At 37.9% G+C, this 95,857-nt stretch carries 62 protein-coding genes; 46 read left to right on the top strand and 16 right to left on the bottom strand.

The features are described from left to right. Nucleotides 1-262: 262 nt before the first annotated feature. Complete coding sequence (locus tag ACUNWD_RS17255; protein ID WP_445589096.1) at nucleotides 263-1,471, top strand: C1 family peptidase; 1,209 nt, start codon at nucleotides 263-265, stop codon at nucleotides 1,469-1,471. 64 nt (nucleotides 1,472-1,535) lie between these two features. Here the strand turns inward: ACUNWD_RS17255 and ACUNWD_RS17250 are convergent, their stop codons facing one another. The 4 genes from ACUNWD_RS17250 to ACUNWD_RS17235 all read right to left on the bottom strand — a co-directional run bounded on the left by ACUNWD_RS17250 (nucleotide 1,536) and on the right by ACUNWD_RS17235 (nucleotide 5,759). Continuing rightward, complete coding sequence (locus ACUNWD_RS17250) at nucleotides 1,536-1,910, bottom strand: DUF6713 family protein (protein ID WP_445589095.1); 375 nt, start codon at nucleotides 1,908-1,910, stop codon at nucleotides 1,536-1,538. A gap of 84 nt (nucleotides 1,911-1,994) precedes the next feature. After that, a complete protein-coding gene (locus ACUNWD_RS17245) occupies nucleotides 1,995-2,753 on the bottom strand; it encodes a phosphosulfolactate synthase (protein ID WP_445589094.1) in 759 nt (252 codons plus the stop codon). A 2-nt stretch (nucleotides 2,754-2,755) separates the two neighbouring features. After that, a complete protein-coding gene (locus tag ACUNWD_RS17240; RefSeq protein ID WP_445589093.1) occupies nucleotides 2,756-4,174 on the bottom strand; it encodes a tetratricopeptide repeat protein in 1,419 nt (472 codons plus the stop codon). 46 nt (nucleotides 4,175-4,220) lie between these two features. Further along, nucleotides 4,221-5,759 carry a DUF4301 family protein gene (locus ACUNWD_RS17235; protein WP_445589092.1) on the bottom strand — a complete coding sequence of 513 codons (1,539 nt, stop codon included), beginning with the start codon at nucleotides 5,757-5,759 and terminating at the stop codon, nucleotides 4,221-4,223. Nucleotides 5,760-5,898: 139 nt separating this feature from the next. On the opposite strand from ACUNWD_RS17235, the gene ACUNWD_RS17230 reads away from it, so the two are divergent. Further along, nucleotides 5,899-6,864 (top strand): TIGR01212 family radical SAM protein, encoded by a 966-nt coding sequence (locus ACUNWD_RS17230; protein WP_445589091.1) that lies wholly within the window; start codon nucleotides 5,899-5,901, stop codon nucleotides 6,862-6,864. A 13-nt stretch (nucleotides 6,865-6,877) separates the two neighbouring features. Here the strand turns inward: ACUNWD_RS17230 and ACUNWD_RS17225 are convergent, their stop codons facing one another. From ACUNWD_RS17225 to ACUNWD_RS17215, 3 genes are read right to left on the bottom strand one after another with little or no spacing between them, the layout of a single operon-like run. Then, entirely contained in the window at nucleotides 6,878-7,411 is a 534-nt protein-coding gene (locus ACUNWD_RS17225) for an RsmD family RNA methyltransferase (RefSeq protein WP_445589090.1), read from the bottom strand. Then, nucleotides 7,399-8,244, bottom strand: a complete 846-nt coding sequence (locus tag ACUNWD_RS17220) for a DUF3822 family protein (RefSeq protein WP_445589089.1) — start codon at nucleotides 8,242-8,244, stop codon at nucleotides 7,399-7,401. Before ACUNWD_RS17220 ends, ACUNWD_RS17225 begins: the two co-directional genes overlap by 13 nt. Nucleotides 8,245-8,252: 8 nt before the next feature. After that, the gene (locus tag ACUNWD_RS17215; protein WP_445589088.1) at nucleotides 8,253-8,885 is read right to left on the bottom strand and encodes a hypothetical protein; all 633 of its coding nucleotides are present in this window, start codon (nucleotides 8,883-8,885) and stop codon (nucleotides 8,253-8,255) included. Between the two features lie 91 nt (nucleotides 8,886-8,976). On the opposite strand from ACUNWD_RS17215, the gene ACUNWD_RS17210 reads away from it, so the two are divergent. Beyond that, a complete protein-coding gene (locus ACUNWD_RS17210; RefSeq protein ID WP_445589087.1) occupies nucleotides 8,977-10,401 on the top strand; it encodes an ATP-dependent DNA helicase in 1,425 nt (474 codons plus the stop codon). Between the two features lie 38 nt (nucleotides 10,402-10,439). On the opposite strand, the gene ACUNWD_RS17205 is transcribed toward ACUNWD_RS17210, so the two are convergent. The 4 genes from ACUNWD_RS17205 to rpsA all read right to left on the bottom strand — a co-directional run bounded on the left by ACUNWD_RS17205 (nucleotide 10,440) and on the right by rpsA (nucleotide 15,071). Continuing rightward, a complete protein-coding gene (locus ACUNWD_RS17205; protein WP_445589086.1) occupies nucleotides 10,440-11,690 on the bottom strand; it encodes a C1 family peptidase in 1,251 nt (416 codons plus the stop codon). Between the two features lie 86 nt (nucleotides 11,691-11,776). Beyond that, nucleotides 11,777-12,700, bottom strand: coding sequence for a ribonuclease Z (locus ACUNWD_RS17200; protein ID WP_445589085.1), 924 nt, complete (start codon nucleotides 12,698-12,700; stop codon nucleotides 11,777-11,779). A 1-nt stretch (nucleotide 12,701) separates the two neighbouring features. Beyond that, on the bottom strand, nucleotides 12,702-13,055 hold the full coding sequence (locus ACUNWD_RS17195; protein ID WP_445589084.1) for an STAS domain-containing protein: 354 nt from the start codon (nucleotides 13,053-13,055) through the stop codon (nucleotides 12,702-12,704). A 45-nt stretch (nucleotides 13,056-13,100) separates the two neighbouring features. Further along, the gene (gene rpsA, locus ACUNWD_RS17190; RefSeq protein WP_445589083.1) at nucleotides 13,101-15,071 is read right to left on the bottom strand and encodes a 30S ribosomal protein S1; all 1,971 of its coding nucleotides are present in this window, start codon (nucleotides 15,069-15,071) and stop codon (nucleotides 13,101-13,103) included. Between the two features lie 273 nt (nucleotides 15,072-15,344). Between rpsA and ACUNWD_RS17185 the strand changes: the two genes are divergently transcribed. From ACUNWD_RS17185 to guaA, 8 genes are all read left to right on the top strand, one after another. Beyond that, nucleotides 15,345-16,292, top strand: a complete 948-nt coding sequence (locus ACUNWD_RS17185) for a UDP-glucuronic acid decarboxylase family protein (RefSeq protein WP_445589082.1) — start codon at nucleotides 15,345-15,347, stop codon at nucleotides 16,290-16,292. Nucleotides 16,293-16,298: 6 nt separating this feature from the next. Continuing rightward, complete coding sequence (gene rfbA / locus ACUNWD_RS17180) at nucleotides 16,299-17,180, top strand: glucose-1-phosphate thymidylyltransferase RfbA (protein WP_445589081.1); 882 nt, start codon at nucleotides 16,299-16,301, stop codon at nucleotides 17,178-17,180. 10 nt (nucleotides 17,181-17,190) lie between these two features. Next, complete coding sequence (rfbC, locus tag ACUNWD_RS17175) at nucleotides 17,191-17,739, top strand: dTDP-4-dehydrorhamnose 3,5-epimerase (protein WP_445589080.1); 549 nt, start codon at nucleotides 17,191-17,193, stop codon at nucleotides 17,737-17,739. A 5-nt stretch (nucleotides 17,740-17,744) separates the two neighbouring features. Further along, entirely contained in the window at nucleotides 17,745-18,614 is an 870-nt protein-coding gene (rfbD, locus tag ACUNWD_RS17170) for a dTDP-4-dehydrorhamnose reductase (protein WP_445589079.1), read from the top strand. An 11-nt stretch (nucleotides 18,615-18,625) separates the two neighbouring features. After that, nucleotides 18,626-20,374 carry a phospho-sugar mutase gene (locus ACUNWD_RS17165; RefSeq protein WP_445589078.1) on the top strand — a complete coding sequence of 583 codons (1,749 nt, stop codon included), beginning with the start codon at nucleotides 18,626-18,628 and terminating at the stop codon, nucleotides 20,372-20,374. A 28-nt stretch (nucleotides 20,375-20,402) separates the two neighbouring features. Further along, complete coding sequence (locus ACUNWD_RS17160; RefSeq protein ID WP_445589077.1) at nucleotides 20,403-21,152, top strand: 3-keto-disaccharide hydrolase; 750 nt, start codon at nucleotides 20,403-20,405, stop codon at nucleotides 21,150-21,152. 51 nt (nucleotides 21,153-21,203) lie between these two features. After that, the gene (locus tag ACUNWD_RS17155; protein ID WP_445589076.1) at nucleotides 21,204-22,817 is read left to right on the top strand and encodes a CotH kinase family protein; all 1,614 of its coding nucleotides are present in this window, start codon (nucleotides 21,204-21,206) and stop codon (nucleotides 22,815-22,817) included. Between the two features lie 107 nt (nucleotides 22,818-22,924). Further along, nucleotides 22,925-24,454: a glutamine-hydrolyzing GMP synthase gene (guaA, locus tag ACUNWD_RS17150; protein WP_445589075.1), complete on the top strand. Its 1,530-nt coding sequence runs from the start codon at nucleotides 22,925-22,927 to the stop codon at nucleotides 24,452-24,454. Between the two features lie 46 nt (nucleotides 24,455-24,500). On the opposite strand, the gene ACUNWD_RS17145 is transcribed toward guaA, so the two are convergent. Both ACUNWD_RS17145 and ACUNWD_RS17140 read right to left on the bottom strand, forming a co-directional pair. Then, nucleotides 24,501-25,367: a transglutaminase-like domain-containing protein gene (locus ACUNWD_RS17145; RefSeq protein ID WP_445589074.1), complete on the bottom strand. Its 867-nt coding sequence runs from the start codon at nucleotides 25,365-25,367 to the stop codon at nucleotides 24,501-24,503. 16 nt (nucleotides 25,368-25,383) lie between these two features. Continuing rightward, on the bottom strand, nucleotides 25,384-26,253 hold the full coding sequence (locus tag ACUNWD_RS17140) for a nucleoside phosphorylase (protein ID WP_445589073.1): 870 nt from the start codon (nucleotides 26,251-26,253) through the stop codon (nucleotides 25,384-25,386). A gap of 170 nt (nucleotides 26,254-26,423) precedes the next feature. Between ACUNWD_RS17140 and ACUNWD_RS17135 the strand changes: the two genes are divergently transcribed. Both ACUNWD_RS17135 and ACUNWD_RS17130 read left to right on the top strand, forming a co-directional pair. Beyond that, nucleotides 26,424-27,242 (top strand): prohibitin family protein, encoded by an 819-nt coding sequence (locus ACUNWD_RS17135; protein WP_445589072.1) that lies wholly within the window; start codon nucleotides 26,424-26,426, stop codon nucleotides 27,240-27,242. Nucleotides 27,243-27,343: 101 nt separating this feature from the next. Further along, nucleotides 27,344-27,823, top strand: coding sequence for a PaaI family thioesterase (locus ACUNWD_RS17130; RefSeq protein WP_445589071.1), 480 nt, complete (start codon nucleotides 27,344-27,346; stop codon nucleotides 27,821-27,823). Nucleotides 27,824-27,829: 6 nt separating this feature from the next. Here ACUNWD_RS17130 and ACUNWD_RS17125 read toward each other — a convergent pair whose 3' ends face one another. Next, a complete protein-coding gene (locus ACUNWD_RS17125) occupies nucleotides 27,830-28,090 on the bottom strand; it encodes a hypothetical protein (RefSeq protein ID WP_445589070.1) in 261 nt (86 codons plus the stop codon). Between the two features lie 218 nt (nucleotides 28,091-28,308). After that, nucleotides 28,309-29,301 carry a Gfo/Idh/MocA family protein gene (locus tag ACUNWD_RS17120; RefSeq protein WP_445589069.1) on the bottom strand — a complete coding sequence of 331 codons (993 nt, stop codon included), beginning with the start codon at nucleotides 29,299-29,301 and terminating at the stop codon, nucleotides 28,309-28,311. 116 nt (nucleotides 29,302-29,417) lie between these two features. Here ACUNWD_RS17120 and ACUNWD_RS17115 point away from each other — a divergent pair, with 116 nt between their 5' ends. Continuing rightward, nucleotides 29,418-30,362, top strand: a complete 945-nt coding sequence (locus ACUNWD_RS17115; protein ID WP_445589068.1) for a formylglycine-generating enzyme family protein — start codon at nucleotides 29,418-29,420, stop codon at nucleotides 30,360-30,362. A 371-nt stretch (nucleotides 30,363-30,733) separates the two neighbouring features. Then, a complete protein-coding gene (locus ACUNWD_RS17110) occupies nucleotides 30,734-31,273 on the top strand; it encodes a hypothetical protein (RefSeq protein ID WP_445589067.1) in 540 nt (179 codons plus the stop codon). Between the two features lie 213 nt (nucleotides 31,274-31,486). Here ACUNWD_RS17110 and ACUNWD_RS17105 read toward each other — a convergent pair whose 3' ends face one another. Then, nucleotides 31,487-31,678: a cold-shock protein gene (locus ACUNWD_RS17105; protein WP_445589066.1), complete on the bottom strand. Its 192-nt coding sequence runs from the start codon at nucleotides 31,676-31,678 to the stop codon at nucleotides 31,487-31,489. Nucleotides 31,679-32,011: 333 nt separating this feature from the next. Here ACUNWD_RS17105 and ACUNWD_RS17100 point away from each other — a divergent pair, with 333 nt between their 5' ends. The 31 genes from ACUNWD_RS17100 to ACUNWD_RS16950 all read left to right on the top strand — a co-directional run bounded on the left by ACUNWD_RS17100 (nucleotide 32,012) and on the right by ACUNWD_RS16950 (nucleotide 95,734). Continuing rightward, nucleotides 32,012-32,599: an RNA polymerase sigma-70 factor gene (locus ACUNWD_RS17100; RefSeq protein ID WP_445589065.1), complete on the top strand. Its 588-nt coding sequence runs from the start codon at nucleotides 32,012-32,014 to the stop codon at nucleotides 32,597-32,599. Nucleotides 32,600-32,800: 201 nt separating this feature from the next. Continuing rightward, a complete protein-coding gene (locus tag ACUNWD_RS17095) occupies nucleotides 32,801-33,817 on the top strand; it encodes a FecR family protein (RefSeq protein ID WP_445589064.1) in 1,017 nt (338 codons plus the stop codon). Nucleotides 33,818-33,997: 180 nt separating this feature from the next. Beyond that, nucleotides 33,998-37,312 carry a TonB-dependent receptor gene (locus tag ACUNWD_RS17090; RefSeq protein WP_445589063.1) on the top strand — a complete coding sequence of 1,105 codons (3,315 nt, stop codon included), beginning with the start codon at nucleotides 33,998-34,000 and terminating at the stop codon, nucleotides 37,310-37,312. A 22-nt stretch (nucleotides 37,313-37,334) separates the two neighbouring features. Beyond that, the gene (locus tag ACUNWD_RS17085; RefSeq protein WP_445589062.1) at nucleotides 37,335-39,125 is read left to right on the top strand and encodes a RagB/SusD family nutrient uptake outer membrane protein; all 1,791 of its coding nucleotides are present in this window, start codon (nucleotides 37,335-37,337) and stop codon (nucleotides 39,123-39,125) included. Between the two features lies 1 nt (nucleotide 39,126). Next, nucleotides 39,127-39,870 carry a DUF3823 domain-containing protein gene (locus ACUNWD_RS17080; RefSeq protein ID WP_445589061.1) on the top strand — a complete coding sequence of 248 codons (744 nt, stop codon included), beginning with the start codon at nucleotides 39,127-39,129 and terminating at the stop codon, nucleotides 39,868-39,870. A gap of 153 nt (nucleotides 39,871-40,023) precedes the next feature. After that, nucleotides 40,024-42,228: a GH92 family glycosyl hydrolase gene (locus tag ACUNWD_RS17075; protein WP_445589060.1), complete on the top strand. Its 2,205-nt coding sequence runs from the start codon at nucleotides 40,024-40,026 to the stop codon at nucleotides 42,226-42,228. A 52-nt stretch (nucleotides 42,229-42,280) separates the two neighbouring features. Then, nucleotides 42,281-43,417 carry a glycoside hydrolase family 130 protein gene (locus ACUNWD_RS17070; protein ID WP_445589059.1) on the top strand — a complete coding sequence of 379 codons (1,137 nt, stop codon included), beginning with the start codon at nucleotides 42,281-42,283 and terminating at the stop codon, nucleotides 43,415-43,417. 11 nt (nucleotides 43,418-43,428) lie between these two features. Next, complete coding sequence (locus tag ACUNWD_RS17065) at nucleotides 43,429-44,823, top strand: SGNH/GDSL hydrolase family protein (RefSeq protein WP_445589058.1); 1,395 nt, start codon at nucleotides 43,429-43,431, stop codon at nucleotides 44,821-44,823. A gap of 18 nt (nucleotides 44,824-44,841) precedes the next feature. Further along, nucleotides 44,842-47,397 carry a glycoside hydrolase family 38 C-terminal domain-containing protein gene (locus ACUNWD_RS17060; RefSeq protein ID WP_445589057.1) on the top strand — a complete coding sequence of 852 codons (2,556 nt, stop codon included), beginning with the start codon at nucleotides 44,842-44,844 and terminating at the stop codon, nucleotides 47,395-47,397. A gap of 1 nt (nucleotide 47,398) precedes the next feature. Beyond that, nucleotides 47,399-49,780 (top strand): GH92 family glycosyl hydrolase, encoded by a 2,382-nt coding sequence (locus tag ACUNWD_RS17055; protein WP_445589056.1) that lies wholly within the window; start codon nucleotides 47,399-47,401, stop codon nucleotides 49,778-49,780. A 5-nt stretch (nucleotides 49,781-49,785) separates the two neighbouring features. Then, a complete protein-coding gene (locus ACUNWD_RS17050) occupies nucleotides 49,786-52,092 on the top strand; it encodes a GH92 family glycosyl hydrolase (protein WP_445589055.1) in 2,307 nt (768 codons plus the stop codon). Between the two features lie 139 nt (nucleotides 52,093-52,231). Then, nucleotides 52,232-55,228 (top strand): discoidin domain-containing protein, encoded by a 2,997-nt coding sequence (locus ACUNWD_RS17045; protein WP_445589054.1) that lies wholly within the window; start codon nucleotides 52,232-52,234, stop codon nucleotides 55,226-55,228. Between the two features lie 163 nt (nucleotides 55,229-55,391). Further along, nucleotides 55,392-57,143, top strand: a complete 1,752-nt coding sequence (locus tag ACUNWD_RS17040; protein WP_445589053.1) for a RagB/SusD family nutrient uptake outer membrane protein — start codon at nucleotides 55,392-55,394, stop codon at nucleotides 57,141-57,143. 47 nt (nucleotides 57,144-57,190) lie between these two features. After that, nucleotides 57,191-57,643 (top strand): DUF5004 domain-containing protein, encoded by a 453-nt coding sequence (locus ACUNWD_RS17035; RefSeq protein ID WP_445589052.1) that lies wholly within the window; start codon nucleotides 57,191-57,193, stop codon nucleotides 57,641-57,643. A gap of 19 nt (nucleotides 57,644-57,662) precedes the next feature. Continuing rightward, nucleotides 57,663-58,661, top strand: coding sequence for a DUF4961 domain-containing protein (locus tag ACUNWD_RS17030; protein WP_445589051.1), 999 nt, complete (start codon nucleotides 57,663-57,665; stop codon nucleotides 58,659-58,661). 44 nt (nucleotides 58,662-58,705) lie between these two features. Continuing rightward, nucleotides 58,706-61,822 carry a SusC/RagA family TonB-linked outer membrane protein gene (locus tag ACUNWD_RS17025; RefSeq protein WP_445589050.1) on the top strand — a complete coding sequence of 1,039 codons (3,117 nt, stop codon included), beginning with the start codon at nucleotides 58,706-58,708 and terminating at the stop codon, nucleotides 61,820-61,822. Between the two features lie 24 nt (nucleotides 61,823-61,846). Next, nucleotides 61,847-63,574: a RagB/SusD family nutrient uptake outer membrane protein gene (locus ACUNWD_RS17020; protein ID WP_445589049.1), complete on the top strand. Its 1,728-nt coding sequence runs from the start codon at nucleotides 61,847-61,849 to the stop codon at nucleotides 63,572-63,574. Nucleotides 63,575-63,608: 34 nt separating this feature from the next. Beyond that, entirely contained in the window at nucleotides 63,609-66,686 is a 3,078-nt protein-coding gene (locus ACUNWD_RS17015; protein ID WP_445589048.1) for a SusC/RagA family TonB-linked outer membrane protein, read from the top strand. Nucleotides 66,687-66,990: 304 nt separating this feature from the next. Beyond that, on the top strand, nucleotides 66,991-68,991 hold the full coding sequence (locus tag ACUNWD_RS17010) for a beta-L-arabinofuranosidase domain-containing protein (RefSeq protein ID WP_445589047.1): 2,001 nt from the start codon (nucleotides 66,991-66,993) through the stop codon (nucleotides 68,989-68,991). A 24-nt stretch (nucleotides 68,992-69,015) separates the two neighbouring features. Then, nucleotides 69,016-70,032 (top strand): glycoside hydrolase family 43 protein, encoded by a 1,017-nt coding sequence (locus ACUNWD_RS17005; protein ID WP_445589046.1) that lies wholly within the window; start codon nucleotides 69,016-69,018, stop codon nucleotides 70,030-70,032. Between the two features lie 26 nt (nucleotides 70,033-70,058). After that, complete coding sequence (locus ACUNWD_RS17000) at nucleotides 70,059-71,084, top strand: glycoside hydrolase family 43 protein (RefSeq protein ID WP_445589045.1); 1,026 nt, start codon at nucleotides 70,059-70,061, stop codon at nucleotides 71,082-71,084. Between the two features lie 28 nt (nucleotides 71,085-71,112). Then, the gene (locus ACUNWD_RS16995) at nucleotides 71,113-73,044 is read left to right on the top strand and encodes a sialate O-acetylesterase (protein WP_445589044.1); all 1,932 of its coding nucleotides are present in this window, start codon (nucleotides 71,113-71,115) and stop codon (nucleotides 73,042-73,044) included. A gap of 136 nt (nucleotides 73,045-73,180) precedes the next feature. Further along, nucleotides 73,181-74,539: a GDSL-type esterase/lipase family protein gene (locus tag ACUNWD_RS16990; protein ID WP_445589043.1), complete on the top strand. Its 1,359-nt coding sequence runs from the start codon at nucleotides 73,181-73,183 to the stop codon at nucleotides 74,537-74,539. Nucleotides 74,540-74,613: 74 nt separating this feature from the next. Then, nucleotides 74,614-77,667 (top strand): RICIN domain-containing protein, encoded by a 3,054-nt coding sequence (locus ACUNWD_RS16985; protein ID WP_445589042.1) that lies wholly within the window; start codon nucleotides 74,614-74,616, stop codon nucleotides 77,665-77,667. Between the two features lie 278 nt (nucleotides 77,668-77,945). Further along, nucleotides 77,946-82,025, top strand: coding sequence for a two-component regulator propeller domain-containing protein (locus tag ACUNWD_RS16980; protein ID WP_445589041.1), 4,080 nt, complete (start codon nucleotides 77,946-77,948; stop codon nucleotides 82,023-82,025). Nucleotides 82,026-82,124: 99 nt separating this feature from the next. Beyond that, nucleotides 82,125-84,458 (top strand): family 43 glycosylhydrolase, encoded by a 2,334-nt coding sequence (locus ACUNWD_RS16975; protein ID WP_445589040.1) that lies wholly within the window; start codon nucleotides 82,125-82,127, stop codon nucleotides 84,456-84,458. 99 nt (nucleotides 84,459-84,557) lie between these two features. Then, a complete protein-coding gene (locus ACUNWD_RS16970) occupies nucleotides 84,558-87,614 on the top strand; it encodes a SusC/RagA family TonB-linked outer membrane protein (RefSeq protein ID WP_445589039.1) in 3,057 nt (1,018 codons plus the stop codon). A gap of 12 nt (nucleotides 87,615-87,626) precedes the next feature. Beyond that, entirely contained in the window at nucleotides 87,627-89,117 is a 1,491-nt protein-coding gene (locus ACUNWD_RS16965; protein WP_445589038.1) for a RagB/SusD family nutrient uptake outer membrane protein, read from the top strand. Between the two features lie 144 nt (nucleotides 89,118-89,261). Further along, nucleotides 89,262-91,328, top strand: a complete 2,067-nt coding sequence (locus tag ACUNWD_RS16960; RefSeq protein WP_445589037.1) for a LamG-like jellyroll fold domain-containing protein — start codon at nucleotides 89,262-89,264, stop codon at nucleotides 91,326-91,328. 102 nt (nucleotides 91,329-91,430) lie between these two features. Further along, a complete protein-coding gene (locus ACUNWD_RS16955) occupies nucleotides 91,431-93,491 on the top strand; it encodes an alpha-L-arabinofuranosidase C-terminal domain-containing protein (RefSeq protein WP_445589036.1) in 2,061 nt (686 codons plus the stop codon). Between the two features lie 179 nt (nucleotides 93,492-93,670). After that, nucleotides 93,671-95,734, top strand: a complete 2,064-nt coding sequence (locus tag ACUNWD_RS16950; protein ID WP_445589035.1) for an alpha-L-arabinofuranosidase C-terminal domain-containing protein — start codon at nucleotides 93,671-93,673, stop codon at nucleotides 95,732-95,734. Nucleotides 95,735-95,857: the final 123 nt, after the last annotated feature.

The raw sequence follows: 95,857 nt of genomic DNA, 5'->3' as shown, positions 1-95,857 counted from the left end.
AATAGAACCAGGAAAAAACCAAATGAGAAAGAAAAAAAAACCGTCCCAAAAACTTGTTTTGAGACGGCCTCTTTTTTTGTTTATTAGGGTTCAATTTTTTTCATTCAATTGTAATCATTTTTCCTTTTTGTTACCAATTGGTAAAATGTGTGTAAATCTTTCTGTTAAAAACTGTCAGAAATCATAAAATCTACACGTTTAGAGCAGGTGAATTTTAGTATATTTGAACCAATCTTTAAAAAGATATTAATTTAAGATGAATATGAGATTTTTTAGAAATTACCTTTTGCTTCCCACATTATTGATTCTTTCAATGGGTGTTTCTTTTGCTGATGAGAAGGATAAGCAAGAAGAAGGATATCAGTTTACAGATTTGAAAATTTTGCCAGATACTCCGGTTAAAAACCAAAATAGATCTGGCACATGTTGGTCATTTTCAGGAATTGGGTTTCTAGAAGCAGAGATGCTTCGTTTGGGAAAGCCAGAGGTTGATTTATCTGAGATGTTTATTGTTTGGCATACTTATGATGAAAAAGCAGTCAAGAGTGTTCGTTTACACGGAAATTTGAATTTTGCTGCAGGAGGTGCTTTTCATGATGTAACCAATATGATTAAAAAGTATGGAATTGTTCCTGAACAAATTTATACGGGTCTAAATTATGGTGAAGAAATGCATGTGCATGGCGAAATGGATCGGGTTTTGAAAGATCAGGTTGATGCTGTTATTCTTAATAGAAATAAGAAATTAAGCACTGCTTGGAAAGATGCACTTCGATCAACATTGAGCTCGTATTTAGGCGAAATTCCGGAATCATTCGAATACGAAGGAAAGGAATTTACTCCCAAAAGTTTTGCTAAAGATTATGTGGGACTGAATATGGACGATTATGTGGAAATAAGTTCATACACCCATCATCCATTTTATAGTAAATTCATCATTGAAGTTCCTGACAATTGGATGTGGGACCAGGTTTATAATGTGCCATTGGAAGAATTAGAGGCGATTATCAATTATTCTATTGCAAATGGTTATACGGTAGCATGGGCAGCTGATGTGAGTGAGAAGGGATTCAATACCTCGAAAAAAGGAGTTGCTGTAGTACCTGAAGCTGATCTCGAAGAAATGAGTGATGCTGAAATTGCAAAATGGGAAGATCTTTCAGAAAAAGAAAAGGAAGAGCAACTTTATAAATTGGAAAAGCCAGGGAAAGAAAAGGTTATCACTCAGGAAATGCGCCAATTGGAATTTGACAACTATCAAACAACCGATGATCATGGTATGTTGATAGTTGGAACCGCAAAAGATCAAAATGGTGCTTTGTATTATAAGGTGAAAAATTCTTGGGGAGATTATAATGATTACGATGGATATTTTTACGCATCAAAACCATACGTTGAATATAAAACAATGAGTATAATGGTTCATAAGGATGCAATTCCTAAAGACATTCGAAAGAAACTTAACTTATAAAATCAAGCTCTCGGGAAACCGGGAGCTTTTTTTTGCTATTTATTAATAGTTCCAAATTCAGTTTCTATGTACCTAACAAATAAATAGTAAATACCAGCTGGATTATTGAAAGTAGTAAGGTTGCCATGAGTAAGAACCTTGAAATAATTAGATCAAAACCTTCTTCTCCTTTACGGGTGAAATAGTGATGAATAAAATATGCGAAGATTCCGCTGGCACCAACGAATAGAGAAATTGAATATCCTAATATACTTTCCTTGAATAATTCAATTACGCCTAGTAGAATAATAAATATAAGTGGTAAATGAATGAGAATATACCCGGTTAATTTCCCAGGGATTTTAAAGAGTTTCCATTCTTCCCAGTAAGCTGACTCAATCTCATGATTTATCAGGATTGTAGCATTGATAAGATAAATCCAAAAAAGAAATTCCTGCATGGTCGTTAAATTTGCATTTAAACAAATTTAAGACAAACAGATGCAAAAAGAAAGGCACCATGTAGAGGTGCCTTGTATAATAATTTAAGATAAAAAACTAAGAAGTGTGTCGCCTCGTAATCCAAGCCGAAGGGTTTCCAATGCTATTACTTCGTTGCTGGCGATATTTCCAAGATTTACGTTTGATCCCAGAAGTTTAATAAACCAAACTTGCTGATTTTTCAAAGGGGCTTCCCATAAAATGCGATCAGCATCAATTTCTTTTCGAATATCCAGAATTAATTGACTGTTTGCAGTACCATCATCGTTGTAGATGCCCATGTTGCCACTTTCTCGTGCTTCTGCAATGACTTTCCATGCGCCAGCCTCTAATTCGCTTTTCATCCATGAAACCCATTCCTGATTGCTAATTTCTTTACCACGAAGTTTAGTTCCAACTTCAGAAAGAACTGTAAATTCTTTGGAAAGAGATTGAATGTATTTGTATTTTTTGTCGTGTTCTATCGGTAAAACTCCGTCTGAAACTTCCGCGGTTTCAACACCACTTTCGCTGATAAAGCGACGAAAGTCATCAAACATATCCCTGGCGATAAATGCTTCAAACATGGTTCCTCCAAAATACGGACGAAGACCTGCAGACTTATACAGTTCAATTTTTTCTTTAAGACCCGGGGTTAATAAGCCGGTACCAAACCCTAGTTTTACAATATCGATGTATTCAGATGCTACATCACACATATTTTCTGCTTCCCTAATGCTTAGACCTTTGTCCATAACCATTGTCAGGCCAGATTGTCTTGGTTTTTGTGGTCGTTCGGGAATAGAAGGTAAGTTGAAGTTCATTTTTATAATTTGGTAGATTGATATTGTTTTATCAATTTTTTGATTGATTCGTTTTGAACGGCTTCCGGGTAATAATCAAACAAATCACTGTAGCTGTTAAAATCAACTTTTAGTGCTTCTTCAAAATATCCGGTAGCAGAAGTCTCATCTTTATTCTCTAATAGGTAAGCTGTTAGTCTGTAATTGATATCTGGGTCATCAGCAATGTATTGATGAGATTGCTTCAATATTTCGATTGCTTTATCCAATTTTCCTCGTTCGTATTGCATCTCGGAATAGGTAATCCAGCATTCAACATTATTTGGCTCAAGCATTGAAGACATTTCAAATGCAGATTCAGCTTGTTCGAATAATTTAAGCTCTTCACTAATTTTACCATACATCAACCAGAAATCCGGATTTTCTTCATCAAGCTTAATAGCTTTCTTTAAGAATGTTTGGCTTTCTTCAAGTTGCCCTTCCATCCACATAATTAAACCAGTACCGTACCAGGCATTCGCATTGTTCTTATTAAGTCGGATAGCCTTTTGGTAATTTACAAGAGCTTCATTGTTCCTGTCCAGATTCAGATAACACTCACCCAAGTAACAGTAAGCATCATCGTTGTCCTTATCTTTTTCAAGATATTCTTCATAACACTTAATTGCTTCCTCGTACTGGTCATCGTTTGATAGGGCATTTGCTTTATTGAAAAATGCTTGTTCAAAATCATCATTCAAAGCAAGCGAATAGTCATAAGCTTCTACTGCTTGTTTGTATTGGCCAAGTCGGTTGTAAGTTATACCTAAGTTGTACCAAACAGAACCGTTAAAGGGATCAATATCAAGATATTTATTGTAGTAGTATATACTTTTTTCAGCTTGCTGATCTTTGTCGTAATAATACCCAAGTTCGTATAAAACCAGCTCGTTTTTCGGATTGTTCTTACATGCCGCTAATAGGAATTCGATTGCTTTTTGGATTTCACCAGCCTGTCCAAGGGTTATGCCAATATTGTATAACAGTTCATCTTTATCTTCGTAGCTGTAGAAAATAGATTTTTCATACGCTTCAATAGCTTCATCAATATTCCCTTGCATAATCAGTGCAGATCCTTTAATCAGATGCACATCAGGATTACTGTCTTCAACTTGTTCTGCTAAACGAATAATCTCAAGCGTTTCTTCAACTTTTCCATCAACTAAGAGTATTTGAGATTTTTTTATTTGCAGAGCTATTGAGGAGGGATGCAATTCCAAACCATTATCAATAGCTTTTTGAGCAAGTTTAATTTTCCCCTCATCTAAAAAATAATCAGCAATCCCCTCAAATTCAAATACATCAAAGTATTTAAATTGATTGGAAGCCATCATTTTTTTAAAACGACCTACTGCTTCGTTAATTTCTTCACTTTCGTAAGATTCCCTAGCGTCCTCTTCCATAAATTATCAATTGCGGATGCAAATTTAATAATACTTTTCAAACTACTTATTCCGGTTGATGTTCTTTTCTTAAAAGGTCATTAATTGTTTTAACCGGATTGAAAGTCAAAATGGGTACTTCAACAAAAAGCGTGTTCCAGTCTGCCATTGCCCCATTCCATAAGCCAGGTAATTCCTGTGCTTTTAGCTCTTTTCCATCTTTTGATTTATAAGAAATAAATCCTGTTTTAGGATCTCTGTATTTTAGTAAATCGAATTTTTCACCCTTATAATTCTTGACTGCACAAACTAAATCAACCGGATTAAAGTGTGTTGCATTATTCGCAATTGATTTTTGTTGATCATTACCCATATCAATTTGGGAACTTTCGACAACTTGCAGAGATATTGATCCATCACTGTTTTTGGCCCAAAAAGGCCCGCCTCCAGGCTCACCTTCATTTTTAACCATTCCGCAAATCCTTATCGGACGGTTAAACTTACTTTTCAAGTAGTAATATAAATCTTCTCTTTCTGTATAATACTGATTACTGGGCGGTTTTACATTTAGTATGTTTTCAAGAAAATTCGAAGCCTCGGCAAAAAGGGCACTGTCAATCGCGTAATAATGGTGTGTATCCAGAATTTTCTGGTATTCAAAAATTTTTTTCTGGTAATTCAATAAAACTCCAGCCAGCGCTTTCTTGTATTTTATCGTTTCCTGCTTTAAATAATCAGGAACAACATTGTCGATGTTTTTGATGTAGATTACATCTGCATCCAGATCATTTAAATTATCTAGTAAAGCACCGTGTCCGCCTGGCCTGAAAAACAAGCTATCATCATTTTCCCGGAATGGTTCATCATCCATTGTTACAGCAATGGTGTCTGTTGACGGTTTTTGCTGGCTGAATGAAATAATCAACTTGACACCATATTCTTCTTCGTATAGCTGCTTAATTTGGCTCAAATGAGTTTGGAAAGCTGACTGATGTTCAGGTGACACCGTAAAATGGATTTTTACTTCACCTGTTTGGTTTTTTGCATAGCGAGCTCCTTCAACAATGTGTTCTTCGAAAGAAGTCCGTGTGCCATTCGCGTATTTATGGAAAAGTAACAACCCTTTTGGTAAACTTCCATAATTTAATCCCTTTTCTGTTAGCACAAGATCCAATACTTCCAATGGACTTAATTCCTGTACCGGCTTTCCTGCGATTTTTTCAAGTTCGTCGTAAAACGCGAAACTTTTCAGATTTTTAAAGAAATAAGATATTTCCTTGTCCTGCAGCACTTCAGATTCATCGGAACCTTGTTCTAACTTTTCTTTGGCAGAAAACAATGATTTGAACATGCGGCTGGCAGCTCCTGATGCAGGAACAAATTTTAAGAGTGAAATACCCTTTGATGACATTTTTTCAAAAAAATCAATAAACTGATTGGCTTGTTCATCATTAAGTTGGATAACTCCTTTGCCAACATTTGCCGCTTGAATTATTTCTAAATATGGAAAGCCTTTTTTAAAGTTGTCAAGTTGTTCAGATACGACAGAGGGGTCACTGCCGCGTTGCTTAATGAAAGCATTGTCTTCGTCACTAAATCTTACCATGCGTTTTCAGTTTTTATAAAATTAAAAAATAGGTGGTATAAAAAGAACCATATGAGAAGATGGCTGGTTTAAAGTTTTCAACAATTGTTAACAATCTTTAATCGGATTTTCTCTTTCAGACCTGTAAAAACCTAATTTTGTGAGATATTTTTCAATCATGAGTGAACGTCATTTTTCCTGGGGACATAGTAAGCGATACAATGATTTTCCGACTTATTTTAGAGATAAGTTTAAGCAACGGGTGCAAAAGGTTTCTGTTGATGCTGGCTTTAATTGCCCAAACAGAGACGGCTCTAAAGCACTGAATGGATGTTCCTATTGTAATAATAAAACATTTCAACCCGATTATTGTAGGCTTGAAAAAAGCATTGCAGAGCAGGTTGGGCAGGGAATAGATTTTTTCTCTAAGAATAAAAAGATTGGTCAATTTTTGGCATATTTTCAAGCATATTCAAATACCTATGCACCGCTTCAAGTATTGAAAGAAAGATATAGTGAAGCGTTGCAACATCCGAAAATTATTGGATTGGTTTTGGGAACTCGACCTGACTGTTTGAGTGATGATATCCTGGACTATCTGGAAGAACTATCCAAAGAAGTATATGTGATGGTTGAATTTGGTGTTGAGTCGGTAAATGATCATACGCTAGCTCATATTAACAGAGGCCATTATTTTGCGGATGCACAATGGGCTTTGGAAGAAACAGCAAAACGCGGAATTCATAATTGTGCACATCTGATTTTGGGCTTACCGGGGGAGAGCAGGAATGATTATTTGAATCAGGCAAAAGTAATTTCAGAAACCCCTGTTGAAAATCTTAAGCTGCATCAGTTACAAATTCACCGAGGAACAAGAATGGCTATTGATTTTGAGAACAACCCCGAAAACTTCAATATTTTTTCGTTGGATGAATACCTGGATTTAGTTGTTGATTACCTGGAATTGCTCCGACCATCAATTATTATTGAGCGATTTGTAAGTCAGGCTCCCAAAGATATGTTGATAGCTCCTCGATGGGGTATTAAAAATTTTGAGTTTGTAGCGAAGTTGGAGAAAAAGCTTGAAGAAAGAGATACCTGGCAGGGACGACTATATCAAGAGTAAGATAATAGTATGATTATTTATTGAAGATGGCGAAATGGACACTTCCATACTTTCTGGTTTCTGAATAATTTGGGAGCATCGAGAAATCATAATTTTTAGAATGCTCTAAAATAAACAAGCCACTCTCCTTAATTAAGTTTGACTTCAATATCATTTCAGGAATTTCAGAAAAACGAGGATGATCATAAGGTGGGTCGGCAAATACAATATCATATTGTTGAACGTCCTTTTGCACAAATTGAAAGGCGTTACCTTTGATTACTTTGACCCCTTTTTCACCAAGTTTTTCAACCGTATCTTTGATAAATTTGAAGTGGTTGTAATTTAGTTCAACTGCTGTAATATCAGTGCAGCCACGAGAGGCAAATTCAAAAGAGATACTTCCTGTTCCTGCAAAAAGGTCTAATACTTTTATCGTATCAAAATCAATCTTGTTTTGTAATATATTGAAAATGCTTTCTTTCGCCATATCTGTTGTTGGCCTGGCTTTAAAAGCTTTTCCCGGGTGAAACTGTCTCCCTCTGTATTTCCCACCTACAATTCGCATGGATATGAATTTAAAAGACAGTTAAATCTACTGTCTGGCAATTGATTGAAAAGATAACTGTATTGAAGGTCTTTTGATGCATCTACAAGTTTTATATGCTTAATGTATTGTCTGAATCGATGATAAATTGCCGATTTCTTACTGCATAATCCGTCCATCATGATTGGCGTTACTTCCGGGTCAATGTTTAGTTCTGTAGCCACATTTAGTGCATAGAACAATACATCGTCATCATTTTGAACAGCAAAAGAGTTTATAAATTTTAGCTTATTATCGTTAAGGTAAATAATCCAGCAATACTTTTCATGGATTAAAACGGCCAGTTGGTCAGATGGATTCCCTTGATTTAAAATACTCCATAAAAAAGGTCTGCACTCATGTTCAATTGGAATGTCAGAATACTTTTCTTCTAAGAAATTAGAAAGACTATTTGGAATACCATACAATAAAACATCATAATAGGGTGAGAGAGTTGTTTCAAGAATTTTTTCATTTTTTGTTTTACCAAAATTGATTTCCAATATTTGCTTTTTCTGGGAATCATTAATATACGGTGGGGGAACCATCGTCGAATTTTGACTTGAGTAAATAATTCTTGTTGATTTGTAATATGGCTTTAAAAAATCTTCTTCCTTAAATATTTCTTTCAACCGTTTTACTGATAATTCGGGAGTATTTGAAAGAATGGGGTGATGAACCAGGGAAACATATTTCTTTTGAATCCCATCCAATATACAAAAAGAAAGTCCATCCAGACTGAGCTGGATGGACAGATGATATTCTGATATAAAATTTAAATCAAAGGTTTCGTCTACCAAAGATAACTTTTGCATAGAATTGGTTATTCCCAGTTACCTGCATTATTGTTAGCTTCTTCGAGCGATCCAACTTTTAATCCTGGATATTTGCTATTTGTGCGTTTTGAGTCGTTTAAGTTAATAACCAATTGACGATCCAGGTTCTTAAGAATAGTATTGTTATGCGCTTTAGCCTCGAAAACAGGTACTTTAATACCAGAGCCAGTTGTAATAATTGTTGCTCCTAAATGAAACTCGGCAACAGTGTCAGTTACAGGTACCATTTTAAGTTGTTCAACGGGGAAATTAGATCCGAAAAGGGTGTCTAATACACTAATGCGAACAGTGTCGCGAATAATTTTACCTTTTTTGATTGCCATTTCTTCATCCCATCCAGCTTCGATCATACTATCAGTAAGCATACCAATTTTACGTACCAGAGGAAGTGAATCGTTTTTTACGAAGTTAATCAAGGTATCCCAGCTACCAGTAAATTGGCCATTAACATTTTTATAAGCCAACTGGGCTTTTCTGATTTCTTTCAAACGTTCAACGGTTGCTTCGTACCTTGCATCCTTTGCCTTTTCAAATTCTATTGGCCTTTCTACACTTTTAAAAATCAAAAAAGCAAGTACAATAGCAAGGACTATAAGAACGATCTGAATTACTGTCTTCATCTTTGTTTTTTTAAGATTAGTTTATGTTTGCATGCAAATTTATAAAAAAAATTAAATTACAATCTTTGGAATAGTTTTAATTTAGCGTTCAATGTTAAAAAAACACCTTCAACAACAACTACTCGGCAACTTAAATTTTACCCCAACAGAGGGGCAAGAAGTTTTAGCCGAAAAATTGGCTGAGTTTATAGTTGCTAACACAAATGATGCCATTTTTTTATTAAAGGGGTATGCCGGTACTGGTAAAACCAGCATGATGAACGCTTTAGTGAAGACTTTAGCTGCATTTAAATTTCAATCAGTGTTGCTGGCTCCTACCGGACGTGCTGCAAAAGTGCTATCATCTTATACAGGAAAGAGCGCTTATACCATTCATAAAAAAATATATCGACAAAAATCGTCAACGGATGGGATGGGGAAATTTGTGTTAGATAAAAATCTGCATAAGAATACTTTTTTTATTGTTGATGAAGCTTCTATGATATCGAATACGTCATCCGAAGGATCCGTTTTTGGAACAGGTCGGGTGTTGGATGATTTGTATGAATATGTATATAGTGGGCAAAATTGCAGAATAATTTTGGTTGGAGATACTGCTCAGTTACCGCCAGTAGGAATGGAAATCAGTCCAGCGTTGGATAAATCGGAGTTGGAACTTTACGGTTTGGAAGTGTTTGAACACGAACTCACTGATGTTGTCCGTCAGACAGAAGATTCCGGTGTATTATTTAATGCAACACAGATTCGCGAGATGGTGAATGATGAGTATTTTTTGCCGTCCTATTTTCCTATTGAACTGGAAGGGTTTTCGGATATCATCAAACTTAATGGAGAAGATTTGATAGATAAAATTAGTTTTTGTTTTGATCGCTATGGGGAAGAGCAAACGATGGTAATTACCCGCTCTAATAAACGAGCAAACAAGTTTAACCAGGGAATACGCTCAACTATTTTGTATAAAGAATCTGAGATTACGCCCGGTGATTTATTGATGATTGTGAAAAATAATTATTTCTGGTTGGGCGAAAACGAAAAGCTAGATTTTATTGCGAATGGTGATATTGTTCGTATTCAATCAATATATAATTATGAAGAATTGTATGGTTTCAGGTTTGCAAATGTGTGTGTGAAGTTTATTGATTACGACGATTTGGAAGTAGATTGCAAAATCTTTTTAGATACACTTTCAATAGAAACCGCTTCTTTGAGTTATGAAGACAACCAACGATTGTTTCAATCTGTTGCAGAGGATTATCAAGATATTCGTTCTAAGAAAAAACGATGGGAAAAAATTAAAGAGAACAAGTACTTCAATGCATTGCAAGTAAAATTCGCGTACGCTGTAACTTGCCACAAAGCGCAGGGGGGGCAATGGGATGCTGTTTTTATCGATCAGGGGTATTTGCGCGAAGATATGCTGGATCGGGAGTATTTACGATGGCTATATACCGCTTTTACCCGACCCGTCAAAGAATTGTATCTGGTGAACTTTAATAAAGAGTTTTTTGATGAATAAAAGACGGCAGCGAAAAGCTACCGTCTTTCGTATTGCATTTATTCGAATTTCTTGAGTATATCTTTTACTGCGTCTTTGTGAATGGTGAATCCCATCATTTTTAGTTTCACATAGTCTTCGCTAAAAAAGTAGTATCCGAACTCAGGAGCATTTTCATCGTTGTTTCTGGAACCAGATCCTGAATCTTTGATTAAGTACCAATCTTTGCCATCTTTTTTATAATTCTCTAAATAACCGACAAGGTGAATGCCATGGTCATCAGTTGTTGTATTATTCGCAAATCGAAATGCACGGGCATCTTCATTAATATATTCAGAAGGGATATCAAAATCAGGAACCATGGCACATTGAGTGGTTTTTAGAAATCCGGCTTCAGAAACATCGCCACCAATACTGATGGAATATCCATTGCGAATTGACTTTTTAATTGCATCCATAAATTCGTCTAATGGTACATTGTAATAATCCTCGCTGTGCCACCAATTGTCTGGAACAGTATATTCTACCTTTTGCCAATATGGCTTTTGTTTATATGAAAGAATTTCCACAAAATCAGAAGTATTTAGTTCTAAATAATTATTTAGGTAGGATTGTGGTGTGTATTTTTTACCATCAACATCGAAGCTTGCAGGGGGAGTTCCCATATAATGGTTCATGATATCGGCAATAGTTTCTAAAACTAATTTTTCATTCCATGCATTGCTTGTTTTTAATGAATTGAGGTAGTTTTTCATCTCAGCAGCCATTGTCTCATGATTGTGGAATTTACGTCCTTGAATGAGCCCTGTGTAAGCCGAGGCGGGCATCAATCCATACTGTGGGGCTAAACGTGCGATCGCGTTGCCTTCAGATCCTTCATCAAATACTGAATTGCCCCGCTCCTGAACGAATCTTCTCGCTTTCTCCAGGTATTCGCAATACACCATATACATTTCTGAAAGTTTAACCTTCTTGCCGTTCATCCTGTAGATTTCAGATTCGTAAAACGAAAGTGTTGAAAAATCCCAACATGATCCGGTGTTTCCCTGAGAAATAACCGGATTTGCCCAAACTCGCTTGTATAAGCTAACTTTATTGGGCAGATCGTAGCCACTTTGGTCCATATACAGGCGAGAATCTGGTTCTTCTGCTGACAATGAATCTTCAACAACGCGTATGTCTTTCAAGATGGTTTGGTAATAATAGCCTTCTCCTTTTGGTAGTGCCACTATTTTTGCTTTATCTGTATTTTGTCCGAATAGGTTCAGTGCAAAAACAAAGCTTGCTGCGAACACAAATAAATGTTTCATATTCTTCAAAATTATAAAGTTGTAAAATGTTGTTTTCAGGAAATTATTATTGGTTGTCCAAAAATAAAAAAATATCTGACTTTGAATTATGAGATATGATAGCTGTTACCATCCACAGCTTCTTCGGTGTTTTGAAAAATGGCTTTAGCTTCATTTAGAATAAGCTGAACAGATTTGTACCGTGACGAGAAATGTCCAATTAGAAGCTTACCAACATCTGCCTTTTTCGCAATCATTGCTGCTTGACTTCCTGTGGAATGAAAGGTGTCTTCAGCGATTGCTTTGTCAGAGTCCGCAAAGGTAGCTTCGTGATAGAGTAGGTCGGTTCCTTTGATAGTTTCTATAATTTTTTCGTTGTATTTTGTGTCAGAGCAAAAAGTATATGAACGGCATTTGGTCGGGGGGAGAACCAAGTCTTGATTTGGAATCACTGTACCATCCTTTCTGATAAAATCTGATCCCGCTTTGATGTTTTTTATTTCTTTTATTGGAATGTTATATTCCTTAATTTTTTCCTTGATAATATTTGGCTCTTTTGGATTTTCATCAAATCTGAAGCCGCAACATGAAATTCTGTGGTTTAAAGGAAAGGAAGTAATCGTCAACTTTTCATCATTAAAAATGATCTGGGGCTTTTTGAAATTTAAAGGGTGAAAAATGAGTTTGTAACTCATTTCAGTTGTTCCTAAAAATTTAAGTTGAAACTCAATGTATTCTTGCAGCTGTGAATGTGCATAGATATGCAGATCATTTTTTCGTCCCATCAATACCTGTGTTGATATTAATCCAATCAATCCAAATATATGATCACCATGCAAATGAGAAATCAAAATATGGTTGATTTTGGAGAAACTGATCTTGTTTTTTCTCAATTGCAGCTGAGTTCCTTCACCACAATCGATCAAAAAAAACCGCCCAAGTACATTGAGCACTTGAGCGGTTGGATATCTTGAAGAAGTAGGCATTGCTGAACTACTTCCTAAAATAGTTAGTTCAAAAGGCAATTGCATATTAAAGTTTGCCTTTCTCCTCTAATAATTTCTCAGCTTCATCTGCATCTTTTGTAATTAAAAGAACGGTATGAAGCATCGAAATGTGAATGAGGTGTTCAACATCTGGTTGAAGTCCGCAAAGAATGAAAGCACCGATAGCATCTTCGCATAGGCGATTCGCCACTAAAATTGAACTTAAGCCTGATGAATCAACGTAAGTGCATTCACTCAAATCAAGAATGATGTTTTTTTCACCTTCGTTCCCAAGCACTACCAACTCTGATTTTAATTCAGGAGCATTGTTGGTGTCCAGTTTTGTACTCAGTACCTTAACGACTGAATGATCTTCTTTTTTTGTAATCTCAAATTCCATGTTATGAAAATTACGAAAATTCAATGGAATTAGTCCAGTCTTTAATTACTTTTCTTTGTTTTCTTCAGCTTCCATCTGTGATTTCAGAGCTGCAAGCTCGCTGATATCACCAAGCGTAGTTTTTTCTACGTTGTCTTTAACAGCTTTAACCGCTTTTTTGGTTTGCTTAGCCTGAGTCTTTCTGGCAGCAGTTTCTTCGGTTTTCTTTTCATCTTCGAATACACGAGAGTGAGAAAGAATAATTCGTTTTGCTGCTTTTGAGAATTCAATCACTTTGAAGTCTAGTTTTTCATCCAAGCTTGCTTGTGATCCGTCTTCTTTTACCAGGTGACGTGGAGTTGCAAATCCTTCAACACCGTAAGGCAATGCAATAGTTGCTCCTTTGTCGAATAATTCAACAACAGTTCCTTCGTGGATTGAATCAACTGAGAAGATTGTTTCAAATACATCCCATGGATTTTCTTCCAATTGTTTGTGTCCAAGACTCAAACGACGGTTGTCTTTGTCGATATCAAGAACTACAACTTCGATTTCTTCACCGATTGCAGTAAATTCTGATGGATGCTTGATTTTCTTAGTCCAGCTCAAGTCTGAGATGTGGATCAATCCGTCAACACCTTCTTCGATCTCAACAAATACACCAAAGTTTGTAAAGTTGCGAACATTCGCTTTGTGTTTGCTTCCAACACCAAATTTAGTGTCGATTTCTCCCCAAGGATCTTGTTTAAGTTGTTTGATACCCAATGACATTTTGCGTTCGTCACGGTCTAAAGTAAGAATTTGTGCTTCTACTTCATCACCAACTTTTAAGAAGTCTTGTGCGCTGCGTAAGTGTTGTGACCAGCTCATTTCAGAAACGTGGATCAGACCTTCAACTCCGGTAGCGATTTCAACAAATGCACCGTAGTCAGCCATAACAACCACTTTACCTTTCACACTGTCACCAACTTTAAGCTCTGCATCCAGGTTGTCCCATGGGTGAGGAGTTAATTGTTTTAGACCAAGAGCGATACGTTTTTTGTCATCATCAAAGTCAAGGATAACAACGTTCAATTTCTGATCCAATTCAACGATTTCATTCGGATGTGAAATACGTCCCCAGCTTAAGTCTGTGATGTGGATTAATCCGTCAACACCGCCAAGGTCGATGAATACACCGTAAGAAGTAATATTCTTAACAGTACCTTCAAGTACTTGTCCTTTCTCCAATTTAGAGATAATTTCTTTCTTCTGTTGTTCCAACTCAGCTTCAATAAGTGCTTTGTGAGAAACAACCACATTACGGAATTCCTGGTTGATTTTAACCACTTTGAATTCCATTGTTTTTCCTACGTAGATATCGTAGTCACGGATAGGTTTAACATCAATTTGAGAACCTGGCAAGAATGCTTCGATACCAAATACGTCAACGATCATACCACCTTTTGTGCGGCATTTGATGTAACCTTTGATGATTTCGTCTTTTTCAAGAGCCTCATTGACACGGTCCCAAGAACGTACCGCACGAGCTTTTTTGTGAGACAAAATCATTTGGCCTTTTTTGTCTTCAAGGCTTTCTACATAAACTTCAACAGAATCGCCAACTTTTAGGTCAGGGTTGTAGCGGAATTCGTTTAAGCTTACAATACCATCAGATTTGTAACCGATGTCAACAACAACCTCACGTTTGTTCATCGAAATAACAGTACCTTCCAATACTTCTTTTTCAGATACAGTGTTTAATGTGTTGTTGTAAAGTTCTTCTAATTCGTTTTGTTTTTGCCCTGCGAAACCTTCGTCTTCGCTTTCCAGTGCATCCCAGTCAAAATCTTCATCGGCAGCTACAGCTGCAACTTTTTTCTCTTTTTTAGGAGCTGCTTTTTCTTCAGCAACAACTTCTTCTTTTTCTTCTACAGCAGGAGTTTCTTCAATTACTTCAGCTGCTGGTGCTTCTTCAGCTTGTTGCTCTTGAGGTGCAACTTCCTTTTGCTCGAGTTCTTCCTTTACTTCAAGGTTCTCTTTTTTGTTTTCTACCATTTAAAAATCAATTAATTAATGAATTAGACATTATATTTGTAAAAACGAGCGGCAAAATTAGTAATCAATTCTTATAATTCAAAGATATTCAGTGCTTTTTTAGCGCTTAAAAACTCAAATATTCGCAGTTTTGAATTTTTAGTTTCATTTATTCGAAAAACTTCTTTACAAAGCCATAAAAGCACTTAGTTTTGTAATAGAAAATATTCCAAGAGTAATAATTTCTTTACTTTTGGCTGGCTGGCTAAATATATTCAACTTAAGGCAGATTAAATGAAACGTATTTTGGTTACCGGAGGAGCCGGTTTTATTGGATCACATTTGTGCGAAAGACTGTTAAAAGAAGGCAATGAAGTAATTTGCCTCGACAATTTTTTCACTGGCTCAAAATCCAAAATAATTGATTTGATGGGTCATCCATATTTTGAATGGGTGCGTCATGATGTTACCATGCCATATTACATTGAAGTTGATGAGATTTACAACCTAGCGTGTCCTGCCTCACCGGTGCACTATCAGTTCAATGCTATAAAAACAATTAAAACTTCGGTTTTAGGTGCTATTAATATGCTTGGATTGGCAAAACGGGTAAAAGCAAAAATTCTGCAGGCATCAACAAGTGAAGTTTACGGAGATCCGGATATTCATCCACAAACTGAGGATTATTGGGGAAATGTAAACCCAATTGGAATTCGTTCTTGTTATGATGAAGGGAAGCGTTGTGCTGAGTCATTGTTTGTGAATTACCACAATCAAAATGATGTACGAATTAAGGTCATTCGCATATTTAACACCTATGGTCCCCGCATGGAACCGAATGATGGGAGAGTGGTATCAAATTTTATTGTTCAAGCTTTGAACGGTAATGATATCACCATTTTTGGAGATGGAAAACAAACCCGCTCGTTTCAGTATGTAGATGATTTAATCGAAGGAATGATTAGAATGATGGCAACCGGAGATGATTTTACCGGTCCTGTAAATATTGGTAATCCTGACGAATTCACGATGCTGGAGCTTGCTTCAAAAATTATTGAATTAACCGGTTCAAATTCAAAAATTGTGCACCTGCCTCTTCCTCAGGATGATCCTACTCAGCGGCAACCTGATATTTCTTTGGCTAAAGAAAAATTAAATGATTGGCAGCCCGTTGTTAAGTTGGAAGAAGGTTTAATAAAAACCATTCAGTACTTTGATCAACTTTTGAAAGACCCAAAATAATATTGTATGAAAGGAATAATTTTGGCCGGAGGATCTGGCACTCGCTTATATCCGATCACCAAAGCAATCTCAAAGCAAATTATCCCGGTTTACGACAAACCTATGATATATTATCCGCTATCAGTACTGATGTTAGCAGGAATTCAGGAAATACTAATTATCTCTACCCCTGAAGATTTACCAACCTACAAAAATTTACTGGGGGACGGAAGCCAGTTGGGGATTGATTTACAATACGCAGAACAACCTTCTCCAGATGGTTTAGCTCAGGCTTTTATTATTGGAGAAGATTTTATTGGAGGTGATTCAGTTTGCATGATTTTGGGAGATAATATTTTCTATGGATATAACTTCAGCGCTATCTTAAATGAGGCAAGAAGTATGAAAGATGGAGCTGTCGTGTTTGGATATTATGTGAATGACCCTGAAAGATATGGTGTGGTTGAATTTGACGAGTCTGGGAAAGTGCTTTCTATTGAAGAAAAACCGGATGAGCCAAAATCCAATTATGCTGTTACCGGCTTGTATTTTTATACCAATGATGTAGTCGAAAAGGCTAAAAAATTAAAGCCTTCTCCAAGAGGTGAACTTGAGATTACTGACTTAAACCGAATCTATCTGGAAGAGCAACGCTTAAATGTTAAGTTATTGGGCCGGGGATTCGCTTGGTTGGATACGGGAACACATGACAGTTTATTGCAAGCTTCCAATTTCATCGCAACCATTGAACAAAGGCAGGGATTAAAAGTGTCTTGTTTGGAAGAGATTGCCTTTAAGAAAGGGTACATCAGCAAGGATCAATTGTTAGAACTTGCTAAACCATTGATGAAAAACCAGTACGGTGAATACCTATTCAAACTGGCAAATAAAAAAATCACATCGTTTTAAATATTTATTAATGAAGGTTACTGAAACACAAATTGAAGATTTGTTGGTTGTAGAACCATCTGTTTTTCAGGATGAGAGGGGATATTTTTTTGAAAGTTTTAATGTGAAATCATTAATAGAATCTGGAATTGATTCTGTTTTTGTTCAAGATAATGAATCTAAGTCAAGCAGTGGAGTTGTTCGTGGATTGCATTACCAAATCGCCCCTTATGCGCAAGCAAAGCTCGTTCGGGTTATTGATGGAGTTGTTTGGGATGTAGCTGTTGATTTGCGTAAAGGATCTGCTACATTTGGAAAATGGTTTGGAATTGAGTTAAGCGGAGAAAACAAAAAACAACTTTATATACCTCGAGGATTTGCTCATGGATTTTCAGTATTGAGCAAAACGGCAATATTTGCGTATAAATGTGACGGGTACTATCAACAAAATGCTGAACGAGGCATTATATATAATGATCCGGTTTTGAATATTGATTGGAAGATTGAGAATGAGAATCCAACTATTTCGGAAAAGGATCGTCGGTTACCCTCTTTTAAAGATGCTGAATTCGATTTTTAATGATTATGAAAATTTTAGTAACAGGAGCAGATGGACAGTTAGGATCTGAATTAAGAAAATGTTCAGGCGAGTTTTCTGAATTTGAATTCATTTTTACAGATATCAACGATTTGGATATCGCGAAATGGAAGGATGTTGAAGCATATTTTAAACAGCATCAGCCAAATTATGTCATTAACTGCGCAGCGTACACAGCAGTTGATGTTGCAGAAAAAGATGGATTTTTTGCAGAACTTCTTAATACAAAAGCACCTTCATTTTTGGGGAACATTGCCGAGAAGTATCAGGCGAGGGTCATTCATATTTCTACTGATTATGTATTTGATGGAACCTCATGTACTCCTTATCTTGAGAAAGATTTGGTGAATCCAGAATCTATCTATGGAAAGACGAAGCTGAATGGCGAAATTGGATTAATACGAGAGAATGCCTCCGCAATTATTATTCGCACTTCCTGGTTATATAGTCAGTATGGCAAAAACTTCTTAAAAACGATTCTTCGATTAAGCGAGGAAAGAGATAAATTGAAGGTTGTTTACGATCAGGTTGGAACACCAACATATGCTGGAGATCTGGCTCGGGCAATCTTAATGATAATTTCAAAAACCGAAAAGAAAGAGGTTGTATGGAAACCCGGAATCTACCATTATTCTAATGAAGGGGTGTGTAGTTGGTATGATTTTGCAAAAGCTATTTTGGAAGAATATCAATCAGAATGTGAAGTTTTGCCTATTGAAACGGTCGATTATCCTACTCCTGCAAGGCGTCCAGCTTATGCGGTTTTAAACAAATCGAAAATTAAACTTATTTTTGGCGTTCAAATTCCATACTGGCGTGATAGTTTACGTCAATGTATTCGTGAAATAAAAAAATAAAAGAAAGAGATATGGCAACGAATCAAGAAATTTTAGAAAGCGTTATTGCTAAAGCAAAATCATGGCAATCAGAGGTATATGATGAAGCAACTCGAGATGAAGTACAAAGAATGCTTGATCAGGAAGATAAAAGTGAATTGATTGACTCCTTTTATAAAGATCTTGAATTTGGAACAGGAGGACTTCGCGGTATAATGGGAGTAGGTTCCAATCGAATGAATATTTATACAGTTGGAGCAGCAACTCAAGGTTTAAGCAACTATTTGAAAAAGGAATTTGCTGACCTGGATCAAATTAAGGTGGCAATTGCTCACGATTGTAGAAATAACAGTCGCTTGTTCTCCGAAAAAAGTGCAGAAATATTTGCAGCAAATGGAATCAAGGTATACTTGTTCGATGATTTACGTCCAACACCTGAACTTTCATTCGCAATTCGTGAATTAGGGTGTCAAAGTGGGATTATTTTGACTGCTTCTCACAATCCGAAAGAATATAATGGATATAAGGCGTATTGGGAAGATGGTTCACAAATTGTTGGCCCACACGATGTAAATATTATTGATGAAGTTCAAAAAGTAGGAGCTGCTGATATTAAATTTGAGGGGAATAAAGAGTTGATTGAAATCCTTGGTGATGAGATGGACCAAAAGTTCCTTGAGAAAGTAAAAACGGTTTCTTTAGCTCCTGAGATCGTTGAGAAATATAAAGACCTTAAAATTGTTTACACTCCAATTCATGGTACAGGAGTTAAGCTGATTCCGGATGCATTAAAAGCGTTTGGATTTGAAAATGTGATTCACATTCCTGAGCAGGATGTGGTAAGTGGCGATTTTCCAACAGTAGTTTCTCCGAACCCCGAGGAACCAGCAGCTATGGATATGGCAATGAAAAAAGGAGCTGAAATTGATGCCGACGTTGTGTTGGCCTCAGATCCCGACGCAGACCGCATTGGAGTTGCAGTCAAAAATGATAAAGGAGAGTTTGTAATCATTAATGGTAATCAAACGGCATTAGTGTTTATTTACTATATCATTACTCGAATGAAAGAAAGCAATCGCCTTTCAGGAAACGAGTTCATTGTTAAAACAATCGTTTCTACAGAGAAGATTGCAGAAATTGCTCAAAAGAATGGTATTGAATTCTTTGATGTTTATACTGGATTTAAATACATAGCGGAAGTTATTCGCGAAAATGAAGGTGTGAAAAAATACATTGGTGGCGGCGAAGAAAGTTTTGGTTTTATGCCTGCCGATTTTGTTCGCGATAAAGATGCCGTTTCTTCATGCGCATTGATGGCAGAGATTGTTGCGTGGGCAAAAGATCAGGGAAAATCACTGTATGAATTACTACAGGATATTTACCTTGAATATGGTCATTCAAAAGAAAAAATGAAATACATTGTTCGCCAGGGAAAATCAGGTGCTGATGAGATACAGCGGATGATGGTGAACTTTAGAGAAAATCCACCAAAAATGCTAGGAGGCAGCCTTTTGAAAACTGTGAAGGATTATGGTGATTTGACGGAACGTAATTTATTGACAGGAGAAAGTAAGAAAATCAATCAAAAAATTACTTCAAATGTATTGCAGTTCTTTACTGAAGACGGAACAAAGATTTCAGTGAGACCTTCTGGAACAGAGCCAAAGATTAAGTTTTACTTTGAGATAGCCGCTGATTTGAATAGTCGTGCTGAGATTGATATTGTTGAAAAACAAGCAGAAGACAAAATTGAGTCGATTATGGAAGAACTAAACCTATAATTATAATAAAACAACTAAATTTTAACCCATGAGGAAATCGTTATTTATTTTATTCGCATTAATTGGTGCTGTGGCATTCGGACAGGAACGACCAGGAATGGTTCCTGAGATGACAGAAATTTGGGATCCGGAAGTAAGTGTTATTACTCCGGGAGAAAAGCCGTCAGATGCTCCATCAGATGCGATTGTATTGTTAGGTGCAGAAAAACCGTTCGGATACGAGTGGATTAATGATGCTGGAGAAGAACCAGGATGGGACTTTGAAAACGGAATTGTCACTGTAAAAAGAGGAACGGGTGTCATTAAAACGAAACGTCATTTTAAAGATTTTCAATTGCATGTTGAATGGCGCTCTCCATCAGAAGTGATTGGCGAAAGTCAGGGACGTGGAAATAGTGGTATTTTCCTTCAGGGGGTTTATGAAGTACAGGTTTTGGATAACTTCAATAACCGTACATATCGCAATGGACAAGCTGGTAGTATTTATAAGCAGCATCCTCCTTTGGTAAATGCATGTAAGGCTCCGGGAGTTTGGCAAACGTATGATATTATTTATACAGCGCCACGTTTTAATGAAGATGGAACTTACTTTACAAAACCACGAGTAACTTTATTGCAGAACGGAGTGCTTGTTCAAAATAATGTCGAGGTTCGAGGTCCTACTGAGTATGTTGGAATTCCTGAATACACAGTAAAACCACATGGTGATGGACCGCTTATTTTGCAAGATCACGGGAATCCGGTAAGTTATCGTAATATTTGGATAAGGGAATTATAAAAAATTGATATCTTAGGGCAGCTACTTCGGTAGCTGCTTTTTTTTATACTTATGAAAAAACTACGAACCTTTTTACTGATTACTGCTACTGCATTGTCATTCTCTTTAAGTGCCCAAACATTTCAAGGATTTGGAGAATCTAATTTGCCATTGGTGTCAATAAACACTGGAGGTCAAGCGATACCTGACGAACCAAAAATTAACGCTCAAATGGGAATTATATGGAATGGTCCTGGCCTAATGAATTCGTCCTCAGATCCCTTTAATGATTTTGAGGGGTCAATTGCAATCGAAACAAGGGGGTCGTCGTCTCAAATGTTTCCTAAAAAGTCTTACGGCTTGGAATTGAGAGATGAAGCAGGACAGGATACCAGTTTATCGTTAGTGGGAATGCCGAAAGAAGAAGACTGGATTTTGTATGCACCGTATTCTGATAAAAGCTTAATACGAAACGTTCTAACTTATACATTAGATGCCTCTTTAGGGCATTATTCACCACGTTGCAGATTTGTTGAATTGTTTCTGAACGGTTCCTATCAAGGGGTTTATGTGTTGATGGAAAAAATTAAGCATGATAATGAGCGGGTGGATATTGCGACTCTTTTGCCTGGGGATATAGAGGGAGTGGAATTAACAGGAGGGTATATTCTAAAAATCGATAAAACTACCGGAAATGGCGGAGAAGGATGGTACTCGGATTATATCAGTGCCGCAGACAGAAGAACATATTATCAGTATGAGTATCCCAAACAAGATGAAATACAACCTGCTCAAAAAACGTATATCAAAAATTACATAAAGCAATTCGAGCGATCTTTATTTTATAATGACTTTGAAAGTGAGAATGGTTTTCGTCAGTTGGCTGATGAAAGTAGCTTTGTTGATTTCATGATAATTAATGAATTATCAAAGAATGTTGATGGCTATCGAATAAGTACTTATCTGCATAAGGATAAAAATGAGAAGCTTAAGATTGGTCCGGTTTGGGATTTTAATTTGGCATTCGGAAACGCCGACTATTACATGGGAGCAGTTACTTCTGGATTTCAGTTTCAAACTAACATCGGACAAGACAACTCACAAGTACCTTTTTGGTGGCAAATTCTTTTTGACGATAATACGTATAGAAAAAATCTTAAAAACAGGTGGAATGACTTACGACAAGATGAGCTTTCCAATGATCGGATAGATTTTGTCATAGATAGTTTGACAACATTATTATTAGATGCCCAACAGCGAAATTTTTATCGTTGGCCGATACTGGATGTGTATGTATGGCCGAATGCATTTGTTGGTAATTCCTATGCAGCAGAAATTAGCTGGCTGGAGAATTGGATTGATGGCCGCATGGCATGGTTGGATAACTCAATTGACAACTTATATGTTGGAATAGATGAAATAGATCAATTAGCTGACGTTTCAATATTTCCAAATCCTTTTAATGATGAGCTGAGAATTCAGTTTATAGAACGTTTAGATTCAAAAATTCATTTGGAAGTTTATAATGCGCAAGGTATGATGGTGATGTCTAATAATGATTTTGTAATTGGAAATCAGCTGATTGTCGGTAGTGATAAATTAACAAGGCTTAATCCTGGAATCTATTTTGTTAAGGTGTCTGATGAGACTCAGGTTTTGTTGTCAGACAAGCTTATTAAAAGATAAATGTAACTTTAATCTGAAATTACATTTTACTTTGCCAGTGTACGAATTGAATTTCTATTTACTACTCGTTACTTTTATTATATTTGCGGCATCCAAAAAACAAATACATGCAAGAGAAAATATTGATCCTGGATTTCGGTTCTCAGTACACACAGTTGATAGGCCGGAGGGTGAGAGAGTTAAACATTTATTGTGAGATTCATCCATATAATCATTTTCCCGAAATTGATGAAACGGTTAAGGGTGTGATACTTAGTGGGAGTCCTTTTTCAGTTAGAGATGAAAATGCGCCAAAGCCAGACTTGTCAAAAATTAAAGGCAAATTACCTTTATTAGGAGTTTGTTATGGAGCACAATACATGGCTCATTATTACGACGGTGAGGTGCTTGCTTCAAATACAAGGGAGTATGGAAGGGCAAATCTTGGTTACATTGATCAGGAAAGTGTGTTGTTCAAAAAAATGACATTAAATACACAAGTTTGGATGTCTCATGGAGATACTATTGAGCGCATGCCTGACAACTATAAAATTATCGCATCTACAGCTGACGTGAAAAATGCGGCCTATAAAATTGAAGGGGAAACAACTTTCGCCATTCAATTTCACCCGGAAGTTTACCATACCACTGAAGGAAAACAGCTGTTGCAGAATTTTGCAGTGGACGTTTGTGGTTGTAAGCAAGATTGGACACCAGATTCTTTTATTGAAACTACTGTTGCCCAGTTGAAAAGCAAATTGGGGAACGATAAAGTAGTTCTTGGACTTTCAGGAGGTGTAGATTCTTCGGTTGCCGGTGTATTATTGCACAAAGCAATTGGTGAAAATCTTACTTGTATTTTTGTAGATAATGGTCTGCTTCGTAAAGACGAATTTGAATCAGTGCTGGACTCATACAAAGACATGGGGCTGAATGTGATTGGAGTGGATGCGAAGCAAAAATTTTGGACTGACCTTGAAGGTATTGTAGAACCTGAGCAAAAACGTAAGATAATTGGACGCGATTTTATTGAAGTTTTTGATGTTGAGGCTCACAAAATTCAGGATGTAAAGTGGTTGGCTCAGGGGACAATATATCCAGATGTAATTGAATCAGTTTCAGTTAATGGTCCATCTGCTACTATTAAATCTCATCACAATGTGGGCGGTTTACCTGAAAAAATGAATCTTAAAGTTGTTGAGCCGCTGAACTTGTTGTTTAAAGATGAAGTTCGCAGGGTTGGTAAAGCACTTGGAATTAAACAAGAATTGTTGGGACGTCATCCTTTCCCGGGACCAGGTTTAGGTATCCGAATCTTAAGCGATGTGACACCCGAAAAGGTTCGAATATTGCAAGAGGCTGATGCTATATTTATTAATGGATTGAAAGAATGGAAATTGTATGATGATGTATGGCAAGCAGGTGTAATGTTGCTGCCTGTTCAGTCTGTTGGGGTAATGGGAGATGAGCGCACCTACGAAAATGTGGTAGCCCTACGTGCTGTTATGTCAACCGATGGGATGACTGCGGATTGGGTGCATCTTCCGTACGAGTTTCTGGCAAAAATGTCTAATGAAATTATTAATAAGGTTCGGGGAATTAACCGGGTTGTTTACGATATTAGTTCGAAACCACCAGCAACAATCGAATGGGAATAATCAATATGATATACAGAGAGGGAAGTTTTTACTTCCTTTTTTCTTTTTACAGCAATTGTAGAAATTTGCTCAGGTCGGTTACTTTGTCTTCATAACCAATAACTCGATAACTTTCCACTAGGTTTTCAAGAAGCTTTTTAACAATCACCCGGTCTTCGCAAGGCTCGTAAATATTATCTTTTCTATTTTGTTCATGTTTGTTTGCAAATCGCTCAAGCTCCCTTCTCCCAATTATTGCTCCTTTATTTGATGGATTAATGTAGAACAATACTGGCGAAGAGTAGTCTTTCCCGTGAGCCTTTTTGGCAATGTCTTCATCTACATACGCAAGTAGCGGATTTTTAGGGAAATCAATAAAATAAAGAGGAAATCCCAGTTCCCTGGCAATTAAAGAGTAGACGATTGCAATTGAAATTGAGTTGCCTTTTTTTGTTTCCAGTACCTGATTCAGATAACAGTTCTGAGGAGAAAGTACGTTACTCAGATTAATTGAAAATTTATAAGCGTCATAAAAAACGTGATTTAAAACAGTTATTTTCTCTAGGGAGGTTAATTTGTTGCTAATCTCCAACCATACATCGCTACTAATTTTTCTAATTTTATTTTTGATTGTTTTTAGTTTCAAATCAGGATATTGATATCTGGTCAATAGAAAAAATCCTTCGAAAAGATCAACTTGCTTTTGTCCTGCCCAACTTTGAATCTTAATCTTAGTATCGTTATACTGTATTTGTTGAATCAAGTTTTCAATTCTACTTTGTATAAGCTCATCCAGGCTGGTTTCCCAAACTTGTTCCAGTTGGTTGATAATTATCGGATCTTCCTCCAAAATTTCCTTCTCAACCAATTCAAAAACTGCAGGATCAGGATCATCCAGTAGCGCTAATAAAGCATTTAATTTATCACTTTTCATCTCCATGATTTTCAATTTATTCTGTCAGTTTTTTAAGCACATGGATTATTAATTCCTCCATAAAAAGTTTATAATCTCCATTGGCTTGCTTGTTTACCCTATTTGCAATTATCAGGCATGCGGTAAGTGCATGGTGTCCCAAAAGAGCGGAAAGGCCATAAACAGCAGAGCATTCCATTTCGTAATTGGTAATTCTATAGTTTTTATGCTTAAAACTTTCAATTTTATCATTGAGTTCCGGATCAATAATATCGAGACGAACAACGCGGCCTTGAGGTCCATAAAATCCAGGTGCTGAAATTGTCACTCCGGAAGTAAATCTTTCATCTTTTATTTTTGCCAACAACTTTGAAGAACAGTTAATGACATATGGGGAGGCAAGTAGAGGGTTCCAATTCATTTTAAATTTAAACTCTTCCTCAAATTCGAGATCGACTATTTTATTCCTATTTGCATAGAAATTCAGTAAGCCATCGAATCCAATAGCTTTTTCAGATATTACAAATGAATTGACTGGTAAATTTTTCTGTAACCCACCCGAAGTACCTATTCTAATTATATTTAAACTTCTTTTCTCGGATTTTACTTCGCGTGTTTCAAAGTCAATATTAACCAATGCATCTAATTCTGTCAAAACAATGTCAATATTGTCAGTGCCAATGCCTGTTGATAAAACCGTTATAGGCTGATTATTATACAATCCGGTTTTTGAAACGAATTCACGATTTGCTGACTCATGTGTTATTTTAGTAAAATAACTGGATACTAGATCAACGCGGGCAGGGTCTCCAACCAGAATAACATTGTCGGCAATGTTATTAGGTTTTAAATGAAGATGGAAAATGCTTCCATCTGGATTGATGATAAGCTCAGAAGGCCTGATCATAAAGAGTTTTATTTGAACAATTCAAAACTAAATAAAAAAATATATAAAGCAAACTCATTTGTTTTAGGAATCAGCTTCTTTGCTAATTATAAACCAAGATTTAATCAAATAAATGGTGCTTTTGCATTAAATACTTTACTTTTACCTGAAATAATCTAAAAATTGATAAAATGGATTTTAACTTTAAAAAGTCATATTTAATTATTGCGGCAGTAATTTTTGTTATCTTGATTTTCTTCGGAAGCAGTATGTTTGTAACACTAAAACCGGGAGAACGAGGTGTTTTATTTAGACCTTTTGGAAGTGGTTTGGATAGGGAACACACTTATATCCCAGGGTTTCATATTATTGCTCCATGGAATGACTTGTATGTTTACGATGTAAAAGAACAGCAGCGGGAAGAGACCATGGATGTATTGGATAAAAATGGACTTTCGTTGAATGTCGATGTATCGGTGCGTTTCAATCCGATTTATGATAAAATTGGTTATTTGCATGAGATTTTTGGTATCCGTTATGTTGATCAAATAATTATACCTGAAGTTCGATCTTCGGTTAGGCAGGTGGCTGGTCGCTACACAGCTGAGGAAATTTATTCAACAAAAAGAAGTGAGGTTGAAGCTGCTATAATCAATGAAACAAAGGAAGTTCTCAGACAAAATAATATTGATATGCGTGCATTACTTATTAGATCAATCAATCTACCTGATCAAATTCGGGTCGCTATTGAAAATAAGTTAAAGCAGGAACAAGAATCATTGGCATATCAATTTCGTTTGACAAAGGAAACCGCAGAGGCTGAGCGTAAACGAATTGAAGCAGAAGGTATTTCCCGATTTAATGATATCATTAATAAAAGTTTAACTGATCAGATTTTAAAGCAACGCGGAATTGAAGCGACTCTCGAATTGGCTAAATCTCCGAATGCTAAGGTCGTTGTGGTTGGTAGTGGAAAGGAAGGCTTACCTTTAATTTTAGGAAATAACTAGCGTTTCTTTTTTAAAAATTGCAAGATAAAATACTCAATAGAAGCCTTTTTCAAATCGAAATATTTTGAAGAAGGCTTTTATTATTAGCTCAATTAAGTACTATGAGAAAGATCTTGAATATTCATAGAAATGACGATCCTGAACGGTATCAATGTATTGGATGCTCGCCATTTAATCCAATCGGAATTAAGTTAGAGTTTTGGGATGATGGAGAACATATTTTGTCTGAATGGGAGCCACGTCCTGAATTTATGGGGTGGGAGAATGTTCTTCATGGAGGAATACAAGCTACTCTTTTAGATGAAATATCAGCATGGGTGGTCTATACAAAATGCGAAACGGCAGGTGTTACTTCTGGGATAAATGTAAAATACAAAAAGCCTGTTTATACCAATAAAGGAAAATTAAAACTGAAAGCACGATTGAAAGAAATGAATCGTAGAATCGCCGTTATTACAGCGCAGTTATTTGATTCTGAAGAAAATTTATGTTCAGAGGCGGAGGTTACTTATTTTATTTTTTCACAAGAAGTAGCGAAAGCGAAATTTCACTATCCCGGAATTAGGGCATTTTACGAATAAGGGTAATTAATTAATCTCCAGAGTTTCTTTTTCTGGTGCCCATGGAGCAGTGTTTTCATTTGAGCCTGAACTAACCGGCATCTCCTGTTGATCAGATTCCATCTGTGGTAATTTTGGAGTATCCTGCTCTGGTAATACTAATTCTTTTTGAGTTTTAACCTGAATATGAACGGTATCTTTGGCTGATTGTTGGTTTAATTCAACCTGATTCGTCAATTTCAGTCCCAATAAGTAAAATATGGATGATGTAAGAATAAAAACTTTCATGGCTTGCTAGTAAATTTTGATTAAAAGTAAATATTTCATCTTTTATAAACTAGTTTTATCGGCTAGTAAATTGATTTTCTCGACAAATGGGAAAGATTAATCAACCAACAACCAATTAAAAAGAACTTTCACTTTCAATAAGACGCTTATTTTCTGAAATAATTACACCTTTTCATCAAAAAAGCACCAATTATCCGCATATAGTATTTTGAACTAATTTAATCGTGATTTGGAAATACAATTCCTGCATCTTTTCTGACCCTATCCAATACTTCCATCAAATCCGTTGAAAAGGAAAGTGGCATCATCGGACTTTCTGTTAATTGATTGTCCAGACATTCCATCACATGCGCTGCTTCAAACTGATAGCCATTACCTTCAATCGCAGGGGATTCTATTATTGATTCAGCGCTGTCCCCCTCATGCCAAATAGAGATGGATGTTGGAGTAAACCATCTCCTGTTTAGGCGTATATAACCACGCTCACACCAGAATTCAGATTGAATAGAAGAATACGAAGCGAAACTTGAGACTAAAGACGCCATTTCTCCACCGGCATATTTGAAGCTCATTTGAATAGTTTCTTCAGACCCAGTCGGACTAAATTGTGCAATTGTTTTTATCTGCTCTGGTTTGCCGAGTGTCATCAAAGCTGAGAAAACCGGATAGATTCCAATATCAAGCAAAGATCCGCCGCCAAGATCCAAGTTGTAAAGACGATTTGTGGAATCTTTAGGGCCATTAAAGGCAAAATCGGATCGGACCATTTTAAGTTTGCCCAATTCATTCGAATTCAGAATTTCTAATGCTTTAAGAAAACTTGGTTGAAATCTTGTCCAAAACGCTTCCATCAGAAAGGTTTTCTTTTCTCTAGCTTTGGCGATCATTTCCTCAACTTCACGGCTATTTATTGCAAAAGATTTTTCACAAAGAACAGCTTTTTCATGCTCTAAACAGAGCAATGCATGTTTGTGGTGAAAAGAATGTGGTGTAGCAATGTAAACAATGTCTACCAAAGGATCAGCAACCATTTCATCATAACTTCCATAGGCTTTCGCAAAACCAAATTCATTGGCAAAATCGGTAGCTTTATTAATGTCTCTTGACGCTGTTGCATAAAGTTTCGCATTTGGAAGAAGCTTCAAGTCAGTACAAAATTTTCTTGCAATTTTTCCACAGCCTAAAATGGCCCAGTTATAGTTCTTTTTCATTGTAATATCTAAATATGAAGCCCAAAGCTAATAAAGACTTTTATTTGTGTAAACTATTTATTTGTTCCTACCGCGAATTTTGACATTTTTATACCTTCAAAACAAAAATCAAACGGATGAAAATTAAATTCTCTTTTCTTGTTGCAGTCGTAAGTCTATTCTTGTTTTCGTGCAATAGCGCAACAAAATCAAAAGTATCTCAATATGAAAATAATAAAATTAGTCAAGCTACTGATGCAGTAACTAATGAAAAAACTGACCCAAAGAAAGCGGACTTGTCAGGTATGGTCTTTTTTCAAGCTGGAAAATATTTAGTTGGAAGCGAAAATGGACTGCCAAATGAAAAACCAGTTCATGAAATTGAATTGTCAGCATTTTATATCGATAAATCACCAGTGTCGGTAGCTCAATTTAGAGAGTTTATTAATGCCACAGGTTTTAAAACAGAAGCTGAAAAATTTGGGGACTCCGGTGTATTTAATTTTTCGACAAATAAATGGGAATTGAAAGCTGGCGTAACCTGGGAATATCCTTTTGGAAAGGATGCAGAGAAAGCCAAAGATAATCATCCTGTTACTCATGTTAGCTGGAATGATGCAATGGCATATGCCGAATGGGCTGGTAAAAGATTGCCAAAAGAAGCTGAGTGGGAAGTTGCAGCCAGGTGTGGACAGAATGGTGGATCAAGGTTTAGTTGGGGCGATCAATTAGTGATCAATGGAAAGTATCAAGCAAATGTATGGCAGGGGAAGGATGCGTCTAAAAATATCAAGGAGGATGGTTATGAATTTACCTCTCCGGTTGGAGCATTTGGAGAAAATGCAGCAGGAGTAACTGATATGGGTGGAAATGTGTGGAATTGGTGTTTGGATACTTACCAACTTTATTCAGGAAATACTGCTCCCTTCCGGAAGGATGAGAATGTAAAGGTAATTAGAGGAGGTTCGTTCTTCTTTGATCAGAATGGGGAAGATAGTTTTACTGTTTCTGGAAGATCTTTTAATTCGCATGAGACATCGCTTTTTAACACTGGCTTTCGATGTGCTGTTGATGCCGAATAGAAAACATTTGTAAGGAGCCAATGATCCACGGGTTTGGTAATTTAAGTCGGATGAAATAGTTGAAGGTGCCCAGGCAAATGGCGTTTTAGTTGAATCGATTCTTTTTCCGGACGATGGGTATCGATTTGTGAAAAAGGAAATAAAAAGATGTGGTCAGATATTAACCTTCTGGGACCTATATCTTAAATGATTTACTGCAATTTTGTAAAGTGGAGATGTTAAAAATCTCCCTCTTTTTATTGACAAATGTTTGAAATTAGATTTCTCTGCGTATGTGTTTGATAATTGGGCAGCTATGTTTGCAAACTACAATCTTTGAATTATTGTGAGGGAAAATTAATAGTCGTAATTTTAAATCCTTTTTTCCGCTTATGAATTCGGCAAGAACATTTGTAAACTATTTTACCAGTTCTTATCATCTTGCAAAAGGTGTCAAAAAGAAAGGGTCAACACTTCGAAATGAATTTTTGGAGGAGTTTGTCGTTTATATTCCCGAGATCATTGAGGAGCTTGAAGGGTGCATCCAAAATAATGATGTGAGCACTTTTTACCACAAGCTTAATAACCTGAAATTTTTATGTGAATATACTGATACGATTAATCGTTACTGGTATTTATTACGTGCGTATTCTGGTGGTTTGATGAGGTTGGCTGATTGCCCAAATCAGCAAAAGGCAGTTGAGGTTTACATTTATTACTACAACAAGTATGGAGGCCGTAGGATTCTTAAAGATGAAAATTGGTTTGAAAACTTGCGTTGGAAATTTCTGGATCAACTAATAGAGGTAGAGGATGATAAAGAGCTTTACGTATTGATTGATGATACCTATCTGTCACTCGCTAAATTCTTCGATATTTATAAAACTGAGTTGCTTAACTTTCTTCAAAGCGTTAAAGAAATTATCAATTGATAGAAAACTTAGGACAACTATTCAATCTGTTGTGTGATATTTTACCTATTCAAAAGAGCAATCTATAATCTTTAATAACGAATATATTCTAAAAATACATGGAGGAGTAATTTTCCAAAAAAAGCGTTCCAATATCTAAGCTTTAGGGAGTAGTATAAATAAAAAATCCCGTAATTAACGGGATTTAAATTTTAAATGTTTAAGCTATATAAACTAAGCAAGTTTAACATTTACAGCATTAAGTCCTTTTTTACCTTCTTGTAAATCAAAAGTTACTTCGTCATTTTCCCTGATATTTTCCAATAATCCTGAAGAATGTACAAAATACTCTTTTGGTGAATCGGCGTCTTTAATAAAGCCAAATCCTTTTGTTTCGTTGAAAAATTTTACTGTTCCTTTATTCATTTTATTAAAAATTAATTTGGTGCAAAATACAAATTTTAATAAGGTATTACTATTTTATACTCAATAAATTGAAATCAATGCCAATTCTGCGCCAAATTTGGTGCAATATTGTGACTAAATTTTTCATTTACAGTTGTTGACTTATTGTGATTTTATTTGTTCCTAGGTAAATATTCGTTCTACGACATAATGGCGATCTTTGATACGATGAAAAGTGTAATTTGTTTATAATAGTTTTTGAACGGGTATTCAATTACTATTTCAAAATGTCTGCTAAGCTTTTTTGTGAAAAATCCGTAGGATTTTAATAGATTTGCCTGAAACTAAATCGGAATGACTTTGAACGACAAATATTTACTTAGTAAATTGAAAAACGGTGATGAAGCCGCGTTTAAGGTTATTTATAATACATATGTATCTCGCCTCTATTATTTTATCTATGAATATGTTCCTTTTAACGATTTAGTAGAGAATATCATACAGGATACGCTGATGACTTTGTGGGATAAAAAGGATGAGCTTAGGGATGATACTAATTTTGGAGCTTACCTATATACAGTGGCTAAAAACAATTGTCTTTTAAAGTTGAGAGATAAAAAGCATCAGCGTCGTATATTCGAATCAACCGATTTAAGTGAGCTCGAAGTAGCTGCAAACATGGATGCTTTGGGCACATTGGATACTTCTTCTTTTACATTTGCTGAAATCGATTCTATTATTGAAAACACCTTGAGTGAATTACCTCCACAATGCAGAAATGTATTCCAATTAAGTCGGTTTGAGAATAAAAAAAACAAAGAAATTGCAGATGAACTTGGGATTTCTGTAAAGGCAGTAGAAGGACATATTACAAAGGCATTAAAAGTTTTTAAAACATCACTAAAAGATTACCTCCCGATAGTAGCTTTCCTATTTGTTTAAGTTAAGATCCCTATACTTTTTATATTCAATCCATTTGTTTCCTTCACATTTACTTAAAAAAATGCAATATTTTAATTGTTTTATGTTTTTGAAATTCAGTTGATTCTATGGTTTTTGTTCTGAAGATTTAGATTTCTTCAAAAAATATTTGAAATTTAAACTAGGGTAAAAGCTGGTTGATGTATTAGTTATTTGAAGACAATGATGAAAAACACAGAGAAAATACTACGAATAGTCCTTGGAAAGCTTAAGGTTTCTGATAAGGATAATATTCTATCAGAAATGGAGACGAACCCCGAAATGAAAGAGGAATACCGGAAAATTAAAAATGTATCTGCTTTAATTTCTTCAAAGAAGGAGATGGATGAATATAAGGTTGAAGAATTATATCTGAATTTTAGAAAACAGTTAGACAGCAGGAAGAAAAAGAGTACAGTTAGGTATATGGGAATTTTAAAATATGCAGCCGTTTTTGTGTTAGCTTTTGGCATTGCATCACTTATTTACTTCAATCAGCTAAAACAAACAAGTTCTGCGGTAGCAACACATTCAACTGCTGTATTTGCAGAGAATGGGCAAATTTCAAAAGTTGTGTTACCGGATAGCACAATCGTATGGCTAAATTCTGGAACCAAGGTCGTTTACAATAGTCTTTTTGGAATAACAAACCGTGATATACAACTTGTAGGACAGGCATTTTTAGACGTGACGAAAAATAAGGAATTACCATTGCGCGTATTGTGTGATGATTTTCAGGTTAATGTTTTGGGTACCAGATTTGATGTTAGCGCGTATCCTGAAGATGGACAAATTCATGTATTTCTTGAGCGTGGAAAAGTTGAGTTATCAAAATTGAACGACGAAACTTTTGTTTATAGCATGGATCCGGGTGAATTTGCTGAATATGATAAGACAACCGGCAAGGTATTGCTCGAAAAAACGGCTGATAGTAGCGTTACCTTATGGAAAGATGGAGTCTTGGTATTTAAAGACGGTGAGATGTCTGAAGTGTTATCAAGGTTAAAACGTAAGTATAATATTGACATTGAAGTTCTGGATGCGGATGTGTACAATTCAGTATTCAACGCAACAATTAAAAATGAAAGTCTGGATGAGATTTTTGGACTAATAGCTTATGCTTGTTCAATAGATTACAAAATCGAAAAACCGACAGATACAGCAAGAAAAAAGAAAGTTATTTTAGAGAAAGCTAACTAAAATCAGTTGTATAACTGATCGACTATGATAAGAATTGTGGAGAGTTTTGTTCGGTCAGATTGTATTAAATACATGAGGCTTGAATAAGCAAATGAAGAGATGATTTGTTCTAATATTTTGAATAAAAACGTGTGGTTTAGTTACTTGATGTATATTTGGTATCTAATCCATTAAGCACATATGAAATTATTGAAAACAGTCATATTGCTAAAACTGATGATACTATTCTCGCTAAACTCGTTTTCTCAAGCTAAGCAGCTTAGCTTAGATATGAAAAATGTTTCTATCAGAGATGTTTTGATAGAAATTGAGAATATGTCTGAATATTATTTTATGTATGATGCAACCCGGGTTGACGTTATGCAGAATGTTAGCATTCATTGCACTAACCTACCAGTTGAACGAGTTTTGGACAACATCTTCGAAAAGACGGGAATAATCTTTTCAATCAATAAAAGACAAATTGCGTTAAGCCTTGATCAGCGCAAACAGCAATATTTCCAAATCAATCCAAAAGTTACAGGTCAGGTAACTACTTCATCTGGTGATTTTTTACCGGGTGTGTCAGTTGCTGTAAAAGGCTTGAATATTGGCACTATAACTGACAATAATGGGAATTTTGAATTGACGAATATTCCAGGAAATGCAACCTTATTTTTTTCTTTTATAGGATTAAAAAGCAAAGAAGTTGAGTTGAATGGCGAAAGTTTTATTACCGTATCATTGGATGAAGAATCGATAGGAATTGCAGAGGTTATTGCTGTAGGTTATGGAATTCAACGCAAAGAAACAGTAACTGGGGCACTATCTACAATTACCCATAATGAGATTACTCTTTCCGGCCAGACCAATATTAGTAATGCCCTGTCTGGTAAATTGCCTGGAATTAAAACCATTCAACGGAGTGGTGAACCTGGTAATGATGGAAGTAACGTATATATTCGCGGATTCGGAGAACCATTGGTTATTGTAGATGGAATAGAACGTAATTATACGCAACTGGATCCAAATGAAATTGAATCGCTTACAATTCTGAAAGACGCATCAGCGGCTGTTTATGGATTTAAGGGTGCAAATGGAGTTATTCTGGTTGATACCAGAAAGGGAAGTGGTGAAACTAAAATAACGTATAATGCTTCATATGGTTTTCAAACACCAACCCGGCACGTTGATTTAACAAATGCATATGAATACGCTACTTTAAGAAATGAAGGAATTCGAAATGTAGGTGGAACGTCAAATGAATTTTCAGATAAACAGCTTGAAGATTTCAAACACGGATATGGGACAGACTGGTTTTCGGAGGTTGTCGAAAATCATGCTCCTAAACAATATCATAACTTGAATGTATCTGGCGAAAGTAAAAAGGTCAATTATTTCTTTTCAATTGGCTATGTAAACCAGAAAAGTTTGTTAGGTGATAGTCAGAGCTTTGATCGCTACAATTTCCGTTCAAATATCAGTGCAGAAATAAATCCTGGATTTACTGCCGACTTTCAGATTGGTGGACGTTACGAATTCTCTAAAGGGTCTGCATTCATGGGCGATGGCGGAAACACAGTATTCCGTGCAATTGCAATGGCTCCTCCTATTTATTCAAAATACGCGAATGATCAGATTCCAAAATATCAGGATATTCCTGGGCTTAGAAACCCGTTAGCAATGATCGATTCTGATGTGGTTGGTTATTATCGAAACGTTTGGAAAGGTGTGCAGGCACAGTTACAACTAAAATGGGAAATGCCAAATATAAAGGGTATGACCTTAAAAGGATTGGTTGCAATTGATCAGGGAATCTCAAAGAATAGAAAGTTTATAGATGATTGGAGTACCTATAATTATAATTCTATAACCGATGATTATGATGAAGTAATTAAACAGCCTTTGGGCGAATTGAATATTGATTATACTGAGAACTTATCTCCCACATTCCAATTTTCAACAACTTACGTTCGTTCATTTAAAGAACATAGAGTGAATGGATTGCTTCTATTGGAAGCCAGAAAAAATCAATTCGAATCGCTTAATGGTTTTAGAGAGTTTAGCATCACAACTATTGATCAACTGGATGCGGGAAACACTGAGAATAAGAATAATGGTGGAAATCAGAATTATTCAGCCTATGTAGGTCTTGTTGGGCGTATTAATTACGATTATAAACAAAAATACCTGCTGGAATTAAGTGGAAGGTATGATGGTTCTTTCAAATTTGCTCCTGATCACAGATGGGGATTGTTTCCTGCTATTTCGTTAGGTTACATTATTTCTGAAGAAGATTATTTCAGAAATAGATTTAGAAAGCTGGATTATTTAAAGTTTAGGGCATCTACCGGGATTCTAGGCGATGAATCATATTCTGGTGCATATCAATGGGCAAGCGCCTGGGTGTATCCGAATGGTACTTATATTTTTGGAGAAGATCGCATTGTTAATGGAATCTCTGAAACAAATATTCCAAATCCTCAAATAACCTGGTACAAAGTGAAAACCACGAATGTTGGATTTGACTTGTCGGCATGGAAAGGAAAGCTTTCTGCAGTTGTTGATTTTTTCTATCGTAGAAGAGATGGTTTGTATGGAACACGTGTTCTTACTCTTCCTTCAAGCTTTGGGGCTACTTTACCACAGGAAAATTTGAATAGTGATAATACCAGAGGATTGGAATTAATGCTTGGAACAGCTTTTAAGGTTGGTAATGTAGATGTTAGTATCAAAGGTAATCTGACCTATACACGTGCAATGGATTTACATTATGAGCGAGCCATTGATGGAAATGATTACCTCGAGTGGCGAAACAGTTTAACAAACAGGAATAAATATATCAAATGGGGATATGTTTCTCTTGGACAGTTTAAAACTTATTCTGAAATATTTGAAGCGCCGGTACAGGATGGGCAAGGGAATACTAGTTTGTTGCCTGGAGATATCAGATACGAGGACTTTAACAAAGACGGGGTTATTAACGAATTTGATCAAAGGCCAATTGGAAGAGAAGATGTGCCGGATATTAATGGAGGACTTGCAACAGGGTTAAGATGGAAAAATTATGATTTTAACCTACTGTTTCAAGGTGCTGGTAATTACAGTTATGAAACTTTTATACTCAAACAACCTTTCCTTCAGGGAGGAATTGGCAATGGTCTGGAACCGTGGATGGATCGCTGGCATAAGGAAGATTACGATAATCCTGATAGTGAATGGATCCCCGGAGAGTTCCCGGCAATTAGGACCAGCGGATATGCAGGGAATCAGTTTCCTTCCACTTATTGGATGAGTAGTGCTTACTATTTGAGATTGAAATCGGTAGAACTTGGTTATAATTTGTCAGATACAAACTTAAAGAGATTGGGTATCCAAAAGTTAAGAGTATATATAAACGCAACGAATTTATATACAATTACCAATGTGAAGTATGTTGATCCTGAGGCTCCTTATACTGGATTGTATTATCCGCAGACGAAAACACTAAACATTGGGTTTAATTTAATTCTTTGATTGTATTAATTGTGAAATGACAGTGAAAAACACTCATATAATCTTGATCATTTTAGCGTCTATACTAGGGGCTTGCAATGATTTTCTGGATGTTCCTGCAACGGATCGCATCACAGATGAAGATGTATGGAGTGATCCTAAATTAGTTGATGCTGCGTTGGCCGAACTTTACCAGGGCATTCAATTTGAGGATTTCAATTATTACATGGGATGGGATGTTCATAATATTTACTTAAGCACGATTACTGATGATTGCATTGGTTCTTATCAGTCAGGACCTCTAGGGACAAAAGATGCTGGCGCTTATGTGTACGACAATGAGTGGTTTGGTTGGTGGGGATACGCGCAGGTTCGTCATTGCAATACATTCCTGCAAAAGCTGGAGGACGCAAATCTGACTTATAATGAAAAGAAATTATTGGCGGTAGAGGTACGTTTTATCAGGGCATATCATTATTTCAATATGGTGAAACGATATGGCGGGGTACCTTTAATAACAGAGGTTCAGGTTTATGAGAATGACGAGAGCTTATCTGAATTGCAGGTTGAGAGAAATAAAGAAAAAGAAATATGGGATTTCATCTCAATGGAATTAGATAATTGTGCTGATCAATTACCAGCAGCACGCAATGAGCAAAACAGGGCGCGAGCAACTAAGTGGGCAGCTTTAGCTTTAAAGTCAAGAGCCATGTTGTATGCTGCATCCATTGCAAAATATGGTACCGTGCAATTAAACGGATTGGTTGGAGTGGATGCTTCTGCTGCTGACGACTATTGGGAGCAAGCTTTATTGGCTGCTGAATCGATTATTAATGAGGGATCTTATCATTTGTATAATAAGTTCACTGATAAGTCTGAGAATTATTATCAATTATTTCTGGACAAGAACAATGGTGAATATATCTTCTGGGAAGAATTCTCGGTGCCTGATAAAGCACATAACTACGACTTGTTATTTACACCTTATAGTTTCACTCAAAATGGTTATGGATGTGGATTTAATCCTACGATTGAATTTGTTGAAGCCTACGAATACCTTGATGATGCGGATGGTAAACTGAAAATTAGAGGAGAAAATGGGGAGCTCATAAAATATGATTCGCCACTTGATTTATTTGAAAATAAAGATCCCAGATTGTCAGCAACAGTTTATTTGCCAATGAGTTCATGTCGTGGCGATATTGTTGAAATTCGAAGAGGAATTTATGACCAAGGGAACTTTATGCACTATGATGATTTAACCAGAACATATGGTCAAGGAGTAGAGGAAGTTTTTGTAGTTGGTAAGGATGGAATCATTGATGTAAACGATCCGACAAAGACTGGTTTTTATGTGAAAAAATTCTATAACGAAGAATTGCAAAATATCAAAGGAAATCAGTCAGACCAATATTGGCCGGCGTTTCGATTGGCGGAAATGTATTTGAATGCCGCTGAAGCAGCTTATGAGTTGAATCAAAAGAATGTTGCTCTCACAATGACGAATAAAATTCGGGAAAGAGCCGGTATCAAACTATTAACTGCCGATGAACTGACTCTGGATCGGATTCGCAATGAAAGGAGAGTGGAGCTGGCATTTGAAAATCATCGTTTTTGGGATTTAAAAAGATGGCGCACTGCTCACGAAGTTTTGAATTATTTTGAAACGAAAGCGCTTTGGCCTTGGTTAGATTGGAGTGATCGAAAGTATTTCTTCACCATTGGAGATGCGCCAAAAGCAATTAAGGTGTTTTTACCAAGACATTATTACCTGAAGTTTAGTGAGACTGAAATGAATACAAATCCAAAGTTGATACAAAACCCAGGCTTTTAAAATGAAGAAGAGTTTCAAAATATTATCAGTATTCGTATTTGCTATGTTGATGCAATCATGCATTAATGACATGGACAATATCGACAATTATACTGAGCCTGACTGTCAACTTACTGGATATTTCATTGATAGTGAAACCAATCAACCAGTTCCGCTTCCTGTTGAAGGAGAATCTGGAGTGAAACTTAGACTCTTTGAAAAGGAGCGCATTAATGGACGTTCAGTTGATTTTTATGCACAAAAGAATGGCCTGTTTAATCATTCTCGTTTATTTTCAAATACTTACAACTTGGTTCTTGAGCAAACACCTTTTTATCCTTTGGATACTTTGGTAATTGATGTGAAAAAAGTAACAGAAAGAGATATCATGGTTACCCCATATTGTAGAATCTCAGCTGAAGCAATTCCTGCTGGAAAATCTATTCAGATTAGTAGCGTGGTTTCCCGAGAGAGAAATGACTATAAAATGCAGGAACGAGTTGTACTTTGGCATTATTCACCAAATCTGGATCAACTCAGCATAAATAATAGTGGAAAAACTTCTCAGGATCTTCAGTTGATTGATGATGAAGAAATCATAAACACACCATATGCCACAACTCTTGACTTGGAAAATGATCCGGTCTTTGTGGAAAAATTAAATGTAATTAAAGCAAATCAAAACCAAATTTACATTCGTGTCGGAATAAAAACCAATGGATCTTACAATTATAGTGAGATCATTCCGGTACAACTGAATTTATAAGAGAAATCGCTAAGAAGAAATAACAAAAAAATTGGCAGAAGCAGCCCTTTTGCCAGAGCGGGTACACATCAATTAGAAATGTTGTACAGATTATATAATAAATATAATAATGGAATTGGATTGTCAAATTTTAAACTAAAAAATATAAAATTAATGTCTCTTAATCACCTGAAATTAAATGTAATATTGATCTTGGTGCTATTCGCCGGAGTCTCTTGTCAAACAGTTACGAAAGAAAAAAATTATGCTTTGTTGGTTAACTCAACATTAGGCTCAAAAGGTAAAGGTTTTGGTGTTGAACAGCGCTATCTGGAAGCAGGGTACACTTTTCCTGGGCCTATGTTGCCATTTGGGATGGTTCAGTTTACGACCACATTTTTCGATGAGAATAAAGGTTTTGTAATTAACCAAATGAGCGGTGCTGGTTGTCACAATATGGGAAATTTACCAATGCTACCGATACCTGGTGAATTGAAAGAATCTCCAATTGATATGATGTCATTCAAACCTGAAATTAAATTGAGTGATGCACATGCAGGCTATTATGAAGCAAATTTATTCAATCAGATAAACTGCGAACTATCAACCACCACTCGTACGGGTATTGCTCGTATTCATTTTGATGAATCGCAGAAAGGAACCATTTTGATTGGTACTGGAATAAACTCAACTGAGGTGTCTGAATCAAGTGTGAAAATCACTGGCCCAAATTCATTTGAAGGAGTTGCTGATGGTGGTAATTTCTGTGGGGCAAACAGCAATTATAAAATCTATTTTGCGGGAGAATTTAGCAAAGAGGCTGATGCATCTGGAACCTGGATGGGAGATTCACTTTTGGTTGGACAAACTTCAGCTCAGGACAATAATTCCGGGGTATATTTTTCATTTGAAAATAAAGACAGTTCCGCAATATTATATAAGGTTGGTATTTCCTATGTCTCGCTTGATAATGCAAAACTGAACCTTAAAACTGAAAATCCAAATTGGGATTTTGATCAAGTAAAAGAGCAAGCCGAAAAAGAATGGAACCAGGTTTTAAGTATAGTTGATGTTGAAGGTGCTTCTCAAGATAAAATCATTCAATTCTACTCTCATATGTATCATTCATTTGCACATCCAAGTGTGTTTAATGATGTGAATGGCGAATATATTGGAGCCGACTTTGAAATTCACACATCTGAAGATGGTGATTATTACACTGCATTTAGTAACTGGGATACCTACAGAACACAAATTCAATTGTTAAGCATGCTGGTTCCTGAAAAGGCTTCGCAGATGGTGTCAAGTATGCTCACATTTGCTGAGCAATCAGGAGGAGGACTTCCTCGTTGGGTTTGTGCCAATTTCGAAACTGGAATTATGCAGGGCGATCCAACAACTGCGTTGATAGCAAATGCTTATGCTTTTGGGGCTAAAAACTTTGATACCGCCAAAGCATTGGAGATTATGAGAAAGGGAGCTGAAGTACCGGGAACCATGTCTCAACGAGTGGAAACTCGCCAGCATCTTGATCAGTATTTGAATGACGGTTTCATTTCATCGTCTATGGGATCGTCCATGTTGCTGGAATATACCAGTTCAGATTTTGCGATTGCGCAGTTTGCTAAGAAGGCATTTAATGATGAAGATTTGTATAACACTTACCTGGAGCGTTCCAGAAAATGGAAAAATATTTACAATCCGGAAACTACCTGGTTACAGTCGCGATTTGAAGATGGGAGCTGGAAACCTCAAAACCACGATTGGAGAGAGGCTAGTTACAAGAATTATTTCTGGATGGTGCCTTACGATTTAAAATGCTTAACGGATACGATTGGAGGAGCAGAGGTTGCTGAGAAACGTTTGGATGAATTCTTTACAAAACTGAATGCCAATTACCACGAAGAGTTTTTTGCTGCAGGAAATGAGCCTAGTTTTCAATCTCCATGGACCTATAATTGGATTGGGAAACCAAATAAAACACAAGAGATAGTTCGTCGTATCATAAATGAACAGTACTCTAACCGCGACTGTGGATTACCTGGAAATGATGACATGGGGGCGATGGCTGCATGGTATGTTTTTGCCGACATGGGCTTGTATCCTATGGTTCCGGGAGTTGCAGGCTTTTCATTAAACGGTCCGTCGTTCGAGCAAATCAAAATTAATCTTGGTAATGGAAACGTATTAACGATAAAAGGTGGATCAGAGCAGAACATTTATGTAGACGGATTAACTGTAAATGATCAAAAATGGGAATCAACCTGGCTACCCTACAACGAGATTGAAAACGGATGTACTCTTCAGTTTAAAATGGCTGCAAGTCCGTCTCAATGGGGCGTAAATCAATTACCTCCATCATTTAACGAATTTAAATAGAACAGAATATTTGAAAATGAATAAACCAATTATTCCAAATAAACTAAATTACATGAAACAACGATTTTTAAATTATTTATTAGTTGCATTAGCAATAGTGTCATTCGCAAGCTGTCAACAAAAAGATGCAGAACCTTCTTTGAAAAGTTGGGCTATTGGTCCATTTGAACGACCAGAAGGAGTCAATCCGATTATCACTCCTGCTAATACTACCTTTTACTGTCCATTAACTGCTGATACTATTCCATGGGAGAATGGTGATACCTTTAACCCAGCGGCAATAGTGAAAAATGATACAGTCTGTGTTTTATATCGGGCAGAAGATCAATCAGGACAGGGCATTGGACAGCGAGCTTCCCGAATTGGATATGCACAGAGTGTTGATGGAACAACCATTGTGAAGAAATCGAAATCTCCCATCCTATTTCCTGCCAAGGATAATCAGGAAGAGCTGGAGTGGCCTGGTGGTTGCGAAGATCCACGTGTTGCGGTTACCGAAGATGGAACCTATGTAATTTTATATACTCAGTGGAATCGTAAACAAGCACGCTTAGCGGTGGCGCATTCAAAAGACCTATTTCACTGGGAGAAATACGGACCTGTATTTAAGGAAGCCTATAATGGGAAATTTGCTGATCGTTTTAGCAAATCAGCTTCTATCGTAACTACTTTAAAAGATGGCAAGCTGGTTATTTCAAAAATCAATGGTAAATATATGATGTACTGGGGCGAAAAGAATGTTTTTGCTGCAACTTCTACAGACTTGATTAACTGGGAACCATTAGTTGATGAAAATCAGGATTTAATTCCATTGGCATCACCTAGAAATGGGTACTTTGATAGTTCGTTGACGGAGTGTGGACCTCCTGCAATTTTAACGGATAATGGAATCGTACTTATTTATAATGGAAAAAATGATGGTGGTGAAAAAAGAGATACTGCTTATACAGCGAATGCTTATTGCGCTGGTCAGATCTTGTTTGACAAAAACGATCCTTATAAAGTGATTGATCGTTTAGACACTCCATTCCTAATTCCTGAAGAATCATTTGAAAAAAGTGGTCAATATCCTGCCGGAACTGTGTTTGTTGAAGGTCTTGTTTATTTCCATGACAAATGGTTCCTCTACTATGGTTGTGCAGATTCGCGAGTGGCTGTAGTTGTTTGCGATAACAATGATAATCTTTAAGCTAAACAGATATGAACTTTAGAAAAATTTTCATCCTTATAGTTGCATGTGGCTTTATTAGTCATGCATCGGTAAAAGCTCAAAAAACCATTCCTCAATTTAAGGAAGGTGAACGTGTTGTTTTTGTAGGAAACAGTATTACTCATGGAGGCCACTACCATTCATTTATATGGTTGTATTATATGACTCGATTCCCAAATAAACCTATTACTGTAATAAATGCAGGAATCGGTGGAGATTGTGCCTGGGATATTGAAGAACGTCTTGAGGACGATATTTTTAACAAGAAGCCTACCTATATGACCATGACGTTTGGAATGAACGATGTGGGGTATTTCGATTTCTATAAAGATAATGCTCAGGAAATTGCGAAGAAGCAAATTCAACGATCATTCGAAAGTTACCAGGTGATTGAAAAGCGCATGCAGGAAGCAGAAGGGGTAACTAAGGTAATGATTGGCGGTTCGCCGTATGATGAGGAGGCAAAGATCAAGAATCAAGTATTTCCAACGAAGAATGCTGCATTATTGAAAGTGAATGACTTTCAGCGTGCTTCAGCAGAAAATAATGGATGGGGTTTTGTTGACTTTGCCCGCCCAATGATGGAAATCAACCAACGGGAGCAGGCAAAAGATTCATTGTTTACACTTTGTGGAGGTGATCGCATTCACCCGGATAATAATGGTCACATGGTGATGGCATACTTGTTTTTAAAAGCACAAGGTTTAGCTGGCGAGAAAGTTGCTGATGTTGCTATTGATGCTCCAAAAAAGAAAGTGTTGACAGCTGAAAATTGCAAAATATCAGATCTTAAACTAAAAGATCAAGGTGTTGAATTCAGTTATTTGGCAAATGCCTTGCCATATCCGCTTGATTCAATTGCAAGAGGTTGGGGAAGCAAAAAATCACAGATGGACGCTATGACCTTGATTCCATTTATGGAGGAATTTAACCAGGAGACTTTAAAAGTTACCAACCTGGAAAGTGGTCTTTATCAGTTAAAAATTGATGGAGAAGACATTGCTAAATTCTCTTCAGCAGCCTTGCAAATGGGAATTAACCTTGCTGAGTTGACAAACACGCCTCAATACCGTCAGGCCTCTGCAATCATGTTATTAAATGACGAGCGTTTTGAAATTGAAAAGCGTTTCCGTGATTATGCATGGATGGAGTTCTCTTACCTGCAAGGGAAGGGAATGTTATTCGAAGATAATCAGGCTGCAGTTGATACTATTCGTGCTCATTGGAATGATGGCTTTGTTCGTGGAAACTTTGGTGTTTATGAGAAAGCTCAATATGTAGAAGTTCGAAATACTTGGCAAAAACAGATGGATGAAATTGTAAATACGATCTATCAGATTAACCAACCGATTGAACGGAAATTCGAACTCGTTAAAGTGAATTAACCAGAAAAATATTCAATCTTGAAAAAGAGAAAAACATATCGCATTATGTTGGTCTTGCAAGCTCTGTTACTTTCTGTAGCTGGCTTGCAGGCACAAACAACTTGGTTTGCAGATGGCTATCATGGTGGCGTTTATGGTCACTATCCCATGTGGCAAGCCCGTTTTATGGTTGACAAACTCACTGAAATTGCTGATTGGAAAATCAACCTGGAGATTGAGCCGGAAACTTGGGATACAGTAAGTGTGAAAGATGCTGAAAATTTCAAGGCACTGCAGGAGTATTATTCGACGACCGGGCGTTTTGGGCGCATTGAGTTTGTGAACCCAACCTGGGCACAACCGTATTGTTATAATGTTTCAGGAGAGAGCAATATCCGTCAGTTTAAATACGGGATGGCGAAAATCCGGGAGTATTTTCCAGAAGCCACCTTTACCACTTATTCTGTTGAAGAACCTTGCTTTACAAGCAGTTTGCCTCAGATTTTAAAAGGATTTGGGTATAAATATGCGGTATTGCGTAATCCAAACACTTGCTGGGGCGGATATACCAGTGGCTTTGGAAAGGACCTTGTAAATTGGATTGGTCCAGATGGAACTTCTATTCCAGCAGTGCCGAGGTATGCATGTGAAAAATTGTCAGAGACCGATACCTGGTCAACAGCTTCTAATAGTAACTCCAATGAGTTCATTGCAGCTTGCTTTGCTGATGGAGTTAAATATCCTGTGGGAATGACTTTTCAGGATGCAGGCTGGAGAGGCGGCCCATGGGGAAGTCAGTATAAACCGACTGTTTACACTACCTGGACTGAATACATTGACATGATTCAGGATAAGGTAGAACCGATGGACTGGGCATTTTCTTTGGAAGATATAAAACCGGGATTGGTTTGGGGAGCTCAGGTGCTTCAACGTTTGTCGCAAGAAGTGCGTGTTAGTGAAAATCGTCTGGTAATGGCTGAGAAAATGGCATCGCTTGATTACCTGTATACCGGAAGAGTGTGGCCAGCTGCCGATTTTAGAGAAGCATGGCGCACCCTGATGCTTGCTCAGCACCATGATTGTTGGATCGTACCTTATAATGGACGTCCAGGCGATACTTGGGCAGATAACGTTACCCGCTGGACAAATTCATCGAATGCTATTGCTGATGAAAAAATTGCCAAGCTCTTTTGGGGAGTGGAAAGCAAGGATGCCAAAAATATTCGAGTATATAATACAATGGGAACAACACGCACTGATCGTGTGATGATTGTTTTACCTGAAAACATAAAGAAGACGAATTTAAGTGTATTCAATCAAGATGGTAAAATAGTTCCTTCTCAACAGTCTATTGATACTGATGGAAGCACTGTACTTTATTTTGAAGCAACAGTTCCGGGATTAGGATATAGCACTTATACTTTAAAAGAGAAAACATCGCAAGCGAATAAGTCGGCCGCAAAAGAGCTGAAAGATGGAACACTTTTGGTTGAGACTGGCTTTTATATTGCGAAGATTAGTCCAGCTAAGGGAGGAACAATTACCAGTTTGGTTGATAAGAAGCATGGCAACAGACAATTGGTTGAAGTGGGAAAAGAACTGAATAACCTCCGAGGGTATTTTTACAAGCAAGAAAGGTTTCATGAAGGTTCGGAATCGCCAGCGAAAGTGAGTTTTGTTGAAGATGGTTCGGTATTTACACGAATTAAAGTTGAAAACCAGATTGCCGGAAATAGCTATTATCAGCTGATCACTTTTAATAAGCAAAATCCACGTATCGATTTTGAACTTCACATCGATTGGGACGGACAACCTGGAATTGGTGCATATGACCAGACCAATGACTACAAAGCAGAGGAACGTGCCAAAGCATTCTATAATGATAATTACAAGCTTCACCTGCAATTTCCATTCAAAGACTTGGGAGATAGGCTATTGAAGAATGCTCCTTTTGATGTTTGTGAAAGTGAATTGGATAATACATTGTATTCAAGCTGGGATAGCATAAAGCATAATGTGATATTAAACTGGGTTGATGCGGAAAACGTGTCAAAAGATTATGGTGTGGCTCTGTTTACAGATCATACAACCAGTTATTTACAAACATCAGATTTGCCGTTGGGATTAACCGTTCAGTATGTTGGTCGTGCCTTGTGGGGACGTAACTATCGAATACATGGTCCAACGCATATTCGCTATACACTGCTTCCTCATGCCAATGATTGGGAGCAGGCGCAGGTTGAAGCAGCGAGTTATGCATGGAATGAGCCATTATTTGGAGATTTTGTAAAATCAGGCAGCAATCCGTTGCAGCGTTCATTACTGGAATACGCTGATGCGAACCTTCATGTGAGTTCGGTGACCATGGATGGAGCCGATATGCTGGTCAGGTTTTACAGTACTTCATCCGAAGCTAAGGAACATGAAATTCAGTGGAACTGTAATGCCGAATCAGTGGAGCAGGTTGATTTGAATGGGAAGAAGATTGCAACAGTTAAATCTGATAAAGGAAGTAATGGAGAGATGGTGACAAAAATGACACTTCCACAATTTGGATTTCAGACTATCAAATTGACTCAAGTTAAACTAAAATAAGATGATTACAGAATTGAAATATATAACAATAATAATTGCGATTTTTTTCGTGGGATGTTCAAATCCGGGGGACAATAGCCCGGTTGAGAAAGGAGATTTTGCGGCATATGTAAATCCGTTTGTTGGAGCCAGTACCAGTTCGGATGCAGCCGGGGTTTATCATGGGTTAGGAAAAACGTTTCCTGGTGCCGCCACTCCTTTTGGCATGGTTCAGGTCAGTCCGAATACTATTACCGGTGGTGATAATGGATCAGGTTACAGTTATGAACATACAACCATTGAGGGCTTTGCCCTGACCCAGATGAGTGGTATTGGCTGGAATGGTGATATGGGTAACTTTTTGGTAATGCCAACAATCGGTGAACTAAGAACCAGTGCCGGAAAAGCGGATAATACTGAAGCAGGATACCGGTCAGGTTATTCCAAAGACAGCGAACAGGCATCTGCTGGTTGTTACTCTGTAGTATTGGATGATTACAAGGTGAAAGCAGAGATGACGGCAACAACTCACTGTGGAATGTACCGTTTCACTTTCCCTGAAAATAAACAGTCACGCATTCAGATTGATTTAGCCCGACGGGTAGGAGGTACCTCTACTTTACAGCAAGTAAAAGTTGTTGATGAGCACACAATTGCCGGGTGGATGCAATGTCCACCTGAAGGTGGTGGCTGGGGAAATGGCCTTGGAAAATCAGATTACACGGTTTATTTCTATGCACAATTTGACAAACCATTAAAAAACTATGGTATCTGGAGTGCTGATATTCCCGATGATTGGACTCGTAAGCTGGAAGATGTGACAAGTCCTGCCTACCAGGAGCTGGTTGCAAATTCCGAGGTATTTTATGATTTGGGAGAGAAAGAAGGTAAACATTTGGGCTTTTTCACCAATTTTTCGACAACAGAAAATGAAGAAGTTCTTCTGAAAACGGGGATTTCATTTGTAAACCTGGAGGGAGCAAAGAAAAACCTTGAAAAGGAAATCAAGGATTGGAATTTTAATCGGGTTAAAGAGCAGGCAACGGAAGCATGGAATTCTGATTTGCGAAAAATCGCTGTTAAAGGTGGAACAGATGATGAAAGAGCCGTCTTTTATACAGCTCTTTATCACACCATGCTGGATCCACGAACCTTTGAAGATGTTACTAATTTATATATCGGTGGTGATAAGCAGGTCCATGAATCGGAGCACTTTACCAAACGTACCATTTTTAGTGGCTGGGATGTTTTTCGCAGCCAGTTCCCTTTGCAAACTTTAATTAACCCAACAGTTGTCAATGACATGTTGAACTCACTGATCACTTTGGCTGACGAAAGTGGCAAAGGTTATTTTGAACGGTGGGAACTTGCGAATGCATATAGTGGATGTATGGTTGGTAATCCTGCAATATCGGTATTGGCCGATGCCTATGCCAAAGGAATTAGTGGGTATGATATTAACCAGGCATATCGGGTATCTCTGGCTACTTGCGAGCACAGCGGAAACGAAAAGCTTGGTTACACAGTTAGGTGTGATGCCGTTGATTCCGGAAGCGCTGGCTTTGCTATTGGCGAGTTTTCAATTTCCAATACACTGGAACTAAGTTATACGGAGTGGTGCCAGGCGCAGCTCGCAAAAGCTGTTTATAAAGAAAATGACTACAAAAAATACATGCAGTTATCTCAAAGCTATCACAATGTATTTGATCCTGAGGTTGGTTGGTTTCGTGCAAGGAATGAAGATGGTAGTTGGAAAGAATGGCCCAAAGATGGTCGTTTGACTGAATGGCACGGTACGGTGGAATGTAATCCTTACCAGCAAGGTTGGTTCGTTCCGCATGATGTGGAAGGTATGGTTGAATTGATGGGCGGCCGTGACAAAGTATTGGCAGATTTGACCAATTTCTTCGAGAAAGTGCCAGAGAATATGATGTGGAATGATTATTACAATCATGCGAATGAGCCGGTTCATCATGTACCATTTTTATTCAACCGCATCGGTGCACCCTGGCTGACTCAAAAATGGACAAGAGAAATTTGTCGCCGTGCTTATAAGAATAAAGTTGAAGGTTTGGTAGGCAACGAAGATGTTGGTCAGATGTCGGCTTGGTATGTATTAGCCGCAGTTGGTTTACACCAGGTTTGCCCGGGTGACTTGCGCTATGAAATTACCAGCCCTGTATTTGACGAAGTCACTATTCAACTGGATAAAGTATACGCATCCGGAAAAACATTTACAGTAAAAGCGAATAATAACTCAGCAGAAAATATCTACATCCAGAGCGCAAGCTTAAATGGCGAACCTTTGGACAGGTGCCATCTGGATTATAAAGAGATTGCATCAGGAGGAATTCTGGAGCTTGAAATGGGATCAACGCCTAACACTGTTTGGGGACTAAAATAAAAACCATGAATAAAATTAATACAATGAAAAAAAGATTAATGCTGATAATGCTGATTTGCGTTATTGGAATAGGAGTGCTTCAGGCTGGAGAACCGGATCTGCTGAAATATGTAAATACATTGCAGGGAACGGACTCAAAGCCTGATTATAGCAATGGAAATACTTATCCTACAGTTGCTGTGCCATACCCAATGCATGCATTTTCTGCACAAACAGGAAGAAACGGAGATGGATGGAAATACCAGTATTCGGCAACAACAATACGTGGTTTTCAGCAAACCCATCAGTGTAGCCCTTGGGTGAGGGACTATGCTACTTTTACGTTAATGCCACAAATCAAAAAGCTGGTAGTTAACGAAAATGACAGAGCTGTTGGTTTTTCTCACAAAAATGAAATTGCAAAACCTAACTACTACTCTGTAAAATTGGATAATGGTATTAAAACCGAAATATCACCAGTGGAAAGAGGTGGTATGATGCGTTTTACATTTCCCAAAAAGGAAGATGCTTTCATCGTTTTGGATGGATACATCGGCACCAGTGAAGTGAAAATTATTCCCGAGGAGAACAAAATTATCGGTTGGGTTAACAGTGGTTTCTTATTTCCTAAAGAAATGAAAGGCTATTTTGTGTTAAGCTTCGATCAGCCGTTTGTCGCGTACGGTACATGGGAAAATCAAAAGGATGAAATAACTCCGAATGGCAAAGTTGATACTGGTAAAGGTAAAGGTGCTTATATACAGTTTAAACCCGGAACCACGGTGCAAGTTAAAATTGCTTCTTCTTATATCAGTCAGGAACAGGCTCAACTTACTCTCGACAGAGAGTTAGGCAATTTTTCGAAACTGGAAGAAGTTAAGAATGCTGCAGCAAAATTATGGAATGAATTGCTCGGTAGGATTGTTGTTGAAGGCGATAATGAAGATGATAAAGCAACTTTTTATTCATGCTTGTTTAGAGCGAATTTGTTTTCACACAAATTTTACGAAATTGATGAAGATGGCAATCCGTATTATCGCAGTCCATACGACAATAATGTTCATGAAGGTTATATGTACACCGATAATGGATTCTGGGATACATTTCGTTCTCAATTCCCGCTAACAAATATCCTTCACCCAGGGATGCAGGGAAGATATATGCAGTCTTTGGTTGATGCTAAAGAGCAGTGTGGATGGTTCCCAACCTGGTCATGTCCGGGGATGTCTGGAATTATGATTGGCAACCATGCAATTTCACTGTTGACAGATGCATGGGTAAAAGGAATCAGAAATTTTGATCCGGAAAAAGTACTTCAACAATACTATCACGAAATTACCAATAAAAGTGTTTGGGGTGGATCCAGTGGCCGTGAGGGACATAAAGAATATTTCGAACTGGGTTATATACCTCTTGAAAAAGCTGGAGAAAGCGCCGCAAAAACACTGGAATATGCCTACGATGATTTTTGTGCCTATAACCTGGCAAAAATGATTGATAATAAATTTTATATGCAGGTTTTCGGTCGTCAGATGTATAATTTCAAAAATATCTGGGATGCCGATGCTGGTTATATGAGAGGAAGAAAAGTAAATGGTGATTGGGCTTACGACAACTTTAATGAATACCGATGGGGTAATCCATTTACTGAAGGTAATTCTGCTCAATACACATGGTCCGTGTTTCAGGATGTACAGGGACTGATTGATTTGATGGGGGGTAAGGATAAATTTAACGAACGCCTGGATACATTTTTCAACGGTACCAACACCTATGACGTTGGAAGTTACGGTAGTGTGATTCATGAAATTGCAGAGATGATTGATGCAAATATGGGACAGTATGCTCATGGAAATCAGCCTTGTCAGCACGTACCTTATTTGTACAACTATTCTGGTCAACCATGGAAGGCTCAGGCGCAGTTGCGTAAAGTAATGACTCAATTGTATAATGCGTCTCCAAAAGGTTATCCGGGAGATGAAGATCAGGGTGGATTATCATCATGGTATATATTGAGTTCATTGGGTATTTACAGTGTTTGTCCCGGAACCGATCAATACGTGATTGGAAGTCCAATGTTTGAAAAAGCAACTATCACGCTCGAAAATGGAAAGAAATTCGTGATAAAAGCGGATGGTAACAGTGCTGAGAATGTCTACATCGACTCAGCTACTTTAAATGGGAAATCATATTCGAAAAATTGGATCACCTATGAAGATATTATCAATGGTGGTGAATTGCACTTTAAAATGAGCAATCAACCAAATCTTGAACGTGGAATTTCAGAAGAAGATATACCATTTTCTGTGTCAAAAACAGTCACTAACAACTAATAATAAACTAATTAATCTGAACAAGGATTTGCCAATGGTTTAAAATAATCCCCCAATACATTAATGATTGATATTTAGAGTTTTAGCAAATTGATAAATTATGCTAATGGGGATGTTTTGTGCCAAATATTGAGTGAAGATGATGAATGAATTAATGAAATATAAGCATATTCGAATGGTCTTTCTATTCCTTCTTCTAGCGGTGTTTAATACCAAAGCGGGAAGAAGTCAGTCAGTTGAAACATACAGTTTGAACTCGGATAATTCAATGTTGGTATGGAAAGTTTTGCCAGCAGATCTATTGAACAATTCCGGGCAAATAATGACTCCTGATTTTGATGATAAAAAGTGGGTGAAGGCAACTGTTCCTGGAACTGTTTTTGGTTCATATGTTGAGCAAGGACTTGAAAAGGATCCGAATTTTGGAGATAATATTTACCAGGTTGATAAAGAGAAATACGATAAAAATTTCTGGTATCGTACAGAATTTACTGTTCCCGAAAGCATAGACAAAGATATTGTTTGGTTAAACTTCGAGGGGATTAATCGTCGAGGTACTGTATATGTAAATGGAACATGTGTCGGAAGATTAAACGGGTTTTATGAGCGCGGAAAATATGATATTACCAAAATTCTAAATCGATCGGGTAAAAACGTGCTGGCAGTATTGGTTGAATGCCCAACGCCGCCAATTCCCAACTTCGAAAGTCCTACTTACATTTCCAGTGCCAGTTGGGACTGGATGCCTTATGTTCCGGGATTATTGAGTGGAATAACCGATGATGTTTTTCTGACCACCACGAATGGTTTTGAAATGATTGATCCGTGGATTCGCACAATGGAGATTCGCGACAACGAAGCAGATCTTCAGATTAGCCTTGATGTTGCGAATTACACAAGAAAGCGAAGCGGTGCCAGGCTCGTTGGAAAAATTATGCCTGGAAACATTAGCTTTTCAAAGGAGCTTAAACTTGGCGGTAGAGATCGTGATTACGTGAATGATTTCGATCATATTACACTCACGAAGAAAGAAATCGCAGCTTTGTTAATTAAAGAGCCAAATTTGTGGTGGCCAAATGGGTATGGAGATCCTAAACTATATACCTGTAAGCTTCAACTTGAGGTCGATGATAAAGTTTCCGACGAAAAGACCATAACTTTTGGGATCAGAAAGTATTCATACGATAAAAATGATAACGTCTTACACATCTCAATAAATGGAAAACGTATCTTCCTGAAGGGGGGTAATTGGGGAATGTCTGAATACATGCTGCGTTGTCGTGGAGCAGAATACGATACGAAAGTTAGGCTTCATCAGGAAATGAATTACAACATCATTCGAAACTGGATCGGTTCCACCACTGATGAAGAATTTTACAAAGCATGCGACAAATATGGAATCATGGTTTGGGATGACTTTTGGTTGAATTCTCATCCAAACCTTCCAGATGATGTGCAGGCATTTAATAAAAATGCCATCGAAAAAATAAAACGTTTAAGAAATTACGCTTGTATTTCGGTTTGGTGTGGCGACAACGAAGGTTACCCTCGTCCGCCATTGAATGAATGGTTGCAAGAAGACGTGAATGTTTTTGATGGAGGAGATCGTCGTTACCATGCGAACTCACATTCAGATGCTTTAACAGGAAGTGGTATATGGGTAAATCTGGAACCCCAGGGATATTTCGCGAGTCCGCCACTCGGCTTTGGAGGCGAGAAAGGATGGGGGCTTCGCACAGAGATCGGTACGGCTGTTATTACCAACTTCGAGAGCTTCAAAAAATTTATTCCAGAGAAAGATTGGTGGCCTAGAAATGATATGTGGAATAAGCATTTCTTTGGAGATCTAGCCGCAAATGCAGGACCTGATGCATATTTCGAAACGATTGAAAAAAGTTATGGAAAAGCGTCTGGTATTGAAGATTTCTGTAGAAAGTCTCAGTTGTTGAACATTGAGACTAACAAGGCCATGTATGAAGGCTGGGTCGATCATATTTGGGACGATGCTTCGGGAATTATGATTTGGATGAGTCAAAGTGCCTACCCGTCATTTGTTTGGCAAACTTACGACTATTACTACGATTTAAATGGCGCCTATTGGGGAGCGAAAAGTGCGTGCGAACCTGTTCATATTCTTTGGAATTGTGCGAACAATAAAGTGCGGGTGACCAACACTTCCTCAGATGAATTGAAAGAGGTAACTGCTACCGCAAAAGTTTATAATCTGGATGGTAAGGAAGTTCCTTCGTTCAGCAAAAGTGCAACAATCGATGTACCTTCAAATGCTGCTCAAACCGGTTTCACTATTCAGTTTGATGATGAAGAAAACCTGGCTTTTCAAAAATCAACTTTTGCTTCCTCAACTGCAGACGAAGCTGGTGACGCATCGCAGGCTACTGACGGTGGTGTCGGTTCCAGATGGGGAAGTAATTATTCTGATGACCAATGGATTTATGTGGATTTAGGGAAAATTCTACCAATCAATGAAATTCAATTGTATTGGGAAAATGCGTACGCCAGTTCCTATAAACTTCAGGTGTCAGATGATGCCCAAAATTGGAAAGATGTTTACATAAACTCAGAATCAAAAGGAGGTCGTGAAAAGATAGAAATTGATCCGGTCTCAACGCGGTATGTGCGAATGTTGGGAGTGAAGCGAGCTACACAATGGGGTTACTCCTTGTGGGAAATGAAAGTGCTGAATGTGGACCGTTCTGTAACTAAAATCAATCCACTATCTCCAGTTCACTTTATTCGTCTTCAATTGCGTGATAAAGAGGGCAATCTGCTCTCTGATAATTTTTATTGGAGAGGAAATGAGTACCTGAATTATAAGGCTTTAAATACTCTTCAGAAAGTTAAGCTACAAGTAAAAACTGAAACCGAGATTGTCGCTAATAAGCGATTGATTACGGCAGAAGTTTCAAGCCCTGAAAGTGCACCAAATGTTGCCTTCGCGCTAAGAGTGATGCTGGTAGATGAGAAGACAGGGGAGCAAATCTTACCAGCCTTTATGGATGCCAATTATTTCTCTTTAATGCCAGGTGAAACAAGAACAATTCATATTGAGGTGGATGAAAAATTGGCAAATGAGAAAGATTCAAAAGTGATAGTTCAACAATATAATCCAAATTAAAATGATGAAAATAATGGAGTATAACGGACTCATTTCTATGAATGAAACAAATGAAAAATCAGAATTGAAGACAATTCGCCGGAAGTTTTTAAAACGAAAAACGATTGTTCGCAATAATGTTATTAGTGTTCTATATTTTTTAACCAAAACAAATTTAATGCTTATGAAAAAAATCATTTATCCGATTTTACTGATTTCGGGAATGTGGTTATTAGCTTCTTGTGAGTCGAAAGACTTTCTGGATGAAACCGAGACAACCGATCTCGATGCAATGACCGTTTTCTCAGACAGTACTTACACCACTGCCTTTTTGACTGATATTTATACAGGTATTGGTTTTGCAAGTGAATTTGATCGTTTCAATGACGGACCGTTCTCTTACACACCAAGTGGTGGGCCTCAAACAGCTTGTGATGAGGCAGAGCCCCGTCAGTTGGCGAAAATCACTACAGATATTCAGTTTATTACAGGGACTGTTAACCCGGTAATCATTAGTGATGACTCGTGGAACAAACCTTATGAAAATATCCGCAAGGTAAACCAGTTTTTGAAACATTTACCAGATACTCCACTTACTGAAGGAAAAAAGAGGACCTATGCTGCAGAAGCGCGCTTTTTAAGAGCCTGGTACTACTCGGTGTTACTGAGGCATTATGGCGGTGTACCACTTATTGGTGATACTATTTACACGTATGGAGATGATATCAACTCGGTTAGAAACACCTATGCAGAATGTGTTGATTACATTGTTTCTGAATGCGATGCTGCTGCTAAAGATTTACCTGTTCAACCATCGGGAAGAGAGCGTGGTCGTGTTGGCGCCGGAGCTTGTAAGTCTTTAAAGGCCCGGGTGCTGTTGTTTGGTGCAAGTCCACTTTTCAATGGAAGTGATTATGCTCCTGAGACCCATAAAACGTTGCTGGGTTACCCTGAGTATAGCCTGGATCGTTGGAGACTTGCGCTGGAGGCTGCTGAAGAAGTAATTGGCCTGGGAGTTTATTCATTATATGTAGACAATGATGAAGAGCCTGGACGTGGATTCTATCGTATATTCCTTGCCAGTGACTGGACAACCCAAGGAACTTTTAGTGGTAATATTCTTGAGAAAAAAGCTCCACACGGACAAGGTCGTGAAAGATTATTTCAACCTCCCTCCAGAAATGGTGGCGGCGGTGGCTGGATTTACCAGGAACTCGTTGATGCTTTTGACATGAAAAACGGGAAACCAATTACCGATCCTGAATCCGGTTACGATCCAGCTAATCCGTATGCAAACCGTGACCCTCGTTTTTACAATACAGTTACCTATGACCAGTCTGTACTGAGAAATGGTGATATTGAAAATGTACCTGTAAACATCTTCCTTGGAAATTATAATGGAACTCCATCCGGTCAGGATGCGGTACATACAGGAACACCAACTGGATACTACATCAAGAAAATGCTTCATAGAGCTTGTGCTGCCAATTTCTGGATTGGAGTGCCACAGTCTCGTCCATTGCTTCGTTATGCAGAAGTTTTACTGAATTACGCTGAAGCTAAAAACGAATATGAAGGGCCAACAGCTGAAGTATACAGTGCATTGGAAGCTATTCGTGAGCGTGCAGGTATGGATCCTTTCACACTTCCATCGGGGCTTTCGCAGGATGAAATGAGAGAAGTGATCCGTCATGAGCGCAGGATTGAACTGGCCTTTGAAGGTTTCCGTTTCTGGGATGTACGCCGCTGGATGATTGCAGAGCAAACAGAAACTCAGATGATGACCGGAATGGAGGTTATCCGCGATGGTGATAATGTTGAATACAATCGCTTCAATGTAAGAAAGCATGTATTCCGTAAAGCCACTTACTTTTGGCCAATCCCATATAAAGAGGTTGCCAAATCCCCTGAACTAGTGCAGAACCCATATTATTAATCGAATTCTGTTTGACGATGATTAATTCAAAGAAAAAAAATATAATTATGAAAATATTGTCAAGATTAAAAGTGTATACTGCTTTTCTGGTCTTACTGGTACTGGTTGGTGCATGTGAGATGTTTGAAGAAGAAACCAAGGTATATACTGAAAGTCCGAAAAGTGTTGTCGGCAGCTGGAAGATCGTGAAAGCTTACAGAAATGAAGTGGACATTACTGCATTGATGGATTTTAGCCAATTCAGAATAAACTTCCAGGAAAACAGCAGTTACACGATTGAAAACTACATTCCATTTTTGGTTGATGGACAGGGAACTTATACGCTGGATGATCCACAATTCCCCTTCCATATCTCATTTAACGTTGAGAATGAAGCAGAACCCCTGGTTACCGTGTTGAACTATCCGATTGTTGATGGTCACCGCCAGATAGGGCTCACCTTTAGTCCCGGCTGTAGAAATAATTCCTACACCTACGTATTGGAAAATGCTTCAAATTAACTGAATTAAAGTGATTTATATGAAAAGAAATAATAAAAGATTTAAGATTCTGTCAGCCAGGAATATCGCACTAGTTGTTATGACTATTTTGATGGTTCACTGCGTGTACCTGGATTCGGTGGATTATGAACCTACTGTAAATGCTGGTGAAGAGGCGACTTTCACGATGCATGTCCGGGTTGAGCCTGGTGAAAATAAGAATGATGTTCGGTTGGTAATTGGCTACCTGGTTCCAAAAAGCTGGAATGCTGCTGAGAATACCGTGGTTACTTACACCAGTAATATTGATGAAGGCACTAAAACGATGTCTTTGATACCGGAAGGAAACCTTCCAAAAAATGGAGGTGGATTGTCATGGTCAAACGCACTCAGGAGCAAATTTGAATTTGGTCCGAATGTACTGGAAGATATGGAATGGATCGCTTACTGGTCGGATGCAGTTTATAGTGTGCAAAACCAGGAAAAACTATCGGCTGATATTTCTATTCAAACGGTCACCGGACCTGAAAACATGCGGGTTAAGTTAGGTTTCTTTGTAAACCACACGGAAGATGGTATCAATGGAACTGACCACTGGAAAGTTCTTTATACGGATTGTTTTGACGTTATTAACGGGGAAGGCGATCCTGTTGACTTCTGTCAGTTACACTTTAATAAAGCACAGCCTCTTCAGGCAACCAAGGATGATATTATTACCATTAAATACCAGGGTGATATTGCACAAAATAAACTGGACGATTCTGAAGAAGTATATCTATGTGCAACTGCATTTACTGATAATGGAAATAGCTATTATGTCTGCAATATGGATGATCAATCCAGGATGTTGAGAGAGAATGCATTTGGGCACACCTTTAGTCTTACTTTCTGGCCTGCAGGATATTTTGGAATTCCTGAAGGAGAAACGGTCACAAAAATTCAATATTCCTTTTTGAATGGCGATGGATCGGTTGAACTCCAGGAAGTTTTGGAAGATATGTCAGAAGTTCCTTTTGTCTATACATTTAGTTGTAAGTAAGGGATTTAAAACTTCAAATTTTATCACTTTAAAAAATAGATTTTATGCATAATTTACATAAAATAATTAGCAGGAAGATATTCCTGCTTGCACTAATCATATTTTCAATTGGACTTGCCACTTCCCATGGACAAGAAATGGGAGTATCCAATCTGGGTGTTGTGCTTGACAGTTATGGAAATCCGGTTGCTAATGTTGAAATTCAAATTAACGGGAGTAGTGAGAAAGCTACTTCAAATCAATCAGGCCATTTTGAGCTCAATGCAAAACCTGGCGATGTGATTACTTTTACTCATCCTGATTTTTACATTGCTGAGAAAAAAGTGAAAACAACCATTGAAACGGATGAAGCGGTTGAGTTTTATTTAGTTGAAAAGTACTTAAAAGATCCTGAAGACCTGGATGTTCTTTATGGGAGTGTCAATAAGGATGAATATTTGGGAGCCGCGTCTACCATTTATACAGATCAACTTTCAAGTACGCTGTCCAATACACTTATCAGTTCATTTGCCGGCAGACTGGCAGGTTTGTATACCGAGCAATACGGTGGATTCAGAAGTCCGGCTACGACTGCTAATGCAACCCTGGATTTAGGTGGCTGGATTCCGGTTAGCGGAATTGGTGCACCTACAGATAATACCCAGTTTAATATCAATTCCAGAGGAATGGGGCCCGTTGTAATCGTTGATGGCATCCAGCGTGAGTTATTCTCTTTGGATCCTGAAAACATTGAATCTGTATCTATTCAGAAAGATGCATTGTCATCTGTATTGTTGGGTATGAGAAGTTCAAGGGGAGTTTTGTTAATCACCACCAAGAAACCTACAGATGAGAAGTTCAGACTTTCATTTACCGGGAGATATGGTGTTCAAAGTTCAATTAACACTCCGGATGCTTTACCGGCAGATCAATATGCGTATTTGTTAAATGAAGCATTGCAGAATGATGGTATGAATCCTGCGTACAGTTACGAGGATTATGAGGCCTTTAAAAATGGGACAAATCCTATTGTTAATCCAAGCAATGACTGGTATAAAACAGCCATGCGTGAAAGCGCTCCTATTACCTCTTATAATTTGAATATTTCAGGAGGAACCAAAAGAGCACGTTACTATGTGAGTTTGGGATACTTTAACCAGGAGTCATTATTCAGGACCTCTGATGAGAACACTTACAATACCAACCTGGAGTTGGATCGTTACCTGATTACTTCAAAACTGGATGTGGATGTAACAAATGAACTTCAGCTTGGAGTTACCATCATTGGCCGGATTGAAGAAGGAAACCAGCCGGGAGCCGGATATTCCAATATCCTGTCAAATATTTACGCTACACCGAACAGTGCTTATCCAATCACCAACCCTGATGGTTCGTATGGTGGAAATGTTTCATTTACAAACAACATTCTTTCACAGACAATCAATTCGGGTTATTACAGTGACAACACGCGTGATGCGATGGCCAATATTGATTTGAAATATGATTTGGGTAAATATTTGAAAGGCCTGACATTTAAAGCGATTACCAATATTTCAACTCAGAACCGTGGAGCAATCAACCGTTCAAAGAGTGCTTTGGTATATGGTTATGAAGTTTCTGAAGAAGATGGAAGTATTTCCTATGCTCCATTTGGAGGCTTATCACCACAAGCCAACAGTTTTTCAGCTGTTTCAAACTCAAGATACTGGTTTGGTCAAGTTTCTTTTGATTACCAGACACAAATTGGTAAGCATAAGATTGAAGGTACCTTACTTGCAGACAAGCAGGTTATTTCGTTAAACTATGATTTGCCAATGCGTCCTACCAATATTTCACTTCGTGGAAAATACAATTACGATCAGAAGTATTTTGTTGAAGCAGCTGTGAACCGTAGTTTTTATAACGGTTATAAGCCAGGTGAGCAGTGGGGAACTTTTTATGCAGTCGGACTGGGCTGGGATATCAAAAAGGAAAATTTCCTGGATGATGCAGAATGGTTGGACAAGCTAAAACTTAGGGCCGTATACGGTGAAACCGGAAACGGAATCGAAAATTCAGGATATTATATCTGGAGACAGTCATTCCGCCAAAGTCCTACTGATTATACTTATTCTCATGGATCAGGAAGAGGATTTAGCTATGCTACTATTGATAACGCCCCTTTGGCAAATATGAATATAACCTGGGAAAAAGCCCGGAAATTGAATATCGGTGCCGATATTTCCATGTTTAGCAATCATTTGACTATTACCGGTGATTATTACCGTGATAATTACTATGATCTGTTACAGATTCGTGGTAAAGATATAGCCTTGATGGGTTTTGCATATCCTCCTGAAAACATTGGAGAAAAACTGTTTAAGGGTGGTGAGCTTTCGGTAACCTATCAGAATAACATAGGTAATTTCAATTACTTCGTTACTGCAAACTGGGGACAAAATGCCACTGAAGTATTGTATATCGATGAACAATACAAGCAGGAGGAATACAACAAAGTAACAGGAAAACCTAATGGAGCATGGTTTGGACTGGTAGCTGACGGATTCTTTAACTCTGTTGAAGAAATTGAACAAAGTGCAGTAATCCAGGGATTCGATATTATTCCAGGTGACGTGAAATATAAAGACCTGAACAATGATGGAGTTATCAACCAGTATGATCATACAATGATCGCCTTTGATAAGCCTCTTTCATACTATGGCGTGACTTTAGGTTTTAACTTCCATGGTATTGATTTCAATGTTTTATTGCAGGGAGTATATAACCGTGATCTTTACTTAGGAGATGATATTCTGATGGCCGGCTTCCAGGGATTCGGACAAAGTTATGGTCAGGCATACACGCACATGATTGACCGTTGGACTCCTGAAACAATGGAAACCGCTAAGTTCCCAAGACTATCTGCAGGTGGTAATACCTATAATACAAATCCAAATTATTGGGCTACATCCCTGTGGGTGAAATCCGGTAATTATTTACGTGTAAAGGATATCAATCTCGCTTATACGCTTCCAGAGTCACTCACAAAACGTTTTATGGGTGGTGCACGAGTGAAGTTGTTTGTTAGCGGGCAAAATGTATTTACTCAGGCCGATTGTGATTTAGTTGATCCTGAAGTAACCAATTTCAGGAACTATCCTAATCAACGCGTATTGAGCAGTGGTATTAACATTAAGTTTTAGCATTAATCTTAAAAATAAGAAATAATGAGAAGAAATATATATATCCTTTTTATAGGAATAACTTTAGCGACCTTCTTTTCTTCCTGTCAAAAGGACTTTGAGGATGTGCCGCTGGAAGAGTTTACACTGGATTTTGTATTCTCAAGTACTGATTCATTGGGAACTCAGGCCAAGCAATACCTGAATTCGGTATATTCATTTATGCAAAATGGGCACAACCGGGTTGGTGGAGATTACCTGGATGCTGCAACCAATGATGCTGTATCATCTTCATTGACTGAAAATGATGTATACCGGTTGGCTACCGGGCAATATGATGCTGCCAGCCAGATCGGGTCTGATATGCGTTGGAGTACATACTACCAGGGAATCCGCACAGCAAATACGTTTATTACCAATATTGATGTTGTGCCTTTGATGGATACATTTAACGACGGACAGCCATTAAATCGTGCCTGGAAAAGTGAAGCCCGTTTTATTCGTGCACTTCACTACTTTGAGTTGGTAAAACGCTATGGTGGTGTCCCATTAATGGGGGACATGGTTCCTCAGCTAGGTGATGATCTGGAAATTTCAAGGAATACTTTTAAGGAGTGTATTGACTACATTGTTGGTGAAATGGATGCTATCAAGGATAGTTTAAGAACCATGCCTGTTAGTGATCCAACAACATTAAGCCATATTGTAACCCGCGAAGCTGCGATGGCTTTAAAAGCAAGGGTACTGCTTTATGCTGCAAGCCCACTTTTTAACGGAGGAAATATCGAAGCTGCAAACCCATTAACCGGGTATACAGATTTCAGTGCAGAGCGCTGGAAAGCGGCTGCAGATGCTGCAAAGTATTTTATTGATACGTATGACTACTTTGAGTTAATCCCAAATTTTGAGGACGTATTCTTGGTTGATGTGAACAAGGAGATTATCTTTTTCCGTCAGGGAGGAACCAACACAGGTCTCGAAAGAACCAATGGTCCTGTAGGATTTAACGGGGTTAATTTAGGAAATGGAAGGACCAGTCCTTCTCAGAACCTGGTTGATGCATTCCCAATGCTTGATGGTAAGGCAATTGATGATCCAACTTCAGCCTATAGTTATGACTTTTCGAATATGTATCAAAACCGTGATCCACGTTTGGAAAAAACGATTCTTCACAATGGATCAGACTGGTTGAACACTACCTTGGAAACTTACCTGGATGGTGCCAGTAACCCAACCGGAGCTACTCAAAAAACGAAAACAAGCTATTACATGCGCAAGTTCATGGGTAATTTCGAGAAAGCAACCAACTATTCTGATGTAAGCCATAACTGGATTTCATTCCGCTATGCAGAAGTTTTGCTGAACTATGCAGAAGCTCAAAATGAGTATGGAGGACCTTCTGACGATGTTTACCAGGTTATTAAAGATATACGTGCAAGAGCCGGTATTGAAGCAGGTGATGATGGCATGTATGGTTTAAATGCCGGTATGACCAAAGAAGAAATGAGAGAGGCTATTCACAATGAGCGCAGAATTGAAATGGCATTTGAAGAGCAACGTTTCTGGGATATCAGAAGATGGAAAGTTGCTGATGAGGTATTTGCTCAGCCGATAAACGGATTGATCGTGATCAATAGTGCCGGAGTTATGAATGCTAATCTTGTTCCTGTTCTTACGACTTCTTTCGCGGAAAGACAATACTTGTATCCGATTCCTTATTCAGAAGTGATTAAAAATGGAAACATGGTACAAAATCCAGGATGGGAGCAGTAAAGCTTATCATTTAATAATTGTCAAAATATTGAATATGAAAAAAATATTATTATTACTTATATGCATACAGTTCTTCGGCTTGTCCTTTGCTCAGCAAATAACACTGAAGGGGATTGTTTCGTCTTCGGATGGAGAGCTTCTTCCCGGGGTGAACGTATTTATTGACGGGACAACAAAGGGGACAATCACTGATTTTGATGGGAAATATCAATTAACCGTCAGTTCAGGCGATAAAGTAGTCTATTCGTTTATCGGCTTCAAAAAAGAGGAAGTTGTTATACGAAATCAGAAAATCATGGATGTTGTTCTTGCTCCGGATATTAACTCTCTGGATGAAGTGGTAGCGGTAGGTTACGGTCAAACAAAGCGTATCACCAATACCGGTTCTGTAAGTGCGATTCAGGCACGTGAACTGAGAACTATTCCAACCTCAAGTGTTCAAAATGCCTTGTATGGTAAAATGCCGGGTTTCTTTACCCAGCAACGTTCCGGTCAGCCAGGTAAAGACGCCTCTGACTTCTTTATTCGTGGTGCCAGTTCATTGAACGAAGCTGGTAACGAACCGCTGATTATTGTGGATGATGTGCAATACTCATTTGATCAGTTGTCACAAATTAATGTGAACGAGATTGAGAGTATTTCTATTCTGAAAGATGCTTCAACAACTGCAGTTTATGGTATTAAAGGTGCAAACGGTGTATTGGTTGTAAAAACGCGCCGTGGTAAAGAAGGAAAACCGCAGGTGAATCTTCGAATCGAAAGTGGTATTCAGATGCCAGTTCGTACTCCTAAGTTCCTGAACTCTTTTGAAACAGCTACTTTAGTAAACGAAGCCTATCAAAATGATGGTTTGCAACCCAGGTTTTCTCAACAGGATTTGGATTTATTCCAAAGTGGAGAAGATCCATATGGTCATCCTGATGTAAATTGGTATGACGAAATTTTCAAGAAGGTTGCCTTCCAGCAGAATGCAAACATTGACTTTAGTGGTGGTTCCGAGCGTTTGAAGTATTTCATCTCTGGTGGAGCTTTTTCTCAAAATGGTTTGGTAAAGGATTTCAACGATCCGTTTAACGAGATTAATAACAACTACTTTTACCGCAGATTTAACTATCGTACCAATTTGGACTTCGATGTAACCAAATCTCTAAACTTAAGGTTGGATATTACTTCCCGTTTTGGAAATATCAATCAACCCAGAAACATGAATGTGACTGGTGATATCTATAACTTTTCAAAGATACACCCATATTCAGCACCGGTTTTAAACCCTAACGGAACCTACACCTATGCGTATGACACGGATGCAAAAGATGCAACGATTAATGCTCGTTTGGCCAACGGTGGATATGAGCGGATTCGTCGTACGGATTCAAACATCTTATTTGGAGCAACTCAAAAGCTGGATTTTATTACCAAAGGATTATCAGCATCCGGTCGTGTTGCTTATTCAAGTATTGAAGAAAATAACCGTCAGTTGTTCCGGAATTCATTTCCAACGTATCACTATGATTCAGAGAATGATATCTACACAATTGACCCTCGCGGACAATATGCATACGGAAGTTATGCGGTAACCGGCAGCCAAAGTAAGTTCATCAAAGACTTGAATATCCAGGCTTATTTGAACTATGATACGCAAATCAATGAAGTGCATAACCTGAATCTGATGATGTTGTATAACCGTCAGAGCCGTACCGTGGATTTAGATGGGATGACCAATGCTGCAGTTCCTGAGAACTTCCAGGGATATACCGGTAAAATCAGTTATAACTTCAAGGAGAAATACATGATTGACTTTAACGCTGCCTATAACGGTACCGACCGTTTTGGAAAAGATAACCGTTATGGTTTCTTCCCTGCAGTTGGTTTAGGTTACAGTATTTCTGAGGAGAACTTCTTTAAAACCGTATTTAATAATGTGCAGTTGTTAAAAATCAGGGCATCGTATGGTTTGGTTGGTTCTGATGTAGCTTTTGGTAACCGCTACCTGTTCAAGCAGGTTTACGAAACCGGCGGTGGTTATGTGTTTGGTGAGTCAGGTTGGAGTCCAACATTTCCTGCAATTCATGAAGGAAGCCTTGGAAATGACAATGTAACCTGGGAGAAAAACAGAAAGTTTGATGTCGGTATTGATGGTAACTTATGGGATAAATTCTCTTTTACAATCGACTATTTCTATGATTATCGTTACGACCAGTTGGTAACCAAACAGGATGTTCCTGCGATGTTGGGTATTGGTATTTCTCCAAGTAATATTGCAGAAACTGAGAACCAGGGTTTTGACGGGCAGGTTGGCTACCAGACTAAAATTAGAGAGGTTCACTTTAATACAAACTTTGTATTCTCATTTGCAAAGAATAAGGTATTGTATAAAGCAGAAGCAGAGCAGGCATATCCATGGTTGCAGGAAACCGGCCTTCCAATCGGGCAACCTTTCGGATACACTTATTTAGGTTTCTACTCGGAGCAGGATATTGCTGCCAATAATGATGCAAATCCTGATAATGACATTGCATCTCCAATCAGTGATGTGCCAATCCAGGCAGGCGATTTGAAATATGCAGACTTGAATGAAGATGGAGTTATTGATAACTTTGACCGTGGTCCAATTGGTAAACCAAACCTTCCAAATACAACCTTAGGTTGGTCTTTGGGTGCTTACTATAAAGGTTTTACTGTCAACGTTTTGTTCCAGGGATCATTCAACTACAGCTTTAGTGTTGTTGGTACAGGTATCGAGCCTTTTAAGAGTCAGTTCCAGCCAATTCACCAGGATCGCTGGACACCTGAAACAGCTGAAACAGCCACCTTCCCAAGGTTGACAAGTAACCCAACCACTGTAAATAGCAGCTCGGCTTACATGTCTGATTTTTGGTTAGTTGATGCGTGGTACATGCGTTTGAAAACTGTTGATGTTGGATACCAGATTCCACAGCGGGCGTTGCCATTTAATATTAACAGTGCTCGTTTATACATGAATGCATATAACTTGTTTACATTAACCAGTTATAATAAGTATCAGCAAGATCCTGAAATTTCTACGAATACTGCGGGTGATGCTTATATGAACCAGCGAGTAATCAACCTAGGATTACAGCTTACTTTCTAAATTGAATGAAATAATTTAATTGCATTATAATACTGGGAGAGTCTTTTGCTACTGAGGCAGAAGCTTTCCCGGTTATTATATGTTTTTATTAAAGCAAAACCAGCCAAATGTGGTTTTAGCATTCTTCATTTGATTTTACCAGTCTTATAAATTGCCTTTTTAAAAAAACTTAATCATAGCAATAAGATGCATCGATTGCTAATTACTTCAATAGTAGTTTTTGTTAGGGCAAAAGTAAAAGGCTGAAAAACCAAATTAAATCTTAACTGATTCAAGATTTATTCGAGCGACTAAAAACCTATAAATGAAAAGAAAAGACATCATTTTTATTCTTATAATTCTATGTTCGTTGCCAGTTTTTGGAAAGGATAAAAGAAACTCATATTATATTACCAATCAAAAGCCCTTAGTTTCACAACCCTACACAGCTTTGCCATTGGGAGCAATCAAACCCCAGGGAATGCTTCTGGAAATGCTAAAGCTGCAGGCCAACGGATTAACAGGCCATTTAGACAGTATTTACAACGTCGTTTGTGGTGATAACAATGGTTGGCTTGGTGGAACAGGAGATGGCTGGGAGAGAGGTCCGTACTGGCTGGATGGATTGGTTCCATTAGCTTATTTATTAGACGATGAAGAACTAATTGCTAAAGCACAAAAATGGGTAGAGTGGAGTCTGAATAATCAACGTGAAGATGGCTATTTGGGTCCACTTCCGCTAGCTGATGGTTATGAAATAATTCCGGGAACACAACAAGGAATGCGTGAAGATTGGTGGCCAAAGATGGTGATGCTGAAAGTATTACAGCAGTACTATACAGCAACAAGCGATCAAAGAGTTGTTGATCTGATGACTGGATATTTTCAGTTTCAGTGGAAGATGATTAAGGAGAACAAAGCTGGATTTGATGAAGTATGTGCCAATCGCAGGGGAGGAGATAATCTGGCAGTAATTTATTGGTTGTTTAATATTACAGGTGATAAATTTTTGCTTGAATTAGCAGATGAAGCCTTCAATCAGATTTATGATTGGACAAGCGTATTTTCAGGAAACGATATTCGTCAATTAAGTCCATTGCCGGGTTTGCATTGTGTAAACGTGGCACAAGGCCTAAAAGAACCGGTTGTTTATTATCAGCAACACCCGGATCAGAAATATCTTAATTCTCTTAAAGCCGGATTGGCCTCACTAAAAGCCTGTCATGGTTTTGTAAATGGTATGTATGGAGGTGATGAAAAGTTGCATGGAAACGATCCCACCCAAGCTTCTGAGTTTTGTTCGGCAGTTGAAATGATGTACAGTTTTGAAAGTGTTTTGCCGATAACGGGGGATGTTTTTTATGCCGATTATCTCGAAAAATTGGCGTACAACGTTCTGCCAACACAGGCAACTGACGATTATTTGCGCAGGCAGTATTTTCAGCAAGTGAACCAAATAAAAGTAACTGACGAAAGCCGAAATTTCTTTGATGACCATAATGGGCGCCATGTATTTGGAACAACAGCAGGTTATCCTTGCTGCCTGACAAATATGCATCAGGGATGGCCTAAATTTATTCAAAATCTTTGGTATGCAACTGCTGATGATGGTGTTGCAGCATTAGTCTATGGACCTTCCAAGGTTTCAGTAAAGGTGGCGAATGGTGAAAAGGTTACAATCAACGAGATTACTGATTATCCGTTTAAAAATGATATAAAATTCGAGATAGAAACAAATACAAAAGTGAAGTTTCCCTTTCACTTGAGAATTCCCGAGTGGTGCCACAATTCAACAATCCTCCTAAATGGAAAAAGCTATTCCACTGAAATAGTTCGGAATATTGCCATTATTAATAGGGAATGGACTTCGGGAGATGTTGTTGAATTGAAACTTGATGCTGAGTTTAGATTCAGTTATTGGTTTGAAAATTCATTGGGAATAGAGCGTGGCCCGTTGGTGTATGCATTGAAAGTGGAGGAAGAATGGCGCGAAGTTACCAAGGATGGATATGATGATACATTTTGGGAAGTTCTGCCAAAATCACCATGGAATTATGCCATTTTAGAGAGTGAGATTAAAGAGAACAAATTGGAAGCCAATGTTTCCGAATCAATTGCAGTTAATCCATGGAACCTGAAAAACGCACCCATTCAGGTGAAGACGAAAGCACGAAGAATGCCTCAATGGACAGAGGAACGTAATTCTGCAGGAAAGATTCCTGTTCCATCATATCCTTCACAACCAGTTGAAGACTTTATTGAAAAGATTACATTAATCCCTTATGGATGTACCACATTACGCATTGCCCAATTTCCGGTAAGATAATCAGACATATTTAGTAATAGAACTATGAAAAAGAATTTTAAGACCATGAATTTTCAATTTGCTAGTAAACGATTTTTGATTGCTTGTTTTCTAATACTTTCCTCTTTCAATGTATTTAGTCAAAAAGCAGGGAATCCTGTAATAAACGGTTGGTATGCCGACCCCGAGGGAACCGTGTTTGATAACGAATATTGGATTTATCCAACTTATTCGGCACCTTATCATGAGCAGGTATTCATGGATGCATTTTCTTCACCCGATTTAGTTACGTGGGAAAAGCACGAACATATCATTGATACAACCGCGGTGGAATGGGCAAAATATGCCATGTGGGCTCCGGCAATCGTAAAAAAAGACAATAAATACTTCCTATTTTTTGCAGCGAATGATATTCAAAACAATGAGCAGCCCGGAGGTATTGGAGTTGGTATTGCCGATCAGCCAGAGGGGCCATTTAAAGATTACCTGGGCAAGCCTTTGTTGGACAAATTTCACAATGGTGCACAACCAATTGATCAGTTTGTTTTTCATGATAAGGATGGTCAATACTATATGATTTACGGTGGATGGAGGCATTGTAATATCGCAAAATTGAAAGAAAATTTTACAGGATTTGTACCCTATGAAGACGGCACCATTTTTAAGGAAATTACACCAGAGGGGTATGTTGAAGGACCTTTCATGTTTATTCGAAATGGCAAGTACTACTTCATGTGGTCAGAAGGTGCATGGGGTGGTTCTGATTACCGGGTTGCTTATGCGATTGCAGATTCTCCAATGGGACCATTTGAACGTTTAAATACCGTTTTAGAGCAGGATCCGAATATTGGGAAAGGAGCAGGGCATCATTCTGTAATTCAGGTGCCTGGCGAAGATGAATGGTACATGGTTTATCATCGTCGCCCATTGGACAGAACGGATGCTAATCATCGGGTAACATGCATTGAACGCATGTATTTTGATGAAGATGGATTCATCAAACCAGTGAAGTTGACTTTTGAGGGAGTTGAAAAAAGACTTTTATCCACCAGGAAAAAATAAAGCCAAACCTATCCAATAACCTAATCATGAATATAAAATTTAAAGGATTCGATTTCAAAAAGATTAAGCTAGGTGGCATCGGTATTTTGCCCCTGCTGGTAATGCTGACCTTTTCTACAAACCTGTTTGCCCAAAAATCAGGAAATCCTGTTTTAAAGGGGTGGTATGCAGATCCTGAAGTGGCAGTATTTGGTCAGCAATATTGGATCTATCCAACCTTGTCTGCTCCTCGTCCTCAGCAAGTTTACATGAATGCCTTTTCCTCGTCTGATCTGGTGAATTGGACCAAGCATAACCAGATCATCGACACGACCAGTTTTCAATGGGCCTGGAAAGCCATGTGGGCTCCGGCAGTTGTCAAAAAAGGGGAGCACTATTTTATTTTTTTTGCAGCCAATGATATTCAAAGTGAAGATAAAATAGGGGGAATTGGTATTGGAATTTCGGATAAACCGGAAGGCCCTTTTAAAGATTACCTGGGAAAGCCATTTCTAAATAAGATTGAAAATGGGGCGCAGCCTATCGATCAATTCATTTTTAAAGATGTAGATGGCCAGTATTACATGATTTATGGTGGTTGGGGGCATTGTAACATCGTGAAACTAAATGATGATTTCACGGAACTCGTTCCTTATGCAGACGGCACCATATTTAAGGAAATTACTCCGGAAGGTTATGTTGAAGGCTCGGTCATGTTTATCCGTAACGGTAAATACTATTTTATGTGGTCGGAAGGCATTTGGTCCACACCTGACTATCACGTTGCATATGCTATTTCTGATAATCCACTGGGTCCATTCAAAAGGATTGGAACTATTTTGGAAACCGATCCGAAAATAGCGAATGGCGCAGGCCATCATTCAATTTTGAATATTCCCGAAACAGACGAATGGTATATTGTCTATCACCGTCGTCCGATGAGTGAGTCTGCATCGACTTCCAGAATGACATGTATTGATAAAATGGAATTCGATAAGGACGGCTATATCAAACCAATAAAAATGACTTTTGACGGGGTGGAAGCAAGGCCATTTCCCGTTAATCAAAAATAACTTGAATGAATTTATGATGAAAAAAACTATGAGAATCTATTTGACCATTTTAATTGTATTTGCAAGCTTAGCTTCATATGCAACGGTAAGTTTACCACATTTCTTTTCCGATAATATGGTTTTACAACGCGACCGAGCTATTAAAATATGGGGAAAAGCTGATAAAAAAGAATCGGTTACCATTTCATTTAATGGTGTTGAAAAAGCAGTTGTTGCAGAAAAAGATGGGAATTGGTCGGTTGAGCTACCTGCCATGAAATTTGGTGGTCCGTTTGAAATGACTATCAGGGGTGAAGAAAATTCGATCGTATTAAAAAATATATTGATCGGTGATGTTTGGCTATGTAGTGGTCAATCTAATATGGAGTTTGGCTTGAATAGTGATTTAACTGCGGAAGAGGCGATTAAAAATTCAGATAATTCGAATATCCGGCTCATTACAATTCCTAAAAGCATTCAAACCAGTGAAAAGTATGATACTGATGAAACATCATGGTTAGTTTGCAGTCCATCAACATCACCACGTTTTTCGGCAGTTGGTTATTTTTTCGGTAAAAAACTACAGGAAGAACTTGAAGTTCCTATTGGATTAATTAACTCTTCATGGGGAGGAACTGATATTGAACCATGGACGAGCTGGGAGGCCTCCATGAATAACGAAGAATATGCAATATATAAAGGAAAATCGGTTGAAAAAGCAGCTGGTTTCACATCGGAAAATATAGATCGCTTTAAAGCTGCGATGATAAATGATCCAGCGATGGATAATAAATGGTACGATCCAGCTGTCAAAGTTAAAGGATGGGAAAAAATGGAAGTGCCAAAAGCCTGGGATGGAGATTTAGAGAAACAGGATGGAATTATTTGGTTTCGCAAGGAAATTGAATTGCCAGCCAATGCAGATGGCAAAGCTGGAATTATTCAACTTGGAGCAATTGATGACGAGGATATAACATGGGTTAATGGACAAAAAGTTGGTTCAATAGCATTGTGGATAGCCAACAGAAATTATGAAATCAAACCGGGAATCCTAAAGGCAGGTAAAAATATTATCATGGTTCGGATCAAGGATACTGGCTCAGTTGGAGGCATGTTTGGAAAACCTGAGCAGGTATATCTGGAAGTGGCTGGAACAAAATATCCTTTGGCAGGAGAATGGGATTATAAAGCTTCGGTATTGAGCTCAGACTATGGTTTTGAATCAATGGGGACTAGTCCAAATAGTTTCGCTACTTTGTTGTATAATGGTATGATTCATCCATTTGTCGGAATGGGAATTAGAGGAGTAATCTGGTATCAGGGAGAAAACAATTCGGGTGAGGCTTATCGTTATCGCAAGTTATTTCCAAATTTGATTAAAGACTGGAGAAAGCAATGGGGCTATGATTTTCCATTTTTATGGGTTCAGTTAGCAAGTTTTATGGCTTTGGATGACCAGCCAAAAGATAGCGAGTGGGCAGAGCTGCGCGAGGCTCAAAACATGACATTAAGTTTGCCTCATACAGGACAGGCAGTTATTACTGATATTGGTGAAGCATTTGATATTCACCCAAGAAATAAGAAAGATGTTGGGTTCCGCTTAGCGCATACGGCATTAAATGTAGCCTATGGGAAAGAAGTACTTCCTAATGGGCCGGTATTTGAAAAGATGGAGATGGAAGGAAATAAAATGATTTTATCCTTTTCAAGTGTGGGAGATGGTCTGGCCACAAAAGATAGCAGTAAGTATGGTTATGTCAAGGGGTTTGCCATTGCCGGAGAAGATCAAAAATTTGTTTGGGCGCAAGCCTACATCTCCGAAGATAAAGTTATCGTGTGGAGTGATCAGGTGAAAGATCCGGTTGCGGTTCGTTATGGTTGGGCAAACAATCCCATTGAAATAAACCTGGCTAACAGCGATGGTTTATTAGCTTCCCCTTTCCGAACTGATCAGTGGAAAGGTTTAACTGAAAGCAAGTAGTTTTTTTGTACAGTCGCCCGTTCTTTGCACGAGAGCGGGTGGCAAAATGTATTGGTAGTTTTTAGTGTTTCAAAAAAGAGTGATGAAAGACTGAATTTTCATACCAATCAATTTACTAATCTTTAAATCTTTTAGAATGAAGGCTATAACTCTGTTTGTTGTTCTGCTTCTCGGATGTTTTTGGGAAGCAAATGCACAGGAAGAAACGGTTGCTTTGGGAAACGATACGCTTTGGAACCTTCAGTGTTTCAAGGTAGAACCAGAAGTTATAAGTACTAAAACATCGCTGCTTTTTGTGCCTGGCGAAGAACTTGCAAAGGAAGATTTTGATACGATAGCTCGTTTCTTTACTGACAGAGGAATTGCAGTTTTTAAACTAGATAATCCGAGTGCTTCGAATGTTGAAAAGTCGGTTAAATACATTCGTGAAAATAGCAAAGAGTTGAATGTTGATCCTAATCATATTGGTGTAGTTGGTTACGGAGGAAAGCCATTTTTTGACAGATTGCCTGATTTGCCAGTTCATTTTGTGGTATCAGCCTTGCAAAAATTCGATGATGCACAGGGAGAGAAACTTGACTTTTCTGACACAATTCCGGTATTAATGATTGCAAATTCGGAGTGCCAAAGAGATATTAAGAATCTGAATGCGTTCTATTCGGTTTTGAATAAGCGAGGAAACGAGACAAGTTTTTTGTTTGTCGACACAGAGAAAACCGGCCCTGACACATCCGGTAGTAATATACATTTAAAAATGATATGCGATTGGCTTTCGGGTTATGGTGGATTGGAGCCTTTATTTGCAGAAAAAACTGAAGCACAAAAGAAAGCTGAAGATTGGGTGAATTTTCAAAAATATCTGGAGAATCTTTTGCATACCGACTGGGCATTGCGTCAACGGTTTGCTGAGGCAAATAAAAACTTAAAACAGCAATCGTTTCCACCAGACCGTATCGTTTTTATGGGAAACTCCATTACTGAGGGATGGATAAATGCCGATCCTGATTTTTTTAAGGAAACTCCATTTGTGAACCGTGGAATTGGAGGTCAAACTACTTCGCAGATGTTGGTGCGCTTTCGTAACGATGTGGTTGAGTTAAAGCCAAAAGCTGTCGTTATTTTGGCCGGAACCAACGATATTGCGGGGAATACAGGACCAATTTCACTTGAAGATATATTTGGAAATATAGCTTCAATGGCCGACTTGGCTCAAACGAACAATATCCAGGTATTTATCTGCTCGATTTTGCCTGCTTACGATTACCCTTGGAAGCCTGGACTGAATCCGGCTCCGAAAATTGCAAAACTGAATAAAATGCTAAAGACATATGCTGATGCTAATGACTGCATATTTGTGGATTATTATTCAGCAATGATTGATGAACGGCAGGGAATGAAGTCGGAATACTCGCAGGACGGTGTTCATCCGAATTTGGACGGATATAAAGTAATGGAGCCAATCTTGCAAAAAGCACTTAAGAATTTTAAAAAATAGATGTATAAAATAACATAGGAGGTTATGATGTATTGGAAGTTGCATAAGATAAATTCGGATGAAATAAAAAGATTATGATGAAAAAAATAACAATATCAATTGCATTTTGCTTTGTCATTTCTGCATTGTTCGCTCAGAACTATGTTGAAAATGGCGATTTTGAATATGGATTAAACGCCAACTGGACGCATCAGGTAGCTTCCGGTGGAACCGGTGAATTCAGCCTTAGTCAGGATGAATTCGTCATGGAAGGAAGTGTTGGTTTGAAAGTTCAGGTTCAGGAATCAACCTATTCTTATAAGGCGATTAAGTCAACCACAAGCTTTACGGCTGGTGCAGATTCGCTGTACTTGTTGCGATTCTGGGCTCGTGGTTATGAGCGTTCTGAAATTTATGTGGAAGTGGAAGGTAGTGAAACTCCAGGAGTATTATATGAGGTGCATTCAGGAAGGACTTTCTTTCATTTGCCATTTAAAACAGCCCCATACTCTGAGTTGAAAATCAATTTCTATTTTAAGGATGATAGAACGAGTTATCAGAACAAGCATCCGGAGCTGGCTAATGCGTTTAGCTCTAATAAAATGACCTATCATTTGGATGGTGTTGAGGTGTTGGATCAAGACAACAAGGAGAACATTGATGTACTGAATACATACATTTGGCAGCACAATCGAGTTGGTCAGGGATGGACAGCTGGTGACAACGACGTCTCTTGTTTGCTTCCTGACGGTCGAACTGTATGGTTTTTTAACGATTCTTTCTATGGAACAAACGATGCATCCAATAATCCACTATACGACGTTGGGCAGTTTGTGCGAAATGCCGTAGTTGTTCAGGAATTGGATGGAACTCTTAATACGATGCCTGCAAAAGAGCAATCCGGAGGTGGTGGGCAAACGGTATTTTTTGAGATTCCACAATCTGATATCATTTTGAATGATGATGGAAAGGTTAAAAACTGTTTTTGGGTTGGTGATGCGCTTGTTGAGAATGACATGTTGAAAGTCTATTTGATTGAGGTTTATGGTGAAGGACGATCCTATATTGGAAGATTTTCATATCCTGAACTGGAGTATTTGGGAACCGTTCAGCAACCATCAAGTTGTACCCGATATGAAACTTTTTTTGTGGAGGATCAAACGATTTATCTTTTTGATTGGGATGATATTGGCCTGTGGGAGCAGCGGAGTCATGTTGCTCGTACCTCACTTGGAAACATTGAGGGTAGTGAGCCCTGGGAGTATTGGAATGGAACTGAATGGGGGACAGATCCTGAAGAAGTCGCCTACATTAACGATATGAGGGCAGATGGTGTAATTCGCCTGGAAGAAGGCAATTATGTAATGACTACCATACCAAACATGAGCAGGCAGGTGCAGGTTTCATTTGCAGAAAATCCTATTGGTCCATGGACGGATCCGCAGACTGTTTATACGATGCCTGAAGATTCTGCATATTGGTTTTACATGCCGAATATTCATAATCAGCTTCCCAACGGTAACTATTCGATATCCTATTCTGTAAATGCAAATTATGATCTGTTTTTTGCTTTTGAATCGTTTGTGGATAAGTACTGGTATCGCCAGCGATATATCCAGGTTGAATTACTGGGGCTATCACCCTTTACTGAAAAGGAAGATTGTGCCGGGGTTTTGAATGGCAGCGCATATTTAGATGAATGTGACCATTGTGTGGGCGGTACAACAGGTTTGGAGCCTTGTGCTACTGGTATTGCAAAATTGTATTCAGATTGTGATTATACCGGGTCTATAATTGGTCTCAATGTTGGAGATTACTCGATAGCTGATTTGCAGGCTCTTGGTTTTTCAGATAATGAGCTTTCGTCTATAGAAGTGGAAGACGGTTATTTAGTGGAATTATTTGATGAAGATCAATTTAGTGGTGACAATTTGTTAATTAATTCATCTTTTGCTTGTTTGAGCGATGAGAATTTTGATAATAAGGCTACTTCGTTGATTGTACGCAGAAACAAAGAATCGGATTTGTCCGGAGTTTTTGCTATTCAGAACAAGCAAAGTGAATTGTACATGAGTGTGGCAAATAGCAGTAATGAGAACTATGCTGTAATTGATCAAAATAGCTATGAAGATGAATCGCAGGAGTTTGAATTTGAAGAACTTGGTAATGGATATTACAAAATTTCAAATGTGGCTAGTGGTTTGGCATTAAACGTTATAGAAGCCAGTGAAGATCCAAAAGCAAATATTGAGCAATGGGATGGATTGGAATTTGATTTAACGGATGTTGGTGGTTCAATTTCTGTACAATACGATGATTCGCCAGCTGCTGAAAAGATGGCTAATCTTATAGATAATAATAGCAATACAAAGTATCTGACTTTTAATAATCATGCGTGGATTCAGTTTCAGGCAACTACTCCTAAAGTGGTTAATGGCTATAGTTTAACCTCTGCAAACGATGCGGATACACGCGATCCTAAGAATTGGTCACTTCGTGGTTCCAATGATGGAGAAGAATGGGTATTACTTGACACCTTATCGAATATTGATTTTCCAACCAGGTTTGAGGAAAAGTACTTTAGCATAGAAAACTCAACTGCATATTCATATTACCGATTGGACATGGAGGCTGATTTTGGAGATGTGCTGCAGTTAGCAGAATGGAAGCTTTTTGTTACACCTGAGTCTGGTGAAGAGGTGACAAGCCAAGTGTTTTTTGTACAGGACGCAGGTGACGGATATTATCGAATCATTAATAAGAACAGTGATTTGTTGCTGGAAATTATTGATGGTGATAAAACTGAAGGAACCAAAGTTCGTCAGATGAATGACATTGGACAACCAGGAGCTTTGTGGAAATTAGTTGATCCCGACGACATTGCAACTTCAAACGGTTTTATTCAGGATGAATTAAAGCAGTCTGAAATAGTATTGTATCCAAATCCTGTAAAGAACACATTGAATTTGAAAGTGACTTCAGATTTGATAGGCGCAAAAGTGGTGGTATATAATCTAAATGGAATCTTGGTGTTTGCGGGGAATATCAATCAGTCATCAATTGATGTTAGTAAGCTGCAGACTGGATTTTACACAATTAAAGTATCTAATAATAGTGAGGTTTTTGTTTCATCATTCTTGAAGCAATAAATCATTTCTGACAGTTAGAGTAAAGGAAGTTGAATTTCAACTTCCTTTTTCTATGTTCTAAAATTGAATTTTTGAAGGTTTTAAATAGGAGGAAGTCATATAGAGACTCGTATGTATCGATATTCGCATCTAAAGATTAAACGAGAATACTAATATTCTAAATCAGATTACCCATATGCGAATGTCCTTTTTTTTATTTTGCGGGCATTGAATTTTACAAGATGATTTATTTATAAGCTAATTTTTGTGTATTTTCAAGACTGTAAAATGCAGATTTAATGAGATTAAGCTCTTTTCATATTTGTTTCCTTATTCTTGTTTTATTGATTCCATATTATGGAAATACAATGGATTCAAGATATGTTTTTAAGAGACTTAACAATGAAGATGGATTAACCCATAATACCATAAACGATATTACTCAGGAAGCTACTGGGATCATATGGATTGCAACGAAACAAGGGCTTAATAAGTACGATAGTTACAACATCCATACATACTATCAGGAAAATGCAGTTGGCATTCCTTCAAATTTTATTTCGTGTTTATTAATCACAAAAAACAACCGTTTGTTTGTGGGGACTGACCAAGGTTTAGTCGAGTACAACAGAAAGTTTGACAATTTTGAACCAATTACCATTGATGGGCAAATCCTTGGATCAATTACAACTATTACAGAAAGCAGTACTGGTCAAATTCTAATTGGAACGGCAACTGGAATCTTTTCTTTTTACCCAAATCACAATAAAGTTACCAAATTCGTCTCGCTTCAGAATGAATCCACTTTTTCGATTCATGAAATGAAAGACAGTGATTTTATGGTTACTTCCAATTCCGGGCTCTACCGTATTAATTCTGATGGCGTTTTACTGGAATACTTTAATACGCAAAACACGCCAACACTTACATCGAATAGAACGTCATGCATCTTTACCGATAGTAACGGCAATTGTTGGATCGGAACTGATAATAATGGATTACTCATATTCAATGAAGAGAAAAAAACATTTGAAAAAATTCCTTTATCGAATAAAAATTTGCCTGAAAGCAGAATCGTTCGCGATATAGAGGAAGATGCGCAAGGGAACATTTGGATCGCCAGTGAACAAGGGATTTTTATTATTAATCCTGAAACTGGCGCGAATACAAACATTCAGCACTCACTGGAGAAATCGGAATACAATTTAACTGATAATGCCGTTTATTGCCTTTATCGCAGTAAAGAAGATATTATGTGGATTGGCACCTATTTTGGTGGTGTTAATTACACCATACTTAGCAATCCGAAAGGATTTTTCAATATTCATCCGGGTGACGGCGAGAATGAGCTTCGTGGAAAGGCTGTGAATAAGCTTTTTAAAGATTCAAAAAATATTTTATGGATTGCTACTGAAGACGGTGGAGTTTGTACTTTCGATACGAAAACAAAAAATATCATTAAGTATTATCAGCATTCCGAAGGAAATTCTCTTAGTTCAAACAATGTCCATTCTATTTGTGAAGATAAAAATGGTAATATGTGGTTTGGTCATTTTATGACTGGTGTTGATATTTATAATCCAACAACCGGAACATTTAGAAACATTTCGATCGTTCCCACCATTAAATATAGCTTTTCTGAAAATTCTGTGTCCTTTATTTTTCAAGATTCAAAACAACAAATATGGGTAGGAACCCGACGGGGAGTTTATCTTTATGATTACGCAAGTGAAGAATTAGTTCCGTTTAAACAGGAAGTATTTGGTAATAACTTTTTATATGATATTATTGAAGATAGCCATGGATATATTTGGTTTTGCAGAAGGTATGGAGGTATATATCGCTACAATCCAAAAAACGATGAGGTCATAACCTATAATAAGAATAATGGGTTGTCGACAAACAAAATTATTGCATCAATTGAGGATAAAACTGGTAAAGTTTGGTTCGGAACGATTGATGGTGGTGTAAATATATATGATCCGGAGTCAGATTCTTTTAGCATACTGAATATGGATGATGGGTTGCCTAATAACACTATCTATGGAATTCTGGAAGCTGCAAATGGGGATATTTGGCTGAGCACAAATCAAGGTTTATCACTGTATGATTTCAAGGGAAAAACATTTAGAAATTATAATACAGAAGATGGATTAGCTCAAATGCAATTCAATTTTAGTTCCTATTTCAAGGATGACGATGGGACATTTTACTTTGGTCACATTAATGGGTTAACTTATTTTAAACCAAAATTAGTATCAGATAATACCTATAAACCAGAAGTACTTTTTACCGATTTAAAAGTTTCAAACGAGAGCGTTCCTATTACTAATAAGGGAATCTTAACATATCCAATCAACGATACAAAAGAAATCACACTAAGCTATTTACAAAAAGGATTTACTATCGACTTTGTAGCAGTTAACCACTTTTCTTCTGGGAATAATAAATTCTATTATTACATGGAAGGGTTTGAAAATGAGTGGAATGATATGGGTAATAAAACTAGTGCAACCTATACCAATTTGCTGCCGGGTAAATATACTTTTTGGTTGAAAGCTGAAAATAACGACGGCTTTGAAAGTGCAAATATCAAAAGCCTTGAAATCCGGATTCGTCCACCATTTTATTTATCCATTGTTGCGTTTATCTTGTATTCACTGTTGTTATTGGGACTATTTTTATTTTATCGCAAAATTACCATTGAGAAAGAAAAGGAAAAGGCGGCATTGGCACTGGAAAGAATGGAAAAGGAGAATATGAGGGAGTTAAATCAGCAAAGACTTAATTTTTATACTTACATTTCTCATGAATTCAAAACACCTCTTTCAATTATTATTTCCAGCATTGAGCAACTTTTTGAAGAAGTCGAGATTTCGGATAAATTAATAATAAAGTTTCAACGACTCAGTCGAAGTGCAAAGCGACTTTCTTTCCTTTTTAATCAGTTAATGGATTTCCGTAAAATTGAAACAAAACATGCAAAGTTGGTTTTGCAAAAAGGAGACATCATTAGTTTTATTCAAGAGACTTGTATGGTTTTCTCCCCACTTTTCGATCAATCACGGGTGAATTTTGAGTTCAGATCAAATCGTGATAATTATGACTATTGGTTTGATCCGGATAAGATTGAAAAGATTATTGCCAACTTAATTTCAAATGCCTTAAAAAATACTCCAATCCATGGACAGGTAGTTTGTGACACAAAAATATTTGAAGACTCGACTAGTGAAGAACAGAAAAAACTAAAGATTTGCATCTCGGATACAGGCCGGGGAATTTCGGAAGATGAAACAAATAATCTGTTTACTCCTTTTTTTGTTAACTATAATCGTTATGAACAAAAAAGTGGTTCTGGAATTGGACTGACGCTTGTGAAAAGTTTGGTTGAATATCTTCATGGAAACATAGCTGTGAAAAGCAAACTTGGTGAAGGCACAAAATTTACCATTGAATTGCCATTGACTTACGAAGGCATCTCAAATATTAAACTGGAAAACAGCAACGAGACAATATCCAGGAGTATTGATTTGGAAAGTATTGCTGATGTTGTGCATAAACCAATACAGATAAAAGATGAAAGTGCTGAGGAAAAGGAGTTTAAAGTGCTGATTGTTGAAGATACGATTGACCTTGCTGATATATTGGTCGAGCACTACTCAAAATCCTTTAATGTAAGCTGCGCACAAAATGGTATAGAAGCGCTCGAAATTGTAAAAGACGAAGAACCTGACATAATTATAAGCGATGTAATGATGCCGGAAATGGATGGTATCAAATTTTGTAAAAGTATTAAATCAGATGAGGCAACAAGCCACATTGCAGTAATATTATTGACTGCAAAAACTTCACACGAAGATAAAATTGAGGGGTTAAAAGCGGGGGCAGAGGCTTATATTGGAAAACCATTTGATTTGAACGAACTTGATTTACATGTTCGGAATTTTATTGAGATTCGTAAAAAATTGAAAGAAAGCGTTGTTACAGGAGGAGTTATCAATCTGGAAAAACTTAACTTTCAGGATAAAGACAAAAAATTTATTGAGAAGGTTTCTAAGATTATCAACGAGAACCTTGAAAGCGAAACTTTATCTACCGAAGAGCTGGCAAAACAGTTAGGAATGAGTAAAACGTTAGTTTACCTGAAATTTAAGAAATTACTTAATATGTCAGGATCCGACTATATCCAATCATTACGTTTCAAAAAGGCGATTGAATTGATGGCAGATTCCAACCGAAATATTTCAGAAATTGCTTACGAAGTTGGTTTCTCAGATCCAAACTATTTTAGTAAGGTATTTAAGAAAGTTTATAAAAAAACTCCTACCTCATACCGAAAGGAACTGCTTATAAAATCAAGTGGTCTGAGTAAAAACTAGTTTTAAGCTGTCCTGAACGATTTTCCTCTTTTTATAAATCAAATTCCAGCCTAATCGCTTCTGTTTTTCTGAACCTTGCAGCATAAAACTAATTTAGCTATGCGAAGGTTTGCCTATAAATTTATAGTAATAATATTACTTTTTTCACTTGTTTCTCCGGGACTAAAAAGCCAGTCTTTAAATCACCTCGTTTCAACATTGTTTGAAAATGCAATTGACAGCATTGAGCCTCCACTCCCAATCATCAAACCATTATTTAATTATCATTTGCGTGATGTTGCCGTGTGTAAAGGACCGAGCCGGAAATACTATTTGACCGGAACAACAGATGATAACTGGGGAGTAGCAGAAGGTATTCGTGTATGGGAAACTTCAGATCTTGAAAACTGGACGTTGATGGGTGATGAAGGCTTTGTTTGGACGTTCGATAAAGATGCCAGTAACGATGCTCAGCGAGAGATAAAAGTAAATAAAGGTAGGTTGATTAGAGGTATCTGGGCGCCCGAAATTCACTACCTCAATAACAACTTTTGGATCACTTATTCTGTGAGTGGTGGATATGGTTCCGGGTTGCTGGTTAGCACAAGCGGGAAACCAGAAGGCCCCTATGAAGATGTAAAAAAAGATGGTGCCATGGTGAAAGGCATTGATGCAACACTTTTTAAGGATGTTGATGGTACCGTTTGGTATATCTGGGGGCCGGGTAATATGAAAAAGTTGAAACCCGATATGATGGGGTTCGCCGATGATAAGCTACCTGTTTTTCCAAAAGATGCAAATGGGAAGGAAGTCGGTTATGAAGGTGTGAATATGTATTTCAAAAATGGCATCTATTATTTAATGGCTGCCGAATGGAACTGCGAAAGTCCTAAAAAAGGTCACGTTTTTGGAAATACAGATGATAACAGGCGAACAGCAGATGGACGATACGATTGTATGATTGCCATGGCTGATAATATTACAGGCCCTTATTCGCCAGCATATATTGCCATTCCGCACGGTGGACACAACAACATATTTGATGATTTTGATGGAAATATCTGGGCTACCATGTTTGGAAATGATGAAGCAGCAGCACAGTTCCGTGAAAATCCGGCGATAGTTCAAATGAAACTGGACAATCATAAGCGATTAGTTCCTGTTATTCCTTATTCGTCAGAGGCTACAGAAGAGATGGAAGTTGTTTATGTTTCGGAAACAGGGACTAACTCTGACGGAAAGTCATGGGAAACAGCTTTTAATAAACTGCAAACTGCGGTTGATGCCGCTAAGCCTGAAACACAAATTTGGGTTTCAGAAGGGCAATATGATAATGAATTAAATATTGAAGGAAAGACAGCGCTGTATATTTATGGCGGGTTTGATGGTTCAGAGAAGTTTCTTGAAGAAAGGGAGGAAATATTAAAAACAGAAATAAACGGTGAAAAGAAAACTCCACACATTTTAACTATTCAAAACTCAGCGTATATACGTATTGATGGGATAACGATTACTGGCGGTGAAAATGGAGGGGAGATTGCCAATGGCAGTGGAGCTGGAGTTTGGATTGAAGGGGGTGGGGAGTCCATCCGTTTTGTCAATTGTACAATATCTGACAATTACGCTTCAAAAGATGGTGCTGGAATATACATCGCCAATGGGGCGAGTCCGTTATTTGTAGGTTGCGAAATAACCAACAATGAAGCACATTTAAATGGTGGAGCCATTTATGCCAATTGCAACGCTGATAATGGATATCACTCCCGTTTTTATAATTGTAACATCAGTAATAACAAAGCTCAGGCTAATGGTGGTATTGCCTGGTTTGAAACTGACCAAAAACAGACAGGCACATTGCGCTTTATAAATTGTCTGCTGAATAATAATTTCTCCTTACTTGAAGGAGGTAACATTGTTATGAACGGTGGAGCTACTTTGTTGATGAGCCATTGTACAGTGGTTAATAACAAAGGAATGTCCAAAGGGGCTGCTATTGCTCAACTCGGACGTGTACCTGCCCAAAACCGCATCATTAACTGCATCTTTTCTAAAAATTACGGGGCTTCACTATTTGTTGCTGATGCCTATTCTGGCACTGATCCAACTTCTGCGCGCAAACAACAATGGACTGAGATTCAGAATTGTGTTTTTTATGAAAATCAAACCCTGAGTTTATGCACATATTCATACAAAGCTGAGCGCTTTAAAACTATCCAGCAATTAAATGCCACAGAATGGGCAGTAGACAATGTTGATGGCGATCTTCAATTTGTAGATGCAAAGAATAACTGTTTCGCTCTCGGAAAAGGTTCTTCTGCGATAGGTGCCGGAACCTTAAAAAACGCATTCCCGATAGATGCAATTGGCGAAAAAAGATTTGAAAATTTTGATACAACAAAGGCAGATATTGATGCGGGGTGCTACATGTTTCTGAATAACTCTAACAACCAATAGAAATAAGAGTGTGATTCATATTCCAGTTTTTATGAATCAGTTTCAAGATAGTATGGAATTCAAATAGTTACAATTGTAATAACCAAATTATTCAAGCTTATGAAAAAACTTAGATTGTTACTTCAAATGTTATTTATCATTCCAGTGACATTATTCGCACAGACTAGTACGATCACTGGTGTGGTGAAAAGTGATGCAGGTGATGTGTTGCCTGGTGTTACAATTCAAATTCAAGGAACCACACAGGGGACCATTACCGATTTTGATGGTAAATATTCAATTTCGGCTCCTGCAAATGGGAATTTAGTTTTCAGTTTTATAGGATATACAGCTCAGACAATACCAATTGCCGGAAAAACAACAATTGATGTTACTTTGGCAACAGATGTTGTAGGTTTGGGAGAAGTGGTGGCCATTGGTTATGGTACCGTTCGAAAGAGTGATTTAACTGGTTCAGTATCCTCCGTCAAGGCGGAAGAGTTAAATCCGGGAGCCAATGCTTCTGTTGAACAAGCTTTGCAGGGCCGTGTTGCCGGGGTTCAAATTTCACAAAAATCGAATGAGCCCGGAGGAGGATTAAGTATAAGTATTCGTGGTTCCGGTTCTATTCAGGCTGGAAACGATCCGTTATATGTTGTTGATGGTGTAATTGTTAACAATGGTAGTGTTGCTGGTACTGGTGGTGTCGGTTTTACAGGCAACAATAATCCAAGGAACCCATTGAATTCACTAAACCCAAATGATATTGAATCACTGGAAGTGTTAAAAGATGCTTCTGCAACTGCAATTTATGGTTCAAGGGGATCCAACGGTGTTGTTATTATTACCACAAAAAAAGGGAAAAAAGGTAAACTGAAAGTTTCCTATGATGGATATTACGGTGTGCAACAGGCAGCCGAAATGCTGGATGTATTATCTCCAACAGAATATCGTGATGTTTTAAATTCAATTATTGATCAGGGGGGTGGTGATCCACTGCAACGAATTGAATCAATAGAAGGAGATGGAACCGATTGGCAGAGTTTGATTTACAGAAAAGCGGCTATTCAAAATCACAATGTTGCTTTTTCAGGTGGTAGTGATAACCTGACTTATTTTACATCATTAAACTACTACGATCAGGAAGGTTTGGTTGACGGTTCAGGAATGAAAAGGTATAATACCCGTATTAATTTGGCATATGATGAAAGCCAGAAATTAAGGGCAGGAGTAAATTTGAATGCCTCATATATTTTTGATGATTTTGCTTCAACAGGTACTGGGATTAATGAGAATGGTGGAGCCATTTATACTGCTGTCAACTATGATCCGGTAATTGCCCCTTATGATGCAAATGGAGACTATCAACGTTCCAATTTCTTTGTTGGTGATAATCCGTTGACGATTTTAGCTGGTGAGGATGCTTTTGCTGAAACATTCCGATTCTTTGGAAATACCTACCTGGAGTATTTCATTATTCCGGAATTGTCTGCACAGGTAAAAGTTGCGGGTGATGTACAAGATGTTAGAAGGGATATTTTTATTCAACCTTTTACATTGGCGGGCACAGGTACGGGTGGTATTGCAACCATCAATACTGGAAGAAAGGATTATGTTTCGGCAGAAGGTATGTTAAATTTTAATAAGAGTTTTGACGACCACAGTTTCTCTGGCGTTGTAGGTGCCACTTATGAGTATTTTCAAACCAAAAGTTTTGGTGCTGATGCACGGGGTTATGCACTTCCTGATTTGGGAACTAATGCGATTGGATCTGGTGATCCGTTATTGAACGGTGTTGGCAGTGGACGAACTCAGGCAAAATTTATTTCTTATTTGGCTCGGGTAAACTATTCGCTCATGGACAAATACCTGATTACTGCTTCTATTCGGGCAGACGGTTCGTCAAGGTTTGGACAGAATAACAAATTTGGTTATTTCCCTTCTGCGGCAGTTGCATGGAAAATGCATAAAGAAAGCTTTATGGCTGACAAGGAGTGGTTAACCACTCTAAAACCAAGGGTTAGTATTGGTAGTACCGGTAATGCAAATATTGGTAATTCTCTGGCGTTTCAAACGTTTTCAACCGGTGCTCAAATGTTATTTGGAAATGCTTATTACAGCACTATCCATCCGTCACGAATCGCAAATCCAAATTTAACATGGGAAAGAGCTGTTCAGTATGATATTGGTTTTGATTTTGGAGTATTAGACAATAGGGTAACAGGTTCTTTCGACTATTTTAACAAGGAAACAACTGATTTGCTAGTCAATATTCCCCAACCTTTGAATACAGGTTTTGGCGGTCAGGTACAGAACTTAGGTGGAGTTCGCAACCAGGGATTAGAGCTTTCTTTAAGCTGGGATGTCATACGATCCGGAAATGTTGATTGGAATCTTTCGGGAAATATTTCAACATTGAAGAACGAAGTTTTAAATATTGGTGATCGTGGAGATATCATTCGTGGTGCAATGTCTCAGATACCTGACTTCTCAATTATCACTCCTGGTGAGGCGTTGGATTCGTATTATGGCTACATTGTTGATGGTATCTGGCAGACGGGTGATGATTTTAGTGTGACAAATAATAATGTCAGCCCTGGAGATATTAAATTCAGGGATATAAATGACGACAAAACAATTAATGCTGATGACCGAACGATTATCGGTAAACCAATACCCGATTTAACCTGGGGATTAACCAGTAACCTTAAAGTGAAAGACTTTACTTTGGATATTGTTATGCAGGGTGTTCAGGGAGTTGATAAGCTTAACGCTAATTTGGCTAATTCAATGTTCCCAAATAACTTCAGGCAAAACAGAATTGCAGAGCCGCTTCTGGAAAGATGGACCCCGGAAAATCCAACCAATAAGTATCCTTCTTTTGTGAACCCGCTTGCTTCCGGTGGAACTTCTGCTTTAGTAAGTTCCTTAACCGTAGAAGATGCTTCATATATAAGATTACAATCAGTTAGGTTAGGATACAATGTGCCTGTTAATGATTTGAAGATGTTCAGTAAATTATCACTCTACGTGACCGCCCAGAACTTGTTTACAATTACAAATTACCTGGGAACTGATCCAGCAGCAAATGCCAGTGGAAGTAATACTGCAGCAATTGATTTTAATGCATACCCTCTTCCTCGTACCTATATGGTTGGTTTAAATATCGAATTTTAAAAAATAGCTAATATGAAAAATAAAACATTCAAACATATATTTGGGATATTGCTTCTATTGTTGGCAACAATTTCTTGCGAAGACAAACTGGATTTATCCCCTGTTGATGAGTTTGCCCCTGAAAATGCACTGCAGACAAAAGCCGGTATTGAAGCCTTACTGTTTTCTGCATACAATGGATATAGTCTGGGATCTCCGATACGAACTGAAATCTTAATCAATGAAGTAACTACAGATGTTGGTCGCGTACGAATAGGTGCTGTTGAGAGGGAAATGAAGCCGTTTATGGATTTCAACTGGACTTCCTCAACTAACCATATAGAAGGATTATTTTGGGGCGGGAGATATTCAGCAATTAGAGATGCAAATACATTGCTGGACAATATTGAAAACTCCGATGTAGAAGAGTCTTTCAAAAAAATGGTCATTGCAGAAGCCCGATACATTAGAGCATTTGAATATGCTTATATGTACAAATATTTTGGACCGGTTCCACTCAGGATCACTACTGATTTAACGGTTCAACCAAAAGAACTTGGACTTCCAACCGAGGAAGAATTTCGAACCTTTGTTGAAACCGAGTTAACCGAAGCTGCTGCAGATTTATTGGATCCAACAGCACAAACGCAAGTGTCAAGAGCAACAAAAGGTATGGCTTACGCTGCGCTTACAAAATTTCTGATGAACACGAAGCAATGGAGTAAAGTCGTAAGTGCTACTCAATCACTAATGAGTCTTAATTATTATGAGCTTTTTCCAAGTTACAGGGCGACCTTTTTTATTGAGAACGAGCCGCAAAATAACCCGGCAAACAAGGAAATAATAGTAACGTGGTCACTAACCAATGAGGGCGGTTATAACAACGATTATCAAAACGGTGCTTTTCCTCCCGGATTCAGAAGAACAGACAACGTTCCTGAATTTGAATGGACCACAAGTATGGCTAACTGGCCTACACAATTTAGTTTGCGAGACGAGTTTGTAGATTCCTTTGATCCAAATGATGACCGGAAAAACGCAATTGTGGAAACTTATTACAATGCAGGTGGAAATCTCGTAAATTTAAGAACAGCAAACACCGATAATAGCCGGGCACTTAAGTTTTTTGATAATAATCAGACTGGAAATTTCAGTGGTGCAGATGTCCCATACATTCGTTATGCTGATATTCTGTTATGCAGAGCTGAAGCATTAAATGAAGTGAACGGACCAACACAGGAAGCGGTTGATTTAGTGAACATGGTGAGAACCAGAGCTGGAGTTGCTACCTATACTTTAGCTGACGTGGGAAGTAAAGATTCGTTTAGAGATATGATCCTGATGGAGCGCGGATGGGAACTATTTGGTGAAGGAAAACGCCGGGAAGACCTGATTCGTCATGGGAAATTCCTTCAGTATGCTGAAAACAGGGGATTGACAACATCGGCTAAGCAAGTTTATTTCCCGTATCCATTGGCAGAGGTGGATGCAAACCCTGCGCTTGATCAGAGAGAAGGCTATTAATATTTCTGAATTGTTTAGTTATTAAGGGTTGCATTGGTGAACTTCGGGTGCAACCCTTTCTTTTCAATTTTTCTCTTTTGTGTATCCGTTAAGCGGTTCCAAACCGCTAACAAGGATATCAAAAAATCAAATACAATGAATTTTATGAAAACAGTTTTAGAGAGGACCTTGATGATTTGCTTGATATTGACTTCGTTATCGACGGAAGCACAGGAGATCGGAGTCAATTTTAATGAATCCTTGTTTCATGCCGAAGATGTTGCAAAACTGGGTATAACCAAAACCATCTGGGTTCGAGGTTTTTTTGACTTTTTTCAGTATTACGAAAACCAGGATAGATTGACGGATATTGATGATCAGCTGGAAGACTTTCTACTCTTAAAAAGCGCTGGATATAAAACAATTCTGAGTATTAAATGGAATTTTCATAACAAATCGTATCCAGATACCACAAGTGCCGAAATTGCTGCTTATAATGAATTTCTTCAGCACTTTTTGGATCGTGTTTGGGAAAAAATCAACATTGTTGTGGTTGGTAACGAGCCATTCATTGAATCGATGAATAATGAGGAACGAAATACAAAATTGCCTCTGTTTTACCAATACATGTGTAACAGGGTACACGATTACAGAAGCGGGAAAGAGGAAATTCCGATATATTTTGGCGCGTTTAATCGTTTATATGATAACTATCGCGATACCGAAGGTGTTCTTAAAATGCTGGAATTTGTAAAAGAAAAATCGTGGGTAGAAGGAATTGATTTACACATTCATCATAAAACGAACGACGAAATCGTTTCAATGTATAGTTATGCCGATGCCAGAATTAGGGACGATCAGAAAATTTTGCTCACTGAATTTTCAATAGTTTTTTGGTGGCAGGATTATATCAGAGATCCGATTCCGTCCGAATTTGCTTCGAAGTATGGCTATTCAGCTGATATGTTGGTGCATCAGTATATTTACCTTGCATTGAACGATCGGCGTCCAAAAGAAGAATGGGATGACTTCCTGAGCATGAGCCCATGGTTTGAGCAAAGGAAACACTATCTGTGGGAAGTTTATGAGCTTTTGTCACAGTACGAATCTTTCAATGTTGCTACTTATTCGTACCAGATTAGCTGGGGCACAAATTTCGACGGAAATTCAGTTCCCTGGTTGCTTAATAATTTAATTGCAGCAGTTACAATTAAGGATGATCCTGAAACAGGAGAGAAGCAGTTTAATTATGCTTTCATCGATGATTTCTTCAAAATTCAGGAACAAACTGCTCAAGAGGAAGAAACACCGTTACCGCCGGACCCGACAAAGATTTTTATGGAGTTTGGCTTTGATGAGAACCTTGCAGATGCTTCGCCTGAAGATGTCGAATTCAACCTTATCAAGGGAACAGAGTCTTATACTGATGGGAAATTTGGGAAAGCATTAAGTTTTAACAATACCGCTTTTGTTACTGCGCAAGATGCTTTAATAAATGTAGGATCAGAAAACAGTACACTTGGAGTATGGGTGAAAATGGATCAGTCGACCAGCGTTGCCAATGCTGGGATGACCATACTGCACCAAAAAGATCCTGCAGGTGGCACTCCTCCCGGTAGGATTATGATGGAAATATTGGATGGAGATATGCCAGCGTCATTCGAAAGTGGTATTAGGGCTCAAAGTTTTGATGTTATTGAGCCGGGAATTTGGTACCATATAGCTATTGTTCACGATGCTGAAAAAGGAATTAAGAGTATATATGTAGATGGAGAGTTAAAAGGAATCTCAGCTTTTGGTACAGAACAATCGTTAGGACCATTTGTAATGGGTGCTTTTAAAACGGAGGAGAGGGCTTATCTTTATGGGAGCTTAGACGAACTCTTTTGGACGCGGGAAGTACTTGGTCCAAAACAAATCAAGGCAATCATGAGTAATGGCATTGCCAATAGTTTTGGGGGGCAGGAAACGGCTGTTTCTACCATTTTACATAAATCAGACTTTAAGCTTTTTTATCCTAATCCTGCAGTAAAAAGTATTAAGTTTACTGGGGAGGTGCTGGAACAAAAAGGACAATTTCAATTATTCGACATAAATGGTACGGCAGTAACAAGCCTGCAACCTGTTCGTACAGGTGAGATAAAACTTGAAAACCTTTCAACCGGAATGTATTTTATGAAGATAATAGCTGAAAAAAGCGCTTATTCAGATAGATTAATTTTGACAAACTAACTGAGTTCTGCTGAGGGAAAGTATCTAATTAAAAGGATGCAATCCTCTTTGTTCTATACGATTAATTGAAAGATCATTTTACATAATTCTAAAACCTATGCTATGAAACCATTAAAACTTATTTCGATTTTTCTGTTTTTGTTGTTTTATGTTCCTCTAACTGGCCACGGACAGTCACGAAATGACTTAAATGTGCTTAAGATTGATTTTGCCAACTCCAAAAAAGTTTCTCCAATTGAGTATGGTTGGCACTATGAGGAAATTGGCATGATTGGAGAAGGTGGTCTTTTTGCAGAGATGGTTCGTAACCGGGCTTTCGAGGAAGCAAACCCGCCAAGAGGTTTGGAAGTTGAAAACGGTTATTATGCCAATGTTCCAAATCCAACTGAAAATCCCAGAAAAAAAGCTTACTTGATAGATCCGCTAGTGGGATGGAGCAAATTCCCTGAAAATAACAAAGACATTGAGCTTGCTGTTGTTGATACCAATCCGCTAAATGAATTTAATCCTCATTCTTTGCAAATCGAATTAGGCGGAGGTACTACTGGTACTTCCGGTGTTGTAAATAACGGTTTCTTTGGGATGTATTTTAAACAAGGCAATTTGTATAAGCTATCGTTTTATTCAAGGGGAGAGGAATTTGATGGAAGCTTAAATGTATTTTTGTGCGATTCAACAGGCGAGAAGATTTCAAATGTATTTGAAGTTAAAAGCTTGACAGGTGAATGGGATAAATATTCAGCTGTTTTCGAAGCTAAAAAATCAACCGATACAGGAATCCTGTATTTCGAGCCTAAGGGTACCGGCAAACTGTTTTTGGATGTTGTCTCAATGTTTCCTGGTGACACTTGGGATGATGGTAAGTCTGTATTCAGGGCTGACATAATGAGAAACCTGATTGATTATGCGCCTGATTTTCTTCGTTTCCCCGGAGGCTGCTTGGTTCATGGGGTAAATGTTGAAACCATGTATCGTTGGAAAGAAACCGTTGGAGATATTGCGGAACGGCCTGGAGCTTGGTCAAAGTGGTCTCCAAATTATCGAACTGACGGATTAGGGTACCACGAATTTTATGAGTTGTGCGAATACCTGAATTGCGATGCAATGTATGTAGCTCCAGCAGGCTTGGCCTGTTCTTTTTGGTTGTTTAAGGCTGATGAAAAAGACGAGTATCTTCATTTTGATGTTGATGTTCAGGACTATATACAGGATGCGTTGGACGCCATTGAATATGCGATTGGCCCGGTTGATTCGGAGTGGGGAAGTAAACGCGCAGCAAATGGACACCCAAAGCCATTTCCGTTAAAATATATTTCAGTTGGTAATGAAGATTTTGGCCCAACCTATTATCGTAATTATGATGCATTTTATCGTGCTGTCAAAATGAAATATCCACAGTTGAAAATTATTGCAAACAGCATGGTTGGAGAAAGTAAAGATGCAGATATGAAGAGGGAACGGATTCCTGAGTTTGTTGATCCTTCAACCATTGATATTTTTGATGAGCACTACTACAAAGATGTTCCCTGGGTGATTGAAAACTATTACAAGTTTGATCAATATCAACGCCCGGGACCAGATATGTTTATTGGCGAATTGGGAATCAGGGGAAGGCATCCTCTTGATGTGTTAGGGGAGGCCGTTTTTATGACAACAATGGAACGCAATGCCGACCTAAATCCAATGATGGCTGATCGTCCGCTAATGCGTAATTGGGATTTTGTGGGAGGCAGAGGTAACCCACTGTTTTTCCATACGAACTCAACAAGTTTTAAGACTTTTAATTATTACATGTCCAAGCTTTTTCGAGATAATAAGATAGATATTTGGTATGAATCGAAAAACCTGATAGGTGAAAGCGAAAAAAAACTAGATGAGAACTATTTGTTCTCTTCTGCTGGATTTGATTCACAAACGAATGAAGTTGTGATAAAAGTTGTGAACTTACAGGAGAAAAGTATTTCATCGAAGCTTAAGATTGGAGATGAAAGCAAAACTATTGATGCAACGATAACAATACTGAGCAGTGATGGATTAGTGAAAAATACCCCGGAACGTCCTTATGCTGAGTATCTGCATGTCGAGGATGCTCAATTAAACCTTCAGGGTGAGCACGTTTTTCAACCGAAATCGCTGACCGTTATTCGATTTAAGTCTCTGTAGAACTTGTTTAAAGGAATTATTTGATTTGAAAATCATTAATTTTCAAGAATTGGAGCGTTGAAACAGATGAAGAGTAAAACAAAGAATATAATTATTCAATCGATATTTTATGTCGTTTTTATATCTCTTTTTACCTTGCTTGTGATTAGTATATTCTTCTTATTCTAAACTTATCAATTATGAAATCTTTAAAAATATTCGTTCTGATATTTTGCCTGTTTACTATAAATTCTGCTGTTGGGCAGGTTCGTATAACAGTAAATGCCGACAAAAAGGATCAACCTATATCTCGAAATTTATTTGGATTGTTTACAGAACATCTGGGCCGCAATGTGTATCAGGGAGCATGGGCGCAGGTAGTAGAAAATCCTGAGTTTGTTGCAGCGAGCTATTGGCCGGTTAGGGACTATGGAAACAGGATGGAAAGAAACCTGCGACAATTCCAAAAAAACTTTAATCTTACTTCTTTAATTGATGATTCGGAGAATGGATTTGCGGCATTTTGGGCTTCATCCGGAAATATAAAAGGAAGATTGTTAAGCGAAGGTATTCTCGACTTTCAGCAGGTAAAAACGGGGAATGAGAAAGGTTATATTCAGACTGGTGTATTTCTTCCTATTCATCGAACTGCAGGATATGAAGTGACATTAAAAGCACGTTCAGAAAATCAAACGGAAGTTGTTTTGCAAATTTTAGATCTCAATGAAACCTTATTAGGGGAAACCACTTTTGAATTGACCCCTGCTTGGCAATCAATAAAAAGTAAAATCAATCTTAGCTTAGCTGCTCACCAAATGGGCGATCCTTATTTAATGCGTTTGGTTGTTAAACCAAATTCAGTTACTGAATTTTCCAGAATATTGAGTTTCCCGGATGATCATATTGATGGCTGGGAGCCTGAGCTGGTAGCATTACTAAAAAGCATGAAGCTTCCTTTGCTTCGTTTTCCTGGTGGTAATTTTGTAAGTGGCTATCATTGGATCGATGGCGTTGGGCCGATTGATCAGCGACCGGTACTTCCAAATCCTGCCTGGCATGGAATGGAGTGGAATCATGTTGGAACGGATGAATGGATTAACTTATGTAGATTGATAGGAGCAGAACCCATGATTTGCGTAAATGCTGGCAATGGAACTGCTGAGGAGGGCGCAAATTGGGTGAAATATTGTAATGATCCGGCCAGCACTCCGATGGGGAAATTGAGAGCTGGAAATGGACACAAAGAACCTTTTAACGTAAAAATATGGGAAGTAGGTAATGAACTTTGTGGTGATTGGCAGATTGGTTTCACTGATGGAGATGATTATGCAAGACGCTATGCAATGTTTGCCCCAGAGCTCCTGAAAGCAGATTCGAGTATTTCATTAATTGCAAATGGATTGATCAAGGTGTTGGAGAAATCTGAATTAATCACCCGGGGAATTGATCCGAATTGGAATTATAAACTGATGGAATATAATGGAGATTTGGTGAGGTCAGTTTCGGTTCATTCATTGGTTGGAAGAGCAATCGATGAAAATGCTGATCCTGTTGAAGGGTGGAAAGATTTAGTGGCGTTTGTGGACAATTACCCGGATTTTTTGCATGAATTGGTTGTTGAGCCGATGCAGAAGGCGAATGTGGAACCTAAAATTGCTATTACAGAGCTAATGGATTGGCCACAGCCGCCTTCAGTGGGTAATGTCACCAGTATCAGCGGAGCATTGTGGTATTCGGGAATTATTAATACCTGCATTCGAAGTGAAGGACTTGTCGAATTGGTAACCCGATCTGCACTGATGAACCATGGTGGTGGATTAAGGAAAGATCGTGGCTTAATTTATACCCAGCCTGTGTATTGGAGTCAATTTATGTATTCAAGCCAGCCCGGAACCATTCCGTTAAGCGTGGAGACGATGGCGCCAACATTTAACAGTTCAGGGGAATATGTTATCAAGGGAGAGAACATTCCGGTGGTTGATGCAGTTGCTCTTCTGGATGAAGTTGGGAATTCCACTTCAGTTTTTATCTGTAATCGGGATGCGAACACATCACAAGAAATAAATCTGGTGATTGATGGGTTTGTAGCCAAAAAAGATGCAGAGCTTGTGATGATACAAAGTAGCAATCTAGCCCTTAGGAATAGCTGGGAAGAACCTGAGAATGTTTCTCCTGTATTCGATAAAATTTCAGTGAAAGGAAATAGGATCAATTATACAATTCCTCCATTGGCGTTGGTTCGAATTATACTTGAAGTTGACTAATCCTTGAATAAAAATCAGGATTATTAATTAGATAATGCAAAAGGATGAGGCTGTCTCAAAAGAGATGGCCTCTTTTTATTTTCAGCGAAGAGTGGGAAAAAGATTGAAAGTTATCAATCTTCG

This window comes from Sunxiuqinia sp. A32 (genome assembly GCF_052690465.1).
Note: the sequence above shows the minus strand (reverse complement) of the source record. Positions and strands in the feature narration are given on the sequence as shown.

Coding starts and splice junctions, on each gene's coding strand:
- ACUNWD_RS17155 (WP_445589076.1), top strand. CDS start 21,204: ATGAAAAAACTACGAACCTTTTTACTGATTACTGCTACTGCATTGTCA.
- ACUNWD_RS17225 (WP_445589090.1), bottom strand. CDS start 7,411: ATGCGAATTGTAGGTGGGAAATACAGAGGGAGACAGTTTCACCCGGGA.
- ACUNWD_RS16965 (WP_445589038.1), top strand. CDS start 87,627: ATGAAAAATAAAACATTCAAACATATATTTGGGATATTGCTTCTATTG.
- ACUNWD_RS17125 (WP_445589070.1), bottom strand. CDS start 28,090: ATGAAAGTTTTTATTCTTACATCATCCATATTTTACTTATTGGGACTG.
- ACUNWD_RS17115 (WP_445589068.1), top strand. CDS start 29,418: ATGAAAATTAAATTCTCTTTTCTTGTTGCAGTCGTAAGTCTATTCTTG.
- ACUNWD_RS17200 (WP_445589085.1), bottom strand. CDS start 12,700: ATGCAATTGCCTTTTGAACTAACTATTTTAGGAAGTAGTTCAGCAATG.
- ACUNWD_RS17135 (WP_445589072.1), top strand. CDS start 26,424: ATGGATTTTAACTTTAAAAAGTCATATTTAATTATTGCGGCAGTAATT.
- ACUNWD_RS17215 (WP_445589088.1), bottom strand. CDS start 8,885: ATGAAGACAGTAATTCAGATCGTTCTTATAGTCCTTGCTATTGTACTT.
- ACUNWD_RS17145 (WP_445589074.1), bottom strand. CDS start 25,367: ATGAAAAGTGATAAATTAAATGCTTTATTAGCGCTACTGGATGATCCT.
- ACUNWD_RS17045 (WP_445589054.1), top strand. CDS start 52,232: ATGATGAATGAATTAATGAAATATAAGCATATTCGAATGGTCTTTCTA.
- ACUNWD_RS17025 (WP_445589050.1), top strand. CDS start 58,706: ATGCATAATTTACATAAAATAATTAGCAGGAAGATATTCCTGCTTGCA.
- ACUNWD_RS17205 (WP_445589086.1), bottom strand. CDS start 11,690: ATGAAACATTTATTTGTGTTCGCAGCAAGCTTTGTTTTTGCACTGAAC.
- ACUNWD_RS17220 (WP_445589089.1), bottom strand. CDS start 8,244: ATGCAAAAGTTATCTTTGGTAGACGAAACCTTTGATTTAAATTTTATA.
- ACUNWD_RS17255 (WP_445589096.1), top strand. CDS start 263: ATGAGATTTTTTAGAAATTACCTTTTGCTTCCCACATTATTGATTCTT.
- ACUNWD_RS16990 (WP_445589043.1), top strand. CDS start 73,181: ATGAAGGCTATAACTCTGTTTGTTGTTCTGCTTCTCGGATGTTTTTGG.
- ACUNWD_RS16955 (WP_445589036.1), top strand. CDS start 91,431: ATGAAACCATTAAAACTTATTTCGATTTTTCTGTTTTTGTTGTTTTAT.
- ACUNWD_RS16950 (WP_445589035.1), top strand. CDS start 93,671: ATGAAATCTTTAAAAATATTCGTTCTGATATTTTGCCTGTTTACTATA.
- ACUNWD_RS17030 (WP_445589051.1), top strand. CDS start 57,663: ATGAAAAGAAATAATAAAAGATTTAAGATTCTGTCAGCCAGGAATATC.
- rfbD (WP_445589079.1), top strand. CDS start 17,745: ATGAAAATTTTAGTAACAGGAGCAGATGGACAGTTAGGATCTGAATTA.
- ACUNWD_RS17075 (WP_445589060.1), top strand. CDS start 40,024: ATGTCTCTTAATCACCTGAAATTAAATGTAATATTGATCTTGGTGCTA.
- ACUNWD_RS17210 (WP_445589087.1), top strand. CDS start 8,977: ATGTTAAAAAAACACCTTCAACAACAACTACTCGGCAACTTAAATTTT.
- ACUNWD_RS17020 (WP_445589049.1), top strand. CDS start 61,847: ATGAGAAGAAATATATATATCCTTTTTATAGGAATAACTTTAGCGACC.
- ACUNWD_RS16970 (WP_445589039.1), top strand. CDS start 84,558: ATGAAAAAACTTAGATTGTTACTTCAAATGTTATTTATCATTCCAGTG.
- ACUNWD_RS16975 (WP_445589040.1), top strand. CDS start 82,125: ATGCGAAGGTTTGCCTATAAATTTATAGTAATAATATTACTTTTTTCA.
- ACUNWD_RS16960 (WP_445589037.1), top strand. CDS start 89,262: ATGAAAACAGTTTTAGAGAGGACCTTGATGATTTGCTTGATATTGACT.
- ACUNWD_RS17070 (WP_445589059.1), top strand. CDS start 42,281: ATGAAACAACGATTTTTAAATTATTTATTAGTTGCATTAGCAATAGTG.
- ACUNWD_RS17010 (WP_445589047.1), top strand. CDS start 66,991: ATGAAAAGAAAAGACATCATTTTTATTCTTATAATTCTATGTTCGTTG.
- ACUNWD_RS17015 (WP_445589048.1), top strand. CDS start 63,609: ATGAAAAAAATATTATTATTACTTATATGCATACAGTTCTTCGGCTTG.
- ACUNWD_RS17005 (WP_445589046.1), top strand. CDS start 69,016: ATGAAAAAGAATTTTAAGACCATGAATTTTCAATTTGCTAGTAAACGA.
- ACUNWD_RS17245 (WP_445589094.1), bottom strand. CDS start 2,753: ATGAACTTCAACTTACCTTCTATTCCCGAACGACCACAAAAACCAAGA.
- ACUNWD_RS17195 (WP_445589084.1), bottom strand. CDS start 13,055: ATGGAATTTGAGATTACAAAAAAAGAAGATCATTCAGTCGTTAAGGTA.
- ACUNWD_RS17000 (WP_445589045.1), top strand. CDS start 70,059: ATGAATATAAAATTTAAAGGATTCGATTTCAAAAAGATTAAGCTAGGT.
- ACUNWD_RS17035 (WP_445589052.1), top strand. CDS start 57,191: ATGAAAATATTGTCAAGATTAAAAGTGTATACTGCTTTTCTGGTCTTA.
- ACUNWD_RS17040 (WP_445589053.1), top strand. CDS start 55,392: ATGAAAAAAATCATTTATCCGATTTTACTGATTTCGGGAATGTGGTTA.
- ACUNWD_RS17185 (WP_445589082.1), top strand. CDS start 15,345: ATGAAACGTATTTTGGTTACCGGAGGAGCCGGTTTTATTGGATCACAT.
- ACUNWD_RS17160 (WP_445589077.1), top strand. CDS start 20,403: ATGAGGAAATCGTTATTTATTTTATTCGCATTAATTGGTGCTGTGGCA.
- ACUNWD_RS17095 (WP_445589064.1), top strand. CDS start 32,801: ATGATGAAAAACACAGAGAAAATACTACGAATAGTCCTTGGAAAGCTT.
- ACUNWD_RS17140 (WP_445589073.1), bottom strand. CDS start 26,253: ATGATCAGGCCTTCTGAGCTTATCATCAATCCAGATGGAAGCATTTTC.
- ACUNWD_RS17165 (WP_445589078.1), top strand. CDS start 18,626: ATGGCAACGAATCAAGAAATTTTAGAAAGCGTTATTGCTAAAGCAAAA.
- rfbC (WP_445589080.1), top strand. CDS start 17,191: ATGAAGGTTACTGAAACACAAATTGAAGATTTGTTGGTTGTAGAACCA.
- ACUNWD_RS17100 (WP_445589065.1), top strand. CDS start 32,012: ATGACTTTGAACGACAAATATTTACTTAGTAAATTGAAAAACGGTGAT.
- ACUNWD_RS17235 (WP_445589092.1), bottom strand. CDS start 5,759: ATGGTAAGATTTAGTGACGAAGACAATGCTTTCATTAAGCAACGCGGC.
- ACUNWD_RS17105 (WP_445589066.1), bottom strand. CDS start 31,678: ATGAATAAAGGAACAGTAAAATTTTTCAACGAAACAAAAGGATTTGGC.
- rpsA (WP_445589083.1), bottom strand. CDS start 15,071: ATGGTAGAAAACAAAAAAGAGAACCTTGAAGTAAAGGAAGAACTCGAG.
- rfbA (WP_445589081.1), top strand. CDS start 16,299: ATGAAAGGAATAATTTTGGCCGGAGGATCTGGCACTCGCTTATATCCG.
- ACUNWD_RS17065 (WP_445589058.1), top strand. CDS start 43,429: ATGAACTTTAGAAAAATTTTCATCCTTATAGTTGCATGTGGCTTTATT.
- ACUNWD_RS17120 (WP_445589069.1), bottom strand. CDS start 29,301: ATGAAAAAGAACTATAACTGGGCCATTTTAGGCTGTGGAAAAATTGCA.
- ACUNWD_RS17050 (WP_445589055.1), top strand. CDS start 49,786: ATGAATAAAATTAATACAATGAAAAAAAGATTAATGCTGATAATGCTG.
- ACUNWD_RS17110 (WP_445589067.1), top strand. CDS start 30,734: ATGAATTCGGCAAGAACATTTGTAAACTATTTTACCAGTTCTTATCAT.
- ACUNWD_RS16980 (WP_445589041.1), top strand. CDS start 77,946: ATGAGATTAAGCTCTTTTCATATTTGTTTCCTTATTCTTGTTTTATTG.
- guaA (WP_445589075.1), top strand. CDS start 22,925: ATGCAAGAGAAAATATTGATCCTGGATTTCGGTTCTCAGTACACACAG.
- ACUNWD_RS16985 (WP_445589042.1), top strand. CDS start 74,614: ATGATGAAAAAAATAACAATATCAATTGCATTTTGCTTTGTCATTTCT.
- ACUNWD_RS17055 (WP_445589056.1), top strand. CDS start 47,399: ATGATTACAGAATTGAAATATATAACAATAATAATTGCGATTTTTTTC.
- ACUNWD_RS17080 (WP_445589061.1), top strand. CDS start 39,127: ATGAAGAAGAGTTTCAAAATATTATCAGTATTCGTATTTGCTATGTTG.
- ACUNWD_RS17250 (WP_445589095.1), bottom strand. CDS start 1,910: ATGCAGGAATTTCTTTTTTGGATTTATCTTATCAATGCTACAATCCTG.
- ACUNWD_RS17240 (WP_445589093.1), bottom strand. CDS start 4,174: ATGGAAGAGGACGCTAGGGAATCTTACGAAAGTGAAGAAATTAACGAA.
- ACUNWD_RS17090 (WP_445589063.1), top strand. CDS start 33,998: ATGAAATTATTGAAAACAGTCATATTGCTAAAACTGATGATACTATTC.
- ACUNWD_RS17130 (WP_445589071.1), top strand. CDS start 27,344: ATGAGAAAGATCTTGAATATTCATAGAAATGACGATCCTGAACGGTAT.
- ACUNWD_RS16995 (WP_445589044.1), top strand. CDS start 71,113: ATGAGAATCTATTTGACCATTTTAATTGTATTTGCAAGCTTAGCTTCA.